Annotated in this window: 110 protein-coding genes and 1 tRNA gene (2 of these 111 running past the window's edge); 26 read left to right on the forward strand and 85 right to left on the reverse strand. The window is 61.5% G+C overall.

Going from position 1 to position 114580, the window contains the following annotated elements; genetic code table 11:
* Positions 1 to 30 carry the start of an alpha/beta fold hydrolase gene (locus M2395_RS11830; protein WP_015634749.1) on the reverse strand. The gene continues 960 nt to the left of window position 1, outside the view, so 30 of the gene's 990 nt are visible here — the first part of the coding sequence; its start codon is at positions 28 to 30; its stop codon lies beyond the left edge, outside the window.
* Positions 31 to 132: 102 nt separating this feature from the next.
* The gene (gene ppsA / locus M2395_RS11835) at positions 133 to 2508 is read right to left on the reverse strand and encodes a phosphoenolpyruvate synthase (RefSeq protein ID WP_041116859.1); all 2376 of its coding nucleotides are present in this window, start codon (positions 2506 to 2508) and stop codon (positions 133 to 135) included.
* Between the two features lie 174 nt (positions 2509 to 2682).
* On the opposite strand from ppsA, the gene M2395_RS11840 reads away from it, so the two are divergent.
* On the forward strand, positions 2683 to 3501 hold the full coding sequence (locus M2395_RS11840; protein ID WP_011060188.1) for a pyruvate, water dikinase regulatory protein: 819 nt from the start codon (positions 2683 to 2685) through the stop codon (positions 3499 to 3501).
* A gap of 48 nt (positions 3502 to 3549) precedes the next feature.
* Here M2395_RS11840 and M2395_RS11845 read toward each other — a convergent pair whose 3' ends face one another.
* A complete protein-coding gene (locus M2395_RS11845) occupies positions 3550 to 4974 on the reverse strand; it encodes a PLP-dependent aminotransferase family protein (protein WP_015634746.1) in 1425 nt (474 codons plus the stop codon).
* Between the two features lie 93 nt (positions 4975 to 5067).
* On the opposite strand from M2395_RS11845, the gene M2395_RS11850 reads away from it, so the two are divergent.
* Positions 5068 to 6021, forward strand: a complete 954-nt coding sequence (locus tag M2395_RS11850; protein ID WP_011060186.1) for a DMT family transporter — start codon at positions 5068 to 5070, stop codon at positions 6019 to 6021.
* A 118-nt stretch (positions 6022 to 6139) separates the two neighbouring features.
* On the opposite strand, the gene prpD is transcribed toward M2395_RS11850, so the two are convergent.
* The 6 genes from prpD to M2395_RS11880 all read right to left on the reverse strand — a co-directional run bounded on the left by prpD (position 6140) and on the right by M2395_RS11880 (position 14764).
* Positions 6140 to 7624, reverse strand: coding sequence for a 2-methylcitrate dehydratase (gene prpD / locus M2395_RS11855; RefSeq protein WP_053157060.1), 1485 nt, complete (start codon positions 7622 to 7624; stop codon positions 6140 to 6142).
* A 177-nt stretch (positions 7625 to 7801) separates the two neighbouring features.
* Positions 7802 to 8992 (reverse strand): 2-methylaconitate cis-trans isomerase PrpF, encoded by a 1191-nt coding sequence (prpF, locus tag M2395_RS11860; RefSeq protein WP_123430267.1) that lies wholly within the window; start codon positions 8990 to 8992, stop codon positions 7802 to 7804.
* Between the two features lie 61 nt (positions 8993 to 9053).
* Positions 9054 to 11648, reverse strand: a complete 2595-nt coding sequence (acnD, locus tag M2395_RS11865) for a Fe/S-dependent 2-methylisocitrate dehydratase AcnD (protein WP_123430266.1) — start codon at positions 11646 to 11648, stop codon at positions 9054 to 9056.
* A gap of 201 nt (positions 11649 to 11849) precedes the next feature.
* Positions 11850 to 12977, reverse strand: coding sequence for a 2-methylcitrate synthase (prpC, locus tag M2395_RS11870; RefSeq protein WP_011060182.1), 1128 nt, complete (start codon positions 12975 to 12977; stop codon positions 11850 to 11852).
* 174 nt (positions 12978 to 13151) lie between these two features.
* Entirely contained in the window at positions 13152 to 14045 is an 894-nt protein-coding gene (prpB, locus tag M2395_RS11875; protein ID WP_011060181.1) for a methylisocitrate lyase, read from the reverse strand.
* Complete coding sequence (locus M2395_RS11880) at positions 14042 to 14764, reverse strand: GntR family transcriptional regulator (RefSeq protein WP_011060180.1); 723 nt, start codon at positions 14762 to 14764, stop codon at positions 14042 to 14044. Before M2395_RS11880 ends, prpB begins: the two co-directional genes overlap by 4 nt.
* A 267-nt stretch (positions 14765 to 15031) precedes the next feature.
* Here M2395_RS11880 and M2395_RS11885 point away from each other — a divergent pair, with 267 nt between their 5' ends.
* The 4 genes from M2395_RS11885 (at position 15032) to pabB (ending at position 19612) form a co-directional block, all read left to right on the forward strand.
* A complete protein-coding gene (locus M2395_RS11885; protein ID WP_011060179.1) occupies positions 15032 to 15568 on the forward strand; it encodes an ATP-dependent zinc protease in 537 nt (178 codons plus the stop codon).
* A gap of 5 nt (positions 15569 to 15573) precedes the next feature.
* Entirely contained in the window at positions 15574 to 17106 is a 1533-nt protein-coding gene (locus tag M2395_RS11890) for an inactive transglutaminase family protein (protein ID WP_011060178.1), read from the forward strand.
* Complete coding sequence (locus M2395_RS11895; protein ID WP_015634740.1) at positions 17106 to 18092, forward strand: alpha-L-glutamate ligase-like protein; 987 nt, start codon at positions 17106 to 17108, stop codon at positions 18090 to 18092. The genes M2395_RS11890 and M2395_RS11895 overlap by 1 nt, the downstream gene beginning before the upstream one ends.
* Positions 18093 to 18268: 176 nt before the next feature.
* Entirely contained in the window at positions 18269 to 19612 is a 1344-nt protein-coding gene (gene pabB, locus M2395_RS11900; protein WP_123430265.1) for an aminodeoxychorismate synthase component I, read from the forward strand.
* Positions 19613 to 19740: 128 nt separating this feature from the next.
* On the opposite strand, the gene thrH is transcribed toward pabB, so the two are convergent.
* Positions 19741 to 20358: a bifunctional phosphoserine phosphatase/homoserine phosphotransferase ThrH gene (gene thrH, locus M2395_RS11905; protein WP_011060175.1), complete on the reverse strand. Its 618-nt coding sequence runs from the start codon at positions 20356 to 20358 to the stop codon at positions 19741 to 19743.
* Positions 20359 to 20533: 175 nt separating this feature from the next.
* Between thrH and M2395_RS11910 the strand changes: the two genes are divergently transcribed.
* The 3 genes from M2395_RS11910 to M2395_RS11920 all read left to right on the forward strand — a co-directional run bounded on the left by M2395_RS11910 (position 20534) and on the right by M2395_RS11920 (position 24081).
* Positions 20534 to 21268 (forward strand): phosphoadenylyl-sulfate reductase, encoded by a 735-nt coding sequence (locus M2395_RS11910; RefSeq protein WP_011060174.1) that lies wholly within the window; start codon positions 20534 to 20536, stop codon positions 21266 to 21268.
* A 488-nt stretch (positions 21269 to 21756) separates the two neighbouring features.
* Positions 21757 to 23298, forward strand: a complete 1542-nt coding sequence (locus M2395_RS11915) for an NCS1 family nucleobase:cation symporter-1 (protein ID WP_077933633.1) — start codon at positions 21757 to 21759, stop codon at positions 23296 to 23298.
* A gap of 54 nt (positions 23299 to 23352) precedes the next feature.
* Entirely contained in the window at positions 23353 to 24081 is a 729-nt protein-coding gene (locus M2395_RS11920; RefSeq protein ID WP_047336125.1) for an aspartate/glutamate racemase family protein, read from the forward strand.
* A 36-nt stretch (positions 24082 to 24117) separates the two neighbouring features.
* Here the strand turns inward: M2395_RS11920 and M2395_RS11925 are convergent, their stop codons facing one another.
* Positions 24118 to 25041: a LysR family transcriptional regulator gene (locus tag M2395_RS11925; RefSeq protein WP_047336124.1), complete on the reverse strand. Its 924-nt coding sequence runs from the start codon at positions 25039 to 25041 to the stop codon at positions 24118 to 24120.
* A 123-nt stretch (positions 25042 to 25164) separates the two neighbouring features.
* Here M2395_RS11925 and M2395_RS11930 point away from each other — a divergent pair, with 123 nt between their 5' ends.
* On the forward strand, positions 25165 to 25911 hold the full coding sequence (locus tag M2395_RS11930) for a 3-oxoacyl-ACP reductase family protein (RefSeq protein ID WP_077933632.1): 747 nt from the start codon (positions 25165 to 25167) through the stop codon (positions 25909 to 25911).
* A gap of 73 nt (positions 25912 to 25984) precedes the next feature.
* Here M2395_RS11930 and leuS read toward each other — a convergent pair whose 3' ends face one another.
* The 13 genes from leuS to M2395_RS11995 all read right to left on the reverse strand — a co-directional run bounded on the left by leuS (position 25985) and on the right by M2395_RS11995 (position 42089).
* Positions 25985 to 28774, reverse strand: coding sequence for a leucine--tRNA ligase (gene leuS, locus M2395_RS11935; RefSeq protein WP_053150016.1), 2790 nt, complete (start codon positions 28772 to 28774; stop codon positions 25985 to 25987).
* A gap of 90 nt (positions 28775 to 28864) precedes the next feature.
* Positions 28865 to 30229 carry a glutamate-cysteine ligase family protein gene (locus M2395_RS11940; protein WP_053150011.1) on the reverse strand — a complete coding sequence of 455 codons (1365 nt, stop codon included), beginning with the start codon at positions 30227 to 30229 and terminating at the stop codon, positions 28865 to 28867.
* Between the two features lie 15 nt (positions 30230 to 30244).
* The gene (locus tag M2395_RS11945) at positions 30245 to 31456 is read right to left on the reverse strand and encodes an aminotransferase class V-fold PLP-dependent enzyme (protein WP_052914315.1); all 1212 of its coding nucleotides are present in this window, start codon (positions 31454 to 31456) and stop codon (positions 30245 to 30247) included.
* Between the two features lie 45 nt (positions 31457 to 31501).
* Positions 31502 to 32710, reverse strand: a complete 1209-nt coding sequence (locus M2395_RS11950) for a hypothetical protein (protein ID WP_053150007.1) — start codon at positions 32708 to 32710, stop codon at positions 31502 to 31504.
* Entirely contained in the window at positions 32700 to 33491 is a 792-nt protein-coding gene (locus M2395_RS11955; protein WP_077933630.1) for a gamma-glutamyl-gamma-aminobutyrate hydrolase family protein, read from the reverse strand. The genes M2395_RS11950 and M2395_RS11955 overlap by 11 nt, the downstream gene beginning before the upstream one ends.
* 51 nt (positions 33492 to 33542) lie before the next feature.
* Complete coding sequence (locus M2395_RS11960) at positions 33543 to 34514, reverse strand: RimK family alpha-L-glutamate ligase (protein WP_077933629.1); 972 nt, start codon at positions 34512 to 34514, stop codon at positions 33543 to 33545.
* 69 nt (positions 34515 to 34583) lie between these two features.
* Positions 34584 to 35228 carry a glutathione S-transferase family protein gene (locus M2395_RS11965; RefSeq protein ID WP_077933628.1) on the reverse strand — a complete coding sequence of 215 codons (645 nt, stop codon included), beginning with the start codon at positions 35226 to 35228 and terminating at the stop codon, positions 34584 to 34586.
* On the reverse strand, positions 35225 to 36103 hold the full coding sequence (locus M2395_RS11970) for an ester cyclase (RefSeq protein WP_072451610.1): 879 nt from the start codon (positions 36101 to 36103) through the stop codon (positions 35225 to 35227). The genes M2395_RS11965 and M2395_RS11970 overlap by 4 nt, the downstream gene beginning before the upstream one ends.
* A gap of 5 nt (positions 36104 to 36108) precedes the next feature.
* Complete coding sequence (locus tag M2395_RS11975) at positions 36109 to 36477, reverse strand: hypothetical protein (protein WP_072451611.1); 369 nt, start codon at positions 36475 to 36477, stop codon at positions 36109 to 36111.
* Positions 36478 to 36485: 8 nt separating this feature from the next.
* Positions 36486 to 37889: a cytochrome P450 gene (locus M2395_RS11980; RefSeq protein WP_221181923.1), complete on the reverse strand. Its 1404-nt coding sequence runs from the start codon at positions 37887 to 37889 to the stop codon at positions 36486 to 36488.
* Complete coding sequence (locus M2395_RS11985; RefSeq protein WP_077933627.1) at positions 37886 to 39076, reverse strand: cupin-like domain-containing protein; 1191 nt, start codon at positions 39074 to 39076, stop codon at positions 37886 to 37888. Before M2395_RS11985 ends, M2395_RS11980 begins: the two co-directional genes overlap by 4 nt.
* Complete coding sequence (locus M2395_RS11990) at positions 39066 to 41021, reverse strand: radical SAM protein (protein WP_141323324.1); 1956 nt, start codon at positions 41019 to 41021, stop codon at positions 39066 to 39068. Before M2395_RS11990 ends, M2395_RS11985 begins: the two co-directional genes overlap by 11 nt.
* Before the next feature lie 36 nt (positions 41022 to 41057).
* Positions 41058 to 42089 carry a radical SAM protein gene (locus M2395_RS11995; RefSeq protein WP_077933626.1) on the reverse strand — a complete coding sequence of 344 codons (1032 nt, stop codon included), beginning with the start codon at positions 42087 to 42089 and terminating at the stop codon, positions 41058 to 41060.
* 242 nt (positions 42090 to 42331) lie between these two features.
* Between M2395_RS11995 and M2395_RS12000 the strand changes: the two genes are divergently transcribed.
* On the forward strand, positions 42332 to 43039 hold the full coding sequence (locus tag M2395_RS12000; protein WP_072451613.1) for an autoinducer binding domain-containing protein: 708 nt from the start codon (positions 42332 to 42334) through the stop codon (positions 43037 to 43039).
* Between the two features lie 265 nt (positions 43040 to 43304).
* Entirely contained in the window at positions 43305 to 43871 is a 567-nt protein-coding gene (locus M2395_RS12005) for an acyl-homoserine-lactone synthase (protein ID WP_077934990.1), read from the forward strand.
* A gap of 48 nt (positions 43872 to 43919) precedes the next feature.
* Here M2395_RS12005 and M2395_RS12010 read toward each other — a convergent pair whose 3' ends face one another.
* From M2395_RS12010 to M2395_RS12025, 4 genes are all read right to left on the reverse strand, one after another.
* Positions 43920 to 44618: an HAD-IA family hydrolase gene (locus tag M2395_RS12010; protein WP_047336117.1), complete on the reverse strand. Its 699-nt coding sequence runs from the start codon at positions 44616 to 44618 to the stop codon at positions 43920 to 43922.
* Positions 44619 to 44769: 151 nt separating this feature from the next.
* Positions 44770 to 44931: a hypothetical protein gene (locus M2395_RS12015; protein WP_011060168.1), complete on the reverse strand. Its 162-nt coding sequence runs from the start codon at positions 44929 to 44931 to the stop codon at positions 44770 to 44772.
* A gap of 108 nt (positions 44932 to 45039) precedes the next feature.
* Positions 45040 to 45405 (reverse strand): glycine zipper domain-containing protein, encoded by a 366-nt coding sequence (locus tag M2395_RS12020; protein ID WP_015634733.1) that lies wholly within the window; start codon positions 45403 to 45405, stop codon positions 45040 to 45042.
* A gap of 399 nt (positions 45406 to 45804) precedes the next feature.
* Positions 45805 to 46269, reverse strand: a complete 465-nt coding sequence (locus tag M2395_RS12025; protein WP_015634732.1) for a hypothetical protein — start codon at positions 46267 to 46269, stop codon at positions 45805 to 45807.
* Between the two features lie 898 nt (positions 46270 to 47167).
* Between M2395_RS12025 and M2395_RS12030 the strand changes: the two genes are divergently transcribed.
* A complete protein-coding gene (locus M2395_RS12030) occupies positions 47168 to 47437 on the forward strand; it encodes a hypothetical protein (protein ID WP_077933625.1) in 270 nt (89 codons plus the stop codon).
* A gap of 182 nt (positions 47438 to 47619) precedes the next feature.
* Here the strand turns inward: M2395_RS12030 and M2395_RS12035 are convergent.
* Positions 47620 to 47709, reverse strand: a tRNA-Ser gene (locus M2395_RS12035).
* A 318-nt stretch (positions 47710 to 48027) separates the two neighbouring features.
* Here M2395_RS12035 and M2395_RS12040 point away from each other — a divergent pair.
* The 3 genes from M2395_RS12040 (at position 48028) to M2395_RS12050 (ending at position 50775) form a co-directional block, all read left to right on the forward strand.
* Positions 48028 to 48717 (forward strand): crotonase/enoyl-CoA hydratase family protein, encoded by a 690-nt coding sequence (locus M2395_RS12040; RefSeq protein ID WP_011060161.1) that lies wholly within the window; start codon positions 48028 to 48030, stop codon positions 48715 to 48717.
* Between the two features lie 218 nt (positions 48718 to 48935).
* Positions 48936 to 49658 carry a 1-acyl-sn-glycerol-3-phosphate acyltransferase gene (locus M2395_RS12045; protein ID WP_123430263.1) on the forward strand — a complete coding sequence of 241 codons (723 nt, stop codon included), beginning with the start codon at positions 48936 to 48938 and terminating at the stop codon, positions 49656 to 49658.
* Positions 49659 to 49803: 145 nt separating this feature from the next.
* A complete protein-coding gene (locus M2395_RS12050) occupies positions 49804 to 50775 on the forward strand; it encodes a magnesium and cobalt transport protein CorA (protein ID WP_019093266.1) in 972 nt (323 codons plus the stop codon).
* A gap of 43 nt (positions 50776 to 50818) precedes the next feature.
* Here M2395_RS12050 and M2395_RS12055 read toward each other — a convergent pair whose 3' ends face one another.
* From M2395_RS12055 to M2395_RS12065, 3 genes are all read right to left on the reverse strand, one after another.
* Entirely contained in the window at positions 50819 to 51541 is a 723-nt protein-coding gene (locus tag M2395_RS12055) for an amidotransferase (RefSeq protein WP_011060158.1), read from the reverse strand.
* A 105-nt stretch (positions 51542 to 51646) separates the two neighbouring features.
* On the reverse strand, positions 51647 to 53791 hold the full coding sequence (locus M2395_RS12060) for a 3-hydroxyacyl-CoA dehydrogenase NAD-binding domain-containing protein (RefSeq protein WP_123430262.1): 2145 nt from the start codon (positions 53789 to 53791) through the stop codon (positions 51647 to 51649).
* A gap of 25 nt (positions 53792 to 53816) precedes the next feature.
* Entirely contained in the window at positions 53817 to 55022 is a 1206-nt protein-coding gene (locus tag M2395_RS12065) for an acetyl-CoA C-acetyltransferase (RefSeq protein WP_011060156.1), read from the reverse strand.
* 609 nt (positions 55023 to 55631) lie between these two features.
* Here M2395_RS12065 and M2395_RS12070 point away from each other — a divergent pair.
* Together M2395_RS12070 and M2395_RS12075 are read left to right on the forward strand one after the other, a co-directional pair.
* Positions 55632 to 56081, forward strand: coding sequence for a rhodanese-like domain-containing protein (locus M2395_RS12070; protein ID WP_011060155.1), 450 nt, complete (start codon positions 55632 to 55634; stop codon positions 56079 to 56081).
* Positions 56078 to 56884 carry a cytochrome c gene (locus M2395_RS12075; protein WP_123430261.1) on the forward strand — a complete coding sequence of 269 codons (807 nt, stop codon included), beginning with the start codon at positions 56078 to 56080 and terminating at the stop codon, positions 56882 to 56884. The genes M2395_RS12070 and M2395_RS12075 overlap by 4 nt, the downstream gene beginning before the upstream one ends.
* A 69-nt stretch (positions 56885 to 56953) precedes the next feature.
* Here the strand turns inward: M2395_RS12075 and M2395_RS12080 are convergent, their stop codons facing one another.
* From M2395_RS12080 to M2395_RS12145, 14 genes are all read right to left on the reverse strand, one after another.
* Complete coding sequence (locus M2395_RS12080; RefSeq protein ID WP_123430260.1) at positions 56954 to 57727, reverse strand: transglutaminase family protein; 774 nt, start codon at positions 57725 to 57727, stop codon at positions 56954 to 56956.
* Positions 57724 to 58674, reverse strand: coding sequence for an alpha-E domain-containing protein (locus M2395_RS12085; RefSeq protein ID WP_011060152.1), 951 nt, complete (start codon positions 58672 to 58674; stop codon positions 57724 to 57726). The genes M2395_RS12080 and M2395_RS12085 overlap by 4 nt, the downstream gene beginning before the upstream one ends.
* An 11-nt stretch (positions 58675 to 58685) precedes the next feature.
* A complete protein-coding gene (locus M2395_RS12090) occupies positions 58686 to 60095 on the reverse strand; it encodes a circularly permuted type 2 ATP-grasp protein (RefSeq protein WP_011060151.1) in 1410 nt (469 codons plus the stop codon).
* A gap of 440 nt (positions 60096 to 60535) precedes the next feature.
* Positions 60536 to 60877, reverse strand: coding sequence for a ribonuclease E inhibitor RraB (locus tag M2395_RS12095; protein ID WP_011060150.1), 342 nt, complete (start codon positions 60875 to 60877; stop codon positions 60536 to 60538).
* A gap of 212 nt (positions 60878 to 61089) precedes the next feature.
* On the reverse strand, positions 61090 to 61323 hold the full coding sequence (locus tag M2395_RS12100) for a hypothetical protein (RefSeq protein WP_015634724.1): 234 nt from the start codon (positions 61321 to 61323) through the stop codon (positions 61090 to 61092).
* A 143-nt stretch (positions 61324 to 61466) separates the two neighbouring features.
* The gene (locus tag M2395_RS12105) at positions 61467 to 62075 is read right to left on the reverse strand and encodes an START domain-containing protein (RefSeq protein WP_011060148.1); all 609 of its coding nucleotides are present in this window, start codon (positions 62073 to 62075) and stop codon (positions 61467 to 61469) included.
* 43 nt (positions 62076 to 62118) lie between these two features.
* Complete coding sequence (locus tag M2395_RS12110) at positions 62119 to 62373, reverse strand: YkgJ family cysteine cluster protein (RefSeq protein ID WP_011060147.1); 255 nt, start codon at positions 62371 to 62373, stop codon at positions 62119 to 62121.
* A gap of 170 nt (positions 62374 to 62543) precedes the next feature.
* Positions 62544 to 63044, reverse strand: coding sequence for a hypothetical protein (locus M2395_RS12115; RefSeq protein ID WP_026020149.1), 501 nt, complete (start codon positions 63042 to 63044; stop codon positions 62544 to 62546).
* A 77-nt stretch (positions 63045 to 63121) separates the two neighbouring features.
* Complete coding sequence (locus M2395_RS12120) at positions 63122 to 64561, reverse strand: PLP-dependent aminotransferase family protein (RefSeq protein ID WP_011060145.1); 1440 nt, start codon at positions 64559 to 64561, stop codon at positions 63122 to 63124.
* 205 nt (positions 64562 to 64766) lie between these two features.
* Positions 64767 to 65579 carry an OmpA family protein gene (locus M2395_RS12125; RefSeq protein WP_011060144.1) on the reverse strand — a complete coding sequence of 271 codons (813 nt, stop codon included), beginning with the start codon at positions 65577 to 65579 and terminating at the stop codon, positions 64767 to 64769.
* On the reverse strand, positions 65576 to 65932 hold the full coding sequence (locus tag M2395_RS12130) for a DUF4398 domain-containing protein (RefSeq protein ID WP_011060143.1): 357 nt from the start codon (positions 65930 to 65932) through the stop codon (positions 65576 to 65578). Before M2395_RS12130 ends, M2395_RS12125 begins: the two co-directional genes overlap by 4 nt.
* 9 nt (positions 65933 to 65941) lie before the next feature.
* Positions 65942 to 66766, reverse strand: a complete 825-nt coding sequence (locus M2395_RS12135) for an ABC transporter substrate-binding protein (protein WP_011060142.1) — start codon at positions 66764 to 66766, stop codon at positions 65942 to 65944.
* An 81-nt stretch (positions 66767 to 66847) separates the two neighbouring features.
* Entirely contained in the window at positions 66848 to 67777 is a 930-nt protein-coding gene (locus M2395_RS12140; protein ID WP_011060141.1) for an electron transfer flavoprotein subunit alpha/FixB family protein, read from the reverse strand.
* Between the two features lie 2 nt (positions 67778 to 67779).
* Positions 67780 to 68529 carry an electron transfer flavoprotein subunit beta/FixA family protein gene (locus tag M2395_RS12145; RefSeq protein WP_015634720.1) on the reverse strand — a complete coding sequence of 250 codons (750 nt, stop codon included), beginning with the start codon at positions 68527 to 68529 and terminating at the stop codon, positions 67780 to 67782.
* A 549-nt stretch (positions 68530 to 69078) separates the two neighbouring features.
* On the opposite strand from M2395_RS12145, the gene M2395_RS12150 reads away from it, so the two are divergent.
* A complete protein-coding gene (locus tag M2395_RS12150) occupies positions 69079 to 70743 on the forward strand; it encodes an electron transfer flavoprotein-ubiquinone oxidoreductase (RefSeq protein ID WP_123430259.1) in 1665 nt (554 codons plus the stop codon).
* A 169-nt stretch (positions 70744 to 70912) separates the two neighbouring features.
* On the opposite strand, the gene M2395_RS12155 is transcribed toward M2395_RS12150, so the two are convergent.
* Positions 70913 to 71803, reverse strand: coding sequence for an AraC family transcriptional regulator (locus M2395_RS12155; RefSeq protein WP_011060138.1), 891 nt, complete (start codon positions 71801 to 71803; stop codon positions 70913 to 70915).
* Between the two features lie 181 nt (positions 71804 to 71984).
* Here M2395_RS12155 and M2395_RS12160 point away from each other — a divergent pair, with 181 nt between their 5' ends.
* Positions 71985 to 73037, forward strand: a complete 1053-nt coding sequence (locus M2395_RS12160) for an NAD(P)-dependent alcohol dehydrogenase (RefSeq protein ID WP_019094642.1) — start codon at positions 71985 to 71987, stop codon at positions 73035 to 73037.
* 92 nt (positions 73038 to 73129) lie between these two features.
* Here M2395_RS12160 and M2395_RS12165 read toward each other — a convergent pair whose 3' ends face one another.
* Positions 73130 to 73609 (reverse strand): GNAT family N-acetyltransferase, encoded by a 480-nt coding sequence (locus tag M2395_RS12165; protein WP_011060136.1) that lies wholly within the window; start codon positions 73607 to 73609, stop codon positions 73130 to 73132.
* A gap of 211 nt (positions 73610 to 73820) precedes the next feature.
* On the opposite strand from M2395_RS12165, the gene M2395_RS12170 reads away from it, so the two are divergent.
* The 3 genes from M2395_RS12170 to M2395_RS12180 all read left to right on the forward strand — a co-directional run bounded on the left by M2395_RS12170 (position 73821) and on the right by M2395_RS12180 (position 75883).
* Positions 73821 to 75038, forward strand: a complete 1218-nt coding sequence (locus tag M2395_RS12170; RefSeq protein ID WP_015634718.1) for an MFS transporter — start codon at positions 73821 to 73823, stop codon at positions 75036 to 75038.
* Positions 75039 to 75122: 84 nt separating this feature from the next.
* Positions 75123 to 75449 carry a hypothetical protein gene (locus M2395_RS12175; RefSeq protein WP_011060134.1) on the forward strand — a complete coding sequence of 109 codons (327 nt, stop codon included), beginning with the start codon at positions 75123 to 75125 and terminating at the stop codon, positions 75447 to 75449.
* Between the two features lie 53 nt (positions 75450 to 75502).
* Positions 75503 to 75883, forward strand: a complete 381-nt coding sequence (locus tag M2395_RS12180) for a Rho termination factor N-terminal domain-containing protein (RefSeq protein WP_019094643.1) — start codon at positions 75503 to 75505, stop codon at positions 75881 to 75883.
* Between the two features lie 26 nt (positions 75884 to 75909).
* Here the strand turns inward: M2395_RS12180 and M2395_RS12185 are convergent, their stop codons facing one another.
* From M2395_RS12185 to M2395_RS12280, 20 genes are all read right to left on the reverse strand, one after another.
* Entirely contained in the window at positions 75910 to 76830 is a 921-nt protein-coding gene (locus M2395_RS12185; protein ID WP_015634716.1) for a PfkB family carbohydrate kinase, read from the reverse strand.
* Positions 76823 to 78289: a cytosine permease gene (locus M2395_RS12190; protein ID WP_019094644.1), complete on the reverse strand. Its 1467-nt coding sequence runs from the start codon at positions 78287 to 78289 to the stop codon at positions 76823 to 76825. The genes M2395_RS12185 and M2395_RS12190 overlap by 8 nt, the downstream gene beginning before the upstream one ends.
* Positions 78290 to 78430: 141 nt before the next feature.
* The gene (locus M2395_RS12195) at positions 78431 to 79429 is read right to left on the reverse strand and encodes an ADP-ribosylglycohydrolase family protein (protein WP_015634714.1); all 999 of its coding nucleotides are present in this window, start codon (positions 79427 to 79429) and stop codon (positions 78431 to 78433) included.
* Positions 79426 to 80139 carry a GntR family transcriptional regulator gene (locus M2395_RS12200; protein ID WP_011060129.1) on the reverse strand — a complete coding sequence of 238 codons (714 nt, stop codon included), beginning with the start codon at positions 80137 to 80139 and terminating at the stop codon, positions 79426 to 79428. The genes M2395_RS12195 and M2395_RS12200 overlap by 4 nt, the downstream gene beginning before the upstream one ends.
* 70 nt (positions 80140 to 80209) lie before the next feature.
* Complete coding sequence (locus tag M2395_RS12205) at positions 80210 to 80773, reverse strand: DUF1285 domain-containing protein (protein WP_011060128.1); 564 nt, start codon at positions 80771 to 80773, stop codon at positions 80210 to 80212.
* Between the two features lie 22 nt (positions 80774 to 80795).
* A complete protein-coding gene (locus M2395_RS12210) occupies positions 80796 to 81398 on the reverse strand; it encodes a DUF4823 domain-containing protein (protein ID WP_011060127.1) in 603 nt (200 codons plus the stop codon).
* 100 nt (positions 81399 to 81498) lie between these two features.
* Positions 81499 to 82467, reverse strand: coding sequence for a GTP 3',8-cyclase MoaA (locus M2395_RS12215; RefSeq protein WP_011060126.1), 969 nt, complete (start codon positions 82465 to 82467; stop codon positions 81499 to 81501).
* A gap of 139 nt (positions 82468 to 82606) precedes the next feature.
* A complete protein-coding gene (locus tag M2395_RS12220; RefSeq protein WP_011060125.1) occupies positions 82607 to 83245 on the reverse strand; it encodes a TetR/AcrR family transcriptional regulator in 639 nt (212 codons plus the stop codon).
* Between the two features lie 811 nt (positions 83246 to 84056).
* Positions 84057 to 84842 carry a TatD family hydrolase gene (locus M2395_RS12225; protein ID WP_011060124.1) on the reverse strand — a complete coding sequence of 262 codons (786 nt, stop codon included), beginning with the start codon at positions 84840 to 84842 and terminating at the stop codon, positions 84057 to 84059.
* 84 nt (positions 84843 to 84926) lie between these two features.
* Entirely contained in the window at positions 84927 to 85913 is a 987-nt protein-coding gene (locus M2395_RS12230) for a DNA polymerase III subunit delta' (RefSeq protein ID WP_123430258.1), read from the reverse strand.
* A complete protein-coding gene (gene tmk, locus M2395_RS12235) occupies positions 85906 to 86538 on the reverse strand; it encodes a dTMP kinase (RefSeq protein WP_077933615.1) in 633 nt (210 codons plus the stop codon). The genes M2395_RS12230 and tmk overlap by 8 nt, the downstream gene beginning before the upstream one ends.
* A gap of 19 nt (positions 86539 to 86557) precedes the next feature.
* Complete coding sequence (mltG, locus tag M2395_RS12240) at positions 86558 to 87757, reverse strand: endolytic transglycosylase MltG (protein ID WP_015634711.1); 1200 nt, start codon at positions 87755 to 87757, stop codon at positions 86558 to 86560.
* A gap of 3 nt (positions 87758 to 87760) precedes the next feature.
* Positions 87761 to 88576 carry an aminodeoxychorismate lyase gene (gene pabC / locus M2395_RS12245; protein WP_123430257.1) on the reverse strand — a complete coding sequence of 272 codons (816 nt, stop codon included), beginning with the start codon at positions 88574 to 88576 and terminating at the stop codon, positions 87761 to 87763.
* Positions 88576 to 89820: a beta-ketoacyl-ACP synthase II gene (gene fabF / locus M2395_RS12250; RefSeq protein ID WP_011060119.1), complete on the reverse strand. Its 1245-nt coding sequence runs from the start codon at positions 89818 to 89820 to the stop codon at positions 88576 to 88578. The genes pabC and fabF overlap by 1 nt, the downstream gene beginning before the upstream one ends.
* 110 nt (positions 89821 to 89930) lie before the next feature.
* Positions 89931 to 90167, reverse strand: coding sequence for an acyl carrier protein (gene acpP / locus M2395_RS12255; RefSeq protein ID WP_003175607.1), 237 nt, complete (start codon positions 90165 to 90167; stop codon positions 89931 to 89933).
* 196 nt (positions 90168 to 90363) lie between these two features.
* Positions 90364 to 91104 (reverse strand): 3-oxoacyl-ACP reductase FabG, encoded by a 741-nt coding sequence (fabG, locus tag M2395_RS12260; protein WP_015634709.1) that lies wholly within the window; start codon positions 91102 to 91104, stop codon positions 90364 to 90366.
* 16 nt (positions 91105 to 91120) lie between these two features.
* Entirely contained in the window at positions 91121 to 92059 is a 939-nt protein-coding gene (gene fabD, locus M2395_RS12265; protein ID WP_011060117.1) for an ACP S-malonyltransferase, read from the reverse strand.
* Between the two features lie 126 nt (positions 92060 to 92185).
* Positions 92186 to 93196 carry a phosphate acyltransferase PlsX gene (gene plsX / locus M2395_RS12270; protein WP_072451636.1) on the reverse strand — a complete coding sequence of 337 codons (1011 nt, stop codon included), beginning with the start codon at positions 93194 to 93196 and terminating at the stop codon, positions 92186 to 92188.
* 3 nt (positions 93197 to 93199) lie between these two features.
* Complete coding sequence (gene rpmF, locus M2395_RS12275) at positions 93200 to 93382, reverse strand: 50S ribosomal protein L32 (protein WP_003179396.1); 183 nt, start codon at positions 93380 to 93382, stop codon at positions 93200 to 93202.
* 13 nt (positions 93383 to 93395) lie between these two features.
* A complete protein-coding gene (locus M2395_RS12280) occupies positions 93396 to 93923 on the reverse strand; it encodes a YceD family protein (protein WP_011060115.1) in 528 nt (175 codons plus the stop codon).
* A 105-nt stretch (positions 93924 to 94028) separates the two neighbouring features.
* On the opposite strand from M2395_RS12280, the gene M2395_RS12285 reads away from it, so the two are divergent.
* Positions 94029 to 94607: a nucleoside triphosphate pyrophosphatase gene (locus tag M2395_RS12285; RefSeq protein WP_015634706.1), complete on the forward strand. Its 579-nt coding sequence runs from the start codon at positions 94029 to 94031 to the stop codon at positions 94605 to 94607.
* 53 nt (positions 94608 to 94660) lie between these two features.
* Here the strand turns inward: M2395_RS12285 and sppA are convergent, their stop codons facing one another.
* From sppA to rluC, 3 genes are read right to left on the reverse strand one after another with little or no spacing between them, the layout of a single operon-like run.
* A complete protein-coding gene (sppA, locus tag M2395_RS12290) occupies positions 94661 to 95650 on the reverse strand; it encodes a signal peptide peptidase SppA (RefSeq protein ID WP_015634705.1) in 990 nt (329 codons plus the stop codon).
* Between the two features lie 21 nt (positions 95651 to 95671).
* On the reverse strand, positions 95672 to 96334 hold the full coding sequence (locus tag M2395_RS12295) for an HAD-IA family hydrolase (protein WP_015634704.1): 663 nt from the start codon (positions 96332 to 96334) through the stop codon (positions 95672 to 95674).
* Positions 96324 to 97280 (reverse strand): 23S rRNA pseudouridine(955/2504/2580) synthase RluC, encoded by a 957-nt coding sequence (gene rluC, locus M2395_RS12300; RefSeq protein ID WP_011060111.1) that lies wholly within the window; start codon positions 97278 to 97280, stop codon positions 96324 to 96326. Before rluC ends, M2395_RS12295 begins: the two co-directional genes overlap by 11 nt.
* A gap of 714 nt (positions 97281 to 97994) precedes the next feature.
* Between rluC and rne the strand changes: the two genes are divergently transcribed.
* Complete coding sequence (rne, locus tag M2395_RS12305) at positions 97995 to 101204, forward strand: ribonuclease E (protein WP_123430256.1); 3210 nt, start codon at positions 97995 to 97997, stop codon at positions 101202 to 101204.
* A gap of 50 nt (positions 101205 to 101254) precedes the next feature.
* Here rne and M2395_RS12310 read toward each other — a convergent pair whose 3' ends face one another.
* The 12 genes from M2395_RS12310 to M2395_RS12365 form a co-directional block, all read right to left on the reverse strand.
* Positions 101255 to 101866 carry an NTP transferase domain-containing protein gene (locus M2395_RS12310; protein WP_053149852.1) on the reverse strand — a complete coding sequence of 204 codons (612 nt, stop codon included), beginning with the start codon at positions 101864 to 101866 and terminating at the stop codon, positions 101255 to 101257.
* Positions 101863 to 102858, reverse strand: coding sequence for an XdhC family protein (locus tag M2395_RS12315; protein ID WP_053157006.1), 996 nt, complete (start codon positions 102856 to 102858; stop codon positions 101863 to 101865). The genes M2395_RS12310 and M2395_RS12315 overlap by 4 nt, the downstream gene beginning before the upstream one ends.
* Positions 102858 to 105173 (reverse strand): xanthine dehydrogenase family protein molybdopterin-binding subunit, encoded by a 2316-nt coding sequence (locus M2395_RS12320; RefSeq protein WP_011060108.1) that lies wholly within the window; start codon positions 105171 to 105173, stop codon positions 102858 to 102860. Before M2395_RS12320 ends, M2395_RS12315 begins: the two co-directional genes overlap by 1 nt.
* A complete protein-coding gene (locus tag M2395_RS12325; RefSeq protein WP_011060107.1) occupies positions 105170 to 105640 on the reverse strand; it encodes a (2Fe-2S)-binding protein in 471 nt (156 codons plus the stop codon). Before M2395_RS12325 ends, M2395_RS12320 begins: the two co-directional genes overlap by 4 nt.
* A 242-nt stretch (positions 105641 to 105882) precedes the next feature.
* A complete protein-coding gene (gene murB, locus M2395_RS12330) occupies positions 105883 to 106902 on the reverse strand; it encodes a UDP-N-acetylmuramate dehydrogenase (RefSeq protein ID WP_011060106.1) in 1020 nt (339 codons plus the stop codon).
* Positions 106899 to 107363 carry a low molecular weight protein-tyrosine-phosphatase gene (locus tag M2395_RS12335; RefSeq protein ID WP_123430255.1) on the reverse strand — a complete coding sequence of 155 codons (465 nt, stop codon included), beginning with the start codon at positions 107361 to 107363 and terminating at the stop codon, positions 106899 to 106901. The genes murB and M2395_RS12335 overlap by 4 nt, the downstream gene beginning before the upstream one ends.
* Positions 107363 to 108127, reverse strand: a complete 765-nt coding sequence (gene kdsB / locus M2395_RS12340) for a 3-deoxy-manno-octulosonate cytidylyltransferase (RefSeq protein ID WP_011060104.1) — start codon at positions 108125 to 108127, stop codon at positions 107363 to 107365. Before kdsB ends, M2395_RS12335 begins: the two co-directional genes overlap by 1 nt.
* The gene (locus M2395_RS12345) at positions 108124 to 108309 is read right to left on the reverse strand and encodes a Trm112 family protein (RefSeq protein ID WP_011060103.1); all 186 of its coding nucleotides are present in this window, start codon (positions 108307 to 108309) and stop codon (positions 108124 to 108126) included. Before M2395_RS12345 ends, kdsB begins: the two co-directional genes overlap by 4 nt.
* 24 nt (positions 108310 to 108333) lie before the next feature.
* Entirely contained in the window at positions 108334 to 109344 is a 1011-nt protein-coding gene (gene lpxK / locus M2395_RS12350) for a tetraacyldisaccharide 4'-kinase (RefSeq protein ID WP_011060102.1), read from the reverse strand.
* A complete protein-coding gene (locus M2395_RS12355) occupies positions 109344 to 109772 on the reverse strand; it encodes a biopolymer transporter ExbD (protein ID WP_011060101.1) in 429 nt (142 codons plus the stop codon). The genes lpxK and M2395_RS12355 overlap by 1 nt, the downstream gene beginning before the upstream one ends.
* The gene (locus tag M2395_RS12360; protein ID WP_011060100.1) at positions 109769 to 110404 is read right to left on the reverse strand and encodes a MotA/TolQ/ExbB proton channel family protein; all 636 of its coding nucleotides are present in this window, start codon (positions 110402 to 110404) and stop codon (positions 109769 to 109771) included. The genes M2395_RS12355 and M2395_RS12360 overlap by 4 nt, the downstream gene beginning before the upstream one ends.
* Before the next feature lie 102 nt (positions 110405 to 110506).
* Complete coding sequence (locus tag M2395_RS12365; RefSeq protein WP_015634696.1) at positions 110507 to 112738, reverse strand: DNA internalization-related competence protein ComEC/Rec2; 2232 nt, start codon at positions 112736 to 112738, stop codon at positions 110507 to 110509.
* Between the two features lie 139 nt (positions 112739 to 112877).
* Between M2395_RS12365 and M2395_RS12370 the strand changes: the two genes are divergently transcribed.
* Positions 112878 to 113393, forward strand: a complete 516-nt coding sequence (locus M2395_RS12370) for a DUF2062 domain-containing protein (protein WP_015634695.1) — start codon at positions 112878 to 112880, stop codon at positions 113391 to 113393.
* Positions 113394 to 113446: 53 nt separating this feature from the next.
* Here the strand turns inward: M2395_RS12370 and M2395_RS12375 are convergent, their stop codons facing one another.
* Together M2395_RS12375 and M2395_RS12380 are read right to left on the reverse strand one after the other, a co-directional pair.
* On the reverse strand, positions 113447 to 114226 hold the full coding sequence (locus M2395_RS12375) for an ABC transporter permease (RefSeq protein WP_011060097.1): 780 nt from the start codon (positions 114224 to 114226) through the stop codon (positions 113447 to 113449).
* Positions 114223 to 114580 carry the final stretch of an ABC transporter ATP-binding protein gene (locus M2395_RS12380; protein WP_011060096.1) on the reverse strand. Its footprint extends 575 nt past the window's final position, so the window shows 358 of its 933 coding nt (coding positions 576-933); its start codon lies beyond the right edge, outside the window; its stop codon occupies positions 114223 to 114225. Before M2395_RS12380 ends, M2395_RS12375 begins: the two co-directional genes overlap by 4 nt.

A 114580-nucleotide genomic window follows, 5' to 3' on the forward strand; every position in this document is an offset into this window, starting at 1 on the left:
GACCGGAAATAGGTTGCTGCTGCTTTGCATATTCTTCTTGCACAAAAAAGGGCGGCATCCAGAAGAAGCACGCCCTGCTTGAATCTTCAAGAGCCAGCCAGCCTTGCGACCGACCGGCTCTGCACTCACCGATTACGCCGCGCCCTGACCTTCAGCCAGGAAGAACCAGGTTTCCAGTACCGAGTCCGGGTTCAGCGAAACGCTTTCAATGCCCTGCTCCATCAGCCACTTGGCCAGGTCCGGGTGGTCCGAAGGCCCCTGGCCGCAGATGCCGATGTACTTGCCAGCCTTGTTGCAGGCGGCAATGGCATTGGCCAGCAGCTTCTTGACCGCAGGATTACGCTCGTCGAACAGGTGGGCGATGATCCCCGAGTCACGGTCCAGGCCCAGGGTCAGTTGGGTCAGGTCGTTGGAGCCGATGGAGAAACCATCGAAGTACTCCAGGAACTCGTCAGCCAGAATGGCGTTGGACGGCAGTTCGCACATCATGATCACGCGCAGGCCGTTCTCGCCGCGCTTGAGGCCGTTTTCAGCCAGCAGATCAACTACTTGGCTGGCCTCGCCCAAGGTGCGCACGAACGGCACCATGATTTCGACGTTGGTCAGGCCCATCTCGTTGCGCACGCGCTTCAGGGCGCGGCATTCGAGCTCGAAGCAGTCACGGAAGGATTCGCTGATGTAACGCGAAGCACCGCGGAAGCCCAGCATCGGGTTCTCTTCTTCCGGCTCGTAGAGCTTGCCACCGATCAGGTTGGCGTATTCGTTGGACTTGAAGTCCGACAGGCGCACGATGACCTTCTTCGGTGTGAACGCCGCAGCCAGGGTGCTGATGCCTTCAACCAGCTTGTCGACGTAGAAGTCCACAGGATCGTGGTAGCCGGCAATACGCTTGTCGACGCTGTCCTTGATCTCTTGTGGCAGCCCGGCGTAGTTCAGCAGTGCCTTGGGGTGCACGCCGATCATGCGGTTGATGATGAACTCCAGGCGGGCCAGGCCCACGCCGGCGTTCGGCAGCTGGGCGAAGTCGAAGGCACGGTCCGGGTTGCCGACGTTCATCATGATCTTGAACGGCAGCTCCGGCATGGCATCCACCGAGTTCTGCTTGATGTCGAAGCCCAGTTCGCCTTCGAAGATGAAACCGGTGTCGCCTTCAGCGCAGGAAACGGTCACGCCCTGGCCATCTTTCAGCAGCTCGGTGGCGTTGCCGCAACCCACTACTGCCGGAATGCCCAGCTCGCGAGCGATGATTGCTGCGTGGCAGGTCCGGCCGCCGCGGTTGGTGACGATGGCGCTGGCGCGCTTCATCACCGGTTCCCAGTCCGGGTCGGTCATGTCGGAGACCAGCACGTCGCCGGCCTGGACCTTGTCCATCTCGGACACGTCCTTGATGATCCGCACCTTGCCGGCGCCAATGCGCTGGCCGATGGCACGGCCTTCCACCAGCACGGTGCCGGTTTCCTTGAGCAGGTAGCGCTCCATGACATTGGCCTGGGTACGGCTCTTCACGGTTTCCGGACGAGCCTGGACGATGTACAGCTTGCCGTCGTCGCCGTCCTTGGCCCATTCGATGTCCATCGGGCACTGATAGTGCTTCTCGATGATCATCGCCTGCTTGGCCAGCTCGCTGACTTCAGCATCGGTCAGGCAGAAACGCGCGCGATCGGCGGCGTCCACGTCCACGGTTTTCACCGAGCGACCAGCCTTGGCTTCGTCGCCGTAGATCATCTTGATCGCCTTGCTGCCCAGGTTGCGGCGCAGGATAGCCGGACGACCGGCTTCAAGGGTGTTCTTGTGGACGTAGAATTCGTCCGGGTTGACCGCGCCCTGGACCACGGTTTCACCCAGGCCATAGGCGCCGGTGATGAATACCACGTCACGGAAGCCCGATTCGGTGTCGAGGGTGAACATCACGCCGGCGGTGCCGGTTTCCGAACGCACCATGCGCTGCACACCGGCAGACAGGGCCACCAGCTTGTGGTCGAACCCCTGGTGCACGCGGTAGGAAATGGCGCGGTCGTTGAAGAGCGAGGCGAACACTTCCTTGGCAGCGCGAATCACATTGTCCACGCCACGGATATTGAGGAAGGTTTCCTGCTGGCCGGCAAAGGAGGCGTCCGGCAAGTCTTCGGCAGTGGCCGAGGAACGCACGGCCACGGCGATGTCGGGATTGCCCGCCGACAGTGCGGCGAAGGCGGTACGGATCTCGGTGTTGAGGCGCTCGGGGAACTCGGCCTCCATGATCCACTGACGGATCTGCGCGCCAGTCTTGGCCAGGGCGTTGACGTCATCGACATCCAGCGCATCGAGCGCCGCATGAATCTGGTCGTTCAGACCACTCAACTCAAGAAAATCACGATAAGCCTGAGCTGTCGTGGCGAAGCCACCAGGGACCGATACGCCCGCACCTGCGAGGTTGCTGATCATCTCGCCCAGGGATGCGTTCTTGCCCCCCACATGCTCAACATCGTGTTTGCCGAGCTTATCGAGGGAAACTACGTACTCTACCAAGGTGATCTCTCCACTAACTGTGTTGGAAAAGCTCAGAAGCCGGCTGCTCCAGGGAGCGTTTGCCCGCTATATGGCCTGGACCTGGAAAATAAGTGAGAATGCGGGCCATTCCCGGCCGACAAATCGCGCCTATCATATCCAAGAATCGTCACTAGCTTAAGGCCCAAGCCGCAAATGAAACGATCTGCTTTCTTTATCTCCGACGGTACCGGCATCACAGCGGAAACCCTCGGCCAGAGCCTGTTGGCGCAGTTCGAAAACGTTACCTTCAGCAAATTCACGCGGCCGTATATCGACAGCATGGAAAAAGCGCGGGCCATGGTACAACAAATCAATATAGCCGCCGAAAAAGACGGCCATCGCCCGATTATCTTCGACACCATCGTCAATCAGGACATTCGTGAGATCCTCGCGACCTCCAATGGTTTCATGATCGACATCTTCTCGACCTTCCTCGCGCCCCTGGAACAGGAGCTGAGCGAACATTCCTCCTACTCCGTCGGCAAATCCCACTCCATTGGCCACAACTCCAACTACATGGAGCGGATCGAGGCGGTGAACTTCGCCCTGGACAACGACGACGGCGCCCGCACCCACTACTACGACAAGGCCGACCTGATCCTGGTGGGCGTGTCGCGTTGCGGCAAGACCCCGACCTGCCTGTACATGGCCATGCAATTCGGCATCCGCGCGGCCAACTACCCGCTGACCGAGGAAGACATGGAGCGCCTGCAGCTGCCCAATGCCCTGCGCGCCCACAAGCACAAGCTGTTCGGCCTGACCATCGACCCCGACCGCCTCACCGCGATCCGCAACGAGCGCAAGCCCAACAGTCGCTATTCCAGCTACGCCCAGTGCGAATTCGAAGTGCGCGAAGTGGAAAACCTGTTCCGCCGCGAAAACATCCCCCACATCAATTCCACCCATTTCTCGGTGGAAGAGATCTCGGCCAAGATCCTCGTGGAAAAAGGCGTGGAACGGCGCTTCAAGTAACCTCTGCGCGACCGACGGCGAGGCCCGCACTGCCCCTCGCCTACCGCCCTACCAGCGGGACAGCCCGCTCTCCTGCTTCAAGGCCGCGGCCAACGCGGCAAAGCCGTCCTGCAGCCGACGATCATCCGCGGAGGTATTGCAGACACTGGCCCGGACGAATTGCGGCACCGCCGCCTGGCCCACGGCAAAGGCTTCGGCAGTGGCCACCAGGTATCCCTGATGCTTGAGATCCGCCTCGATTTCAGAGGCACGCCACGGCTCCGGAACCCTGATCCAGAAATGCGGGCAACCCTCCGGACTGCGCCACTCCAGCCCCTGCAACACCTCCGTGACCAGCTCCTTGCGCCGGGCGATTTCGGCCATCTGCTGCTGACGCAGGCGCTCGGCAACTCCCGTGTCGATCCAGCCCGCTACCAGCTCCAGCGGCAAAGGCGTGGCCATCCAGCAGGTGGCGCGTACCGCTGCGGCCAAACGTCCCACCAGGGGCGACGGCGCATGCAGGAAACCGACCCGCAGCCCTGACGCCACGGCCTTGCTCAGACTGCTGATCAGCACCGTGCGCTCCGCTGCGAAATGGGCCAGGGGCGCCGGGCGCCGCTCCATCAGCACGGCGTGGGTTTCATCCTCAAGAATCAACAGGTTATGCCGGCGACAGAGCTCCGCCACGGCCTCGCGCCGCGCAGCGGACTGCACCGCAGCCGTGGGGTTTTGCAGGGTCGGGGTGCAATACAGCGCTGAAATGCGGTGCTGCCGGCACGCTTCGTCCAGGGCCTCCGGCAACAGCCCCTGTGCGTCCATCGGCAACCCCAGGAGCTTGATGCCCAACATTCGCGCCGTGCTGATCAGGCCCGGATAGGTCAGGTGTTCAGTGGCCAGCGTATCGCCGGGCTTGAGCAGTGCCAGCAAGGCGACATGCAAGCCGTGCTGGGCGCCGTTGACGCAAATCACCTGCTCGGGATCCGCCTGCAGGCCATCCTGGGTCAGCCAGCGCGCACCCGCGGCGCGATACCGCGCCAGACCGGCCTCGGCGCTGTAACGGGCGATTTGCTGCAGTCCCAAAGGATCTTCTGCCAATGCCCGCAAGCCCTGAGCGATGAAATGGCTTTCCTGGCCGGGAATATGGGTGTTGCGGCTCATGTCGAACAGCGCCTCCGGCTCCTCGGCGACGTTGCGAAAGCCGCTGTCGCGCTGGCGCTGCAAACCGTCCTGGCGCACATAAGTACCATCGCCGACCCGTGCCACCACCTGTCCCAGGCGTTCCAGCTCGGCGTACGCGCGGCTGATGGTGCCAATGGTCACGCCCAGCTTGTCCGCCAACAGGCGATGGGGCGGCAGTTTGCTACCGGGAGCCAGCGTACCGTCGGCAATGGCCTTTTCCAGGGTCTCGGCCAGTCGCTTGTACTTGGCGCCCACCCCTTCCTGCAATGCGGAACGCATCATTGACACTGTGTCAATACTTACTTTGACAGCCATCACTTTCACCAATAGCGTTGCTCAAGGGCTCAATTACCGCAAATGACTCGCCCAATATAGAGATCAATTGCCCATCACGAAAGGAATGCCAGCGTGAATACCAGCACCGTCATATCCGACACCCGGGCCCTGCCCCGCCCCTGGCTTGCCACCCTGGTGACCTGCACCCTGTTCCTGATTGTCTGCCTGAGTTGGGGCACCACCTGGCTGGGCATCAAGATTGCGGTGCAAAGCGTGCCGCCACTGACCGCCGCAGGCCTGCGCTTTCTGATTGCCTTCCCGCTGTTCGCCTGTTTTGCCTGGCTGCGCCGCGAGCCGCTGATGTTTCCCAAGGGCAGCCGGGGCTTCCTGGCATTCGTCACCCTGTGCTACTTCAGCCTGCCCTACACCCTGCTCAACTACGGCGAGGTACACGTTTCCTCCGGCCTGACCGCGCTGCTGTTCAGTTGCATGCCGGTGTTCATCCTGATTTTTTCCGCCCTGCTGCTGCGGGAGAAGATTCACCTGGCGCAACTGCTCGGCATCGCCATCGGCTTTGCCAGCCTGTTCCAGATCATTCGCGGCCAGGGCCTGCTCAGCGACCACAATGAACTCTCGGGAGTACTGGCAATTCTCGGCGCGGCGCTGCTGCATGCACTGTGTTACGTGGTCACCAAGAAACACGGCAGCGCCATCAGCGTCATCACCTACAACACCTTGCCGATCGGCATCGCCGGTCTACTGCTGTGCTTGGCGGGGTTGGGGATCGAGCACCCGGACTTTTCCGCCATCAGCCCGCGTTCCTGGGGCGCCCTGCTGTATCTGGGGCTGGCGGCTTCGGTGGGTGGGTTCATTGTCTATTTTTTCCTGCTGAAACGACTGAACCCGGTGATCCTGTCCTTCGTGTTCATCATTTTTCCGGTGTTCGCGGTGATCATCGGCGCCTGGTACGAAGGCCAGAGCCTGTCCCGGGACCTGCTGCTGTATTCCTCGACCTTGCTCGGCGGTTTCGCCATCACCAAACTGCCCCTGGACAAATGGCTGTCCGGAAAGCCCGCCCGACGCTAAAGAGATTCTGTAGGAGCGAGCTTGCTCGCGAAGGCTTTGAGGACATCGCGTCCGCCCAGCGAGCCCGCGTCATCATTGACGTTCATCGCGAGCAAGCTCGCCCCTACAAGGGTGGGTTTCAGATCACCAGCAGGTCGACGAACCGGTGCACCGGCGTCGCCTCAAGCCGCGCCTGATCCTTGCACAGCTGGAAAATCTGCGTCGCACGCTGGGCCGTGAAGCGCGTGGCCAGGTTGGCCTTGAACTTGTCTTCCAGCAGCGGGATGCCTTCGGCGCGGCGGCGCCGGTGGCCAATGGGGTATTCCACCGCGACCTGCTCGGTGCTGGAGCCGTCCTTGAAGAACACCTGGATCGCATTGGCAATGGAGCGTTTGTCGGCTTCCAGGTATTCACGGGTGTAGCGAGGCTCTTCGACGATGTGCATCTTCTCGCGCAACTGATCGATGATCGGGTGCGCGGCATGGAAATCGTCCTCGTAATGCTCCGCCACCAGGGTGCCGAAGGCCAGGGGCACGGCGGTCATGTATTGCAGGCAGTGGTCGCGGTCGGCGGCATTGGCCAGCGGCCCGACCTTGGAAATGATGCGGATCGCCGACTCATGGGTGGTGATGACGATGCGGTCGATTTCGTGCAGGCGGTTGCGCACCAGAGGATGCAAGGTCACCGCCGCTTCGCAGGCCGTTTGCGCATGGAATTCTGCCGGGAAACTGATCTTGAACAGCACGTTTTCCATCACGTAGCTGGCGTATTTCTGCGTCAGGCTGAACTGCCGCTGGCCCTCGGGTTTGAGTGCCAGGTCCTTGTTGGTATGGCTGAACAGCACGTCATAGAAGCCCCACTGCGGCGCCGTCAGGACGCCGGGAATGCCCATCTCGCCACGCAGGGCGATATCCGCCAGGCGCACTCCACGGCTGGAGGCATCCCCCGCCGCCCAGGATTTGCGCGAACCGGCATTGGGTGCATGGCGATAGGTACGCAGCGCCTGGCCATCGACAAAGGCCTGGGACAGTGCCGCCAGCAACTGCTCGCGATTGGCCCCCATCAGCTTGGCGCACACCGCGGTGGAAGCCACTTTCACCAGCAGCACATGATCGAGGCCGACACGGTTGAAGGAGTTTTCCAGGGCAATCACGCCTTGAATCTCATGGGCCATGATCATGGCCTTGAGCACATCATTCATGGTCAGCGGTGCTTCGCCATTGGCCACGCGCTTTTGTGACAGGTGATCGGCCACCGCGAGAATTCCCCCGAGGTTGTCCGAGGGGTGGCCCCATTCGGCCGCGAGCCAGGTGTCGTTGTAGTCCAGCCAGCGCACGATGCAGCCGATGTCCCAGGCCGCCTTCACCGGGTCGAGGCGATAGCTGGTGCCGGGCACCCGGGCACCGAAAGGCACCACGGTACCTTCGACGATCGGCCCCAGGTGCTTGGTGCATTCGGGAAAACGCAGGGCCAGCAGGCCGCAGCCCAGGGTGTCCATCAGGCAATTGCGTGCGGTATCGAGGGCTTCTCGGGAGTCGATGGAATAATCCAGGACGTAATCGGCAATGTCCTGCAGGACCTGGTCGTAATCGGGACGGTTGTTCAGGTCAACGTTGCTGCTCATGAGCGCTTCACTCCAGTACAGGATGGTAGGTGGTGTCGATTCCTCAGTGACAGGTTCAGGTCAATAACGGCATCGCAGGTCTGCGCCTGCTCAGCGATTCAATCACAACCAGCGGCTGTGGCGAGGGAGCTTGCTCCCGCTGGACAGCAAGCCCCTCCACAGCAAGCGCTTCTCTTCCTAGAAACTGTCGCCGGGCACTCGCACCCAGCCTTCCATCAGCACCCGCGCGCTGCGGCTCATGATGGCCTTGACCACCGTCCAGTCACCGCCGCTCCGGGTGGCTTCGGCGCCGACGCGCAAGGTGCCCGAGGGATGGCCGAAACGTACCGCGCTGCGCGCGCCACCACCGGCCGCCAGGTTGACCAGGGTCCCGGGAATCGCCGCCGCGGTACCTATGGCCACCGCCGCGGTGCCCATCATCGCGTGGTGCAGCTTGCCCATGGACATGGCCCGCACCAGCAGGTCGACGTCCCCGGCCTTGATCGACTTGCCGCTGGAGGCCTGGTAGTCCGCAGGCGCGGCGACAAAGGCCACTTTCGGCGTGTGCTGGCGCTGGGCGGCTTCATCCAGGTGTTTGATCAGGCCCATGCGCAGGGCGCCATGGGCGCGGATGGTCTCGAACATCGCCAGGGCCTTGGGGTCGCCATTGATATCGCCCTGCAGCTCGGTACCGCGATAGCCGATGTCTGCCGCGTTGACGAAGATCGTCGGAATCCCGGCATTGATCAGGGTCGCCTTGAAGGTGCCGACACCGGGCACTTCCAGGTCGTCCACCAGGTTGCCGGTGGGGAACATCGAACCGCCCGCACCCTCTTCCTCGGCCGCAGGGTCAAGGAACTCCAGCTGCACTTCGGCCGCCGGGAAAGTCACGCCGTCCAGCTCGAAGTCGCCGGTTTCCTGGACCTCGCCGTTGGTGATCGGCACGTGGGCGATGATGCTCTTGCCGATATTGGCCTGCCAGATGCGCACCACCGCCACGCCGTTCTGCGGAATGCGCGCCGGGTCCACCAGGCCGCTGCTGATGGCGAAGGAGCCCACTGCCGCCGAGAGGTTGCCGCAGTTGCCGCTCCAGTCGACAAAGGCCTTGTCGATGGCCACCTGGCCGAACAGGTAGTCGACGTCGTGGTCGGCCTTGATGCTCCTGGACAGGATCACCGTCTTGCTGGTGCTGGACGTGGCGCCGCCCATGCCGTCGATCTGCTTGTCATAGGGATCGGGGCTGCCGATCACCCGCAACAGCAGGGCATCACGGGCTGCGCCCGGCAGTTGGGCCGCCTCGGGCAGGTCCTGCAGGTTGAAGAACACGCCCTTGCTGGTGCCGCCACGCATGTAGGTGGCGGGAATCTTGATCTGCGCTACGAATGCCATGAATTTCAGGTCCCGATAATGACCGGGGGCGGCGCCTTGCGGCCCGCCCCCGGTACGTTGCTTAGCTGGCTACTGCCGATTCCAGGAAGTCCTGGGCGAAGCGTTGCAGCACCCCGCCCGCCTCGTAGATCGATACCTCTTCGGCGGTGTCGAGGCGGCAGGTCACCGGCACCTCGAGCCGCTCGCCGTTCTTGCGGTTGATCACCAGGGTCAGTTGCGCCCGAGGCGTGCGCGCGCCGATCACGTCGTAGGTTTCAGTGCCGTCGATACCCAGGGTCTTGCGGTCGGTGCCCGCGAGGAACTCCAGCGGCAGCACGCCCATGCCCACCAGGTTGGTACGATGGATGCGCTCGAAGCCTTCGGCGACGATGGCTTCCACCCCCGCCAGGCGCACGCCCTTGGCTGCCCAGTCGCGGGACGAGCCCTGGCCGTAGTCGGCACCGGCAACGATGATCAGCGGCTGCTTGCGCTGCATGTAGGTTTCGATGGCTTCCCACATCCGCGTCACTTTGCCTTCCGGCTCGATCCGCGCCAGGGAACCCTGCTTGACCTTGCCGTTTTCCTGGACCATTTCGTTGAACAGTTTCGGGTTGGCGAAGGTCGCGCGCTGAGCGGTCAAGTGGTCGCCACGGTGGGTCGCGTAGGAGTTGAAGTCCTCTTCCGGCAGGCCCATTTTCGCCAGGTACTCGCCGGCCGCGCTGCCCGCCATGATGGCGTTGGACGGCGACAGGTGGTCGGTGGTGATGTTGTCCGGCAACACCGCCAGCGGGCGCATCCCGGTCAGGCTGCGCTCACCGGCCAGGGCCCCTTCCCAGTACGGCGGACGGCGGATGTAGGTGCTCTGCGGGCGCCACTCATACAGCGGCTCGACTTTCGGGCCGGTGTCTTCGTGGATGGCGAACATCGGGATGTAGACCTTGCGGAACTGCTCCGGCTTGACCGCCGCCTTGACCACCGCATCGATCTCCTCATCGCTCGGCCAGATGTCCTTGAGGCGGATTTCCCGGCCGTTGGCGTCCAGGCCCAGCACGTCCTTTTCGATATCGAAACGGATGGTGCCGGCAATGGCGTAGGCCACCACCAGCGGCGGCGAAGCCAGGAACGCCTGCTTGGCGTAAGGGTGGATGCGCCCATCGAAGTTGCGGTTGCCCGACAGCACGGCGGTGGCGTACAGGTCGCGGTCGATGATTTCCTTCTGGATCACCGGATCGAGGGCACCGGACATGCCGTTGCAGGTGGTGCAGGCAAAAGCCACCACGCCAAAGCCCAGTTGCTCCAGCTCATGGCCCAGGCCGGCCTCTTCCAGGTACATGGCCACGGTTTTCGAACCCGGGGCCAGGGACGACTTGACCCATGGCTTGCGGGTCAGCCCCAGCTTGTTGGCGTTGCGCGCCAGCAGGCCGGCGGCGATCACGTTGCGCGGGTTGCTGGTGTTGGTGCAACTGGTGATCGCGGCGATGATCACCGCGCCGTCCGGCATCTGCCCCGGGGTTTCGGACCACTGCCCGGCGATGCCCTTGGCCGCCAGGTCGCTGGTGGCGACCCGGGCGTGCGGGTTGCTCGGCCCGGCCATGTTGCGCACCACCGACGACAGGTCGAACTGCAGGCCGCGCTCGTAGCGTGCGCTCTTCAGGCTGTCGGCCCAAAGGCCGGTGTGCTTGGCGTAGCTTTCGACCAAACGCACCTGCTCGTCTTCACGACCGGTGAGCTTGAGGTAGTCGATGGTCTGCTGGTCGATGTAGAACATCGCCGCGGTGGCGCCGTATTCCGGGGCCATGTTGGAAATGGTCGCACGGTCGCCCAGGGTCAGCGCCGCGGCGCCTTCGCCGAAGAACTCCAGCCAGGCACCCACCACCTTCTGCTTGCGCAGGAACTCGGTCAGCGCCAGCACCATGTCGGTGGCGGTGATCCCGGGTTGCAGCTTGCCAGTGAGCTCGACGCCGATGATGTCCGGCAGGCGCATCCACGATGCACGACCGAGCATGACGTTCTCGGCTTCCAGGCCGCCCACGCCGATGGCGATCACGCCCAGGGCATCCACGTGCGGGGTATGGCTGTCGGTGCCGACGCAGGTATCGGGGAACGCCACACCGTCGAGCACCTGGATCACCGGGGACATTTTCTCCAGGTTGATCTGGTGCATGATGCCGTTGCCGGGCGGGATCACGTCGACGTTCTTGAAGGCCTTCTTGGTCCAGTTGATGAAGTGGAACCGGTCTTCGTTGCGCCGGTCTTCGATGGCGCGGTTCTTGTCGAAGGCGTCCGGGTCGAAACCGCCGCACTCCACCGCCAGGGAGTGGTCGACGATCAACTGGGTCGGCACCACCGGGTTGACCAGCGCCGGGTCACCGCCCTGGTCGGCGATGGCGTCGCGCAGGCCGGCCAGGTCCACCAGTGCGGTCTGGCCAAGAATGTCGTGGCACACCACACGGGCCGGGAACCAGGGGAAGTCCAGGTCGTCGCGGCGTTCGATCAGTTGGCCGAGGGAAGCGTTGAGGGTTGCCGGATCACAGCGGCGCACCAGGTTTTCCGCCAGTACGCGGGAGGTGTAGGGCAGGCTGTCGTAGGCGCCTGGCTTAAGCGCATCGACCGCCGCCCGGGCGTCGAAATAGTCCAGTTGGCTGCCGGGCAGCGTCTTGCGAAATTCACTGTTCATGGTCAGGGCTCGGTCACGGTAGTTTCAAAGGGAGCGCCTGGCACCGTGTTGAATGGGCATCTATCCCTTGCAGGAGCGAGCTTGCTCGCGATGACTGAATCAGGTCCGACATCGCTGTCGGCTGGTCCATCGCTATCGCGAGCAAGCTCGCTCCTGCAGGTGCTGCGGTGCATTCAATCAACAGTACCGGCGCCCTCCCGGTCAGCGGCGCTCGATTGGCACGAACTTGCGCTGTTCAACGCCGATGTACTCGGCGCTTGGACGGATGATGCGGTTGTTGGCACGCTGCTCGAACACGTGGGCGGCCCAGCCGGTCAGGCGTGAGCAGACGAAGATCGGTGTGAACAGCTTGGTCGGGATGCCCATGAAGTGGTACGCCGAGGCGTGGTAGAAATCGGCATTGGGGAAGAGTTTCTTCTGCTCCCACATGGTCTTGTCGATGGCTTCGGACACCGGGAACAGCACCTTGTCACCGACTTCGTCAGCCAGCTTCTGCGACCAGCCCTTGATCACCTCGTTGCGCGGGTCGCTGTCTTTGTAGATCGCATGGCCAAAGCCCATGATCTTGTCCTTGCGCTCGAGCATCCGCAGCAACTCGGCAGTCGCCTCCTCGGGGCTCTGGAAGCGCTCGATCAGCTCCATGGCCGCTTCGTTGGCGCCGCCGTGCAGCGGGCCGCGTAGCGAACCGATGGCCGCGGTGACACAGGAATAGAGGTCCGACAGGGTCGAGGCACAGACCCGGGCGGTGAAGGTGGAGGCATTGAATTCGTGCTCGGCATAGAGGATCAGCGAGACGTTCATCACCTTGACGTGCAAGTCACTGGGCTTCTTGCCGTGCAGCAAGTGCAGGAAGTGGCCACCGATGGTCTGCTCGTCGCTCACGCAATTGATGCGCACGCCTTCGTGGCTGAAGCGGTACCAGTAGCACATGATCGCCGGGAAGGCCGCCAGCAGGCGGTCGGTGACGTCGTGCTGCTGGGAGAAGTCCTTCTCCGGCTCGATGTTGCCCAGGAACGAGCAACCGGTACGCATCACATCCATCGGATGGGCCTGGGCCGGTATGCGCTCCAGCACTTCCTTCAGCGCCTGTGGCAGATCGCGCAGCTTGCTCAGCTTGGCGCTGTAGGCGGCCAGTTGTTCCTGGGTCGGCAGGTCGCCGTACAGCAACAGGTAGGCGACTTCCTCAAACTGCGCATCGGCCGCCAGTTCGCGCACGTCATAGCCGCGGTAGGTCAACCCGGCACCGGCCTGGCCCACGGTGGACAGCGCGGTTTGCCCGGCCACCTGGCCGCGCAGACCTGCACCACTCAATACTTTTGCTTCGGCCATTGCTCTCTCCAATCTTGAATTTGTTAGGGACTTGGCAACTTCACGGGTCGGGGCTCCCCCGACAGTGCAGGAGCGAGCTTGCTCGCGATCCGAGCCCGCGCGCCCCAGCGAATCAGGGGCTGCGCGTTATCGCTGACGGCCATCGCGAGCTAGCTCGTTCCCACAGGGATTGATTCAGCCTTTCTTCTGCGCGAACAGCGCATCGAGCTTCTGCTCGAAGCTGTGGTAATCGATGCGCTCGTACAGTTCCATGCGGGTCTGCATGGTGTCGATCACATTTTGCTGGGTACCGTCGCGACGGATCGCGGTGTAGACGTTTTCTGCGGCCTTGTTCATGGCACGGAACGCCGACAGCGGGTACAGCACCAGGGAAACATCCACGGATTTCAACTGTTCGGTGGTGTACAGCGGTGTGGCGCCGAATTCGGTGATGTTGGCCAGGATCGGGGCTTTCACCCGATCGGCGAAGATCTTGTACATCTCGAGCTCGGTGATGGCTTCCGGGAACACCATGTCAGCGCCGGCCTCGATGCACGCCGCGGCGCGTTCCAGGGCCGACTCCAGGCCTTCCACCGCCAGGGCGTCGGTGCGCGCCATGATCACGAAGCTGTCGTCGGTACGGGCATCCACCGCGGCCTTGATGCGGTCGACCATTTCCTGCTGGGAAACGATCTCCTTGTTAGGGCGGTGACCGCAGCGCTTGGCGCCGACCTGGTCTTCGATATGGATCGCCGCGGCGCCGAACTTGATCATCGACTTGACGGTGCGCGCCACGTTGAAGGCCGACGAACCGAAACCGGTGTCCACGTCCACCAGCAGCGGCAGGTCGCAGACGTCGGTAATACGACGCACATCAGTGAGAACGTCGTCCAGACCGGTAATGCCCAGGTCAGGCACGCCGAGGGAGCCGGCAGCGACCCCGCCGCCCGACAGGTAGATGGCCTTGAAACCGGCGCGCTTGGCCAGCAGGGCATGGTTGGCGTTGATCGCGCCGACCACTTGCAACGGCTGTTCGCTGGCGACCGCATCGCGGAAACGCTGGCCTGGAGTGCTCTTGTTGGAACTCATGACTCACCTCGTGGAGTGGCTGTCTGATGGGCGCTGTCCTGGTAGTGACGCGCGATATTGCGTTTCGAGGCGCCGATGTGGCGGCGCATCAACAACTCGGCCAGTTCGCCGTCGCGATCGGCAATGGCATCGAGAATCCGGTGGTGTTCGGCAAAGGCCTGGTGCGGGCGGTTGGGGGTCGCGGAAAACTGGATGCGGTACATGCGCACCAATTGATACAGCTCGCCGCAGAGCATCTGCGTGAGGGTGCGGTTGCCGGCGCCCTGGATGATCCGGTAGTGGAAGTCGAAGTCCCCTTCCTGCTGGTAGTAGCCGACGCCGGCCTGGAACGCCGCATCGCGTTCGTGGGTATCGAGCACCCGGCGCAGTTCGTCGATTTCCTCGGTGGTCATGCGCTCGGCCGCCAAGCGACAGGCCATGCCTTCCAGGGACTCACGGATTTCGTAGAGTTCGATCAGCTCGGCATGGCTCAGGGACACCACCCGGGCGCCGACATGGGGCACCCGCACCAGCAGACGCTGACCTTCCAGGCGGTGGATGGCCTCGCGCAGCGGACCGCGACTGATGCCGTAGGTGCGCGCCAGCTCGGGCTCGGAGATCTTGCTGCCCGGGGCGATCTCGCCCTTGACGATGGCCGCCTGGATCCGCCGGAAGACGTTTTCGGACAGGGTTTCAGAATCGTCCTGTGCCTGCATCGGGTGTTCGAGTTGATCCAGCATATTGTCGACACCTTTAAAATCAATGAGGCAAAAATTAGCCAATACACCGAAAACAGTCAAAGGAAAAATAGAGATTGTCGACAATCGTCTAATAACCCTAAGCGCCAGGGCAAGACAAAAGGCCCGCCCCCGGCGCTGGCGCCATAAAACCAGCATGCTAGAATGCCGCCCGCATTGGCCTGTCATCTTTTTATGGCACGCATACGAGGGAGCTTGCGCAGCAATGCCGGTCGCCTTGAACTGAAGAACCCATGCCCATCAGGATCTATGAGACTCAAGGCCCTTCCCCTACTGCTCTGCCTGCTTGCCCTGCCCGGCATCAGCGCCGCCGCCGGCAAGACTGTCTACGGCTTGAATGAATACGCTCGGCTGTCCGGCATCGACCTGGAGGTCGCGGCCAAGCTCGACACCGGGGCCAAGACCGCTTCCCTGAGTGCCCGCGACATCAAGCGCTTCAAGCGCAATGGCGAGTCCTGGGTGCGTTTCTACCTGGCGATCGACGCCGCCCATTCCCATCCCATCGAACGGCCCCTGGCCCGGGTCAGCAAGATCAAGCGCCGTGCCGGCGACTACGACCCCGATGAGGACAAGAACTACACCGCACGGCCGGTCATCGCCCTGGATGTCTGCATGGGCAGCGCCTTGCGCAGCATCGAAGTGAACTTGACCGACCGCAGCGCATTCCAATACCCGCTCCTGATCGGCTCCGAAGCCCTGAAACGCTTCGATGCGCTGGTCGACCCCAGTCTTAAATACGCTGCTGGCAAACCCGCCTGCGCCACCGACGCTCATACCGCAGAGTAATTCCAATGCGCTCTCTTACCCTTCATCTGAAAGTCCTGATCGCCATCCTGGTGGTGCTGGGCATTTCGATCACGGCCTATCAGATCTTCGTGCTCGGCATTCCGGTGACCGAAGACGCTACCGACGATCTGTGGAACATCGATGCCAAGGTCGAGTTCGTCGCCAACGGCAAGGACCCGATCAAGATCCAGATGTTCGTGCCGCCCCTGAGCCGCGATTACGTGAGCCTCAACGAGAGCTTCATTTCCAACAACTACGGGGTGGCGGTGAACCGCGTCGACGGCAACCGCAAGGTCACTTGGTCGGCGCGCCGGGCCAAGGGTAACCAGACCCTGTACTACCGCCTGGTGCTGACCAAGCGCTACAGCGCCGAGAAAGCCAAGGTCAAGGGCCCGACCTTCCGTGACAGCATGGCCGTGGAAGGCCCGGAAAAGATCGCCGCCGACGCCCTGCTGGCGCCGATCCGCCAGCATTCGGCGGACGTCGAGACCTTCATCAGCGAAGCCATCAAGCGGGTCAACAACGCCAATGATGACAACGCCAAGCTGCTGCTGGCCGGCGATCCGTCCAGCACCAACAAGGCGAAGATTGTCGAGCTGCTGCTGTCCATCGCCCACGTGCCGGTGGAAAAGGTCCACACCATCCGCCTGGTGGCCGACCAGCCGCAGACCCCGGAGCTCTGGCTGCGCAGCTTCAACGGCACCGACTGGCTGTACTTCAACCCGGAAACCGGTGAGCAGGGCATGCCCAGCGACCGCCTGCTGTGGTGGACCGGCGACGACAACCTGATCACCGTCGATGGAGGCAAGAAAGCCAACGTCACCTTCAGCCTCAACAACAGCGAAATGAACGCCATTCGCCTGGCCAAGCTGACCGACGAGAACACCGACGCCAACTTCCTCGAATACTCGCTGTACGGCCTGCCGCTGCAGACCCAGCAGACCTTCATGATCATGGTGATGATCCCCATCGGCGTGCTGGTGATCCTGGTGCTGCGCAACCTGATCGGCCTGCAGACCCTTGGCACCTTCACCCCGGTGCTGATCGCCCTGGCCTTCCGCGAGACCCAGTTGGGCTTTGGCATCGTGCTGTTCACGGTGATCACCGCGCTCGGGCTGTCCTTGCGCTCCTACCTCGAACACTTGAAGTTGCAGATGCTGCCGCGACTCTCGGTGGTACTGACCTTCGTCGTGGTGCTGATCGCCGCCATCAGCCTGTTCAGCCACAAGCTGGGCCTGGAACGCGGCCTATCGGTGGCACTGTTCCCGATGGTGATCCTGACCATGACCATCGAACGCCTGTCCATCACCTGGGAAGAGCGCGGCGGCGGCCATGCGATGAAAGTCGCCATCGGCACCCTGTTCGCCGCCTCCCTGGCGCACCTGATCATGAGCGTGCCGGAACTCACCTACTTCGTCTTTACCTTCCCGGCGATGCTGCTGATCCTGGTGGGCTTCATGCTGGCGATGGGTCGCTACCGCGGCTACCGCCTGACGGAGCTGGTGCGTTTCAAAGCCTTCGTCAAGGCCGACTCCTGATGTTCGGCCTGTGGAAGACCTGGAAAGCCCTCGAAGCGCGGGGAATCATGGGTATCAACCGGCGTAATGCCGACTACGTGCTCAAGTACAACAAGCGCAGCCTGTACCCCATCGTCGATGACAAGATCATCACCAAGGAACGGGCGATCAAGGCCGGTATCCATGTGCCGGAACTGTACGGGGTGATCTCCACCGAGAAGGAAATCGACAAGCTCGGCGAGATCCTCAAAGGGCGCAACGACTTCGTGATCAAGCCGGCCCAGGGCGCCGGAGGTGACGGGATCATTGTGATCGCCGACCGCTTCGAGGGCCGCTATCGCACGGTGTCCGGCAAGATCATCAGCCACGAAGAGATCGAGCACCATATCTCCAGCATCCTCACCGGCCTGTATTCCCTGGGCGGCCACCGCGACCGGGCGCTGATCGAGTACCGGGTGACCCCGGACCAAATCTTCAAGAGCATCAGCTATGAAGGCGTGCCGGACATCCGCATCATCGTGCTCATGGGCTACCCGGTGATGGCCATGCTGCGCCTGCCGACCCGCCAGTCCGGGGGCAAGGCCAACCTGCACCAGGGTGCCATCGGCGTCGGGGTCGACCTGGCCACCGGCCTGACCCTGCGCGGCACCTGGCTGAACAACATCATCACCAAGCACCCGGACACCACCAACGCGGTGGACGGCGTGCAACTGCCCTACTGGGACGGCTTCATGAAGCTGGCGGCCGGCTGCTACGAACTCTGCGGCCTGGGCTACATCGGCGTGGACATGGTGCTGGACCAGGACAAGGGCCCGCTGATTCTCGAACTCAACGCGCGGCCGGGGCTGAACATCCAGATCGCCAACGATTGCGGCCTGACCCAGCGCACCCACGCCATCGAAGCCCACCTTGAGGAGCTCAAGGCCCAGGGCATCGAGGAAAGCGTCGAGGAGCGGGTACGCTTCGCCCAGGAACTGTTCGGCCATATCCCTGCCGTGGAAGGCTGATAGCGCCTGCCGCAGGGTGCGAACGGAAGGTCCTGCGGACCTTTTCGCAGCCTGCGGCAGCAGCTGCAGGTCGGTGAATACGCCACGAACCGGGCAAACACCGACATCCCCTCTAGGAGCAACTCCTGCAGAGGCATACAATCGCCAACCGCGCTCCGATGGCTGATTTGCCCCGCATGTTGACCTGTTCCGTACACCCGCTCCCCTACCGCACCAACCCCGCCGAGTATTTCGCGGCAATCGAGCACGCCCCCGGCGCCGTGCTGCTGGACAGCGGCCGGCCCAGCGCCGAGCGCGGGCGCTATGACCTGCTCAGCGCCTGGCCCCTGGCGCAGTTGACCGTGGCCGCCGCAGAAAGCGGCAGGGGCTTTCTCCAGCGCCTGCGGGACAACCTGGGGCAACTGGGCCCGGCGCAACTGCCCGCTCCTTATGAACTGCCCTTCGCCGGCGGCCTGATCGGCTACCTCAGCTATGACTTCGGCCGCCATCTGGAGCGCCTGCCAAGCCAGGCCCGGGATGACCTGCAACTGCCCGACGCACGCTTTGGCCTGTATGCCTGGGCGCTGATCAACGACCACCAGGCAGGCACCAGCCAGCTGGTGTTCCACCCCAGCCTGGATGACACCGAGCGCCAGCGCCTGATTCAACTGTTCTGCCAGCCGCTGCCCGTGTCGCAGCCGGCATTCAAGCTGACCGGCGCCATGCTGGCTGATCTGAGCGCCGAGGACTACCGCCAGGCGTTCCAGCGCATCCAGCACTACATTCAGGCCGGCGACTGCTATCAGGTGAACTTCGCCCAACGCTTTCGCGGCCAGTACCAGGGGGATCCCTGGGCGGCCTATTGCGCCCTGCGCGCCGCCTGCCCGACCCCGTTCTCGGGTTTCCAGCGGCTGCCGCAAGGCGGTGCGGTGCTGAGCCTGTCGCCGGAGCGCTTTGTCCACGTCAGCCAGGGCCGGGTGGAAACCCGCCCGATCAAGGGCACACGCCCCCGCGGCCGGGATGCCGCGCAGGACGCGGCCAATGCCGCCGAGCTGCTGGCCAGCCCCAAGGACCGGGCGGAAAACCTGATGATCGTCGACCTGCTGCGCAACGACCTGGGGCGCACCTGCCGCATAGGCTCGGTACGGGTACCGGAGCTGTTCAGCCTGGAAAGCTACCCCAACGTGCACCACCTGGTGAGCAGCGTCACTGGCGAGCTGGCGGACGGCAAGGACGCCCTGGACCTGATCGCCGGCAGCTTTCCCGGTGGCTCGATCACCGGCGCGCCGAAGATCCGCTCGATGCAGATCATCGATGAGCTGGAACCCACGCGGCGTGCGCTGTACTGCGGTTCGCTGCTGTACCTGGACGTGCGCGGAGAAATGGACAGTTCGATCGCCATCCGCAGCCTGCTGGCCAAAGATGGGCAGATCTGTTGCTGGGGCGGCGGCGGAATAGTCGCGGATTCCGACTGGCAGGAGGAATACCAGGAATCCATCACCAAGGTGCGGGTGCTGCTGGAGACATTGCAGGGGCTTTAGGGCCTCTTCGCCGGCAAGCCGGCTCCTACAAGAGCGCGTCGTTCTCCCACCCGTAGGAGCTGGCTTGCCAGCGAAGGCGTCGGCAGGATTTGTGAAAAATCCAAGGGTCTCTTCGCCGGCGAACCGGTTTACAAGCTCAGGGGACGATTGGAAGCCTTGATGAACTCCTGCTTCAGCTCGGCAAAGCTGTGCACCGCCGGGAACTGCGGGAACTCGCGGATCACGTTGTCCGGGGCGTGGAACAGGATGCCAGCATCCGCCTCACCGAGCATCGTCGTGTCGTTGTAGGAATCCCCCGCCGCAATCACCCGGTAGTACAGGCTCTTGAAGGCCAGCACCGACTGACGCTTGGGGTCTTTCTGGCGCAACTGATAGCCGGTCACCCGGCCGCCGTCATCGGTGATCAGGCGGTGGCAAAGCAGGGTCGGAAAGCCCAGCTGGCGCATCAGGGGCTGGGAAAATTCATAGAAGGTGTCGGAAAGGATCACCACCTGGAAGCGCTCGCGCAGCCAGTTGACGAATTCCACCGCGCCGTCCAGTGGCTTGAGGGTGGCGATCACTTCCTGGATGTCCGAAAGCTTCAGGCCGTGTTCGTCGAGAATCCGCAGGCGCTGTTTCATCAGCACGTCGTAGTCGGGAATATCCCGGGTGGTTGCCTTGAGGGATTCAATCCCGGTTTTTTCGGCAAAGGCGATCCAGATTTCCGGGACCAGTACACCTTCCAGATCGAGACAGGCAATTTCCACAAGACACTCCCATTGGTTCTGATTATTTAAATTGAGCGAGCAAAAGGACTGCCGAACTCTAGCGATTCGCCTGCACAGGCGCAACGCAGAGGAGCGCGCCAGGGCGGTGTGGATTTTGTTAAGATCGCCCCCCTATAGAGCGCACAGCGCCACCGACCTGTAGGAAACCGCCCTGATGACCCCATCGTTCGACGTCGCTGAACTCGCCGCGACCTATGCCAACAAGTCTGCCCAGGACATTCTCAAGCTGGCCTTTGCCCAGTTCGGCGATGACCTGTGGATTTCCTTCAGCGGCGCCGAGGACGTGGTGCTGGTGGACATGGCCTGGAAGCTGAACAAGAACGTCAAGGTGTTCAGCCTGGATACCGGCCGCCTGCACCCGGAAACCTACCGTTTCATCGATCAGGTGCGTGAACACTACAAGATCCAGATCGAGCTGATCTCGCCGGACCACAGCAAGCTCGAACCCTTCGTCAAGGAAAAGGGCCTGTTCAGCTTCTATAAGGACGGCCATGGCGAGTGCTGCGGTATCCGCAAGATCGAACCGCTGCGGCGCAAGCTGTCCACCGTCAGCGCCTGGGCCACCGGCCAGCGCCGTGATCAGAGCCCGGGTACCCGCAGCCAGGTGGCGGTGCTGGAAGTCGACACAGCCTTCTCCACGCCGGAGCGCACCCTGTACAAGTTCAACCCACTGGCACAAATGAGCAGCGAGGAGATCTGGGGTTACATCCGCATGCTCGAACTGCCCTACAACAGCCTGCATGAACGCGGCTTCATCAGCATCGGCTGCGAGCCCTGCACCCGCCCGGTACTGCCCAACCAGCACGAGCGCGAAGGCCGCTGGTGGTGGGAGGAAGCCACCCAGAAAGAATGCGGCTTGCACGCCGGCAACATCATCAGCAAAGCCTGACCCCCTTCCCTGCGGGCGCGCCTGAAGGACGCCCGCACTGAAAGCCAACCCGCAGCAAAACCTGTACACAAGAATGTCACCGTCGGTGCCATTTTTGTGTGCACTTCAAAGATTCCCCGCCCCAAAAGGTTACAAGCCTTTCCTGCGCCGATATCCATTGGGCGCCAAGCCGTGCCTGGCGAAAAATAAATACCTGTTCAAACGGTCAAATTTTAATCTCGTCTTTTCAGAAGGTTAGGAATAACCCATAACAAAACGAAATCAGCAGCCAATTTCATAGTCGTGAAATTGGCACAGAAGTGGCTTTAGTGGATTTATGTTTTGTATACAAAAAAACCAAAACATACATACACTAACCGTCCGCACGCCTGACCCACGACTCAAGCTGCAGATGCCCCGAACCCAGTGATTCCTCCCCTGTGACGAAGATTGTCGAGCCCCCTCGCTCAAGCACAGTCATCCAGGGCCGGAGTCAGGAGCATGCCGGAATGCGTACCAGCCCTTCCAACAACATCGCACTGGATCTGCCCTCCTCGCTGCATTCGCACAACGTCCAACAACCGGTCGCCGATGCGGCCCCCATCGCGCTCAGCCCACGCCTGCACAACCGCGACCTGGCACCGACCAAGGTCGAAGGCCGGCGCTGGGGTGGCTACAGCATCTTCGCCTTGTGGACCAACGATGTGCACAACATCGCCAACTACTCCTTCGCCATCGGCCTCTACGCCCTGGGCCTGGGCGGCTGGCAGATCCTGCTGTCCCTGGGGATAGGCGCGGCGCTGGTGTATTTCTTCATGAACCTGTCCGGCTACATGGGGCAGAAGACCGGGGTGCCGTTCCCGGTGATCAGCCGCATCAGCTTCGGCATCCATGGCGCGCAGATTCCGGCACTCATCCGGGCGGTGATCGCCATCGCCTGGTTCGGCATCCAGACCTACCTGGCCTCGGTGGTGTTTCGCGTGCTGCTCACGGCCATCCATCCGGGCTTCGCCGATTACGACCACAACTCGATCCTCGGCCTCTCGACCCTGGGCTGGGCCTGCTTCCTGGTGATCTGGCTGGTGCAACTGGCGATCCTCGCCTATGGCATGGAAATGATCCGGCGCTACGAAGCCTTCGCCGGGCCGATCATCCTGCTGACCGTGGCCTGCCTGGCCGCCTGGATGTACACCCAGGCCGACGGGCAGATCGCCTGGTCGATCCGCGAACCTCTGACCGGCGGCGAAATGTGGCGGCAGATCTTCGCCGGCGGCGCCCTGTGGCTGGCAATCTACGGCACCCTGATCCTCAACTTCTGCGACTTCGCCCGCTCCTCGCCGTGCCGCAAGACCATCAAGGTCGGCAACTTCTGGGGCCTGCCGGTGAACATCCTGGTGTTCGCCACCATCACCGTGCTGCTGTGCGGCGCGCAGTTCCAGATCAATGGCCGGGTCATCGAAAGCCCGACCCAGATCATCGCCTCGATCCCCAACACACTGTTCCTGGTCCTGGGCTGCCTGGCCTTTCTGATCGTGACCGTGGCGGTGAACATCATGGCCAACTTCGTCGCCCCGGCCTTCGTCCTCAGCAACCTGGCGCCCAAGTACCTGACCTTCCGCCGCGCCGGGCTGATCAGCGCGGCGCTGGCGGTGCTGATCCTGCCGTGGAACCTGTACAACAGCCCGCTGGTGATCGTGTATTTCCTCTCCGGCCTGGGCGCCCTGCTCGGCCCGCTGTACGGGGTGATCATGGTGGACTACTGGATCCTGCGCAAAGCCCAGGTCAACGTGCCGCAGCTCTATAGCGAAGACCCGCAAGGCGCCTATTTCTACAGCCGCGGGGTCAACCTGCGGGCAGTGGCGGCCTTTATTCCCGCGGCGCTGATCGCCATCGTGCTGGCCCTGGTGCCAGGTTTTGCCAGTGTCTCGCCATTCTCCTGGCTGATCGGCGCCGGCATCGCCGGCATGCTCTACCTGATCATCGCCAAGCGCCAACCCGGCTACGCGGACGTCAGCGGCGAAAGCATCGCCGTGGACAACGTCAGCCATTGAACCTGCCCGGCCCGGCGCGCCGGGCCTGAACTGCCCAACCTGCAAGGAACCCTCATGCGAATTCTCGTGGTCAACGTCAACACCACCGACTCCATTACCCAGGCCATCGCCCATCAGGCACAAAGCGTGGCAGCGCCGGGTACCGAGATCATCGGCCTGACTCCCTACTTCGGCGCCGAATCGGTGGAAGGCAACTTCGAAAGCTACCTGGCGGCCATCGCCGTAATGGACCGGGTGCTGGCCTACGACCAGCCCTATGACGCGGTGATCCAGGCCGGCTACGGCGAGCACGGCCGCGAAGGCTTGCAGGAACTGCTGAACGTGCCAGTGGTGGACATCACCGACGCCGCCGCCAGCACTGCCCTGTTCCTTGGCCACGCCTACTCGGTGGTCACCACCCTGGACCGCACCGTGCCGCTGATTGAAGACCGGCTCAAGCTCTCCGGCCTTTATGACCGCTGCACCTCGGTGCGGGCCAGCGGCCTGGCGGTACTGGAGCTGGAGGAAGACCCGCTGCGCGCCGTGGAAGCCATCGTGCGCCAGGCCGAACGGGCGGTGACCGAGGACAAGGCCGAAGTCATCTGCCTGGGCTGCGGCGGCATGGCCGGCCTGGATGAACAGATTCGCCAGCGCACCGGGGTGCCGGTGGTGGACGGAGTAACGGCAGCAGTGACCATTGCCGAGTCCCTGGTGCGTCTGGGGCTATCCACCTCCAAGGTACGCACCTATGCCACGCCCCGGCCCAAGCGAGTGCTGGGCTGGCCCTTGCGGGCGGGGCGCTGAGGCCGGCGGTACCTAGAGTCGTCGACAGGCCGGTTCCTACAAGGCGCTGAAGGCCTGAGCCAGGCCTTGCTCGGCGAACTGCTCAATGACGAAGTCGACAAAAGCCCGCGTCTTGCCCGGGAGCATCTTGTGCTCGGCGTAGTAGATCGAGGTAAAGCCATCGTCCACGTACCAGTCCGGCAGCACCCGTTGCAAGGCCCCGGAACGCAGGTAATTGACGGCAAACGGCATGCTCACCAAGGCCAGGCCCAGCCCTTGGGCCGCGGCGATGCAGGCGGCCTCGGAATCGCTCATGGTCATGCTGGCCTTGAGCTCCAGCGGGCACATCAGCCCTCCCCGACCGGTCATCTGCCAGGTGCGGATGCGCCCGGTCTGGGGGGAGCGGATAAGAATCCCCCGGCAATGCCGCAGGTCTTCGGGCCCGTTGATCGGTGCCCGCCCCCGCAGGTAATCGGCACTTGCCACCAGCACCCGGTGAGCCGGTGACAGTCGCCGGGCGACCACTCCCTGGGGCAATTCGAAACCGCCGCCAATGGCCGCATCGAAACCTTGGCCGATCAGGTCCACCTGGCGGTTGTCGAAATGCCAGTCGGGATGAATATCCGGGTAGCGGCGCAAAAAGGCGCCGAGCATCGGCACTATGTACAGCCCGCCGAACACTGTACCCATGCTGACCTTGAGCGTCCCCGCCGGGCGCCCCTGGGCATCGGCCAGGGTGCTGACCGCGTTCTGGATGGTCTGCAGGCTGTCGGCGACTTCCGCGAGGAACAGGTGGCCGGCCTCGGTCAGGGTCAGGCGCCGGGTACTGCGCTGGAACAGGCGCACACCAACCCGGGTTTCCAGCTTGGCCACGCTCTTGCCCACCGCCGCCGGGGTCAGCCCGAGCCGCCGCGCCGCCTCGGCAAAGCTGCCGACTTCAGCGCTGCGGACAAAACATTCGATACTGCTGAAGGCTTCCATAAGAGCCACTCTAAACTTCTGGTTTACACAGAGTATAGGGATTACCGGCTACTCAGAGGCTAACCAGCGGCAGATACTCGCTCCAAGCACAAGGCACCCGGCCTTGAATCTCTGGAGAAGCACATGAGCACATATGACCTCAGCGGCAAAGTAGCCTTGATCCAAGGCGGTTCCCGTGGCATTGGCGCAGCCATTGTCGAGCGCTTGGCGGCAGAAGGCGCCAGCGTTGCCTTTACCTACGTCAGTTCGGCGAGCAAGGCCCAGGCCCTGCAGGACAGCATCATCGCCAAGGGTGGCAAGGCCCTGGCGATCCACGCCGACAGCGCCGACGCCGAGGCCATCCGCCGAGCAGTGAACGACAGCGTCAAGACCTTTGGCCGCCTCGATATCCTGGTCAACAACGCCGGGGTGCTGGCCATCGCACCCTTGGGCGAGTTCAAGCTGGAGGACTTCGACCAGACCCTGGCGATCAACGTGCGCAGCGTATTCATCGCCACCCAGGAAGCCGCACGACACATGGGCGAAGGTGGGCGCATCATCAACATCGGCAGCACCAACGCCGACCGCATGCCCTTCGCCGGTGGCGGCCCCTACGCCATGAGCAAAGCCGCACTGGTGGGCCTGACCAAGGGCCTGGCCCGGGACCTGGGCCCGCGGGGCATCACCATCAACAACGTCCAGCCCGGCCCGGTGGACACCGACATGAACCCGGCGGACAGTGACTTCGCCGCGAGCCTGATGAACCTGATGGCTATCCGCCGTTATGGCCATGCCGAGGAAGTCGCCGGTTTCGTCGCCTACCTGGCCAGTGCCGAAGCGGGCTACATCACCGGCGCCAGCCTGACTATCGACGGTGGCTTCGGCGCCTGATCCTCACCCGCATAAAAAAGCCGGGCCGGGGCTCTACGCCCCGGCCCGGCCGGCGTGCAACCGGTGCGCAGGATCAATCAGGGTTCGCGGCGCATACGATGTTGATGATTCGATCAGGCACAAAGATGAACTTCAGCAAGCGCCCGCCAGACAGCCAGCGCTGCACCGTTGCATCCTCCAGCACCTGAGCCTTCACCGCCTCTTCCGTCATCCCCCGCTGCAGCATGATGCGAGTCCGCAACTTGCCATTGATGGAGACCGGGCATTCAAACTGCGCCTCATACAGCACACTTTCGTCGGCGACGGGATAGCCGCAATCAAGGATCGACCGCGAGTGCCCCAGCGCCTCGGACCACAGCTCTTCAGTAATGAACGGCGCATAGGGGTGCAACAGCTTGAGCAACAGCTCCAGCACACCACGCTTATGGCACTGCAAGACGCTGAGCTGGTTCACGCAGATCATCAGAGCGGCAATCGCAGTGTTGTAGGACATATCCTCGGTGGCACGCCCCACCTTGGCAATCGCCGTGTGCACCGCCTTGAGTTCCTCGTCGCCGGGCTCAAGGTCATCCACGATCACCGCGCCCTCCTCGTCCAGAAACAGGCGCCAGACCTTCTGCAGGAACTTGTGCGGGCCATCGATGGATTGCGTCGACCAGATGGCGGTCTGGTCGATCGGCCCGAGGAACATTTCATGCAGGCGGAAGGTATCGGCCCCGTAGACCTCGATCAGGTCATCGGGGTTGACCACGTTGTACTTGGACTTGGACATCTTTTCCGACAGGCGATCACACAGGAACACGCCCTTGGAGCAGACAAACGTGCCTTCGGTGTAGGTCTGGCGCCATGTGCGAAGAGCGTCGATATCCACCTGGTTCTTGTCATTCACCATGCTGATATCGACATACAGCGGCTGAACGTCCCGCCCGTCCTTGAGATCGGCGGAGACGAATTCATGGGTCGCCTTGTCCCGATAGATGATCGCCGAGACGCCGAGGATCATGCCTTGGCACAGGACCCGCTTGAAGGGTTCGGAAAAACTCAGCAAGCCGCGATCCTTGAGGAAATGCGTCCAGAAGCGCGAGTACAGCAGGTGGCCGGTGGCATGCTCGGATCCGCCGACATACAGATCCACGGCCTGCCAGTAGGCCAGCGCCTCCTTCGACACGGGCTCATGGCTGTTGGTCGGATCCATGTACCTGAGGAAGTACCAGCTCGACCCGGCCCAACCGGGCATGGTGGTGGTTTCATACTTAAAGCCGCGGTAGCGCCAGCTACTGGCTCGCTCCAAGGGGGGCTCACCCTCGCTGGTCGGCAGGAAGGCCTCGATATCGGGCAGGGTCACCGGCAGGTCCTGCTCGGGAACCACGCGAGCAATGCCCTGCTCGTCGTAGTACACCGGGATCGGCTCGCCCCAATAGCGCTGGCGGCCAAAAATCGCATCGCGGATGCGGTAATTGAAGGTGCGCTTGGCGGTTCCGGTCGCCACCAGGCGCTGCAGAATCCACTCGGTGGCCTCGGCACGCAGCATGCCCGTGGCTTCCTGAGAGTTGATCAGGCGGCCTTCATTGATCAGGAACGGCTTGGCGGCCTGCTCTGCCCCCTCATAGATATGCACCACGGGCAGATCGAAGGCCTGGGCAAAGTTGAAATCCCGTTGGTCTCCGGAAGGTACCGCCATGATGGCGCCCGTGCCGTAATCGGCCAGGACGTAGTCGGCAATCCAGATCGGCAGGTTTTCGCCGGTCAAGGGGTGGACGGCGTAGGCGCCGGTGAACTGGCCGGTGATCCGCTCGGCCTTGGCCATCCGTTCGCGCTCGGAGCGCAAGGCCGCTTCTTCGCGGTAATTGGCCACTGCAAGCTTGAGAGGCGCTGAGGTGATTGCCTCGACGGCATCATGCTCAGGCGCCAGCACCAGGAACGTCGCGCCATACAGCGTATCGGGGCGGGTGGTAAAGACCTTGATCGCGGTCTGCGAATCACGCACCTGGAAATCAATTTCCGCGCCCTGGGATTTGCCGATCCAGTTGCGCTGCATGTCCTTCAAGGCTTCCGGCCAATCCAGGCTATCGAGCCCCTCCAGCAGGCGGTCGGCATAGGCGGAAATCCGCAGCATCCACTGCTTCATCATCTTTTTCTGAACCGGGTGGCCACCCCGCTCGGAAAAACCGTCCTTGATTTCGTCGTTGGCCAGCACCGTGCCCAGGGCCGGGCACCAGTTCACATAAGAGTCGGCGCGATACGCCAATCGGTAGTTCATCAGGAACTCCGACTGCTGCAAAGGCGAGAAAGCGGCCCACTGTTGCGCGCTGATGGTTGTGGTCCGCGAATCAGACCAGGCATTCACCCCGGCATTGCCGGATTGTTCAAAACGCTGGATCAGGGTATCGACAGGCTGGGCCTGGTGGGTATCGAGGCAGAACCAACTGTCGAACAGTTGGGAGAATATCCACTGCGTCCAGTGATAGTACTGAGCATCGGAAGTCTTGATCTCGCGGTCCGGGTCATAACAGAAACCCAGTTTTCTCAACTGCGACTTGAACGTGGCAATGTTCTTGTCAGTGGTTACTCTTGGGTGCTGTCCGGTTTCGATTGCATACTGTTCCGCGGGTAATCCGAAAGAGTCGAAACCCATGGGATGCAAAACATTGAAACCGGCCATTCGTTTAAAACGACTATATACGTCAGTCGCAATATATCCGCGCGGATGCCCAACATGCAGACCGGCACCCGAAGGATAAGGAAACATGTCAAGGCAATAATATTTAGGCAGAGAAGTATCTAGTTCAACGGAGTAATGCTTTTCATTTTCCCAGCGAGCGAGCCATTTATCTTCTATCTTCCTGATACTTTCCGTCTTCATGAACAACTCCTGAAAAATGCCGCACGCACTCATTTACGAGGGCGGAATATATTACAGTCGACTACCATTCGCAACGCGCGGCAGATTGCTTTAGGAGACGCATTTAATGTTCGAATAAGCTGTTTTCGGGTTTGCGCCCAAGCATATAGGTACACCCTTGTTGAGCATTAGATCTGCCGCAGATTGCCCAGTTGCGATCATCTCGTTCAGCGCTTGCAGATAACCGCTCTCAAGCTTGGATGCTCCCTGATACTGCAACCCCTGGGCGGCCAGCCCGACCAGGCGTCCAATCCCTTCGGCCAGCGAGTTTCCCGCCCCATCGACCCCGGCCATGCCGAACTCCGCCGCCTGGGCATACTTGCGATTCAACTCGGAAGGCGCCTGCGCGCCGAGCATGTCCAACGCGGCATCAAGCGCCTCTTCGCTATAGGCCAGGCCCTTCCAGAAGGCCGCGAGTGAAGCGGCGAAGTGAGGTGCACAGGTATCGGCCGAGCGAAACTCGACAATGTTCTTCAGCCGGGCCTCAGGGTAGAGGGTACCCAGATGCATGATCCAATCCTGAAGCGTGGCAGCGCCCGAGGCAGCCCCCAGGCGCATGTAGTCGCGAAAACTCAGGTCGTTCATGTGGATCAACTGCCCTTCACGCTGAATGAACAGCAGTGGTTTCTCCAGGGCCCAGTCAACATAGTGCTCAAAGGCATGGGCGCTGAAGTGTGCGCGCAACATGAACTCGGGAATCCCGGAGCGTTGTTGATCGAATTGGGTCCAGGCATGCATCCGATGACTCTTATAGCGGCTGGTGACCGCCGAAAAGTACGGAGAGTTGGCGAACAAGGCGACGATGTAAGGCTGACAGGCAACCCCCAACTGCAACAACTTGCCCGCATGCTGCTCGGAGAAGTAGTCGACGGAAATCTGCATCGAGGCCGTCATCTTCTGCCCGGCCGAGGCCCCCGAGACCTTTTCCAGGATAGGCATCATGTGCAAGTAGCGAGTACGCGGCACCGTCGCCACCGACGCCACGCCCCCGTAGGGCCGATAACCGATGGGCAGCAACGAAATGGCCAGGCCCTGGCAGACCCGATCCAGTTCCCGCAGAAACACTTCGAGTTCGATCACAACATCGGACACCAGACGCAACGCCGATGAAGAGAACTCCACCTGGCCACCAGGCTCCAGGCTGATGACCGTGCCGCCGCGCCTCAAACCGATGATCAAGCCATCGTCATAAACGGGCGAGTAGCCGTATCCCAGCAAGCCCTTGAAGATGCTCGACAGGCTGCGCAAGCCAAAAAACGGCACACTCAGGGAAGTCGCCTTATCAATCAGGATCAACTCGTATTCAAGTCCGATCAATGCCGAAGTCCGGCGTTTGATATGCCGATGAAAATAGGCAATACAATCTTCCTTGGTGATGGCTCTTGCGCCCAATACTTCCAGCAATTCAGCGGCCATATTGATTTCCTCCTACTAAGCCAGCAGATCCTGGAGATCAGTGAGTGCCATCACTAACGTGTCGATATCTTTGCGACTGTTGTAAAGATGCATCGAGACCCGCAAGGCGCCATTAATTCCACTGTTGCGGTAGAGCGGCTGGTTGCACTGGTAGCCGGAACTCAGTGCAATGTCGTAACGATCGGAAAGAATCCGCGAGACAAATCCGATATCCACCTTGCCGACGGCAACCAGAGGAAAAATCGGCAGGTGCTGCGGCCCGATGGGGAAGGCGATTTCAATATTGCGCACCGATTGAATCTGCGACAGGAAATAGCGCTCCAGATCCTCATCGTGGTCTTGAACCCACTGCCCGCCCAAGCTGTTTATATAGTCGACCGCCGCCCCCAGCCCGATGGCCCCTTCAATGTTCGGCGTGCCGGCCTCGAACCGACCGGGGCCGGATTGATAACTGACATCACCCTGCCCCACTTTGTTGACCATGCCGCCACCATAGCGATAGCTCTGCATCGACGCCTGCAGATCACGCCGCATGTACAGCACGCCAACCCCCGAGGGGCCGAACATCTTGTGCCCGGAAAGGGCGAGAAAATCACAACCGATCTGCCCGACATTGACCGGGATATGGCCAACGGTCTGCGCCGCGTCCAGCAGGCTCAACGCCCCCCGTGCCCGGGCGATCTGACAGATCTGCCTGACGGGTTGCACGTTGCCGGTGACATTCGATGCGTGGCAGACCGCGACCAGACGGGCCGGATCGGCGGCGAGCAACGAATCCAGATGATCCAGGTCGATACAACCGTTCTGATCCAGACGGGCAACCGTGACTCGACACCTGGACAACCAGGGCAGGAGATTGGAATGGTGCTCCAGGGGCGAAACCACGACATGGTCGCCATTGCCCAACGCCAGCCCATGGGCGAGCAGATTGATCGAGTCCGTGCAATTGGCGGTAAAGACCACTTCATCGGCGCTGCACCCCAGAAAGCAGGCCAGCTTGTTGCGCGACGACTCAAACAGTTGGGTGGACAACTGAGCATACTGATGATTGGAGCGCCCGACATTGCTACCGGCATGCAGGTAAAAATCAGTGATGGCGCTGATCACCGACGCGGGTTTCAACGAGGTGGATGAACTGTCCAGGTAGATCCGCTGATTATCCCGAAAGAACGGAAAGTCACTGCGCGCATCCGGCAACACCATGCATTTCACATCCAAGGCTTGCATAACATTCTCTCTTTTTTTATTGAGGGACGACTCTTCACGGACCCGCTATTTGATAATCGCGAACTTTCCCGAGGCTTGTGGCGCAATGCTTGGAACGGCCATTGATTCAACAGTACGCATGCGGCCAAACCAGCCACGCAGGCACCGCTCAACGGCCGGCAGGTCGGCGTCGTATTCCGGGACATCGGAAACGTAAAACAGCGTGACCTTGTGCTCGGTCACCTGCAGTTGATACTGCCGGACCCAAGGCGCGGAAACGGCGAACAGCTCATCAAGATCGGCGAGGGTCTTGAGCTCCCCATCATCGGTCACCAGGCAGTCCCTGATACGGCCATGCAGCTTCAGCAAAGGAATGTCATCCACGGCGCCGAAGACCCTATTCGACCACTCACCTTCCGGCACTTCGACAAGATCCCCGGTGGCATAGCGCAACAAAGGCATCAGCGGGTTTTTCCAGGACGTGACAATCAACTCGAACAGATTGCGCCGGGCCAGGTACGGTTTGAGTTCGACCAATGTGTCGTGGCCACAACGGACGAAAGTGCCACTGCGGTTCTGCATGAACAGTACGCCCAGCTCCGTCGAGCCATACATGCTCAGAACCGGCAAACCATAGGCGCTCTCGATGAGCCGGCGAACATTGGCGGTCATGTACTCGTAGGAAGCTGCGATGTAGTCAGGGATGTACAGAGGCTCAGTAATCCGGTACTGCGCACGCTTGCTCAGGAAGATCGCGAGATAGGTCGGATCTATCTCCAGAAGCTTTGGCGCAAACATCCGCAGTTCCGCATCAATGCGCTGGATATCGGTGAGCGTCCAGCGCGTAGGGTCCGGATGCGTATTGAGGCTCAGCACCCCATTGTGGATGCGCTGCTGGTAGTCCGGGTCGTCAAGAAAGCACGACACCGCGGAACAGGCCGCCGTCGTCAGTACTGCTTTCCTGTCATGCTCCATCGAATAACCAACCATGTCCGCCACCCGCTGATAGGCGCGCGTGAACTCACGTCCCCACCAGCCCTTGTAGCGAATGATCTGGAGAATCTGGGAGCTGCTCCCGGAGGTATTGGCGAACTCCACATCGCCGCCCTCGATGCCGACACGCATCGCCTGGGTCATGAAGTTTCCAGGAAACCCGGAAATGATTGCCTTCTTGTCCAGCAGCGGAATACCGGCGGGGTCGCCCGCCTTGAAGAATAAATCGAGGCGCTTCATCAAAGGCTGATAAAGGGGCACCTGGAAGTGTTCAATTGACATGTTGCCGACTCCTTGTGGCAGCCTCACTGGCGAATGTTTTCCATATCTGCAGGTGCTCGGGATGATTGAGCAGGGTCTTTTCTATATGCCCCTGCAGCCCCAGGACGAAATGCTCGTGACTGGCCAGCTCGACCGCCTCGATCACCCCATCGGCAGCCCTCGCGCAGGCTCTCAAGCCTGGCGCCAGGCGCTTGATCGCCTGGTGGTGCACCGACGAAACGCTGAAACTGCGCTTGTCGATAATCCGATAGAGCCGGCTCTGCGGGTCGACGTCCACAGGGTGATAGTTGATCCAGCCATCGGGGTCGATCCCGTGCTCGACCCCTCGATCGGGGATCTCCTGATACAGCGAGCCGCCTTCGGCAACGTTGATCAATTGCAGGCCTCGGCAAACGCCGAGAATCGGTAGCTGTCGTGACCTGGCCTGCCGGTACAAGGCCAACTCCAGTACGTCACGATCCTTGTCGGGACTGAGCATCAGCGGCCGCTTGTAAGGCTCGCCAACCCCTGATACCTGCGCCGAATAGCTGACCTCGCAATCCTCGCCGTAATGGCTCGGACAAAGGTCCTGACCGGAGCCCAGCAACAGTCCATCGGCCATGGCGAACAGGCGCTCCAACGCCTCAACGGGCATCCCCGGCACCACCACCAGCGGAACACAGCCCAGGCTGATCAGCAGCTCGGTGAAACTGCAATTGAGAACATTCATCGCCAAGGCAGCGGAGTGATTGATAGCCAGCCGCTGGCGTGCGGCGCTGATGAGAATAACGGGCTGCATCATTCAATTCCCTGAATAGGTACCTGCACAGCGCCTACGCGCAGTGCCCAGGCTTCATGGCGTCGGCGTCAGTGACTGGCGCGCAGGCAGCGCATCGAGGTAGCTGGCAATCGAGTCCAGCTTCAGTCGGTCATAGGAGTAACGCTGGTCCGGCTCGGTATCGGGCATCTTGGTGCCGGCACGCATGGCCGATTCGACGAAGATGCCCAGCAAGGGATTGACCTCAAGGACATAGAACTTGCGGTCGGCGGTCGACTGCACCATGTCGACGATCGTCCCATTGATTCCCAACACCTGGGCGGCCTTGAGCGCAACTTCAACTTCGCCCCCCAGGATGCGCGGCGTCATTTCACCGCCCGCGGAAATGTTGGTCTTGAAGCTGTGTTTCTTCTTGCGGCTGTAGCCGCCCATCAACTCGCCGTTGAAGATCTCGACCCGACAATCGTAATCGCCAAACTCGATGTATTGCTCAACGTAGTAATCACCGAGAAAGTGCGCCGTCGCCTGGATGAAGTCGATGAACTGTTCAGCCTCCACAAAGCGCATCACGCCCACGGCCCCATGGCCCGAGCGGGGCTTGTAGACCAGGCTGCCCCAGCGCGCAAAGAGTTGGTGAATGACCGCATCATCAATCTGGCTACCCAACAAGGCGGAGTCGGGTACGTTCACTCCATGCATGCGCAACAGCTGGTTGGCCTTGAACTTATCGCGACAGTTGAAGAATGAAACACACTCGTTCACCACCACTACGCCACCGTCTTGCAACGCCCGAAGAATATCGGCCTGATACGGCGACTGCTCATCGGCGTTCATATGAAACAGGGCATCGAACTCACTGAGGCAGCGCCCACAGGCGGTATAGACCTTCCCGGAAATGACATGGCATTGGCGCATGTCGAAATCGGAAAAAACCACAAAGCCTTTTTCCTCAAGCAACTCACGAAGCATTTGCTTGGGAATATGGCCGTTGTCGTTTTCATACATCCACAGCACTACCGAACGACGACTTCTGGCTGAAGTGCTCATCGCACAATCTCCGTGTTGCTATCTGCTACCGAGGGTGGGCATGGCGTGCCGTGGCACGCCATGCATGATTCAGAGAATGACCGAGAGCGGGTCTTTGTAAGACTCGCGCTGAGTCAGGCCATACCACCAGCGACGAACGTTCTCATAGTTGAATACGATGCTTTCGCTCTGCGCTTTAAGGATGTAATCGGTGTACTGGACAAACGCCAGGTCGGCCAGGGACAGCGAGTCCCCCACCAGGAATCGCCCCTCCTCGCCAATGGCGCGATCCATGGCGGCGTAGATGGCGTTCAACTTCTCCTCGGCCTCCTTAACCACCGCCTGGTCAGTCTGTCCGCCGTACATGGGCAGGAACAGCTTTTGCCAAACCAGGGTATAGGCCTGGGGCGTGAAATAGCTGGAGTCCACGCTGAGCCACTGATCCATCCGCGCAATGTCTTGCCGGCCCTGCGGAATCAACGAAATACCGGGTAGGATCGCCTCCAGATAACGGTTGATAGCCTGCGACTCATAAAGGGTCAGGTCACCGTGGATCAGCACCGGAACCTTGCCGAACGGGTTAAGACTCAAGTGCTCGTCCGACTTGTGCGCACCGGTCCCCAGGTCGATGCTGACAAACTCCACCGGCGTGTTCTTTTCCTTCAGAACCATCAGCACACTGCGGGTGCAGGCGCTGTTTTCGTTGCCGATCAACTTCATGCGGCGCGCAGTCATTTACCCATCCCCATTTGCGACCCCATGTCCAGGGTATTGCCGAAGGTCCAGCCCTTGCGGATCACATTGCCGTCAAAGTAGGCAATATCCATGTTGTCCACGTTGACCACCCGGTTGGACGCCGGAATACCTTTGAGAGGCCCCTTGTGCGTCGCGGTGAAGATCCCCTGGTGAATCACGAAGTCCCCTACCGACCACATGTTGGTCATGTTGATGGAGGCATCGGGGAAGGCTTCGGCCAGCATCACGAAGTCGTCCCGCGAATGGTCCTTGCCCACGGCCAACCCGGGGACCATCTGGTCATCCCATTCGATGTCGTCGCTCATGCAGTCGAGCCACGGCTCCAACTGCTTGCTCAGCAGCAGCTCGTTGTAGTGGCGCATCTTGGCCAGGTTCTCGAAGCGCGGCTTCAGCGTCTTGCAGTCATAGATCTCGCACGGCTCGGTCAGTGACGGCACGCTGCGCCCCTGATCGTTGATCACGCCGAGCTGAATCAGCAGGGTGTAGGGGTCCTCGTAGGTGTGCTCCTTGGTCACGCGGAAATCACTGTCGAACCAGAACAGGCTGGCGGCGATCAGGCCAACCTCCTTGTTGCTCGGCTCAACGCCCATGTAGGCCTGGACGTGCCGCCCCTTCCAGCCCCACACGGCGATGAGCACATTGTCCTTGAGAAACAGGATGCGGTCGGCCAGTTGCATGTCGGCGAACGTGCCCTGCCACTCCTGGTAGTGCTCGAGGATCTGCATCACGCCGATGCGGTCAGGCTGTCCGGGAGATTTGCGAATGGCATCTGCCGCGTACAAAGATGCCAAAGACTTGTAGTCTTTAGTACGGACCGCAGTCAGATAGCTCTCACGAAATAAGGTTAGGCTCATCTTTATTACCAACTTTGTGAATGAATGGGTTCAACTTTGCACTGCAGCAGTACTTCAGGCATCGGGTCATCACTGGGGGACTCGAAGTCCATGCCAAAGATTTCCTTGTTTTCCTGCTTTATCCACTTGTCAAAGGGATGCTGGGAGCTCGCCAACTTTGCGAATGCCGCATTCAAATCTGGCGCCGCCAAATAACAGATAAAAAGCTCCATCTCGCCAAAAGGCTGCAGGAACCAGTTCTCCTCAACCGTATCGAGGCGCTCCAGAAACTGGCGAAAATCGGCATTGCGTTCATTGCGGATCAACTGGGCAAACTTCAGGAAACGCTCTTTCTTGTCACCGGGTAAAGGCACCGCAAAAGCAATGGTCTGCATAAAACACCTCAGTTGCGCTTGATAAACTCTAGGCACACGCCCGGTTCGGAAGTCATGAACAACCGGGCTTTCAATGTCGGTTCATTCCCATTCACTGCGCGCAACTCATAACGTTGCGCAATACGCACCAGAATCGTCTTCCCCTCGCCCTCGGCCAGATGGATGCCGATGCACTTTCGAGCGCCCGCGCCAAACGGCAGGTAGGCATACTTGTGCACATGCTTGATGCGTTCCGGTGCAAAGCGTTCCGGGTCAAACTTCAAAGGCTCTTGCCAATATTCCGGATTGCGATGCAGGCCCCACTGGGCAACGATGAAGTCCGCGCCCTTGGGAAACAGATAGTTCTTGTACTGATAGTCTTCCAGCACCACTCGGCTCATGCCCCAGGAAGACGGATAGAGCCTGAGGGACTCCTTGAATACCCAGTCGGTGTAATCGAGGCGCTTCAAATCTTCCAGGGTGCAGAGTGCATTGCCGAGTTCAGCCTCGACTTCCTCATGCAGCTTCTGTTGTTCTCGTGAGTTGTTCGCCAGTAGATAGAGGGCGAATGCCACGCCGTTCGCGGTGGTTTCATGACCGGCCAGAAACAGGTTCATGACTTCATGCCGGAGTTGGATATCCGTCATCCCCTCCCCGGTGTCTTCGTACACCGCAGACATGTACATCGATAACAGGTCGTTGTGCTGGACCGTCTTGTTCTGACGACGATCGTGGATGATGGTGTAGATGATCGCGTCGATTTTCTTCTTGGCGTTCTCATACGCCTGCTCATCGGTGGCGCTGATGCTCGCCGGCGACCACAACTTCAGCAGCGAATACTCCTGCAAGACCTCAAGGGCCGCGGTGACATCACTGGAAAAACGCAGAATGTCCGTGGAGAACAGACACTTGATGACAATCCGCAGGGTTAGCTTTTTCATCTCCTGAGTTGCATCGAGAACACCTTCGGACCGAGCATCCCACTCATCGAACATCTCGTTGATGCATTCGTGAAATACGTTGCCGAAAGCGTCAACGCTGCGCTTGCTGAAAGAAGGATTGGCGATCTTGCGCTGACGCTTCCATTCGTCTCCGATCAGCGTCGACAGCCCATTGCCAATAGCCGGGCTGATCTTTTCCATGGTCTCGGCGCTTTTGGAAAAAAACCGCTCGTCACCAATCAGCATGCTTTCGATAAAGGGCGCATCGGCGATGAGATAGCCGTTGATGCCCCGCAGGTAAACAATATTCCCGTACTTTTCCAACGCCCGCGTGGTCAGGCCCAGGGGGTCCTTCAACATGTAGGAAGGGTCATTGAACTCGGGAGAAACATCATCGCTGCCCGGTACCACATCAAAGCCAGAATCAACCAGGAGTGCCGCTTCCGTCGCTTGCGGCAAATCGCCCTTCCTCAAGTCTTTCAAATTACTCATAGCTGGACACTCTCATAGTTATCACGATTTACAGATAAGACTCTTGGCTCACCATTTACAGCAAAGAAGTTAAGCGACCAGGACACTTCCAGATTCAGGACGTGGTGCCACCAACCGGCCGGCAAATACAACATATCGCCAGGCCGAAGCTCGCAAACAGTGGATACCGATTGTTGATAATCCGGAAACTTCTCAGCCAGGTAGTTTTCCGGATCCACGCGACTGGGCTCATACATCAAATTCCCACCGACACTGGCCGGGTAGAGAAATTTTGTTTCACTTGGAGCAAAAAGACGTATTTTTTTGCGCCCTTTCAATTGCACCAGAAAGTTATCCACCATATCCCGATGCAATCTCAGCCCGGTACTGGCAGGGCCTATCCACCATCTTGGTGTATTGAATACCTCGCGCGCGAAAACACTCGGAAAACAGTAGGTATCGTCCAACGCAGGCGGTACGGTATTGGCCGCCATATAACCGCTGGCAGACGCTTGTACGGCATATAAAGACTCTACATATTCCGCAAACGAGGTTTTCCGGTACTTGGGTGGCTGAGCATTTTCCAGATCGTATTCTTCAAGAAGAAGACTCACATCCAAGTTACCCACCCGATTGACTATATGCCCGACAGGCATCGAGAAGATCGGCCATGAAACTGCCGCATTGCGCACAATGACCGGTTCTCCACGACGTAAATAAGGTTCGATATCCCTTTCATCAGCGATCACCTGGCAAAACGGAAAATCCTTTCCTTGAGTGCTACGGATCCCCAGTTGAGCAATGCGCTGAGTGTCAACCAAGGCATTGTTGAAAATAAAATTCAACAGCTTCATCACATCGACAGAAATAGCGGAGTGGTCGTTGTCTGCGCTAATCAACAACTTCCCGGTATTGAACAGCGTCAGCGGATCATCGACCTTGTTTGCCAAAGCCTGGAGAGTCATATCACTGAGCACGATAGTGGCGCGTGGTTGGTACTCCTGCGCGGCAAACGACCAGCTCAGTGTTTCAGAAACTTCCATACAGCCCAGATGAACTCCAGACTCAAGTTGCCAGTGATAGCTCCCTTGCAGGCCACGAAGTGCCCAGGCAGGAACTTTTTCACTCAATGTCTCGATCAATCGAAGGTTGGAAACTGCATTTGCCAACATTGCATAGGCTCCCTGCCAGGCCAGATCAAAGCTCAAACAACAGATCCTTATATTCGTGCCTGAATACAAGACCTATTGCATACTCGATATACCGCACAAACAGCGCGGCATAACCTTTGCTATCAGGTGCTAGATGTTCTGCAAGTTTAATCCACTCTCCAGCATTGGAGAAACGCGCATAAAACAACTGCGTGAACACATAGTCACTGGATACAGGCTTCACACCGGAAAAGTGCTGTTTACCGAAAAATGATATAACCGGCTGAATGCTGCTTGAATTTCGCCCAAACAACTCAAGCAGCCAAGCGTGATAAACATCTTCCTGCAATGCTCTGTCATCAGTTGCCTCACGACTCAGCAAAGCCTTGATGTCGCTGGGCAAGAGTCGCCCCTGGTCATCCCTGCCAAGCAATTTTGCCAAGTCCGTCCAATACGCCGAGCAGTCATCAAGATGTTGCTCCAGATAGAGCGCTATAAATTGGCTGAACGACTTATCTTTGCGATGAGCCTGGCACATCAGGGTGTTGGAGACGTAGTTGAAAAAACTGTATATCCGTTCTCGATCTCCCAGAGCACTTACCAGAAACTCTGGAAAATGAAAGGTCGGCCATTTGGAGTCCGTGGCGATAACACCATCACGACCAAAGGAGTAAGTGGTATCACTTGCAACAAAACCCTGAGTCCGACCTATTCCAAATACCCGAGTACTGGGAATCACATACCCCGCCTCGTACTTGTTTGTCAGTCCACTTTCTTCGAGAAATGCCAATGTGCGAGCAATGGTGTATCTGTCCGCATGCGCATTCCCCAGAAAGAACGAGATGAGATTGGAGTACTCAATTGGCGCACTGGCGGTAAACTTCGCCTGCTCTTCCAGCTTTCGCGTTCTTTCCTCATGAATTTCCGCACGTATCGAAGACAGGCTTTTGAGAAAGGTAACGGCCTGCTCTCTCTTGTACGGCACCTTCGCCCGCTTCAGGTTATCTTCGTCCAACGAAAGAATATCGTTCATGGCGCCGGTGTAACCGGCACGCATCATCGTCTTCAGCTCATCGTGACCCAGCGAAGGCAGCGAATATCCTGACCATTTAATCTGGCGCTTCTTATAACGCTCATTAAGACGAATCACCCGCTCGGCCAGCTCCAAGGCGAAACCAGCACCACCGATATTCAGTTCAGAGCAGATAAACCAGAAGTCATAGAGATCGTTTTTTAATAGAAACTCCAGGTCGGCTTCGACCACATCCAGATTACGCTTGTCAATCCGCTTGCCCTTGACGTCAGGTTCAACACAAAAATAGCACTGGAACGGGCATCCACGCGAAACCTCTACAGCAATGGTCGGTGGGGTTTTCGACTGTAATGCCGGGCCGTAAAAGGCCTTGATCTCGTTAACGATATCCAGCCGGTACTCGGTCACTTCGGCTGGCTTGTAGAAACCGACATCGTTATATAGGTACTCAGCCCCGTTCTTGTGAATCAGACCAGGCACAGCCCCCAGGTTTCGGCCGGAGAGAGTGTCGTTGAAGGAGCGAAAGAAGCCGTCTGGACAGCCCTGCAAGCCGAGATCGATTTCCAGATAGTTAGCCAACTTTCTGGCATGAGTGGTAAAACCAAAGCCACCCATGATGATAGGTGCATCCGTCAACTCCCTCACTAGGCGAATCAGGCGCCGGCTGTCTTCAACGGGGTAATAGGTTCTAAAGTAATTCCCAGGCTCGCCATCTACGGCATCATAATTGGAAAGATCAAGGGAGTCCCCTTGCCGCAGATGTATACCAATCATCTTCGGACGCTGGGTCTTTATCACGTTTTTAAGATATTCGTACCAATGTTCAACGTATAGCAAATCAATACGTGTGACCCTGATATCGAATCGCCGAGCAATCTCACTAATCTGAACAAAGGCATACGGATATATCGGACGCCACGGTAAGTTACAACAATTCAGCAATAAGAAATCGGTTTCCTGCATACTCACGGCGCGTCATCCCTGTACAACAGTGCAGAAAGCTATTTAGTTAGCCAAGAACATTGGCAGCTTGAAAACCGCCTTGCGTGAATTACAGCCCTGACAAATCTCCATATTGCCCAACTGTTTCACCCTGCTTTTCACAATCTTCTTCAGGTTGTCATCATCAATATGACCAATATTTGATACGTGCCCAAAATCCTGGAAACAACCGAGTATCTCGCCGGTATAACTGATACTGACGCTGCCATCGCCAATTGCACAAAAATTTCTATTTTCAAGGGTACCCAGCAGGGCATTCAGCATGAACTTGACCTTGCCCATGCCTGTTTTGTACTCGCTCTCAGACAGGTTCAAACCCAACTCGCGCACAAGTTTCTGACGGTATTCACTTTCGAGTTTGGCGTTGATATCCCCCCCTCGGTTCCAGAGCGGGAACAGATAGATCCGCTTGAAACCCAGGCTACGCAAATGTGCGACGGTCGCTGGCAATGTGCTATAGATTGCCGGGCCGCCAGTCAAATGGACAATGACCTTATCCGCCGCGGCCTCGGCCAACGCGGCAATGTTGCGCCAGATTTTCTCGTGGTTCAGGCCAATGTGAACCTTATCGAAAACCTCTTTCTGAATAGAACTGACAGACAGCCTGATGACATCAACGTTTTGTACACAGGCATCTATATTGCGCTGATTGAAAGTGACTGCCGTTGTTGTCACGTCAGTCAAGACTCCGGAGCGACGCATCATTCGCAAGAGCTCATGAAACTCTGGATGAATGGTCGGCTCCCCTCTGCCAGCCAAGTCCAGTTCCCAGACGTAGGAAGGGTCTATCTGCGAAACTATCTTATCCATGGTCTCCAGCGAAATAAAACCATAGTCCTTGATCACTGAGCGGGGGCACATACTGCATGCTGCTGGGCACGATGGCGTTGCCTCAACATTGACAAGTACCTTCTTAAGCACGGGCAGTTCTCTCCATTGATTTTTATATTCCCTGTGGAGCTCATCTAGACTGCCGGCGCGTTCAAACAGCGCAGCCCGTCCGTCCTTCAACAATCTAGAGACATTACCGCTCATCTGTAACTACCACTATTGGTAGGTACTCAGCGAGACGAAGTCTTTACTCTTTCTATTCCGGCAAGACGCCATCGAACAAGTTGCTGGCAAGCGCCCATTGCCACATCTTTTTTCTGACGCCAAACTTACATCTACGCATGTTTCATATTTATAAACTTGATTTCCATCGTAGAACTGGTCAGATTCGCGACGCAACTCGATGTCACCGCAGTACGAAAGGTGACTATACAAGGAGGGTATTTATGAAAAGCTGGCAAGATGACTTACTGATGATAACGGACCTGAAACTTTCCGAAGCTCAAATAGTCAAGCGGATTCAAGATGCGGCTACAACGCTTGAGTTCGAGTACTGTGCTTACGGGCTACAGGTGATTTTTCCCGAGGAGAAAGTCGTGATGTTCAACAACTATCCTCGCCAATGGCAGAGGCGCTACGACACTGAAAACTACCTGGCCACTGATCCAGTAGTGGCGCAAGGTAGACAATCCCAGGCACCGATCATATGGGAGGACGCGGTGTTTCGCGAAGCACCTGTATTTTGGGAAGAAGCACGGGCAGCTGGACTTAAAGTTGGATGGTCGCAGTCAAGTACCAATGCTGCCGGTGCAGCCAGCATGCTATCACTCAGTCGATCGTCACAACCCATCACCCGCCAGGAACTGGATGCCAACGAAATAAAAATGCGCTGGCTGGTAAGTGTGGCTCACATCACACTTTCAAACCGGATCAGCACACGTCTTGCCAACCCCTACGAAGTTAAGCTGACCTCCCGTGAGAAAGAAGTTCTAAAGTGGACCGGCAGCGGGAAGACCTCATTTGAAATATCCTGCTTGCTGGCCATTTCAGAAAACACGGTAAACTTTCATATCAAGAACTCCATTCTAAAACTAAGTGCTGCCAATAAAACTGCGGCCGTTGTCCAAGCCTTCCTCACAGGACTACTGATCTAAATAACAATAATAGAAAATAATAAAACAAACCCAAACCGAAAACTTTCTCTGCCTTCACATTCCCCTTTTGCACCTCAGCCTCAGGAACCCTTCTGCTCTTGAGCCATGCTGGCGCCGGCTGCCCATACCTCCTGTCCGGCGACCAGCACTAATACCGCAAAGCCTTTGCCCGACAAAAAAAGCCACCTACCTACCAATAATGGTAGGTACCCGGCTTTACTGGCTAATTTACGATCACGCTCGACTTGAACGCCGAGGATCTATGATGCGTATTTTTTCCGGAAATGGTAAAGCATTAGGCTCGCAGCTGAAGCAGGACATTGCTTCTTATCGTTATAAGGTATTTGTCGAAAAGCTCGGCTGGCCATTGGATTGCCCCGACCAGTTGGAACTCGACGAGTTTGACCGGGATGACACACTTTACCTCGCGGCCAAAGATGAAACAGGTGCCATTGTGGGTACAGCACGCCTACTACCCACAACCCGCCCTTATCTATTATCGGAAGTATTTCCCGACCTGCTGGGTTCAGATCAGCCGCCCTCTCAAACTCATGTCTGGGAGTTGTCCAGGTTCGCCGCTGTATCGCTCGATAAAGAGACCGATGTTCTGAATGCCTACTCTTCCTCCCACTCAATGTCGCTGCTACTTGAAGCCTTCGAGTACGCCAAGTCTCTGGGGGCACGCAAACTACTGACGGTTTCGCCGAGTGCAATCGCACGCCTGCTGATCAAGAGAAAGTTCAATATTCGGCGCCTCGGCCCCTCCAGGCTCAGTGAGGGGCTGAGCATCATGGCCCTGGAAATCGACCTGTCTGCAGCACGCAGCCATTAAGGTAGAACGGCCCAGGAGCCCCAGCGCAGCGCCTGGGCAGGCACGGGTTTATGCTGGCCAATCCAGCCTGGGCAAGCCACACGCTGCGGGCTGAAAGGCCTTCAACGATCGCAGGATCGCATCTGCATGGGCAAACTTGCTATCGGCCATGGCCGGATCGGGCACTGCGATCACGCTCATGCCAGCGGCCCTGGCCGCGGTCACGCCAAACGGCGAATCCTCGAACACCAGACACTCGGCCGGGGCCACCCCCAGGCGGCGGGCAGCCGTGAGGAAGATATCCGGCGCCGGCTTGGCCGCCGTCACTTCCGGATCGTCGGCGGTGACGATGGTGTCGAACAGCGCGAACCAGTCGCCATGGCGGGTGGTTTTCTCGCCGAACGACATCTGCGACGAACTGGTGCCCACGGCAATGGGGATCCGGTGTTCCTTCAAGTGCCGCACCAGCTCTTGGGCCCCGGGCATGGCCTGGGCGCGGGGAAAGCGCTCACGCATCAACGGTTCGCGCATCACCAGGAACTCTTCGGCGCTGATGGGCAGGTCCAGGGCCTGGACCACATAGCGCGCCAGGTCGCCGGCTCCCCGGCCGATGATGTTCTGCTTGATGGTCCAATCGTAGGTGCGGCCATAACGCTCGGCGATCAACTGGGTGATCTCGGTGTAGATGCCCTCGGTGTCCAGGAGCAAGCCGTCCATGTCGAAAATGACGGCCTTGATCGGCCCCAAATCATTCAACTGTGCATTCATCGCATCTGATCCGTTAGCAAAAGTACATTCCAGGGAGCGGCTCAGGTACGGCCAGTTCTTCTTGGCAATTCATCAATTAAAGGATTCAGCAGCATAGCGGCGGGCTTGGGTCGGGAGCAACCGAGGGGCTGGACGGCGGTTGCTGCGGACCTTAGTCGGCTGCACCAGGCGGGCTCTTGTCGCCTTCCGGCGCCTCTTGCAGAGGTACGCGTGCATCGTCCTGCAATGAACCGGGGTCTTCATTCCCGGGGTCGTTGATCACCTCCGGCTCGTCGGAAGCGGGCTGTGCCTGGCCTGGCGTCTCGCGGGGCATGATCGTCTCCTTGAACATCGGGACTCAGAGCCTTGAGTATGGCGAAGCCTGGGGCAAGCCACACAAAAAACCCGGCGCAGGGCCGGGTTTTCTTCAGGCAAGGCAGAATCAGTGACGCTTCTTGTGACCCATGCTGCTACCCAGGGCGCCACCGGCCGCGCCGCCGATACCGGCACCGACGGTCGAGCCGGTGCTACCGCCCAGGCGATTACCGATCAGCGAGCCACCGGCCGAACCCAGGCCACCACCGATGGCCGCCTTGGCCCGGCTGCCTTTGCGCGCCCCGGCCGCACTGCCTGCCGCACCGGCAACACCCGCGCCGATTGCCGCACCGGTACTGCCACCGAGCTTCTGCCCGACCACATTGCCCAACGCGCCGCCAAGCCCGCCACCAATGGCTGCAGTGCCATCGCCGGCCATAGCGCCTTGAGCCAGCAGAAGTCCCACAACCAGGGCAGGTAGAGTTAAACGCATGACTTGAACCTCAAAGAAAGACTGTCGGACTGACAAGAAAGCCCAGTGCCACGCTGGCCAATTCGAGCTATCGCGGCCGCACCCGGGTTGCTCCCAGGTGCCTTGGACAGCTGATTTTAAAAGAGTTTTATCCCCGCGCAAAAAAAAGCCCGCTGGGGAACGGGCTAGGGATGCTGCTTTTAACGGATGGTTCGAGCCTACTCAGGCAGATGTGAAGATTATGTGAAAAGAGCCTGTCAGTGGGAGCAACACCAACAGACCTTGAGCTTCACCTATCCCGAGGCATCTTCAGCTCACCTTACCGAAAATGTTCAGACCGGGCCGCTGGCAGGCAACGCCTTGGAACGTTACCAGTGCAACGCCCCGATCTCCGCCACAGAGGCTCGAACGCAGTTGCACTCAACGAATGCTGCGGATGCTGCCTTTATTGCCTTTGACCGTGACCGAGACTTTCTTGAAGACGAAGTAGTTTTCTTCACTCACTTCATAACGCGGAGCAACGATCAGGTCGGCGCCCGAAGATTTGACTGCTTTGAAAGCCGCAGCGGACTTGACCGCACTGACCGGATCGAGGCCCAGGCCACCCAGTGCACCACCGCCGTCACCACCGTAAGCCACACCGTCGGCAAACTGGCTATCGCCACCGAACTTCAGGAAACCAAACAGGATGTTGACCGACGACTGACCGGAAATCGCTTCGCCCACTGCTACATCCGCCTTCAGGTCAGCCTTGACCTGACTGTCGATTGGCGAAGATGGCTGGCTGATGTTGTAGCTGGTGCAACCTGCGGCGGTGGCAACAAGCGTGGACAATGCGAGGAGTTTGAAAATGGCTTTCACGTTTATTTCCTTATCGCGTTTCATATAAAAGGCATCATCGCTGGATGCGCAGCCCCGTTTGAATCGGGATAAGGAACATATCGTCACTTATAACAAATTGAGATAAGAAAATTCCTAAACATATAGAAAAAAATCTTAATAAATAATCCATAAAGCTCCCCACCGAACAATGGGCCCCCGCCAACCTTTCCCCTGAAAAATCTCCAGGCAATAAAAAACCCCGCATAAAGCGGGGCCGCCTGCATCCTGCGTTACCTTCTCTTCGGCAACGCCCTGGGGAAAAACATCTTGTTGCTGGCTACAGGCACCGCCGCCGCCTTTCTCTTGCTGACAACTGTGCCAGAAGACTCAACCTCTGCTTCGAATGCAGCCTGACCGCAATGCACCAAGTTGTTGATTGGGAACTCATCCCCGTTGTCTTCAATATAAGCAAGACTCCTCATACCCAGCTCCCTCCAACAACCGACCAGTACCGGCAAGCTCCTGATTGCCTGGAAAATACTGCTCGTCACGGCATTTCAGACTAGACAGTCATTTGCCGACCCGCCGTTCAAAACAGACAGGCGCCGACGAGTGGCTGCACGCCATGGGCGACGATGGATCGCTCCACCTCCCGACCGCACGTAACAGCTGAAAATGGGCCGGTTGTCGTCGGGTTACTACAGCTGGCATTAAAGCTTTAAAGACCAGCCTGGAAGCATGTGCTCAAGCTCTACATTACTTCACCAGCCGCCAACATCTGAAAAAACCCAGTTTTTTATATCTTTGTCAATAGTACCGTTGAGCGACTGTGCGGGAAATAACGCGGTGCTAGGCTTTCCTGGCGTCACCCCATGCGAGCGCCCGATCTGTTCAGGCTATTGATAAAGGCAGGTCAGGCTCAGGTATAAGCCGCTTGTCAGATGACTGAAAGGATTCGCACATGAAAAAGTCCATAACTGCTCTGGCCGTATCCGCGACGATCGCTTTCACCGCAACTGTCGCGAACGCTTCCGTACATCCAACCCCGATCAAAGCTCCGCAGACCGTCAATCAGGTGACAGCTTCTACTGACACCCCTTTCGGAACCCAAAAAGCAGCGGGCGAAATCCAGATGGCCAGCCTGGCCAGAAGCTGCTCCGATAGCCGATATTCCTGGTGGGAATACAGCGGTTGGGAAATCGTCGGCTGTCTCGTAAGCGGCCAGTGGTAACTCTTCAGGCGTAGCTGGTGCGTGGTTTGCCGAATGAGCACGCACCAGAGCCTGCTACAGACTGCCTCGGGTCAACCCAACACAACTCCTCCTACCCGTTCCATCGGTACATTTTTCAGACGCCAAAAACCACAAACCCCCGACTTTCTTTAGGAAAGTCAGGGGTTTGTGTTTGTAGAATGTGGCGGTGAAGGAGAGATTCGAACTCTCGATACAGTTTCCTGTATACACACTTTCCAGGCGTGCTCCTTAAGCCACTCGGACACTTCACCGTATCTCTTCAAACCGATTCAGTCTGTCGAGGCGCGCTAATGTAGTCGATCGCTTTTCAGATGGCAAACTTTTTTTTCAGAATTTTCATGCGCTTAAGCTCGATCCCCGGCCAAGGGCAATGCAGCCCCCCATGCAATAAGGCAAACCGGCCATTCTTCAGCCTTGCCCACAACCCTATAGAAGAAACCATGCGTTACCCGCTGTGTGATGCAGGGCCCTTGGCGGCCTCGGGGCTGACTCACCAGTCAGTCATGGCGCTTTACCGCAGCTACCGTGGTGGGTAACTTCTGCAGCACTTCAATACAAGGAATTGCGTCATGAGTGAGTTGATTTCCTACCATCTCGAAGACGGTATCGCGACCCTGACCTTGAGCAATGGCAAGGTCAATGCCATCTCCCCGGACGTGATTGCCGCCTTCAATGCGGCGCTGGATCAGGCTACCGCCGATCGCGCGGTGGTGATCATCACCGGCCAGCCGGGGATTCTCTCCGGCGGCTACGACCTCAAGGTCATGACAGCCGGCCCCAAGGAGGCCGTGGCTCTGGTAACCCTGGGTTCGACCCTGGCCCGCCGCCTGCTTTCCCACCCCTACCCGGTGATCGTCGCTTGCCCGGGGCACGCGGTGGCCAAGGGCGCGTTCCTGCTGCTGTCGGCGGACTATCGCATCGGTGTCGAAGGCCCCTTCAGCATCGGCCTCAATGAAGTGCAGATCGGCATGACCATGCACCACGCGGGTATCGAGCTGGCCCGTGACCGCCTGCGTCGCTCGGCTTTGCATCGCTCGGTAATCAATGGCGAGATGTTCGACCCGCAAAGCGCGGTAGATGCCGGCTTCCTTGACAAGGTGGTAGCGCCCGATGAACTGCAAGGCGCCGCCCTGGCCGCTGCACGCCAGTTGAAGAAGATCAACATGGTGGCGCACAAGAACACCAAGCTGAAGGTGCGCAAGGCACTGCTGGATGCCCTGGACAACGCGATCATCCAGGACCAGGAGCACCTGGGCTGAAACCCGCGGATTTGCTACCTGAACCAGCCCGGCCTTCGCGCCGGGCTTTTTACCGCATGCCTTGCCAACAAGCCGCGACCGCTCTAGATCACCATCGCCAGCCATTGCTGGAAACATGTACTTAAACATCGCCCATCTCCCGGCTGAGAACGGCAATTGCCGAAAACAGTGCACATCCGTACACTGCGCCACCTTTTGTCCCCGGGTGGGCCGTTTAGATGCTGTATCTGCTTCGTATGTCGTTGATGGGCTTGCACTTTATCCTGGCAGGCAGCCTGGGCCTGCTGCTCGGCCTGTGCCGCCCATTCAACCCGGACAACAGCCGACTGTGCGCCCGCCTCTACGCCTGGCCGGCGATGTGCATCCTGCGCTTGCGGGTCAAGGCCGAGGTCGGCCCGCTGATGGACAAACCCCAGGGCTGCGTGATCATCGCCAACCACCAGTCCAACTACGACCTGTTCGTATTCGGCAACGTGGTGCCGCGAAGGACCGTGTGCATCGGCAAGAAGAGCCTGAAATGGGTGCCGCTGTTCGGCCAGCTGTTCTGGCTGGCAGGCAACGTGCTGATCGACCGTGGCAACCCGCACAAGGCCCGGCGCTCGATGCTCACCACCACCCACACCTTGCAGCACAAGGACACCTCGATCTGGGTCTTCCCGGAAGGCACCCGCAACCTCGGGGAAGAGCTGCTGCCCTTCAAGAAAGGTGCATTCCAGATGGCCATCGCCGCAGGCGTGCCCATAGTCCCGGTGTGCGTCAGCAGCTACATCAAGCACATACGCCTGGATCGCTGGAACAGCGGCAAAATCCTGATCCGCTCGCTGCCGGCCATCCCCACGGCCGGGCTGACCCTGGACGACATGCCCCTGCTGATCGCCCAGTGCCGCGAACAGATGCGCGAATGCATCGCCAGCATGGATCGCCAGCTGCAGGCCGCCTGAACCCGGCGCCACAAAAAGCCCGCCTTGCGCGGGCTTTTATTTGTCCGCGAACTCCCTCGCGGCCAGTGACTCTGATGGAGCATTGCAGGCTAAGCTGCACCTTATCTGTCACCGCCCCCTTGATAAGAAGAAGTGAACCGGAACCATGGGTAGAGTTGTTGCTGCCGCCGTCTACAGCGGCGGAAAGAAAGTCACGGATATCAGCCTCGACGAAGGGGCCGCCTGGGCCGCCAAGCCCGGCCACTTCGTCTGGATCGGCCTGGAGGAACCCAACGCCCACGAGCTGGCCAACCTGCAGCGCCAGTTCAACCTGCATGAACTGGCCATCGAGGATGCCCTGGAAAAGCACAGCCGGCCGAAGCTGGAAACCTTCGGCGACGCGCTGTTCATCGTCACCTATTCGCCGGTGCGCGAGCAGGGCAAGCTGGAGTTCATCGAAACCCACATCTTTGCCGGCAACGGCTACATCATCACCGCGCGCAACGGCCACTCGGCCTCCTATGGCTACGTGCGCCAGCGCTGCGAGGCGCGCCCGCTGCTGCTGGAGCACGGTGAAGACTTCGTGCTCTATGCCCTGCTGGACTTCGTTACCGAGAACTACCAGCCGGTCAGCGAAGCCATCCACGCGGAAATCGACGAGCTGGAGCGCAACGTCCTCTGCGACTCGCTGAACGAACGGGACATCCAGCACCTGCACGGCCTGCGCCGCGACGTGCTGCGCCTGCGCCGGCATGTAGCGCCCATGGTGGAGATCAGCGAAGAGCTGCAGAAGCTCAGTTTTCCCTTTATCGACAAGAACATGCGGCCGTACTTCCGGGATGTGCAGATTCACGTCACCCGGCAGATGGAAGACCTCTCGACCCTGCGCGATATCGCCAGCCAGACCATCGAGATCGGCGTACTGCTGGAGGCTTCACGGCAAAGCATCGTGCAACGCAAGTTCGCCGCCTGGGCCGCGATCCTGGCGTTTCCGACGGCGGTGGCGGGAATCTACGGGATGAACTTCCAGAACATGCCGGAGCTGAGTTGGCACTACGGCTACTTTGGCGTCCTGGGTTTTATCAGCGTGGGTTGTGTCGGCCTCTGGGCCAGCTTCAAGCGTTCCGGCTGGCTCTGAAGGAGCCACGGCCCTGCGCCTTGCGGCAGGGCCATGGCCGGGTTCAGGCAGCCTCGGGCTTGTGAGCGACGAAACGCATCATCCACTCCGCCACAGTGGTGCCGTGATGGTCGTGCTCAAGGCTGGCCACGCCCTTCTGGTAGATCTGCTCGCCGAGAAACTCCTGGCGCAGGTCCAGTAAGGCGCGGGAATAGTCGTGGATGAACTCGGGGTGGCCCTGGAAACACAGCACCTGATCATTGATATGGTAGGCCGCGAACGGACAGAAATCGCTGGAGGCGATCACCGTGGCGTTCTCCGGCAAGGCGGTAACCTGGTCCTGATGGCTGATCAGCAGCGTCAGCTCCTCCACCACCGGGCTCATCCACGGCGCCTTGGCCGACAGCTTGTAGCTATGGGTACCGACACCCCAGCCCTGGCTCGCGCGCTCGCTCTTGCCCCCCAGCAGCAATGCCAGCAACTGATGGCCGAAGCAGATGCCCAACAGCTTGTCGCCACGCTCGTAGCGCCCCAGCAGGTAGGTCTTGAGGGTCTGGATCCAGGGATCGGTGCCGAACGAGTCGGCCTTGCTGCCCGTCACCAGATAGGCATCGAATTCCAGGTCATCGCTGGGGTACTCCCCCTGGACCACGTTGTAGACGCTGAATTGGGCAGCGATGGGCTGCTGGGAAAACAGGCGCTGGAACATCTGCCCGTAACCCTGATATTGATCGACCAGTTCGGGACGCAGGATATCGGTTTCAAGAATGCAGATGCGTAGCGACATAAAAAATTCCTGACAAGGCGATGGCAATAATGAACAGTCCAGAGCCTGCCTTGAAATACCACGGCAAGGCAAGCCCCGGATCAGCTCATTGAGCGCCTGTCGGCGTCAGAACAACTGGCCCAGGCGAGCCTTTTCCAGAAGCAGCGTCGGCGGCCGGAAACGTTCGCCATATTGCTCGGCCAGGTACTGCGCACGGGCGACGAAATCCTGCACCCCGTACTGATTGATGAACTGCAGGGCGCCCCCGCTCCAGGCGGCAAAGCCGATGCCGAAGATCGAGCCGATGTTGGCGTCCGCCGTGGAGTGCAACACTCCCTCCTCCACACAACGCACGGTCTCGATGGCCTGGACGAACAGCAGGCGATCCCGCACATCCTGGGGCGAGATCTGCCCGTCGGCCTTGTAGAAGCGCGTGCGCAACTGCGGCCACAAATGCTTCTGGGCACCGGCCGGATAATCGTAGAAACCGCCACCGGCCGCCTTGCCCGGGCGCTTGTATTCGTTGAGCAGCAGGTCGATCACGGCAAATGCCGGATGTTCGATGGCCGGCTTGCCCTCGGCCTGCAGGTCCTTGGCGGTCTGCTGGCGGATATGGCTCATCAGGCTCAGGGAAACCTCGTCGGAAATCGCCAGCGGCCCCACCGGCATCCCGGCCTTGCGCGCTTCGGTCTCGATCATCGGCGCCGCGATGCCCTCGCCGAGCATGGCGATACCTTCGTTGGTGAAAGTGCCGAACACCCGGGAGGTGAAGAAGCCACGGCTGTCATTGACCACGATCGGGGTCTTCTTGATCTGCAAGACAAAGTCGAAGCCGCGGGCCAAGGTTTCATCGCTGGTTTTCGCCCCCTTGATGATTTCCACCAAGGGCATTTTTTCCACCGGGCTGAAGAAATGCAGGCCGATGAACTTGTCCGGGTTCGGCACCGCCGTAGCCAGACCGGTGATGGGCAGGGTCGAAGTGTTGGAGGCGATCACCGCGTCACCGCCGACCACCTGCTGCGCAGCCCGGGAGACCTTGGCCTTGAGCTCGCGATCCTCGAACACCGCCTCGATGATCAGGTCGCAACCGGCCAGGTCGGCATCCTCGGCGGTGGTGCGGATCCGCGCCAGGGTGGCGTCCCGCTGCTCACGGCTCAACTGCCCGCGAGCCACCTTTTTCTCCAGCAGCGCCGCCGAGTGGGCCTTGCCCTTCTCGGCCGCTTCGGGGCTGATGTCCTTGAGCACCACCTCGATACCCGCCACCGCACTGACATAGGCAATGCCCGCGCCCATCATGCCGGCGCCAAGCACCCCGAGTTTTTTCGTGACCTGCGGCGGCACGCCCTGTGGCCGTGAGCTGCCGGCATTGATCTGGTTGAGCTGGAACCAGAAGGTGCCGATCATGTTCTTCGCCACCTGGCCTGTGGTCAGCTCGGTGAAGTAACGGGTCTCGATCAGTTGCGCGGTGTCGAAATCCACCTGGGCGCCTTCGACCGCAGCGCAGAGGATCTTTTCCGGCGCGGGGAAGCAACCCTGGGTCTTGGTCCGCAGAATCGATGGGGCGATGGCCAGCATCTGCGCAACCTTCGGGTTCGACGGCGTGCCACCAGGGATCTGGTAGCCGCGCACATCCCAGGGCTGCTGCGCGCCCGGGTTGGCGAGGATCCAGGCCCGAGCCTTGGCCAGCAGGTCGTCGCGGTCCGTCGCCAGGGCATCGATCAGGCCAGCTTGCAACGCCTGCTGCGGGCGCACTTTCTTGCCTTCCAGCAGATAGGGCAGAGCCTTTTCCAGGCCCAGCATGCGCACCATGCGCACCACCCCGCCGCCGCCGGGCAACAGGCCCAGGGTGACTTCCGGCAGGCCGACCTGTACCGATTTATCGTCCAGGGCAACGCGATGATGGCAGGCCAGGCAGATTTCCCAGCCGCCGCCCAGGGCCGCGCCATTGATTGCAGCGACCACCGGCTTGCCCAGGGTTTCCAGGGCTCGCAGCTGGCCCTTGAGGGCCAGCACCATGTCGTAGAAAGCCTTGGCCTCGGGCCTGCCGACCTTGATCAGCTCATTGAGGTCACCGCCGGCGAAGAAGGTCTTTTTCGCCGAGGTGATGATCACCCCGGCAATCGATTCCTGCTCGGCCTGCAAGCGCGCCACGGCACCGGCCATGGCGTCGCGGTACAGGGCATTCATGGTGTTGGCGCTCTGGCCCGGCATATCGATGGTCAGGACGACGATCTGGTCCTGGCCTTTTTCGTAACGGATGGCATCGGTCATGAAAGGGATTCCTTGAAGTCGGGGCTCAGAGGCGTTCGATGATGGTGGCGATACCCATGCCGCCGCCGACACAGAGGGTCGCCAGGCCATAGCGCTGGCGCCGGGTTTCCAGCTCATCGAGCAAGGTGCCGAGGATGGCGCAGCCGGTGGCCCCCAGCGGGTGGCCCATGGCGATGGAGCCGCCGTTGACATTGACCTTGGCCGGGTCGATGGCCATGTCCTTGATGAACTTGAGCACCACCGAGGCGAAGGCTTCATTGACTTCGAACAGGTCGATGTCCTCGACCCGCAGCCCGGCCTTGGCCAGGGCCTTGCGGGTGGCCGGCGCCGGGCCGGTGAGCATGATGGTGGGGTCGGTGCTGGTGACCGCCGTGGCCACGATCCGCGCCCGGGGCTTGAGCCCCAGCTCGCGGCCCTTGGCTTCGGAGCCGATCAGCATCAGCGCCGCGCCGTCGACGATGCCCGAGCTGTTGCCGGGGGTGTGCACATGGTCGATCCGCTCCACATGGCTGTAGACCCGTAGCGCCGTGGCATCGAAGCCCATCTGCCCCATCATCTCGAAACTCGGCTTGAGCTTGCCCAGGCCCTCCAGGGTCGAATCGGCGCGAATGAACTCGTCATGGTCCAGCAGCACGATGCCGTTCTGGTCCTGCACCGGCACCAGGGATTTGGCAAAGGCCCCGCCAGCCCGGGCGCGGGCGGCCTTCTGCTGGGAGTGCAGGGCGAAGCGGTCGACGTCCTCCCGGGAGAAGCCTTCCAGGGTCGCGATCAGGTCGGCGCCAATCCCCTGGGGGGTGAAATGGCTGTGCAGGTTGGTCTCCGGGTCCAGCACCCAGGCCCCGCCGTCGCTGCCCATGGGCACCCGCGACATGGACTCGACGCCGCCAACCACCACCAGTTCCTCGAACCCGGAACGCACCTTCATCGCCCCCAGGTTGACCGCCTCCAACCCGGAAGCGCAGAAGCGATTGATCTGCACCCCGGCCACGCTTACGTCCCAATCCGCAGCCTGGACCGCGGTCTTGGCGATATCGGCGCCCTGATCACCGATCGGCGTCACACAGCCCAGGACCACGTCGTCCACCTGGCTGGTGTCCAGTTCGCAGCGCTGCTGCAGGGCGCGCAACAGGCCCGCGGCCAGGTTCACCGGTTTCACGCTGTGCAGGGCGCCATCGGCCTTGCCTTTGCCGCGGGGCGTGCGTAACGCATCGAATATCAAAGCTTGGGTCATGACGTCCTCGAACCGCTGTGCAGGGGAAAATGTCGAGCTCCCACCTTAGGCGCGGCAGCGTCGGATTCAATGACCGATGCGCTCAGCCGCCTTGACGCCGACGCTCAGACGAACGGTAGGCAGCTAAGGGCTCTGCCGATGAAGGGTCGCGAGCTGTCTAGCCAGAGGGCGGCCAAGGCACGCCCGGGCCGATATATAGCCTTTTAATAAATCAGAAATATAAATTCATATGAATTGGATCTAAGCCAGAGGATTCAAGGCCCCTAAGGTAGAAACTGTAGGAAGTTCCAGACGGATTCTGCACTGGGGCAAGTAAGAAAAAGGACACATAGCCGGTTCATAGTGACTCGTAATGGAGTTCACCCACCGGCATGCATTGACGCTCAGGAATAACAACAAAAGGCATTCAGCCATGTTCAAGCATTCGAAAGTACGTCAGGCGGGGCTCATTCTTTTCGCAACCACACTGCTGTTGATCTTGCCGAATCTCACCAAAGTGATCGGCTGATCTGTGGCTGCTCGATCAACGAGACGGAAAATTGTCCCCGGTTCCTACCGGGGCACGGACTTGTGTGCCAGTCTTCCTGAGGAACACCAAGGGGAAGACTCATGCGCCATTGGATTGCACTCGCCACACTCCTGAGCGCCTTTCACGCTCACGCTGGAATCATCGACGTCAACCGCGCGGTGGACGAAATCAATGATGGGGCGTTGATCCTCGATCTGCGCAACGAGAGCGACTTTGCCGCCGGCAATGTGCACAACTCGCTGCAGGTCAATCTCGAACTGGAGGACGGCACCGGCATCAGCGCCGAGGGCCTGGCCTACCAGTTGCGCAAAGTGGTGCTGGACCCCAACGCCACCGTGGTGATCTACAGCGACACCAACCAGCACGCCCTTGAAGCCGAAGACACGCTGGTCAAGCACGGCTATTTCGGTATCGTGAACGGCGGCAACTACGAAGAGCTCCGGGACGCCCTGTTCGACCATGTGTCGCGACCGGACGACGTGCTTCCCGGCGACGAACCCACTGACGACGACCCGACGGCCATCAATTGAAAGTATTCCTCCTTGGCGCTGCCCTGCTGCTGAGCAGCCCGCTGCACGCCGCGCAACTGCTGATCGACCTGGGCTCCGCCAGCCACACCTGGCAGACCGAAGAACTGCTAACGCACCCCCAGGCCCAGACCATTACCATCAAGGACGATGTGTCCTACAAGCGCGATATGCAGTACCGCGCCGTGCCCATGGCGACCCTGCTCAAGGGCCTGAAGGCCGAAGACCATCTTCAAGCCGTGGCCCTGGACGGCTTTGCCGCGGAGCTCAGCGCCGCGCCGCTGCTTGAACGCCAGGGCGCCCAGGCCTGGCTGGCCGTGGAGGACCCGAGCCGGCCCTGGCCTGCGCTGGCTGCCGACAAACCCAGCGCCGGGCCTTTCTATCTGGTGTGGACCAATCCTGCCGCCGGGCATATCAGCCCGGAGCAATGGCCGTTCCAGGTGGCGCGCATCCAGCGCCTGGAGCCAGTGGCACAGCGCTTCCCGACCCTGCTTCCGGATCCGCAGTTGGCGGCCACTGATCCAATCAACCAGGGCTTTGCCCTGTTCCAGAAAAACTGCCTGGCCTGCCACCGGCTCAACGGTGCCGGCGATTCACAATTCGGTCCGGACCTGAATATCCCCTACAGCCCCACCGAGTATTTCAGCGGCGATTTCCTCAAGCGCTATATCCGCGATCCGCAAAGCATGAGGCGCTGGCCCCAGGCGAAGATGCCCGGGTTCAACAACAACGTGCTGCCGGATCAGGAGCTGGACCTGCTGCTGGGGTATCTCAGGCACATGGCGGGGCGCAAGCAGGTTCCCTGAGCCTTGCGACATCGCCTTTGCCACCTCTGGCGCCTTCGCCGGCAAGCCGGCTCCTAGCGAAAACGCGTGTTATTGCTGGAGCACCCTGGCGTGCATCTGCTCACCGGCGGCGCCCCGGCGCATGCCGCGTACCGGGCAGGCATCCAGGTAGTCCAGGCCCACCGCCAGCTTGAGGTGGCGCTCGGGCCGCGCCAGTTGGTGGGTCACATCGAAGCTGTACCAGGCGCCTTCCAGCCAGGCTTCGGCCCAGGCGTGGCCAAGTAATTGCCCGCTGTCCTCGCGGTACAGATAACCGGAAACAAAACGTGCCGGAACGCCCAGGCTACGGGCACAGGCAAGGAAAGCGTGGGTGTGGTCCTGGCAGACCCCGGCGCGCCCGGCGAAATCCTGCGCCGCGCTGGTGGCCACGTCCGTTGCCCCAGGCGTGTAGGCCATGAGCTGGTGCAGCCCATGCATCAGGTCGATCAACCCTGTGCGATCACGCCGCCTTGCGCATTGCCGGCCGGCGAACTCGCGCAGTTGTGCATCCGCCTCGGTCAGGCTGGTGAAACGCAGGAACGGCAAGGGCGACTGGCATTCATGCTCGGCCTCGCGCAGCTCATCGATATCCACTTGGCCACGGGCGCCGATGATCACTGCTTCGTGGGGCTCGTCCAGGGTCAGTACGTGCAGGATGTTGCCGAAGGGGTCCCGTTGCGCACGCACCGGTCGTGGCAGATCCAGCTGCCAGCAGAGCACTTGCTGGCGCTCGCTGTCGTGGGGTGTCAGGCGCAGGTACTGGATGCTGGCGCCTACCGGATCGGCGTAGCGATAGGCGGTTTCATGGCTCACGGACAGTCTCATGCCGCCTCCAGATAAGAGCGGTGAATCGCGTTGCCCAACTGGCGCACCAGGGGGATGAAGTCGGTCAGCCAGGCGTGCAGGCCTTCGTCGAGAATCTGATCGATACCGATGTAGCGCAGGCGTGCATCCATCTGCGCCGCCAGACGCTGGGCCGGGCGCCCGTTGTCGCCGGGCAGGCTGGCGAGGATCTGGTCGATCTCCTCGGTACAGGCCCGCAGCGAGCGCGGCACGTCGGCGCGCAACAACAGCAGCTCGGCCACATGCCGGGCACCGGGCGCCTCGCGATAGACCTCGGTGTAGGCCTCGAAGGAAGACAAGGCCCGCAGCAACGCACTCCACTGGTAATAGGCATGGGCGGTGCCGTCGCACACCGCATCGGCCTGGTCGCCGGCCATCTCGTAGCGTGCGTCCAGCAGGCGCAGGGTGTTGTCGGCGCGCTCGATGAAGGTTCCCAGGCGGATAAAGCGAAAGGCGTCGTTGCGCATGATGGTGCCGTAGGAGGCGCCACGAAACAGATGGGAGCGCTCCTTGATCCATTCGCAGAAGCGGTTCATGCCATAGGCACTGAGGCCCTGGCTGGCGATCTGGTGGATGTCCAGCCAGGTGGCATTGACGTTTTCCCACATGTCGGCGGTGATCCGCCCGCGCACGGCATGGGCGCAGGCCCGGGCCGATCCCAGGCAACTGTAGATACTGGCGGGGTTGGCCGGGTCCAGGGCGAAGAACTGCAATAGCTGCTCGGCGTGCAAGGCCTGGTGGCGGGCGTGGTAATCCTCCAGGGTGCCGGTGATCAGCAGTGGCATGGCCAGCTCGTGCAGGCCATCGCCGCGCCCGTCCTGGGGCATCAGCGACAGGGAATAGCTGACATCGAGCATCCGCGCCAGGTTTTCCGCGCGCTCCAGGTAGCGTGACATCCAGTACAGGTCCGACGCGGTTCGACTCAACATGGCAGGCTTCCTTAATCCTCGACCACCCAAGTGTCCTTGGTCCCGCCGCCCTGTGAGGAATTCACCACCAACGAACCTTCACGCAGGGCCACACGGGTAAGACCACCGGGCACCACACGGGTTTCACCACCAGAAAGGACAAAGGGCCGCAGATCGATATGCCGCGGGGCGATGCCGCTTTCGACAAAGGTCGGGCAGGTGGACAGCGCCAGGGTCGGTTGGGCGATGTACGCCTCGGGCCGGGCCTTGATCCGTACGCGGAACTCCTCGATCTGCGCCGCCGTGGCCGCCGGCCCCACCAGCATGCCGTAGCCGCCGGAACCCTGGGTTTCCTTGACCACCAGTTGCGCCAGGTTGGCCAGCACATGGGACAGCTCGGCGGGCCGGCGGCACTGCCAGGTCGGCACGTTCTGCAGAATCGGCTCTTCGTCCAGGTAGAAACGGATCATCTCGGTGACATAGGGGTACACCGACTTGTCATCGGCCACCCCGGTGCCGATGGCGTTGGCCAGTACCACAGTGCCCGAGCGGTAGGCTGCCAACAGGCCGGGCACGCCGAGCAAGGAATCGGGGTTGAACGCCAGGGGGTCGAGGAAGGCATCGTCGAGGCGACGGTAGATCACATCCACGGCCTGCGGGCCGGCGGTGGTGCGCATGAACACCCGATCGTCACGCACGAACAGGTCGGCACCTTCCACCAGCTCCACCCCCATCTCCCGCGCCAGGAACGCATGCTCGAAAAATGCGCTGTTGAAGCGCCCCGGGGTCAGTACCACCACCGTCGGATTGTCCAGGGGGCTGGAGCTTTTCAGGGTATCGAGCAACAGGTTCGGGTAATGGTCGATGGGGGCGATGCGCTGGGCGGCGAACAGCTCGGGAAACAGGCGCATCATCATCTTGCGGTCTTCGAGCATGTAGCTGACGCCGCTGGGGGTGCGCAGGTTGTCCTCGAGCACGCAGTAGCGGCCGTCGCCGTCGCGTACCAGATCAACTCCGCAGACATGGGCATAGACATCACCGTGCAGGTCCAGGCCCTGCATGGCCAGCTGGTACTGCTGATTGGCCAGGACCTGCTCGGCGGGAATGATCCCGGCGCGGATGATTCGTTGCTGGTGGTAGAGATCGGCCAGAAACAGGTTCAGCGCCCGTACCCGCTGAATGCACCCTTGTTCGATGATCCGCCATTCCCGTGCCGGGATGATGCGGGGAATGGTATCGAAGGGAATCAGCCGCTCGGTGCCCTGCTCATCGCCGTACAGGGTGAAGGTGATGCCGGCACGGTGGAACAGCAGGTCGGCCTCGCGACGGCGGCGGGCCAGGAGTTCGTCGGGGGTATTGGCCAGCCAGCGGGCGAACTCGCGGTAATGCTCGCGAACCTGGCCGTCGGCCCCATGCATTTCATCAACAGCGCTGTGGTTCATGCCGTACTCCCTGTCACCTGCACACCCGGGCTTCGCCAGCCCTGTGCCTTCGGCACAAGCGCCCCAAAATCAGTCCGTTGCAGCCCAAGGCCGATGCCCGCATAACCGATGCATGCGGACCGCCCCTGCCCGGGCCATGGCTGGCACCGGTCTTGGCTATCACCAGCATAGTCAGAGTTGATTTCACTGCCCGCTGGCCACTGGGGATAATCGCGTCCATCGAGCAAACACTTCGCCAAGCCTGATGAAGTCGCTGCTGCAACCTTGATGACGCCGATGACAACCGGGTCCGGGCTCTCCCGACCGGTTCCCTCTCCTGACCGGTCTTCCCTTTTAGCCACCCTCTCGGGTGGCTTTTTTTTACCTTGTGCGGGCCCCGAAAACACAATTGGCCGGCCCAGGGGCCAGCCAATTGTCTGTCTCGATATATCTAGCGCAGGCTATACCAGCCGTCCACGGATCTCCTGTTTCACTCCCCAGCCCTCAATGATGCCGCCCAGGGGCTCGACCACCGCCTCGAAGTCCTGTTCAAAATCCCCGATGCCGCCATAGGTGGCGTACATCACCTTGCTCAGTTCCAGGTACCAGGCGCCGTCGTCACGCACGCTGACCTGGGCATTCAAGGATTCACCGCGAAAATGTCCTGCCGCCCTGCGTGCCCGCTCCTCATCCGGAAAAATGGCGTAGAACTCGATGGGATGGAATCGTGAAAAGTCGAAACCGCCTTCTTTCATGCGGCGCAGCACACTGCTGCTGATGTCTTCTTGAACGGCTGTGCTCATGAAACGTCCTCCTCAAACCGATGGATAGACTTTCCGTGTTTCCCGAACCGCCGGCCAAAGGGACCGGCATCACGACCCGGGGCGGGTCGTCAGGAAACAAGCATGGAGCTGACAAGATCAGAGCCTAGCGAAGAATTCGCTGATCTCGTTTGCAGATTAGCGCCTTGCTCTGGACGTCGCCAGAAATTACTGCGAAGCGCGCTCTACCCTCTCTAGATCGGCGTGATACTGAGAATCTGAATGCTGTTCTGCTCTTTCAGGCTCTTGAGGGTGGGGTCCTCGGTGCGCCCGTCCAGATCGTTCAGGTCCAGTTCGGCACTCACTGGCAACAACTTGGCCCGCACCAGTTGTGCGGCGCGTTCCATCGTCGGTTGCTGGTCGCAGTCGAAATGCTCGACGGACTGGACACCATGATCGTCAACGAAAGTGACTTGCCACTTTTGCATCAGTGCCTCCTCGATAGCCCCATGAGTGGGCTGACAACATCTCGACCCTGAGCAACGGGCAATCGTTCCACCGCGCTGCCGGAACACAGCAATGACAAGGCCGCCCGAAGGCGGCCCTGGTAATGCTGGCAAAACTCAGCCGATCAAGGCTTTTCGGCGCGAGCCTTGAGTGCCTTCAGGGTGTTGAACGGCGCATCCACCACGAACTTGTTGGCCAGCCAGGACGGCACGCTGCCACCCGGCTCGGTGTGCACCTGGTAGGTCACTTCCACTTGGTCGGCGCCTTTGGGTACGAACTTCCAGTAGCCCTCGACCTGGGCCACCCGCACGAAGCCTTTCTCTTCAGGGATGTAGGTGGGCACGCCCTCCAGTTTGCGGGTCAGGCTGCCGTCGGCCGCTTCGCTGGTAGTGATGTGCAATACCGAGTCACGGGCAGTGACTGGCCACGGGGTGTTGAACTGGGTGTAGGTCCAGCTTTGATCGCCCTCGTGCTTGAGCAGTTTCTGGGTCTTGCACTCGTGGATCCAGGAGCAGGCGCCCGCCACGTCTTCCTGCAGCGCGCGGAGCTTGGCGATGGAGGTCTTCATGGTGGTCACACCACGGTAGGCCTTGTATTTGGAGCCGGCCACTTCACTCAAGGAGACCTTGATGCCGTCTTCATCCTTGGCGGTTTGCCAGTCTTCGGCGTGGGCCGTTGCCGACAACAGCACGGTTAAACCACAGAGCACAGCCATTCGTTGCAGCGAACCCATTGTCTTATTCCTTATTGTTGAAGTTCCGTTCATTGAGAACACTCTATGCCGCGGTCACTTGTTCCCACCAGCCAATCAGGCGGATGGCTTCTTCGCGGCTTTCGCCACACACCTCGGGATCCGCCAGGAACGCCCCACACACCGCCGGCCGCTCCGGCAGGCCGAACAGCCCGCACAGGTGTTCGACAGAAAGATGCAGGCAACGTTCTCCCGCCGGCTTGCCCTGGGGCATTCCGGGAATCGGGGTGCTGATGGAAGGGGCGATGCAGCAGGCGCCACAACCTTCACGGCAGTTCATGAGGAAAAGCTCCTTGCGACAAGCAGAGTGTTGAATGACGCCCGCCAAGAGTAACCGCTAAAACAGCCGTTTAAAATTACTCAAAGAACGGATTTGACGCACAACCGTGCGTGACTGATCAGTCTCCGACAAAGTGTCGAGCCAACCCGTCACAGAAGAGGATGAAGAATTTACTGCTTGAACTCGAAATCCAGGGCCGCGCCTTCGATATCCCGACGTTCCTCGTTGCGCAGCTGCAATTGCATTTCATTGCTGAGCAAGCGGCCGTTGAGCTGGAACGGGCTGCTTTCCTTGGGCTTTTCGCCAAACATCTGCGGCAGCAGCGGCTCGCGCTTGGGTAGCGGCACACTGCCCACCGGCTGCAGGTGCTTGACCATTTCCGGCGGCAGGCTCAAGTCCACCTTGGCGCTGGGCAACGGCTTCTTGATGTCCTGATAGGCCCATTTGGACTTGGGCTTGGCGGGCGCCTTCTTGGCCGCGGACTTGCTCTTGCTGGCACTGGCCGAAGGCTTGGCCTTGCTGGCCGGAGCCTTCTTGGCAGGGGCCGCCTTAGTGGCGTGGGCCGCCCCCGCAGCCGGCTTGTCCTGGGAGGAAGCCGCCTGGGCAGGAGCCACGAAGGTGGTTCCCAACAGACAGACACTTAACCAGAGGGCAGGTAGAAAGGCTTTCATGAAAGACAGGTAGATCGACAAAAGGTCCTCTATGCTCGCTTGTTGCAGGCCCCATGACAAGCACAGGGCCACACTGATTAAAATCCGCCCGCCGCCTCCTGGCACAACTGGCTGGCAAGCATTCCCAAAGTCATCAGAGCCCGCTCGGCCTCGCGATTCCAGGGCGTACCGCAGTTGAGCCGCACACAGTGGTTGAACTGCTCGGTGTTGCTGAAGATCAGCCCCGGGGCGATGCTGATGCCCTGCTGCAAGGCTCGCACATGAAGCTCCTGGGTGTTGACCCGCCCCGGCAGGCTGACCCAGAGAATGAAGCCCCCGTTGGGCCGGGTGATCTGCGTGCCCTCAGGGAAGTACTGCTGCACCGCCAGCTGAAAGGCGCTGAGATTCTTCCGGTATTCCTGGCGGATGTACCGTAAATGCCGGTCATAACCGCCGTTTTCCAGGTAGGCCGCAACCCCCATCTGGGTCACGCTGCACGCAGAATGGGTGCTGAAGGTCTGCAGGCGCTGGATCTCCTGCTGGTACTTGCCGGCAATCATCCAGCCGATGCGCACGCCGGGAGACAGGGTCTTGGAGAAGCTCGAACAGTAGATCACCCGATCCAGGCGGTCATAGGCCTTGAGGGCCTTGGTACGCCCCACCTCGAACATCAACTCGCCATAGATATCGTCCTCGACCACCTGGATATCGAAATCCGATGCCAGGCGCAGCAACTGCTTCTGCCGCTCCTCGGGCATGGTGCCGCCCAGGGGATTGCTCAGGCGTGTGGTCAGCACCAGGGCCTTGATCGACCATTGGTTGGCCGCCAGTTGCAGGGCTTCCAGGCTCATGCCGGTGGACGGATCACTGGGAATCTCGATGACCTTGAGCCCCAGCAAGTCCGCCAGTTGCAGCAGGCCGTAGTAGGTCGGCGACTCCGCAGCAATCAGGTCCCCGGGCCGGGTCAGTACCCGCAATGACATCTGCAGGGCATCGACGCAGCCGTGGGTGATCACCACTTCCGACGGGTCGACCACCACCCCGGCATCGCGCATGCGAATGGCCACCTGACGCCGCAGTGGCTCGAAGCCCGGGCTGAACATGTAACTGAATGCCCGGGGGCTGTGAAACCGGGTGACCTTGGCCAACTGCTGGTGCAGCGCCCGCACTGGCAGATAGTCAACGCTGGGCACTGCGGCCCCCAACGGAAACACACCTTCGCGACGGGACTCCACCAGCACCTGCTGAATGATGCTGCTGCGGGTCACCAGCCCAGGGCGCTCGACCCGGGCGATATCCGGCGTGGGCGCGGTCAGCGCCGGCGTCTGGTGCACGTAGTAGCCCGACTGCGGGCGCGCGCGAATCAGCCCCTGGTCTTCGAGGTTGGCGTAGGCCTGGAGTACCGTGGCGTGGCTGACATTGAGCTGCGAGCTCATCTTGCGTACCGACGGTACGCGCTCCCCCGGCTGGTAGACACCACGGCGAATATCCTCAGCCAGTTGCTGAGCGATACGTTGATAGAGCAAGAGATTGGTCATGGCGCAGCACTCGATTTCACGGCGTTTTATTCTTGTGTGAAACAATACCGGCACAGTTTAGAAGTGTACTGGGACAGTTTCTACAATAGTCGAGGACACGGGGCAGTGAAAAGCATAACTGTAGGGTTTTTGTGAACCTCTTGGCAGGCATAAAAAAACCCGACGCGAGCAAGGCGTCGGGTTTTTCCGTGGCACTGGCGCAGCTTCAGCGAGAAGCGCCCAACTGGCCTTTTTCGTCGGAGAACACGATCTCCACCCGACGGTTCTGCGCCCTTCCCCGCTCGGAAGCATTGGCCTCCACCGGATAGTCGTCGCCATAGCCTTCGACCTGAATGCGTTTTTCATCGATACCCAGGTCCACCAGCACATCCGCCACGGCTTGGGCGCGGTCCTTGGACAGCTGCAGATTGCTCTGGCGCTCGCCGGTGTTGTCGGTGTAACCCTCGATGCGCACCACGCGCTTGGGGTTCAACTGGAGGAACTGCACCACCTTGAGCACAGTGCGGTTCGCCGAGTTCTTCAGTTCCGCTTCGCCGGTATCGAACAGCACATCCCCCAGAGTCATCACCAGACCGCGATCGGTCTGGGTGGTGGCCAGGCTGATGATCTGTTCTTCCAGCCATTTGCCCTGCTGCTGCACGCTGAGCAACTTGGCTTCGCGCAGGGCCAGTTGCAGGCGCTGGCGCTCCAGCTCGAGCTTGGCCGCACGCTCGTTATTGAGTGCCTGTTCGGTATGCTCACGGGCGATTTCGCTGTAGCGCCGACTCAGGTAGGCGTAATGCTCCACATCGCCACCGCTGCCCCAATAGGTGGAGAGGCGATCGGCACGTGCCAGGGACTCCCCGGCACGGATCACGTCCTTGGGCGCGATACGCAGCACGTTGGAGTCTTCCTTGACCTTCTGGAAGTCGTTACTGGCCTGCTGCAGGGCTTCTTCGCTGTGCTGGCCAGCGCAGCCATAGAGTCCGGCGCATGCCAGGAGCACTGCACTGCCGATGATCCGGGTAGACAGATTCATTGGGCATCTCCCAGTTGCTTGCGCAGGCGAGTGATGCGGGTATTGAGCGCATTCACCTGTTCCTGGCTCTTGCGGGTCAGGACCTTGGCTTCGGCCAGGCGCGCATCCAGTTCGGCCTGTTCTGCGCGCATCCGCGCTTTCTTGTAGGACTCATCCTGCATGTTGCCCTGTGCCCGGGAGAACTTGTCTTCGGCCAGTTTCAACTCGGGCATGTCCTCGGCAGAAGCCCCCACGGCCTTGGCCTGCTCCAGCGTCTGCGCGGTGAGGCGCATCTGCTCGATGGGCGCCGGATCGGTTGCACAACCCGCCAGGGCGAGAACAGCCATGGCGGCGAAAAGAGGTCGAATAGTCACACAAGATTCCTACTGTTTTGGGCTGCTGACGGGTTGCTGCAACTGGGCCTTCCAGCGCTCCAGATTGCGCTGCAGCAAGGTCTCCGTCAGACCGGACGCGGGCAATTCTGTCATCTTTTTGGCCAACTGTCCGCGCAACCATGGGTCATTGCAGGCGGAGTTATGGGACAGCGCAAGGAACAGCCCCGGTTTGTCGATGGGCTGGGGAAACGCCGCCAGATCCGCCGTCATGCCCAGGGTCTGGGCCATGGCCATGCCTGCGTAGCGAGGCGCCAGCACATAGTCCACCTCCCCCAGGAGCAAGGTCTGGAAGACCTGGGTCAGATTCGGCAGGCGCTTGAGTTGCAGATGCTCCTTGGCCATGGCGACAAAGGGCTGAGTCAGTCGGGCCTTTTCCGACACGGCGCCCGGATGGCCTGCCAGGTCTCCCGGCTGGGTGTAGCTGAGGGTCGAATCCTTGCGGGTCCAGACCAGATAGTCGTTCTGCACCAGCGCCGGGTGGATGTAGTCCAGCGATTCCAGCTCATTGAGGGTCAGCGGTGCATCGGCGAGCAGGTCCATGCGCCCGGTGCGTACCTCGTCCAGCGCCTCGGAGCGCTTGCCGGCATACAGCACCTCGACCTTCAGCCCCAGTTCCCCGGCCACCTGCTGCAGCAGGTCGGCGCTGGCACCCATCAGGTGCTTGGGGTCCTGAGGGTCACGCCACAGGTAAGGCGGTGCATCGGGGCTGCCAGTGACCACCAGACGCTCGCACTTGCCCGCCGCCATCGACAACGATGGCAACAACGTCAGGCCCAACAGCACTGGCCAGCCACTCATGCGGCGCAGATCCATGGCGAAACCCTCCCCCGGCAAAAAACACACATAAAAAAACCCGGCCAAAAGGCCGGGCTCTTTATAAGTGAAGACGCCGGATTAGACCAGCTTCTCCAACTCAGGTACGGCTTCGAACAAGTCCGCTACCAGGCCGTAGTCGGCTACCTGGAAGATTGGCGCTTCTTCGTCCTTGTTGATCGCGACGATCACTTTGGAGTCCTTCATGCCCGCCAGGTGCTGGATCGCGCCGGAGATACCGACGGCGATGTACAGCTGTGGCGCAACGATCTTGCCGGTCTGGCCGACCTGCATGTCGTTGGGCACAAAACCTGCGTCCACCGCAGCGCGGGACGCGCCGACAGCAGCGCCCAGCTTGTCGGCCAGGGCATACAGGTGCTTGAAGTTGTCGCCGTTCTGCATGCCGCGGCCGCCGGAAACGACGATCTTGGCTGCGGTCAGTTCAGGGCGATCGGACTTGGCCAGTTCTTCGCCAACGAAGCTCGACTTGCCGGCATCGTGAGCGGCGCCCACGGTTTCGACTGCAGCCGAACCACCTTCAGCGGCAACGGCGTCGAAACCGGTGGCACGTACGGTGATGACTTTTACGGCAGCCGAGGACTGCACGGTAGCGATGGCGTTACCGGCATAGATCGGACGCTTGAAGGTATCAGCGCTTTCTACCGAGATGATTTCGGAGATCTGGTCGACGTCCAGCTGAGCGGCAACCCGCGGCAGGATGTTTTTGCCGTTGGAAGTAGCGGCAGCCAGGATGTGGCTGTAGCCAGCGCCCAGTTCGGCCACCAGCGGCGCAACGTTTTCCGGCAGTTGGTGAGCGTAGGCGGCGTTGTCGGCCACCAGCACTTTGGCCACGCCAGCGATCTTGGCCGCGGCTTCAGCCACGGCGCCAACGCCCTGGCCGGCTACCAGTACATGCACGTCACCACCGATTTTGGCGGCGGCGGCAACGGTGTTCAGGGTGGCCGGAGCCAGCGCCTTGTTATCGTGTTCGGCGATTACCAAGATAGTCATGATCAGATTACCTTCGCTTCGTTTTTCAGTTTCTCGACCAGTTCAGCCACCGACTTGACCTTGATGCCCGCGCTGCGTGCAGCCGGCGCTTCGACTTTCAGGGTCTTGTTGGTGGAGGCGGTGGAAACGCCCAAAGCATCAGGAGTCAGCGTTTCAAGCGGCTTCTTCTTGGCTTTCATGATGTTTGGCAGAGACGCGTAGCGCGGCTCGTTCAAACGCAGGTCGGTGGTGACGATGGCTGGCAGGTTCAGCGCAACGGTCTGCAGGCCGCCGTCGATTTCACGGGTGACGTTGACCTTGTCGCCGGACACTTCGACCTTGGAGGCGAAGGTGCCTTGAGCGTAGCCGCTCAGGGCCGCCAGCATCTGGCCGGTCTGGTTGTTGTCGCTATCGATGGCCTGTTTGCCGAGGATCACCAGCTGTGGCTGTTCCTTGTCGACCACGGCCTTGAGCAGCTTGGCCACGGCCAGGGAGTTCAACTCTTCAGCGGACTCGACGAGGATCGCGCGATCGGCACCCAGTGCCAGGGCGGTACGCAGTTGCTCTTGAGCAGTAGCAGGACCGATGGAGACGACGACGATTTCAGTCGCTACACCTTTCTCTTTCAGGCGTACGGCTTCTTCCACTGCGATTTCGCAGAAAGGGTTCATCGACATCTTGACGTTGGCGAGGTCGACGCCGGAGTTGTCCGCTTTGACGCGAACCTTGACGTTATAGTCGACCACTCGTTTGACAGCTACAAGAACCTTCATGGATTCCTCGTTACTCTCCGGTGAAAAGAAAGTCGCCTAGGCGAGAACCTGGCGGTTGATGCTCATCGGCACAAGGGCACCTCCAAAAACGCTGGCGCACAAAAAGGTTGACCTTGCTCACGGGGTGATGACCGTTCGTCAGTGGTGACCGACGAGTCATTCATTATCGCGGCGTGTAGACTGCGCACTTTCAAGCTGCGCGCGCGTCACCTTTACTGCCTTTGCCCTGTCTTTAGAGGTGCTCTTGAAACCAACAGTCAGCCTACGGCGAGCGCAAAACCGACCGTATCTTGACCGGAACGCCTTTTCCGGTCAATACGGCAAAATAGCCGTTTATAAGCCGCGCTTCTTTGATTTACCTGGGCTGCGGCAAATTCAAACAAACGTTTGTATTGGACGCTGAGAGTGGTGTAGATATAATGCGCCGCCCAGAGAGAAAGGTCGGCCGTCCTCCCCTTCTCCCCCCATGCGCGATGGGAGAAAGCGGGGGATGCAACGCCAAACCTCCAATTAGAAAAAACCGTTGAGCCTTGAGTAGGAGATAGCCTAGTGGAACGCGAATACATGGAATTCGACGTGGTCATCGTCGGTGCCGGCCCCGCAGGCTTGTCCGCCGCTTGCCGCCTTAAGCAGAAGGCCGCTGAAGCCGGGAAGGAAATCAGCGTCTGCGTGGTTGAAAAAGGCTCCGAAGTCGGTGCTCACATCCTTTCCGGTGCCGTGTTCGAACCACGGGCCCTGAATGAATTGTTCCCGGACTGGAAGGAACTGGGCGCCCCGCTCAACACCCCGGTCACCCGCGACGACATCTATGTCCTGCGCAGCGGCGAAACCTCCACCAAGGTTCCAGACTTCTTTGTGCCCAAGACCATGCACAACGAAGGCAACTACATCATTTCCCTGGGCAATCTGTGCCGCTGGCTGGCCCAGCAGGCCGAGAACCTGGGCGTTGAAATCTACCCGGGCTTTGCCGCCCAGGAAGCCCTGATCGACGAAAACGGCGTAGTCCGCGGGATTCTTACCGGCGACATGGGTGTCGACCGTGAAGGCCAGCCGAAAGAGGGCATGTACACCCCCGGCATGGAACTGCGCGGCAAATACACCCTGTTCGCCGAAGGCTGCCGTGGCCATATCGGCAAGCAACTGATCAAGCAGTTCAACCTGGACAGCGACGCCGACGCCCAGCACTACGGCATCGGCCTCAAGGAAATCTGGGAAATCGACCCGGCCAAGCACCAGCCTGGCCTGGTGGTGCACACCGCCGGCTGGCCGCTGGACATCATGAGCAACGAGAACACTGGCGGCTCCTTCCTCTATCACCTGGAAAACAACCAGGTAGTAGTGGGCCTGATCGTCGACCTGTCCTACGCCAACACTTACCTGTCGCCGTTCGACGAGTTCCAGCGCCTCAAGCATCACCCGGTGCTCAAGCAGTACCTGGAAGGCGGCAAGCGCGTCAGCTACGGCGCCCGCGCCATCTGCAAGGGCGGCCTGAACTCGCTGCCGAAGATGGTGTTCAAGGGTGGCGCGCTGATCGGCTGCAACCTTGGCACCCTGAACTTCGCCAAGATCAAGGGCAGCCACACCGCCATGAAGTCCGGCATGCTGGCCGCCGATGCGGTAGCCGACTCGCTGTTCGCCGGCTCCGAAGGCGCCGACGAACTCAAGAGCTACGTCGATTCGTTCAAGGCCAGCTGGCTGTATGAAGAGCTGTTCGCCAGCCGCAACTTCGGCCCGGCCATGCACAAGTTCGGCCCGATCATAGGCGCGGGCTTCAACTGGATGGACCAGAATATCTTCGGCGGCAAACTGCCGTTCACCCTGCACGACACCAAGCCGGACTACGCCTGCCTGAAGCTGGCCAAGGACTGCGTGAAGATCGACTATCCGAAACCCGACGGCAAACTCAGCTTCGACAAGTTGAGCTCGGTGTTCATCTCCGGCACCAACCATGAAGAAGAACAGCCTTGCCACCTGAAGCTGACCGACCCGAGCATCCCGCTGAGCCGCAACCTGCCGCTGTACGACGAACCTGCCCAGCGTTACTGCCCGGCCGGCGTGTATGAGGTGATCACCCAGGAAGATGGCGAGAAGCGCTTCCAGATCAACGCGCAGAACTGCGTGCACTGCAAGACTTGCGACATCAAGGACCCGGCCCAGAACATTACCTGGGTCACTCCGGAAGGCGCCGGCGGCCCGACTTACCCGAACATGTAAGCCGGTGCGATAAAAGAAGGCCCCCTTTATGGGGGCCTTTTTCATGCCCGGGATTCAGCGACACCGCCACCTGTAGGAGCCGGCTTGCCGGCGAAGAGCCCCCCAAGCCTTGCTCCGGCCCAAGGGCGCATTCGCTGGCAAGCCAGCTCCTACAAGGGGCGCGGTGTTTTCAAGCGGCGCGTTCTTCGCCCGGGTTGCGTTCGAAGTAGCGCTTGTACTCGCGGCTGAACTGCGAAGTGCTCTGGTAGCCCACCCGATGAGCCACCTGGGCCACGCCCAGCCCCTCTCCCAACAGCAACTGCTGGGCCTTGAGCAGGCGCAGGCGCTTGAGGTACTGCACCGGCGACAGCAGGGTGCTGCGCTTGAAATGCTCGTGGAAGGTCGAGGTGCTCATGTTGGCGCAGCGGGCCAGGGTCTCGACGTTCAACGGCTCGGTGTAGTGCTCGTGCAGGTGATTGAGCGAAGCCGCAACCCGGGCGAATTGCCCCTGCTGCTCCACCAGCGCCCGCAGCGCATCGGCCTGGGGCCCGCGCAAAGCGGCAAAGAGTAACTCGCGCACCCGTGAAGGGCCCATGACCTTGCACTCCAGAGGATCGTGCAGGCAGCGCAACAGGCGTTCCACGCAACCACGCATGGCGTCGTCGAGCACAGCCGAAGTCATCGACTCCAGGGTCTGCGCCGAAGCCGCCCGGCCTTCGGTGACGCCCATGGCCAGCACCAGCTCGCTCAACACCGCCCGGTCGATAGCGATGGAAACCCCCAGCAGCGGCGCATCGGGCAAGGCGAAGGTTTCGCACTCGAAGGGCACCGACAGGGCCTGGATCAGGTAATGCCCGGCACCGTATTCCAGGGTTCGCGTGCCCAGGTAGGCCAGCTTGCTGCCCTGGGCAATGATCATCAGGCTCGGCTCATAGATCTGCGGGCCCCGCGCCACGTCGCAACTGGCCCGCAGCACCTGGACCCCGGGCAAGGCGGTGGCAACGAAACCGTCACGGCTGGCAAGGGGCTGGATCAGCGAGACCAGGGTGGCGTTGGCATCCAGATGGCGGGTCAGCAGCATGGGGAAAACTTCACGGAAAAAGGGACGAAAACATCATCGCAGGTCTGTACGCCAATGCCGCGTGAAAACCGCCAATGCCGGAGGAATAGGCATGACATGCCGAGGAATCGCCATGGTTGGCCCAGGGCCCGACGCCGAGAATGCCACGCCTCAATCGTCAATGCTTTTTGCGAGGTCCACCATGTACACCGCCATCGGTTATGCCGCCCAATCGGCCACCACTCCCCTCGCCCCCATGAGCTTCCAGCGCCGCAGTCCGCGTGCGGACGACGTCGCCATCGAGATCCTCTACTGCGGCGTCTGCCACTCCGATATCCACCAGGCCCGCAACGAATGGGGCATCGCCGTGTACCCGCTGATGCCGGGCCACGAGATCGTCGGCAAGGTCACAGCCGTCGGCGCCAACGTCAGCAAGCACAAGGTCGGCGACCTGGTGGGCGTCGGTTGCATGGTGGATTCCTGCCGCCACTGCGAGGCCTGCGCCGCCGACCTGGAGCAATACTGCCTGCAAGGCCCGACCATGACCTACGCCACCCCGGACCGGGTCGATGGCAGCAACACCATGGGCGGCTACTCCGACAGCATCGTGGTCAGCGAGCACTTTGTGGTGCGCATTCCGGAGAAACTCGACTTGGCCAGCGCTGCGCCAATCCTCTGCGCCGGCATCACCACCTACTCGCCACTCAAGCATTACGGGGTCAAGCCCGGTGACAAGGTGGGGATTCTCGGCATGGGCGGCCTGGGCCACATGGGCATCAAGTTCGCCAAGGCCCTGGGCGCCGAAGTGACCCTGTTCACCCGCTCCGCGAGCAAGGCCGAAGAAGCCCGCCGCCAGGGTGCGGACCATGTGATCGTATCCACCGACGTGGCGCAGATGCAGTCGGTGGCCGGGCACTTCGACTTTCTCCTGGACACCATCCCGGTGCCCCACGACCTCAACCCCTACCTCGACACCCTGCGCTTCGATGGCGTGCATATCCTGGTGGGCCTGATCGAACCGGTGGACCCGGCGCTGCACGCCGGCAAGCTGGTGATGAGCCGCCGGGTGCTGGCCGGCTCGCTGATCGGCGGCATTGCCGAGACCCAGGAAGTGCTGGACTTCTGCGCCGAGCACGGCATCACCTGCGATATCGAAATGCTCGACATCCGCCAGATCAATCAAGCCTACGAGCGCATGATCAAGGGTGATGTGAAGTACCGCTTCGTGATCGACATGGCAACCTTGAAAGGCTGATTCTCGACACCGTCAAAGCATGGCTGGTCGCCGGGGGCGCCGATGGCGTGCGCCTTCGCCGGCACGCCGGCTCCTCCACGAGCAAGCTGGCGTCAGCCGCGAGCAAAGGCGCGCAGCACTTCGCCATCCATGCGGTACTTGACCCATTCCTCCTGAGGCTGGGCGCCCAGGGACTTGTAGAACTGGATCGCCGGCTCGTTCCACTCCAGCACACTCCATTCGAAGCGCCCGCAATCATTGTCACAGGCGATCTGCGCCAGATGCCGCAGCAGTTGCTTGCCCGCCCCGCCGCCCCGTTGTTCCGGAGTGATGTAAAGGTCCTCCAGGTACAGGCAATTGCTGCCCAGCCAAGTGGAATAACTGAAGAAGAACACCGCAAAGCCGATCGGCACGCCTTCGCGCAGGCAGATCAGGCCATGGGCCGTGGCCCCCTCGCTGAACAGGCTGCGTTCGATATCGGCGACGCTGGCGATCACTTCATGGCGGGCCCGCTCGTAATCGGCAAGTTCGGTGATGAACGCAAGAATCTGCGGGGCATCGCTGGGCAGTGCAGGACGGATTTCTACGGTCATCGACGGCTCTCTTGTTGGAATCAGGCGGCCATATTAGAACGGCAGCAGAAATACATGCACGACCATTTATGCCAAGCCCCCCGGCCCAGCTCCTTGCGCACGGCACTTACTCCGCTGCCGACTAACCCTGAGGCCTGCAGGAACACAACAAACACCGGGAGGCGCCATGTTAGAAAGCCCGGCATGACTTCAAGCATAAAGAGGCACTTTCATGTCGGCGTGCACCCCGCAGCAGTCCCGGGTCTCGGCCCCGTTATTCGGCCTGTTCTGCCTGGGCAGCTACCTGCTGTCGCTGTCCTACGGCTCGACCTTTCTCCTGTCGCTGCTGATCGGCAGCCGTGGCGGCAATGAACACGATGCCGGCACGGTGATTTCCACAGCCATGCTCAGCACCTTTGTTGCGGTGATCGGCTCCGGGCACCTCTCGGACCGCCTGGGCGCCGCGCGCTCGGTGGCAGTGTTCGGCTGCCTGTTGGCGGTGGCCAGCCTGGGCTTTGCCCTGACCCCGGGGGTCGGCCCCGGCCTGCTGTTCTTCGGCCTGACCCTGGGCCTGGGCTGGGGGGTGTTCTATACCCTGGGACCGATCATCGTGGCGATGCTGGTGGAGCCCGCGCAACGGGCCCGCTACTTCGCATTGCTGTCGGGCAGCATGATGACCGGCATCGGCTCCGGCCCCTTGCTGGGGCGCCTGGCCAGTGCCCTGGGCTACCCACTGACCAGCGCCTTTCTGATCGCCGCCGGTGCCAGCCTGCTGGGTGTGCTGATCTTCTGGCGGCTGGGCGGCCGGCTGCGCCAGCAGGCCAACCACCTGGGCACCGCGGCGGCTAGCATCACCTGGGCTGGCACCGCGCAGGTGCTGTCCTCCCGCGCCGTCTGGCCGATTCTCATGGTGGGCCTGGGAGGTTGCGTATTCGGCGGCCTGTCGAGCTTCCAGACCAGCTACGGCCCCTCCCGCGGCGTCGACTACTCGCTGTTCTTCCTCGGCTTCATGAGCGCCGCCATCGCCAGCCGCCTGCTGATCGCCGGGATCGTGGTCAAGCGCGATCCCTATCGTGCCGCCTGCCTGCTCTCGGGGCTGATGCTGGTGTCGATCCTGCTCTTTTTATTTGCTGTCGACAGCAGCGCCAGCTACCTGCTGGCTGCCGTGACCCTGGGGGTGGGCTATGGCCTGACCTACTCGGTGATCAACGGCCTGGCGGCCAACGAAGCGCCAGCCGGCTGCACCTCCCAGGCGTTGCTGCTGTTCAGCCTGTCGTACTTCATCGGGGTCTTCGGTTTTCCCTGGCTGGCCGGGCGGATCATCGTCGAAGCCGGCATCCAGGCGCTGCTGTTCACGGTGCTCGGCGTGGCGTTGCTGAACTGGCTGATCAGCCTTGGCCGCCTGGGCTGGCGGCGCCTGGGCCACTGGCGTATGGCAGCCGGTGCATAACACCGTTCGTCGATCATCAGGCACCAACCGGCCCCGGCAGCGGACCAATATCAGGTAACGACTCTAACGAATGGAGGCGACACCATGATCAAGGTCCAACTCTGCGCCCTGGCCCTGGCCGGGCTGCTGTCCACTGCTGCCCTGGCCGGCGCCACCGGCCCGACCAACCCGGTTGAAGGCCCGAAATCCCCGGCCACCCAGGGCACGCCGAAGATCAACATCAACCCACCGGCCATGGACGAAGGCTCATTGCCACCGGCGACCGGGACCGACCCGCGCATTCAGGGCAACGACAACGGCCGCCAGGGCGGTGTCGGCACCATGGACTCCAGCACACCCGACAGTGGCAAGACCGGTACCGGCTCGAAAACCACCACCGGCGGCTCAGGTTCTGAAGGCAGCAGCCAGTAACCGCCGGTTCAATCCAGCAGGCCCTGTGCGCCAGGGCCTTGAGGAGAGATGTCATGACTCGAGGAAGCAAAGCCAAATACACCCTGGCCCAGCGCCGCAAGGCCGCGGCCATCGAAGCCAGCTACGAAGAACGCGGGCTCTCGCCGGAGCAGGCCGAAGCACGGGCCTGGGCCACGGTGAACAAACAGTCCGGTGGCGGTGAACGGGCGGGTGGCTCCGGTCGGGACAAAAGCCCCGCAGACAAAGCCCGGGCCCGCAGCGAGTCGGCCCGGCGCGCAGTGGCCACACGCCACGGGCATGCCCGCAACAGCGCGGCGTCCCTGGGCACCCAGAGCAAGGACAGCCTGATGCGCGAAGCTCGGGCGAAGAAGATTCCGGGACGCTCGCGCATGCGCAAGCAGGAGCTGATCGAAGCCTTGAGCAAGGCCGGCTGACCGGCGGCCAGTTGCTCGCCGCTAACTCAGCCGCGCGCCAGCAAGGCATCCACTTCGGCACTGCCCGGAGCGGTGGCCGGGCCACGCCGGGTGACGGCAATCGCCGCCGCGGCGTTGGCCCGACGAGCCGCCATCAGCGGCTCAAGACCCGCTGCGAGCCCGGCGACCAAGACCCCGGCGTGGGCATCACCGGCACCGTTGCTGTCCACCGCCTCCACCTTGAACCCCGGCACCTGCACCGCCTGCCCCTGGCGGCTGACCCAACAGCCGCGGGGGCCATCACGCAGCACCAGCAACGCCGCAGGTGACAACCAGCTTTCGAGCTGCGCCAGCGCCTGGGCAATCTGCGAAGTACCGGTCAATTGCAATGCCTCGGCGCGGTTGCTGCTCCAGATGTCGATCCGCGGCAACAGCGCCGCCATCAAGGGTGAATCTGCCGAACCGGCCAACGGCCCCGGGTCGAACATCAATGGGATCGAACGAGGCAGCGCCAGCAACCAGTCCAGCAGGGCCCGTGCCTTGCACTCCTGCAACAGGCTGTAGCCGCTGACATAGAGGTAATCCCCCGCCTCCACTCGGACCCGGGCCAGATCCTCGGCCGACAATTCGCCCTCGGCGCCGATATGGGAAATGAAGGTGCGTTCAGCAGAGGCTTCGGTGAGGGCCACGCACAGACCGGTATCAGCCCCCCTGCCGGGCTCCAGGCTCATCTGTATGCCTTCGCCCTGCATCGCCGCCCGCGCCAGGTCGCCAAAGCGCCCCTGCCCGTGGCGCCCGAGGTAGACCACCGGCAACCCGTTGCGCGCCGCGGCGGCCATCACGTTGAAGCCGCCACCGGCCTCGAAGCCCGCGGATTGCGCGAGCACATCGCCTCCGGAGGCCGGCAGGCGCTCTACCGCCATCACCAGGTCGACTATCACCTGGCCGGTGTGCAGCAACCTAGGCATTGGCGTTCTCGACAAAGGCCGCGCGCCGGTCCCGGGCACCGCCCAGTAGAGCGTAACCGCCGCCGGCCACCAGGAAGGTGACGATCCAGCCCAGGCCGTTATGCCCCAGCCAGGAATCGGCCAGGGGCCCGGTGAACCAGACGTCTTCGGCAGTGGTGCCGATGGTGGTGAAACCGAAGCCCAGCACAATCGCCAGCACCCAGGCGCCAAAGGCTCGCCATTCGATGCCGCCCCGGTACCAGTAGGCGCTGCTCGGGCCGACGTTGAGCAGATCATCGGCGCTGTAGTGATGACGATGGATCAGGTCCACCACGAAGATCCCCACCCAGGCGGTGATCGGCACCGCCAGCAGGGAGATGAAGCTGATGAAAGGGCCATAGAAGCTGTCGGCAATCAGCATGAAATAGATCGAGCCGAGGAAGATCGCCACGATATCCACCAGCACCGCATAGACCCGCTTGACCTTGAGGCCCAGGGTCAGCGCGGTGAGGCCGGCGGAATACACAGAGAGGTTGTTGGACAGCAGCAGGCCGCCAAAGGCCGCGACCAGGTAGGGCACCGCCATCCAGGTCGGCAGCATGTCGCGGATCGCGATGATCGGGTCCACTGCCGAGGCCAGGTGGTCGTTGCCCACCGACAGCAACCCGCCCAGGGTAATCAGCAACACCAGCGGAATGCCGGCGCCAAACGCCGCCGAAGCCACCAGGCGCCCGGCCGTTACCGAACGGTGCTGATAACGCGACATATCGGCCCCGGAACTGGCCCAGCCAATCCCGGTCCCGGCGGCCATGGTGCCGACGCCGATGATCATCGCGCTCATGGGGGCCGGCGCGGCATTGAAGACCGCCGCCCAGTCGATGGTGGCGCAGAGGAAACCGCCCACCAGCACGTTCAGGGCACCAAAGCCGTAGGTGGCCCACTTCTGGATGACCAGCAAGGTGGCGTGGCCCAGGCCGGAGACGCTCAGGGTCATCAGCACGAAGATGCCGATGAACAGCAGGGTCAGCAGCGGCGCATCCTTGGCCGAGGCCGGGGTCTGGAACAGGATCGAGCTCAGGGACAGCAGGACAAAGGCCGCCGTGGTGGTATTGACCGTCTCCCAGCCAACCCGTGAAAGCATCGACACCAGGGTCGGGCCGATATTGCCCCGCACCCCGAAGATTGCCCGGGACAGGGTCAGGCTCGGCGCCCGCCCGCGCCGGCCGGCTACCGAGATCAGGCCGACCACGGCGAACGACCCCACCGACCCCAGGATGGCCACCAGCAGCACCTGCCAGATCGACAAACCGCGAAACGCCACCAGAGTCGCCCCCAGGGGCAGGCCGAGAATACTGATGTTGGCCGCGAACCAGACCCAGAACAGCTGCAGCGGGTGCCCGTCGCACTCTGCCTCGGGAACCGGCTCGATACCGCGGGTTTCCAGTTGCCCGGCGCCTGATCCGGCCGTGGATGAACTCATGATAAAACTCCTGTTGCCGTTGTTAGGGGTATTGGGCAATTTCGGAAGTCACAGAACATCCCGGCATTCCTGGCCGTGTCATAGCTTTCCATAGCGATCGGCAACATGGCCGCACACCGCGGCCTGTACCTTAAAGGCGGCTCAACGCAGCGCCAGCAGCTGTTCCACCAGAGGCTGCAGGTCCAGCTCATTGACCTTTCGCACCTGCCCGATCAGTTCGCCAGGCCAGATCTCCATCCCCAGGCAAGCGCCGAGCATGGCACCGAGAATCGCCGCGATTGTGTCGGTGTCGCCCCCCAGGCCCGCGGCCATGCACAGTGCCTCGAAGGCCGGCAATTGCCCCAGGGCCACTTGTCGGGCCAGGGCGAAACTCACCACCACCGATTCCTGGGAAGCCACCGAGGTGCCGATCAGCTCGTAGAGCATCCGCGCAAAGCCTTCCCGATCGCCGTCGACACGCAGGGTGCCGGTCCAGTCCAAGCGAGCACCGATGGTGGCACCCGCTACCCAGTGCCCCTGGGCCTGGGCCTGCCGGGCGACCTGCACACCAAGTGCCAAGGCTTCGGCCAGAGGCTGGCCGTTGATTCCGGCGGACACCACCGCCGCCACCGCCGCCGCGCTGGCAATGCCCAGGCTGGTGTTGTGCGTCACCTGGCAGGCCTCGACCACCGCCTGCAGAAAGGTCTCGGGCCGAGCCACATCGGCGGCGATGCCCACCGGCGTGATGCGCATGGCGGCGCCATTGGTGGTGCCATAGCGGCCCGCCTCTTCAACGGACTCCCCGGCGAGGATCATTTCAATGGCGCGTTTGGTGGAAGGCCCCAGCAGATCCTGGGAACCCTTGGCCTGCATCTGCGCCTCCCACTCGATCAGGCTCTGGGCCAGGGCCGCCGGAGCGATCCGGCCCTGCCCCCGGACCAACAGGCGAGCCACCAGGATCGCCTGCTCGGTATCGTCGGTAATGGAGCCCCGGGGCATGTTCGCGGCAATCGGCTGGTCCGGGCCGGCGTCCTCCAGGGTGCGGATGACGCCGAAGCGCTGCTGGATCTGTTCCCGGCTCAAGGATTGGGTCGGCATGCCCAGCGCATCGCCCAGGGCCAGCCCGTAAAAGGCGCCCAGGGCGCGCTGCAATGCATTCACCGCGGCTCTCCGAACTGCAGGTGCATGCGAAAATGCTGCGGGTCCAGCAGGCTTTCGACCTGCTCCATAAAGCGCCCCTGGCGGTCGTAGGTGGTACGCAGGGCCTTGAGGAAGACTTCGCCCGGAGCACGTCCGAGCAATTGGGCATCTTCAGCATTCAAGGGCTCGGCGCCGATCCACTGATCGCCGCGCTCGCCGATATAGCCGTAGGCGGCCAGGGTAATGGTCAGGGAATCATCGATCAGGCCGACCCTAGGCAGGCCTTCCAGCTCGCCGGAAGCCGGGATCAGAGAGCGCTCCAGGGACAGCACCCGGCCATCGGTGCTGCGGCGCCGGCGATCGAGGGCGATGAACTGGTCGGTGCCCAGGCGATGCTTGAGGTCCGGGCGCTGGATCGCTTCCAGGCGCAGCACCTCGGTGTTGACCAGCGCACCGCTGTCGGCCAGGGCCTGGGCCCAGCCATGATGCTGATCCAGGGCAACACCGTCGAAGGTGACGATGGAGCCTACGCCGCTTTGCGTGGCGATGTAGTTGCGCCGCTTGAGCTCGGCCAGGGCCTCGCGCAAGGTGCCACGGCTGACACCGAATTCTTCGGCCAACTGATGCTCGCCCGGCAGTTGAAAGCCGTCCTCCAACAGGCCGCTTTCAATACGCCGGATCAACTCGTCGACCACCCTTGTTTTCTTATCGAATCGGACATGTTTGATCATGTCCGGTTTGATACATGAAAGGCCCGAGCCAGAGCAAGAAATATCTTCTTACAGCCGTCTGAAACGCCCGTCAGGGTTCAAGACCAATGGGAAAGAACACCCCGCAACTCCACACCCCCAGCCAATTCTGGCCGTCGATCTGGCGGGTCTGCGCCAGCTCCACCAGTTGGTAGAAGACGTTGCGATGGATCAGCGCTTCAAGATTGTGTCGAACCAGGATGTAAGGCGCCGGTTCCTGGGTCAGGGGGTCGATCACCACCCGCAGCGGGTGCTCGTCATTGGCGACCACCTGCTCCTCGACGTTGGTAGAAAAGCGCAGCACCTGAGCCTCGCCCTGCCCTTCGACCTCCAGGGTCACGGCGACGAAGGGTGCGTCGTCGACCTTGATGCCGACCTTCTCCACCGGAGTGATGAGGAAATAGTCATCGCCATCGCGGCGAATGATGGTGGAGAACAGCTTGACCATGGGTTTGCGGCCGATCGGCGTACCCAGGTAATACCAGGTGCCGTCGCGGGCGATGCGCATGTCGATATCGCCGCAGAAGTCGGGGTTCCACAGGTGGACCGGCGGCAGGCCTTTTTCAGCCTTGGGAATCTGCGCCAACAGGTCGTTGGCCTTGCCTGGACCACTCATACCGCTCTCCTCCCTCAATCAATCAGTCGCTCAGGCCCAGCAGGCCGCGCGCGTATTGCTGCAACGGCGGACCAAGCAGATCCTGTGGCTTGTTGTCGTGGAACGTCAGTAAACCGCCACGGCTGCGAATCCGCGCGGAATCGATCAGGTACTGGGTACTGGTTTCGATCAACATGATCTGGATGGTACTGGTATCCACCCCTAGGCGGTCCACGGCTTCCTGATCCAGCCACTCGTCAGAGTTACCGATACGGTCATCGGCCTTGGCGAAACGGGCGTAGAGCAGATAGTGCGCCCCCGCTTCCCGGGCTTCGGCCATGGCTTCATTCAGGCCCTCGGGCGCCTTGGCCCGACGCACCATGGGGAAATACTCGACAAAGCCGTTGAAGGCTTCCTCGGCTACCACGTTGGGCCGCGGATAAGCGCCACCCGGCGGTACGAAATGCCCCTGGGCAATGAAAATGAACGAATCCGGCTGAATGCGGAACGAGCTGGTGCGGCGTGTATCACTGTGATCGAGCACCCCCGCATCACTCAGGTGATAGCGCACCCCTTCGCCCATATCACTGACATTCATGCAGCCGCCGAGTGCCAAAAAGGCCAGCAGCAAAACCAGGCTACGCATCCTACCCTCCAAAATCCGGTGACGGAAAACCGGCGAATGGCCACGGGATGCAGCTTCCGCGCCAGCTCCGCCAAGGAAGGGAATTCGTCGGCAAAGCACCTCAGCCGCCAATGATCTTCATCACCGTGGCTCCACCGGAAAAGGCCAGCTCCTGCTTGTCCCCCAAGGCCTTGACCAGCAGCCGCTGCAAGGCCGGCAGAGCCTGATGGCGCGGCTTGTCCAGCAGGTCGCCGACATAGTGACGATTGCTCGAAGAAAGGCAGCCGTGCAGCCAGCCCGTGGAGGACAGCCGCAAACGCGAGCAGGTGCGGCAGAACGGCACGCTTTCGTTGGCGATCACGCCGAAATGACCGTGCCCGGGAATGGCGTAGCGCACCGCGGTAGCATCCACCGGCGCATCGGCCTGAAGGTATTCGTAGCGCTGGCCGATCAGGTCCAGCAACTGTTGCAGGCTGACAAACTGCTGCAGGAAAGCGTTGCCATCATTGGCCAGGTGGCCCATGCGCATCAGCTCGATGAAACGCAGCTCGTAACCCCGTTCCAGGCAGTAATCCAGCAACGGCATCACCTGATCCAGGTTCTGCCCGCGCAACGGCACCATGTTGACCTTGATCTTCAAACCGGCACTGCGGGCTTGCTGCATGCCATCGAGCACCGTGGCCAGGTCGCCGCCACGGGCAATGCTGCGAAAGGCCGTCGCATCCAGGGTATCGAGGGAAACGTTGATCCGGCGGATACCGGCCTCCACCAGCAACGGCAGCTTGCGCGCAAGCAATTGGCCATTGGTGGTCAGGCTGATGTCGTCCAGCCCCATGCGCCCCACCGCGCCCATGAAGGCTTCCAGCTTGGGACTGACCAGGGGTTCGCCACCGGTGATGCGCAAGCGCTCGATGCCCGCCGCTTCCATCAGGTACGCCACGCCGCGAGCCATTGCCTCGGCCGACAACTCATCCTGGGCAGCCACCAGCCGCTTGCCGTTGGGCACGCAGTAGGTACAGGCGTAGTTGCAGGCAGACGTCAGACTGATCCGCAAGTTGCGAAAGCGCCTGCCTTGACGATCAACGATCATGGATGACTCCGGCGTAGGAAGGGAGAACCGGGCAAAACCTGACCCAAAAATCAGGTTTTGGCAAGTCCCATGCCTGAGTATATTCCTCGGACACTGCGCCATACAGTTTGTCGATGGCGCAATACAGCGGCTGAATGCCTTAGCTGTTCGAGGTGTCGGGGTCGCGCTTGCGCTTGTTGCCCATGCGCACACCGATGTCCATCAGGAACTGGAAGAAGCCTTCCTGATCTTCCAGCACATTGCTCCAGAACGGCGAGTGGTACAGCGCAACCGCACCATGCACCAGCGCCCACGAGGCACAGTAGTGGAAGTATGGCGGCACGTCTTCAAGCTTGCCTTCACTGATGCGACCCTTGATCAGCAGGGTCAGGCGCTCGAAGTTGGACGCGCGGATCTTGTGCAGTTCCTCGACCATCTCCGGCACCTGGTTGCCCTTGACCACCTTCTCTTCCAGGCGGTCGAACAACCGATAGCGCTGCGGGTCACGCATGCGGAATTCGAAGTAGGCCCGGGACAGGGCTTCCTTGTCCTTGTCGACGTCGGCCGAGTGCAGCAGCTCGTTCAGGTCGCGCTCGTAGTCGAGCATCAGGCGCAGGTAGATCTCCGCCTTGGACTTGAAATGCTTATAGATGGTCCCTTTGCCGATACCCACGGCATCCGCAATCATCTCGACGGTGACACTGTCTTCACCTTGTTCGAGGAACAGCTTGAGCGCGGTATCGAGAATTTCTTGCTCGCGGCGACGAAACTCACGGACCTTACGAGGTTCTTTCTGCATAAGAAAAGGTCTGTTCGGGGTCAAAATCGAAGCCGCGTATTATGCCTAACTTGCGCCAAAATGCACGGATCATCCATCGTTGCTGGTGTTTCTGGCGCAAAAGCCGCCCCGTCAGAACCTTCCAGACAGGCGCCAAAAGCCAGGGAAATCCCGTGAATACGGGGCCGGGCCAGGGTTCAAATAGCAAACTTCCACAGCCGCCAAGCTCCGGATCAGACCGCGAAGTCTGGTTTTTCCCGCACCCAGCACCCTGGATTGCCCCACGCCCTGCGTGCGACGCAAAGGCCTCGATAAGTCGCAATTCCATCATTGCCCGGCTGATTCGTCGCTCAGCGGGGGCCAATGCAACTGCCGTCCCACAGCATCAGAGAAGCCCTAGAAGAGCGGAAGAATAATCCGAAAGTATCGATGGCGTTGATAACTGCCAGCCGGGCAGGTACAGCAAACTGCAACAGATTATGTAGGCAACTTTCAGGAAAGTTCGGCTATTTTTAGTCTTATCGGCTAAAAATCAGGTGATATTCAGCGATCGAGTCGAAAACTGCGATACAGGCAACCCAAATGAGAACTCAAGCGAAGCGCGCGTATTCCAAATTTGTTTAAAAAACGAGCAGGGGCAACTGGACTGAATGCAATAGTGATCAATACTTCAACTGTCGGCGGGACATCTCCCCCAAGTGAAACGCCGATCAAGGTACCGAAGGACCGCGTGCCTTAGTTTTACTCCTAATGGTCTTAACCCGGATTCACCCCCCAGAACCCGGGTTTTTTTTGCCCGCAATTCAGCGCCAGTGCACCGTGCGACCCAGGCTCAGCCCTTGACCCGCGCCAAGGGGAACAGCCGCTTGAAGTTGGCCGTGGTCTGCTGGGCAAAGGCTTCATAGCTTTCGCCCCGCAGCATCGCCAGGAACTCCGCCACCTCGCGCACGTACTGCGGCAGGTTGGGCTTGCCACGATAGGGGATCGGCGCCAGGTAAGGCGAATCGGTCTCCACCAGCAGGCGGTCGGCCGGCACCTGTCGGGCCACGTCCCGCAGGGCATCGGCATTGCGGAAGGTGACAATCCCCGAGAGGGAAATATAGAAACCCAGATCCAGGGCCGCCTTGGCCATTTCCCAGTCTTCGGTGAAGCAATGCAGCACACCGGCATTGGGCAATGCCGCCTCGCGCAGCAGTGCCAGGGTGTCGGCGCGGGCGCCGCGGGTGTGCACCACCACCGGTTTGCCGGTCTGCTGGGCGGCCTGCAGGTGCAGGCGGAAGGATTCCTGCTGCAGCTCGGCGGCTTCCGGCTCGTAGTGATAGTCCAGGCCAGTCTCGCCAATGGCCACTACCCGGGGGTGATTCAGTTCATCCAGCAGCCAGTCCAGGGCCGGCGCTGCGCCGGGCTGCACATCCAGCGGATGCACGCCCACCGAGCAGTCGACATCGTCATAACGATCGGCCAGGGCCTTGACGTCCGCCGCGTTGTCGGCGCTGACACCGATGCACAGGAAGTGCCCTACCCCCCGCTGGCGGGCAGCAGCCAGCGCAGCATCCAGAGAGCCGTCATGAGCGGCGAGGTCGAGGCGATCAAGGTGGCAATGGGAATCTACGAGCATAGGAGGCTACAACTACATCCGATCAATGAAAGGCCCGGGTTGTGGCGCCCGGGCGGAAACAACGCTGAGTCTAGGCGCTGCGGGTCAATTCTGGGTAGGCAGGGCCGCCCACTGCACCAGCAAGGCTTCCAGCAACAGCACGCGGTTGAGGTTGGCCTTGCTCAGGACCTTCTGGCGCTGGGCCAGGATCCAGTCCTGGATGTTCAGCACCTTGGCCTGGGCAGACTTCTGCGCCAGGTATTGCAGCACCTTGCGCATGTCTTGCAGGCCCAGCCCCTGCTCATCCTGGGTCAGTTGATAGCGCAGGACCAGGTTCGACCAGTCGCAGAACCAGTCGAACAGCAGCAACAAGGGAATGGCACTCCAGGATTCGGCCAGTTGCGTGGGCGACTGCTGCTGTTTCAGCAGCTTCTTCACCCCTTCCACCACTTGCGCCCGCTGCTCGCGAACACCCTGGGCCTGCAGGCTGACCGCTGCCAGCGGCGAACCCGCAGCCAGGGTCAAGAGCTCCACCCGCTCCTCCTCGGAGCAATCAGGCAGGGCCTGGGCCAGCCACTCAAGGCTCATGGCCTCGCTGGGCAGCAGGCAGGCCTGCTGCACGCAACGGCTCTTGATAGTGGGCAACAACCGGCTGGGCTGGTGGCTTACCAGCAACAGCACAGTGTTGCCGGAAGGCTCCTCGAGACTCTTGAGCAGGGCGTTGGCGGCGTTGATATTCATCGACTCCACCGGCTCGATCAGCACCACCTTGCGCCCCCCCAACTGGGCGGTCTGGACCACGAAGCTCACCAGTTCGCGGACCTGGTCGACCTTGATCGCCTTGTCCGCTTCCTCCGGCTCCAGCACGTAGTTGTCCGGGTGGCTGCCGGCCAGCAGCAACAGGCAGGACTTGCATTGGCCACAGGCGTCCAGGCCTTCCGGGCGCTGGCACAGCAAGCGCGCCATCAGCCGCTCGGCCAGGGCCCGCTTGCCGATACCCGCTGGGCCATGCAACAGGTAGGCATGGGCATGCTGGGTACGCCCCGCCAATTGCTGCCAGAGGCTGTCCTGCCAGGGGAAGACTTCAGCCACGGGCGCGCTCCAGCAACTGCGGCAACAAGCTGTCCAGGGACTGCTGGACCTGGGCCAGGGGCTGCGCCGCATCCACCAGCACATAACGCTGCGGCGCCGCTGCGGCGCGGGCCAGGAAGGCTTCGCGAACCGTCTCGAAGAAGGCCTGGCCTTCCTGCTCGAAGCGATCCAGCCGGCCACGAGCACTGGCTCGCGCCAGGCCGACATCCACCGGCAGGTCGAAGACCAGGGTCAGGTCGGGGCGCAACTCGCCCTGGACGAAATCCTCCAGCGCAGCAATGCGCGCAAGGCTCAGGCCGCGGCCCGCGCCCTGGTAGGCGTAAGTGGAGTCGGTGAAGCGGTCGCACAGCACCACCGCACCGCGCTCCAGGGCCGGACGAATCACCGTTGCCAGGTGCTGGGCACGCGCGGCGAACACCAGCAACAGCTCGGTATCGGCATTCATGACCTCTTCCAACGGGGTCAGCAGCACATCGCGAATCCGCTCGGCCAGCGGCGTGCCGCCGGGTTCACGGGTCAACAGCACCTCGATCCCCGCAGCGCGCAGGCGCTCGGCGAGGTACTCGCGATTGGTGCTTTTGCCCGCGCCTTCCGGGCCTTCCAGGGTAATAAACAAGCCAGTCACGGGCAGTCCTTAATCAATGTCATTGCGGGCTTTTCGCCGCGGGCTCGGGCACAGGCTCGGCAGGAGCCGGAGTCGCAGCCGGCTCGGGCGCAGCTTGCGGGGCGCTTGCCGGAGCCGTCTCCGGGCCAGGGGCTGCAGGCGTCTGCGGCGCCGGACCTACCGCTTCGGGGACCGCTGGCGTGGCGGCTGGAGCCGGGCTGGAACGGTAGTCGGCGCGACGCTTGAGCTGAAACTCGCGCACCGCGCTGTTGTGGGCATCCAGGTCATCGGAGAACACATGGCTGCCGTCGCCCCGCGCGACAAAATACAGGCTCTTGCCGGGCACCGGGTTGAGGGCGGCGTGGATCGCCTCGCGTCCGACCATGGCGATCGGCGTCGGCGGCAGGCCGGCAATCACGTAGGTGTTATAGGGTGTGGCTTCCTTGAGATGAGCCCGGGTCAACTTGCCGGTGTAACGCTCACCGAGGCCGTAGATCACCGTAGGATCGGTCTGCAGCAGCATGCCAATCTGCATGCGACGCACGAACACGCCTGCGATCTGCCCACGTTCCTGGGGTACACCGGTTTCCTTCTCCACCAGCGAGGCCATGATCAGCGCCTGATAAGGGTCGCTGTAAGGCGCATCGTCGGCACGCTTGCTCCACTCCTTGGCCAGCACATCGTCCAGGCGGTCGTAGGCTTTTTCCAGGAGTTCGGCGTCGGTCATGCCCCGAACGAAACGATAGGTGTCAGGGAAGAAACGCCCTTCAGGGAAAACCCCGGGATGCCCGAGCTTTTCCATCACCTGGCTGTCGCTGAGCCCCGTCAGGGTCTGCTGCAATTTTTCGCTCTTGGCCAGGGCGCTGCGTACCTGGCGGAAATTCCAGCCTTCCACCAGGGTCAGGCTGTACTGCACCACCTCACCGCGCTGCCAGAGGCCGATCAGGCCTTCGGCGGTCATGCCCGGGGTCATGCGGTACTCGCCGCTGTGTAGAGGCTGGCCCGCCATATTGAAGCGCCAGTACAGGCGCAGCCAGAAGGCATCATCGAGCACACCCTCGGCTTGCAGACGATTGAAGGTGCCGGTGGGCGTCGAGCCGGCGGGAACATCGAGCAACTGTTCCTGGCTCAGGTTCAGCGGTTGTTCCAGGGCCGAGTGCAGTTTCCAGGCACTCGCACCCAACAGCAGTCCTGCCAGGACCAGTCCGGTTTCCAGCAGGAGCAGTAATTTACGTCTCACGAATCAAGCATCCAGTAGTGCGCGGGTAATGCCCTGCAGTTTACGGGTGAGCGCACCCGCCGACCAGCTCATCCCGGCACAGCCAAGCACTGGCCAGACGCCATAGACACTGTTGCAGACAAAGACTTCATCAGCCTGTTGCAGTTGATCGAGACTGATATCCCCGACTTGCGCGGGGATGCCCAATGACTCGGCCTGAAACAATATTTCAGCGCGCATCACCCCGGCCACGCCGCAGCGACTCAGGTCAGCCGTCAGCAGCCGCCCCTGGCTGACCAGGAACAGGTTGCTGAACACGCCTTCGATAACTCGCCCAGAGGTATCTCGCATCAAGCCTTCGGCATGCTCGGCATCACGCCACTCGGCACGAGCCAGAACCTGCTCCAGACGATTGAGGTGCTTGAGGCCGGCCAGCAGCGGCTGCTCAGCCAGGCGCGTGGTACAGGGAAACAGACGAATGCCTTGCTCGGCATGGGCCAGGGGATACACCGACAATGCGGAGCCCTGGAGAATCCGCCGTGCAGCGGTTGCAGGATCGGCGGCATAGCCGCGCTGACTGTCGCCCCGGGTCAGGATCAGCTTGAGCACACCCTCCCCCAAAGCCGCCGCATAAGCCTGCAGCTCACTGCGGATCAGGGCTTGATCCGCCGTCAGCGCCAGGCGCCGGCATCCTTCGGCCAGACGCTGCAGATGCCGCTCCAGCAACTGCGGGCGCCCGGATTTGACGGCAATGGTCTCGAACAGACCATCACCGTAAGCCAGGCCGCGGTCCTTGAGCGACAGTGCGTCAGCCGGCTGACCGTCGACCCAGCTGTGCATCACTCGGAGAACCGGCGGAACACCAGGGAGCCGTTGGTGCCACCAAAACCGAAGGAGTTGGACAGCACTACGTCGATGTCCATGCTGCGCGCGGTGTGCGGCACGAAATCGAGGTCGCAGCCTTCATCCGGCTCATCCAGGTTGATGGTGGGCGGCGCGGCCTGGCTGTTGATTGCCAGCACACTGAAGATCGCCTCGATCGCCCCCGCGGCACCCAGCAGGTGACCCGTCATGGACTTGGTGGAACTGACCGCCAGCTTGTAGGCGTGATCGCCGAACACGCTCTTGATCGCTTCGGCCTCGGCCAGGTCGCCGGCCGGAGTCGAAGTGCCATGGGCGTTGATGTACTGCACCTGGTCCACGTTGAGCTTGGCGTCGCGCAGGGCATTGGCGATGCAGCGCGCAGCACCGGCACCATCGGCGGGAGGCGACGTCATGTGATAGGCGTCACCGCTCATGCCGAAGCCGATCAGCTCCGCATAGATGGTGGCCCCACGAGCCTTGGCGTGCTCCAGCTCTTCCAGAACCAGGGCGCCGGCGCCGTCGGACAGGACGAAGCCATCACGTCCCTTGTCCCAGGGACGGCTGGCGCGGGTCGGCTCGTCGTTGCGGGTCGACAGTGCACGGGACGCGCCGAAGCCGCCCATGCCCAGGCCACAGGCAGCCATTTCAGCACCGCCCGCGATCATCACGTCGGCTTCGCCGTAGGCGATGTTGCGCGCAGCCATGCCGATGCAGTGGGTACCGGTGGTGCATGCAGTGGAAATGGCGTAGTTCGGCCCCTGGGCACCCAAGTGGATGGACAGGAAACCGGAAATCATGTTGATGATCGAGCCAGGCACGAAGAACGGAGAAATCCGTCGTGGGCCGGAATCGTGCAGGATGCGGCTGGTTTCCTCGATATTGGTCAAACCGCCAATACCCGAGCCCATGGCCACGCCGATGCGTTCACGGTTGGCATCGGTGACTTCCAGACCGGCGTTGCGTACCGCCTGGAAACCGGCTGCCAGGCCGTATTGAATGAACAGGTCGAGTTTGCGGGCCTCTTTGACCGACAGGTATTCCTCGACATTGAAGCCCTTTACCGAGCCGCCAAAACGGGTGGAATAGGCAGAAAGGTCGGTGTGTTCGATCAGACCGATGCCACTTTGGCCAGCCAGAATGCCCTGCCAGCTGCTTGGCACATCCGTACCCAGTGGCGACAACATACCCATACCGGTGACTACGACGCGTCTACGCGACACAGCACTCTCCTTTTTCTAATGACGACACTTTGTATCAGGCCTAAAGAAAAAACCGCACGCCGTAACGGCAGTGCGGTTTTTCCATGACAGCAAAAGACGACTACAAACGATTAAGCCTGGTGGCTGGTAACGTAGTCGATAGCTGCTTGAACGGTAGTGATCTTTTCAGCTTCTTCGTCAGGGATTTCGGTCTCGAATTCCTCTTCCAGAGCCATCACCAGCTCAACGGTGTCAAGGGAGTCGGCACCCAGGTCTTCAACGAAGGAAGCGGTGTTAACAACTTCTTCTTCTTTAACGCCCAGTTGCTCAGCAACGATTTTCTTGACGCGCTCTTCGATGGTGCTCATACCTTGTTTTCACTCCTAATGGACAAATTCAGGCAGCTGGCCAGTGGGTAAGTGTATAGAAAGGCTTTTCAGCTTTTCAACTGAAAGCTTTGTCCCTCAAACCCTTTGGCCATCTGCCTATAAATTGATTGCAGCTTTATAACGGATTTTAGACAGCTCGTATGACATTTTTTTGAAGCAATCCGTCACATTTGACTCACATATACATCCCGCCGTTGACCGGGATTGTAGCCCCAGTAACGTATGCCGCACCGTCGGATGCCAGAAAAGCGACCACTTGCGCGATCTCTTGAGCCTGGCCCAGACGACCCAGCGGAATTTGCGTCAGCAGCGCTTCACGCTGAGCTTCCGGTAGTTCGCGGGTCATATCGGTGTCGATAAAACCTGGAGCAACCGAGTTCACCGTGATCGACCGCGAACCCACTTCACGGGCCAGGGCACGGCTGAAACCTTCGAGACCGGCCTTGGCGGCCGCGTAGTTTACTTGGCCTGCGTTGCCCATGGCACCCACAACCGAGCCAATACTGATAATTCGGCCCCAACGAGCCTTGGTCATGCCACGCAGAACGCCCTTGGACAGGCGATACAGGCTGTTCAGGTTGGTATCGACCACGTCGTACCATTCGTCATCTTTCATGCGCATCATCAGGTTGTCGCGAGTGATGCCGGCGTTGTTCACCAGGATCGCCGGCGCACCGAACTGCTCGGCGATGCTGGCCAGGACTGCAGCCACGGACTCGTCACTGGTAACGTTCAGCTCAAGGCCGGTGCCCTGGATGCCATTTTCCTTGAGGGTGGCAGCAATGCGCTCGGCACCCGAAGCGGACGTGGCGGTACCCACCACGGTGGCGCCCATACGCCCCAGCTCAAGCGCGATGGCCTGGCCGATACCACGGCTGGCGCCGGTCACCAGTGCAACTTTACCTTGCAGACTCATGCAAGCTTCTCCTAGTTCAGGCCAACGCTGCACGGGCGGCAGCGAAAGCATCTGGGGTGTTCAGGTTAGAGGTCGACACGCCTTCGGCGCAGCGCTTGTTGAGGCCGGCCAGGACCTTGCCCGGGCCGCACTCGACCAGCTCGGTGGCGCCATTGGCTGCCAGAGTCTGGACCGACTCGACCCAACGCACCGGCTTGTACAACTGCTCCAGCAGGTCGCGCTTGAGGGTGTCCAGGTCGGCGGCCACAGCGGCACTGACGTTCTGTACCAATGGAATCTGCGGCGCCTGCCAGTTGATCGCAGCGATCGACTCGGCAAAGCGCTCGGCGGCCGGGCGCATCAGCTCACAGTGGGAAGGCACGCTGACCGGCAGCGGCATGGCGCGCTTGGCGCCCCGCGCCTTGCAGCCCTCGATGGCGCGATCCACAGCCGCCTTGGCCCCGGCGATCACCACCTGGCCAGGGGAGTTGTAGTTCACGGCGCTGACCACCTCGCCCTGCGCGGCTTCAGCACAGGCGGCGACCACATCGGCATCTTCCAGGCCGAGAATTGCAGCCATGCCGCCCTGCCCTGCCGGCACGGCTTCCTGCATCAACTGGCCACGACGCTCGACCAGCTTGGCCGCTTCACCCAGGGTCAGGCTGCCAGCGGCGACCAGGGCACTGTATTCACCCAGGCTGTGACCGGCGACGAAAGCCGGGCGCGCACCACCTTCGGCCAGCCATACACGCCACAGGGCGATGGACGCGGTGAGGATGGCCGGCTGGGTCTTGTCGGTTTGATTGAGCAGCTCTGCAGGACCTTCCTGGGTCAGAGCCCAGAGGTCGTAGCCCAGAGCATCGGAGGCTTCTTTGAACGTATCGAGGATCAGTGGGTACTGCGCGCCCAGCTCGGCCAACATGCCGAGGGACTGCGAGCCCTGTCCTGGAAAGACGAATGCGAGGGATGCAGACATGTAACAAGCCCCTAATGATCTTGTCGTCGGAGAATTGACGTCACACCGTGGTGGACGCAAGAAACTGACAGTTGGATGGCCAATTGAACTGAGCGGTCACATTTAAGCACTCCACAGGGAAAACGCCTAAAGCAACAAGTCTTCAAGACGCCCATGCAAGCGGCGCGGCAGGTCTTCCTGGATCTCGATCAACGCCCGCTGAATGGCACTCTGGAAACCTTGAACGCCTGCAGAACCATGGCTCTTCACCACGATCCCCTGCAAGCCGAGGAAACTCGCACCGTTGTGCCGCGCCGGCGCCAGATCCGCCTGCAACCTGCGCATCAGCGGCAAGGCCAGCGCCCCAACAGCCCGGGACAGCAGATTCTGCCTGAACAAGGCTTCTATACGAGCGGCGATCATGGTCGCCAGCCCCTCGCTGGACTTGAGCAGGATGTTGCCGACAAAACCGTCGCACACCACCACGTCCGCCTCGCCCCGATACAACCCATCGCCCTCGACGAAACCGATGTAGTTGAGGCCGCGGGCCTGCTGCAGCAAGCTCGCCGCCAGCTTGACCTGCTGGTTGCCCTTGATGTCCTCGGTGCCGATATTCAGCAAGGCCACCCGCGGCCGCACGATGCCCAGGGTTTCCGCCGCAACCGAGCCCATGATGGCGAACTGCAACAGGTGCTCCGCACTGCAATCGACGTTGGCTCCCAGATCCAGCAATTGGCAATAGCCACGCTGAGTCGGGATGGCAGCCACCATCGCCGGCCGATCGATTCCGGGCAGGGTTTTCAGCACATAACGCGACAGCGCCATCAGCGCACCGGTATTACCGGCACTGACGCAGGCCTGGACCTTCTCATCGCGCAACAGCTCAAGGGCCACCCGCATCGAAGAGTCCGGCTTGCCCCGCAGGGCCTGGGAAGGCTTTTCGTCCATGGTGATCACCTCGCTTGCAGGGGTAATCGTCAGGCGCGCGCGATCCACAGCCGTTTGACCGGAAATCAGTTCTTCAAGAAGGGAGGGTTGACCAACCAGGGTCAGGTGCAGCGAGGGGGTAGCAGACAGACAAGCAATACTCGCCTGAACAATGCTGCGGGGACCGAAGTCCCCGCCCATTGCGTCAATCGCGATGACTTGAGCGGACAAGGATTACTCGTCAGCGCCCTTGTCGATCACTTTACGACCACGGTATACGCCTTCTGGCGATACGTGGTGACGCAGGTGAACTTCACCGGTGGTCTTTTCTACGGACAGGGTGCTAGCCTCGAGAGCATCGTGGGAACGACGCATGTCACGGGCAGAGCGGGATTTTTTGTTCTGCTGAACAGCCATAATTGATTAACTCCTAAACGTTTGGGTCACGCTTTAACTGCGCCAATACACTGAACGGGTTGGACCGCGTTACCTCGTCCTCGCTCGGTTCGGGCTCATCGAGCCCCGCCGGCTGCTGGCATTCTTCCGGATGATGAGCAGGCACGATTGGCAAGGCAAGCAAAAGCTCTTCCTCGACCAACGCCTGCAGATCCAAAGGATCTTCGCCCAGTTCCAGCACGTCATAACCTTTCGGCAACGACTGGGTATTCGCACCCTCCTTCACCACAGCGTAACTGCACTCACTGTGGATCGGCAGGGTGACCAGCTCAAGACAACGCTGGCAAACCATTTTGACTTCGACGTCGATGGAGCTGTGGATAACTACAGCTTTACGCTCGTCACGCTCGAAAACGAATTTAGCCTGCACCGTACCGACATTGTCGGAAAGCGGGTCGCAGAGTCTCTCCAAATCGGCCAGCAGCAGTTCACCTTGAAGGGTGGTGCCACGGTCAGCCAATTTGCGCGGGTCAACGTGAGGTGGAATCGGGTCATTCAACATAGGCGCAGCATTATAGGGATGCCCCAGGCCATGTCAAAGGAAATTCAGCCCTGTCCGTCACTTGCAAGCCTCGCTAGAATTCCCGGCCTGCCTCAGGAGACGCACATGCTGCCTTTATTACTCGCCTCAAGCTCGGCCTACCGCCGGGAATTGCTGTCCCGCCTGCGCCTGCCCTTCACCTGCAGCTCTCCTGACATCGACGAAAGCCATCGTCCCGGAGAGTCTGCCACGGCCCTGGTGAAACGCCTGGCCGAGGAAAAGGCCCGCGCCCTGGCAAGCAGCCATCCAGCACACCTGATCATCGGTTCCGACCAGGTCGCGGTGCTCGGCGAGCGCATCATCGGCAAACCCCATACCTTCGAAAAAGCCCGCCAGCAACTGCTGGACGCCAGCGGCGCCAGCGTGACCTTCCTCACCGGCCTGGCCCTGCTCAACAGCCAGACCGGCCACTGCCAAGTCGACTGCGTCCCGTTCACGGTCAACATGCGCCTCCTGGACAGCACCCGCATCGAACGCTACCTGCACGCCGAACAGCCCTATGATTGCGCCGGCAGCTTCAAGGCCGAAGGCCTGGGGGTCAGCCTGTTCCAGAGCACCGCCGGCAGCGACGCCACCAGCCTTATAGGCCTGCCACTGATCCGCCTCGTGGACATGCTACTGGCCGAGGGCGTAGAGACACCCTGAGCCGCCATAAAAAAGCCGGCACTCAAGCCGGCTTTTTATTGAGCAACACCCGATCAGCGCAAGGTTGGGCCCTGAAAGCCCATCCACATGGCGATCTGCTCTGCCACGCTGGCACCGAGCTTCTTCGAGAAGCGATCAAATGGCGACTCCTGGACGGTAAAGTCCACCACCTCTTTCTCGCCAATCACATCCCGCGCCACCGAACTGGTATTGCCCAGGCCATCGATCAACCCCAATTGCAGCGCCTGCTCGCCCGACCACACCAGGCCGGAGAACAGCTCCGGATGCTCCTTGTCCTTCAGGCGATCGCCACGGCCCTGCTTGACGCTGGCAATGAACTGGCGATGAGTGGTGTCCAGCACGCCCTGCCAGAACTGGGTCTCTTCAGGCTTTTGCGGCTGAAACGGATCCAGGAACGACTTGTGCTCGCCCGAGGTATAGGTGCGACGCTCAACCCCCAGCTTCTCCATGGTACCGACAAAGCCGTAGCCGGCCGCCGTCACACCAATGGAACCCACCAGGCTCGCCTTGTCGGCATAGATCTCGTCAGCAGCGCTGGCGATGTAGTAAGCACCCGACGCCCCGAGATCCGAGATCACCGCGTAGACCTTGGTGTCCTTGTGCAAAGCCCGCAGACGACGAATCTCGTCATAGACGTAGCCGGACTGCACCGGGCTGCCGCCAGGGCTGTTGATACGCAGCACAATGCCCTTGACCTTGGAATCATCGAACGCAGTACGCAGGCTGCCGACAATATTGTCAGCACTGGCCGATTCCTTGTCGGCAATCACCCCCGTGACATCGATCACCGCGGTGTAGCTACCGCCACGAGTGGCATTCTTTTCCATGGTCATCAGCGGCGTGAACAACGCCAGCGCCGCGAACAGGTAAACAAAGGTCAACAGCTTGAAGAAAATGCCCCAGCGCCGCGAGCGACGCTGTTCCTGGACACTGGCCAACAGCGTCTTCTCCAGCAGTTTCCAGCTTTTATCATCACCACCTTCAGCGCCCGCCTTGCTCGGCGCCTTCCATTCGTCGGTCATGCCTGCTACCCCAGCAAAAACTTAATCGGCACCCTGGCTCAGCCAGGCGTGCAATTGAGGAAAACGGTCGATGGACAAGCGCGGCTCGAATGCCTGCAAGGCCTCGATGGACTGAGCACCGTAGCTCACGGCCACCGAATCCATTCCGGCATTGCGCGCCATCAACAGATCAAAGGACGAATCGCCAACCATCAAAGCCTGCCGCGGCCCAACCCCGCAATGAGCAAGGATTTCCTCCAGCATCAATGGATGAGGCTTGCTGGCAGTTTCGTCGGCCGCCCGGGTGATATCGAAATACCCTTCCCAACCATGGGCCTTCAACACTCGATCCAGCCCTCGCCGGGCCTTGCCGGTGGCGACAGCCAGCTGATACCCCTCATCCCGAAAGGCGTCGAGAGACTGCACCACTCCAGCAAACAGAGGCGAAGGCTCTGCCTCGAGAGCAATGTAGTGATCCGCATAATGCTGACGAAAGACTACCAACTGCCCATCATCTATTTCCGGATACAGTGTGCGAATCGCCTCTGGCAACCCCAGACCGATAATGCCCTTGACGGCGTAGTCATCGCGGCGAGGAAAGCCGGAACGATCAGCAGATGCGTGCATCGACTCGACAATCCGACCAATGGAATCGGCCAGAGTGCCGTCCCAGTCGAAGATCAGCAGTTTGTAATCAGGGTGCACTCAGGCGCTCCACGGTCTTGGCCCACATCTCATCCACCGGGGCCTGCAATTTCAGCTCGCCGCCATCGGGCAGCGGCACCGTCAACATATAGGCATGGAGAAACAGGCGCTTGCCGCCCAGCTCACGGATCTCGCGAGTGAAATCGTCATCGCCGTACTTGCTGTCACCGGCAATGCAGTGCCCGGCATGCAGGGTGTGCACACGAATCTGGTGGGTACGCCCGGTCACCGGCTTGGCCTCGACCATGGTGGCGAAATCACCGAAGCGGCGCAGCACCTTGAACACGGTCAAGGCCTCCTTGCCCTCTTCGTTGACCTCCACCATGCGCTCGCCGGAGCGCAGGTTGCTCTTGAGCAGCGGCGCACGCACCTGCTTCACCGCCGTGGCCCAATGGCCACGGACCAGCGCCATGTAGCGCTTGTCCACGCCATCGCCCCGCAGCGCGGCATGCAGATGACGCAGCATGCTGCGTTTTTTCGCGATCATCAGCAGGCCGGAGGTGTCCCGATCGAGGCGATGCACCAGCTCCAGCTCCTTGGCGTCCGGGCGCAACTGACGAAAGGCTTCGATCACCCCGAAATTCAAGCCGCTGCCGCCATGCACGGCAATCCCGGCAGGCTTGTTGATCACAATAAGGGCCTTGTCTTCGAAGACGATCGAGGCTTCCAGGCGCTGCAGCAACCCTTGAGCCAGCGGCACCGGCTCGTCGCGCTCGGGCACACGCACGGGAGGCACGCGCACCACATCACCCGCTTGCAGCTTGTACTCGGGCTTGATCCGCCCCTTGTTCACTCGCACTTCGCCTTTACGCAAAATACGGTAAATCAAGGTCTTGGGCACGCCTTTGAGCCGGGCGAGAAGGAAGTTATCAATACGTTGGCCGGCATATTCCGGCGAGACCTCAAGCAATTGAACGCCTGGAGTCGAGGGGGCAGTAGTCGTCATGGCGCGAATGATAACAATTTTTTATGGATTTGAAGCACTTAATGATTGCTGCTATAGTCGCGAACGCCGCCAAAAGCGGCTGGGCAGAGGAACAGCGGCAAACAGCCGGCCCTGACCAACGCAATTCATAAGGACGCAAGGCCGTCCTACGCAGTTTTCACTATCTAACGGAAGAGTTCGGCGTTGTAACAAGCGCAGGTGACATGAGGCCTGAAACCCGTAGAAAGCAGAGTGACTACTCGCCTTTTACGCAGCGATTAACGGCCAGTTCACAAAGTGCAGTCAGCGACAAACGATCCCGAGCGAAAGTTGCGGAAACAACGCCTTTAGCCATGATGCGTGACCTCCCCTTTCGGAGTTCACGGTAAATGCCAACCCGCTGCGGATTCTGCGCGCGGCAGCACCCGAATTATCAGGGATACGTGTAGGGTGGAGATGCACAACCGTCGGACTGTGTAGCATTAGGCTTTATCAAGACGCTTCATCTCGTCCACAGTCGCCGGTTGATTCCTCCTCCTGACAGACTTTTGCTTAAGCGGTGCCTTAGTCACCACAGCAAGCAGGACGCGTAAGTCGCGACTTCGTTCTTAGTTACCCGGACGAACCTCGCTAGACACTCGAGTGGTCAACCACTCCTGACGCACCTGACACCGACCGTGAGAAGTCGTGTGTGCCGAACGCCGTTTCCGGCAGCCCGGAAACCGACGGTACTACATGAAAAGAATGCTGATTAACGCAACTCAACCCGAAGAGTTGCGTGTTGCTCTGGTAGACGGCCAGCGCCTCTACGACCTGGACATCGAGTCCGGAGCCCGCGAGCAGAAAAAGGCCAACATCTATAAAGGCCGCATCACTCGCATCGAACCAAGCCTCGAGGCTGCCTTTGTCGATTTCGGCTCTGAGCGCCACGGCTTCCTGCCCCTCAAAGAAATCTCCCGCGAATACTTCAAGAAAGCCCCCGAAGGCCGCGTCAACATCAAGGACGTCCTGAGCGAAGGCCAGGAAGTCATCGTCCAGGTCGAGAAAGAAGAGCGTGGCAACAAGGGCGCCGCCCTGACCACCTTCATCAGCCTCGCCGGCCGTTATCTGGTACTGATGCCGAACAACCCGCGTGCCGGCGGTATCTCCCGCCGCATCGAAGGCGAAGAGCGCAACGAACTGCGTGAAGCGCTGAACGGCCTGGTGGCACCAGCCGACATGGGCCTGATCGTGCGCACTGCCGGCCTGGGCCGCAGCAGCGAAGAGATGCAGTGGGACCTCGACTACCTGCTGCAACTCTGGACCGCCATCAAGGAAGCGTCCCTGGATCGTTCCGCGCCATTCCTGATCTACCAGGAAAGCAACGTGATCATCCGTGCGATCCGCGACTACCTGCGCCAGGACATCGGCGAAGTGCTGATCGACAGCGTTGAAGCCCAGGACGAAGCCCTGACCTTCATCCGCCAAGTGATGCCGCAGTACGCCAGCAAGATCAAGCTGTACGAAGACAGCGTGCCGCTGTTCAACCGTTTCCAGATCGAAAGCCAGATCGAGACCGCTTTCCAGCGCGTGGTCGAACTGCCTTCCGGCGGCTCCATCGTCATCGATCCGACCGAAGCCCTGGTGTCCATCGACATCAACTCGGCCCGCGCCACCAAAGGCAGCGACATCGAAGAAACCGCCCTGCAGACCAACCTGGAAGCAGCGGAAGAAATCGCTCGCCAACTGCGCCTGCGTGACATCGGCGGCCTGATCGTCATCGACTTCATCGACATGACCCCGGCCAAGAACCAGCGCGCCGTGGAAGAAAAAGTCCGCGAATGCCTGGAAGCCGACCGCGCCCGCGTGCAGATCGGCCGCATCTCGCGCTTCGGCCTGCTGGAAATGTCCCGTCAGCGCCTGCGTCCATCCCTGGGCGAAAGCAGCGGCATCGTCTGCCCGCGCTGCAACGGCACCGGCATCATCCGTGACGTCGAGTCGCTGTCCCTGGCGATCCTGCGCCTGATCGAAGAAGAAGCCCTGAAAGACCGCACCGCCGAAGTGCGCGCCCAAGTGCCGATTCCGGTCGCCGCTTTCCTGCTCAACGAAAAACGCAACTCGATCACCAAGATCGAACTGCGCACCCGTGCCCGCATCGTCATCCTGCCGAACGATCACCTCGAAACGCCACACTTCGAAGTTCAGCGCCTGCGTGATGACAGCCCGGAAGCCAACACCAACCAGTCCAGCTACGAAATCGCAGCGGCCGCCGCCGAAGCCGAAGAAGTCCAGCCAACCGCCGCCACCCGCACCCTGGTTCGCCAGGAAGCGGCAGTGAAGACTGCCCCGGCCCGCGCCAATGCTCCGGTTCCGACCGAAGTCGTCGCTGCCCCTGTAGCTGCACCGGCTCCAGTGGCCGAACCAAGCCTGTTCAAAGGCCTGGTGAAGTCCCTGGTCAGCCTGTTCGCTACCAAGGAAGAGCCAGCCGCACCGGTCGTGGTCGAGAAGCCAGTGACCGAGCGCCCTGCTCGCAGCAACGAAGAACAGCGTCGCAATGGCCGCCAGCAGAGCCGCAACCGTAACGGTCGCCGCGATGAAGAGCGCAAGCCACGCGAAGAACGTGCTCCGCGTGAAGAACGCGCACCACGGGAAGAGCGTCAGCCACGCGAAGCCCGTGAAGAAGTTCAAGCGGTAGCCCGCGAAGAACGCGCACCCCGTGCACCGCGCGAAGAACGCCAGCCACGCGCCCCGCGTGAAGAGCGCAAGCCACGTGGCGAGCGTGAAGAACGCGTGCGTGAACTGCGCGAGCCTCTGGACGCCGCTCCAGCTGCAGCCGCTGCTACCGCCGCCGTTGTTGCCGAAGAACGTCCGGCGCGCCAGCCTCGCGAAGAGCGCCAGCCACGTGCGCCACGTGAAGAGCGCCAACCACGTGCCGAACAGGCTCAAGCCGCTGCCGCCAGCGAAGAAGAAGCGCTGCCGAACGAAGAGCAACTGCAGGAAGACGGCCAGGACAACGCCGAAGGCGAACGTCCACGTCGTCGCTCCCGCGGCCAGCGTCGTCGCAGCAACCGTCGCGAGCGTCAACGTGATGCCAACGGCAATGTGATCGAAGGCTCGGAAGAAAACGCCGAAGAGCCAAGCAGCGCCGATCTGGCTGCCGGCCTTGCGGTAACTGCCGCGGTTGCCAGCACCGCCATCAGCGCCAACGCTGAAGCCGAAGCTCACCAGCAAGCCGAACGTGCGACTGCCGCTGTAGAAGACAAGGCTCCGGAAGCCCCAGTGGTTGAAGCCACCACGCCGGTAGAAGCCCCAGTGGTTCCTGCAGTGGAAGTGGCTCCAGTGGCTGAAGAGCAGGCTCAGGTTGAAGTGGCTGCCGAACCGGCCGTGGTCGTCGAAGCCCAGCCTGTGGTTGCCGAACAACCGGCAGCAGAACCTGTAGCCCAGGCGCCAGTGGTTGAAGAAAAGGCCATCGAGCCGGTTCAGGAAGCCCCTGCGCCAGCCTCGGTTGCCGAGCCAGCATTGGTGGTTGAAGAGCCTGTAGCGGCCCAGCAGCCTGCCCAGGTTGAAGAGCCGGCTCCGGTTGCAGCACCGGTGGTGGCCGAAGAGCCCGCACCCGCTGTCGAAGCTGAAGCCGCGCCGGTCAGCACCCTGACCAGCAATGGCCGTGCACCGAACGACCCACGCGAAGTGCGTCGCCGCAAGCGTGAAGCCGAGCGCCTGCAGAAGGAAGCCGAGCTGGCTGCCGCTGCTGCTCCGGCTGAAGCCGTGGTGACCGCCGAGCCGGCTCCGGTAGAAGCGCCAGAGGTGGTCGAGGCCGCCCCTGCGCCAGCCGAAGAGACTGCACCGGCGCCAGTGGCCGAACCTGCAGTGGAAGAAGCGGCCCCTGTGGCCGAGCAAGCACCGCGCGCTGTCGAGCACGCTGTGCATGCCGAGGAAGAACAGCACGAGCCTAAACCTCTCGTCTGATTCCAGCAGCCCATGAAAAAGCCCCGCCCGGGTAACCGGGCGGGGCTTTTTTATACCTGGAGCACCTGACAATCCGGAAACAGCAACGCCTGCGGAACGTCCACATCCCAGGTCACCCCCGGATCCGTCACCGGAACTTCCACCACCCGCCCCGAAGCGAACAGCGGCCGGGCTCCCCGATCACCAGACAGGCCCTGCAACGCTGCGCCATAAGACCGGCCAAAGCCCACCGGATGACCCAACTCATCCCCCAGCCGCGGCACGCTGATGCCCTCCTCGGTCATTGCCTCCATCACCCGACTGGCGGTGGCGGGCAGGATAAAGGGCATGTCCCCCAGCCAGACCATCCAGCCATGAGCATCGGCGCAGGCAGCCACTGCCGCAGCCAGGCTATGCCCCATGCCCACGGAGTCCAGCACCAGTACCTGACAACCGTAGGCACGCGCCAGATCCGCCACCTGGGGTCGATCCGCCGTGGTCACCAGCACTCGCTGGGCAACGTCCACCGGCAGGCTCACCAGCACCTGCTCCAGCACCGGCCGCTGCACCCCGTCACGCCCGCGGCAGGGCGCCAACAGCTTGTCCTGCCCGGCGCCGGCCACCTGGCGAAAACGCCTGCCCTGCCCCGCCGCCAGGATGATCGCGCAAGGCTTGCGGCTCACCTCACCGTCTCCGCCACTCGCACCGGGAGCTTCTTCTGCAGCGGTTCGACGCCATTTTTCAGCGCGACGATTTCGGCCAGCAACGACAAGGCAATCTCCGCCGGCGTATGGCTGCCGATGGGCAATCCGACCGGCCCGTGCAAGCGCTCGATGGCCTGCGCCGAAAGACCCAGCAGCGCCAGATTGTCCCGGCGTTTCTGGCTGTTGGCCCGGGAACCCAGGGCGCCGACGTAAAATGCCCGGGAGTCGAGCGCCGTCAGCAGCGCCATGTCATCCAGGCGCGGATCATGGGTCAGGGCCACCACCGCCGTGCGCTCGTCGGGCTCGATGCTCAGCACCGCATCGTCGGGCATCCCGGCGACAAAACGTCCATCCTGCCCCTCCCAGCCATGCACGAACTCCTGGCGCGGATCGCAGATCAGCACTTCGAAATCCAGCAAGCGGGCCATCTGCGCCACATAGCGCGACAACTGCCCGGCGCCGATCAGCAGCAAGCGCCAGCGCGGTCCGTAGATCGCCCGCAGGGTGACCCCGTCAAACGCCAATTCATCGCCGCGGTTCGCAGCTTTGAGCAGCACCTGGCCGGTGCCCAGGTTCAGCTCCCGGGCCACGATCTGGTGTGCCTCGCAGCGCTGGAGCAATTCGGCGACCCAGGCCGGGTCGCCAACCCGCTCTTCGGTGAGGCGCAAGGTGCCGCCGCAGGGCAGGCCGAATCGCGCCGCTTCCTCCAGGGTCACGCCGTAGGTCACCAGTTGCACCGGCGGCCCGTGGCGAGACAGGCGCCCATCGCCCTGGCGGCTGATCAGGTCATCCTCGATACAGCCTCCGGACACCGAGCCGATCACCACCCCGTCGTCGCGCAGGGCCAGCATGGCGCCGGGTGGCCGCGGCGCGCTGCCCCAGGTCTGCACCACGCTGTACAGCAGCACGCCGCGCCCGGCGCGCCGCCATTCCAGGACACTGCGCAGGACATTCAGGTCGACGCTGTCCATCAGGCGCTCGCCTGCTGCCAGCCCTGCAACTGGTAGCGCACCGGCAGGTTGCGTATGCGCTTGCCGGTGGCGGCGAAGATCGCGTTGCAAAGGGCCGGCGCAATCGGCGGCACACCGGGCTCTCCCACCCCGCCCAGGGGCACGTCCCCCGGCGGCGTCACCAGGTGCACCTGCACCTGTTTCGGCGCCAGGGACATGCGCGCCACTTCGTACATATGGAAATTGTCCTGCTGGACCTTGCCCTCCTTGAAGCTGATCTCCCCCAGCACCGCATTGCCCAGGCCCATGACGCAGGCCCCTTCGAATTGCGAGCGGATACGCTCGGGGTTGATCTGCGGGCCGCAATCCACGGCGATATCGGCCTGATGCACGATCAGCGTGCCATCGTCCTTCACTTCCACCTCGATCACCGCCGCCACATAGGTCACGAAGCTGTAGTGCACGGCCAGCCCCAGACCGCGTCCCTTGGGCAGCGAGCGCCCCCAGCCGGCCGCCTTGGCCGCGGTTTCCAGCACCGTGCGCAGGCGCCCGGTATCAATGGGGTAGCGCTCGGGGGATTCGCCGTAGTTCCACTCCTCGCTCAGGGTTCGGGGGTCGATCTGACGATCCGGCCCCAGCAGCTTGAGCTGGTACTGCAGCGGATCCTGGCCGGCCTTGTGGGCCAGTTCGTCGACAAAACTCTGGATCGCGAAGCCATGGGGAATGTTCGACACCGAACGGTACCAGCCGACCCGGGTATGGGCCGCGGCCTCGGGGTTTTCCAGGCGCACGTTGGGAATCGCGTAGGCCATGTTGGTAAAGCCCATGCCCAGCTCGAAGGCGCCTTCGTGATTCATCCCCGGGGCGAACAGCGCGGTGATGCTCGGCGCCACGGTGCGGTGCAGCCAGGCCGCCGGCAGGCCGTCCTTGTTCAGCCCGGCCTTGAGGTATTCCGCCGACACGGTATGGAAGTAGGAGTTGTGGATATCGTCCTCGCGGGTCCACTGCACCCGCACCGCCTTGCCGGGAAAGGCCTTGGCCAGGATCGCCGCCTCCAGGATGAAGTCGGGCTTGGACTTGCGCCCGAAGCCGCCGCCCAGCAGCGTGACGTTCACCGTGACCTGCTCGAAGCCGATCCCCAGGCGTTCGGCGATTCGCTCGCGGGTCACCTGTGGCGCCTGGCTCGGTGCCCACGCCTCGCAGCGACCGTCCTGGAATCGCGCAACGGCCACCATCGGCTCCATCGGCGCCTGGGCCAGGTGCGGCAGGTAATAGCTGGCCTCCAGGCTGCTCTCGGCGCCCTTCAGGGCCTCATCCAGGTTGCCGGTGCTGCGCACCACCTTGCCCGGTTGCCGCGCCGCCGCCTCCAGTTGCTTGCGGTATTGGATGGAGTCGTAGCCAGCGTTGGCGCCATCCTCCCACTCGATCCTCAAGGCATCGCGGCCCTTGATCGCCGCCCAGGTGTTGCTCGCCACCACAGCCACGCCGCCCAGGGGCTGGAACTCCGAAGGCAAGGGGCGGCTGTCGATGGGCATGACCTTGATCACCCCCGGTACCTTCAAGGCTGCGCTGTCATCCACCGACTTGACCTTGCCGCCATACACCCGGGGCCGCGCCACCGCCGCGAACAGCATGCCGTCGAAATGCACATCGGCGCCGTACACCGCACGGCCGTTGACGATGTCCTGGCCATCGATGGCCCGGGTGGCCTCCTTGCCGATGTAGCGGAACTCCCCGGGCTGCTTCAGGCGCAGGCTATCCCGGGCAGGCACCGCCAGGGCGCCTGCCGCAGCGGCCAGGGCGCCATAGCCCAGCTCACGCCCGGTGGGCTGGTGAACCACCTTGTGCAACTGCGCCCGACACTGCGCCAATGGCACCTGCCACTGCGCAGCGGCGGCCTGTTCCAGCATGGTCCGCGCAGCCGCGCCACAGCGGCGCATGGGCTCGTACCAATGACGCATGCTGCGCGAGCCGTCGGTGTCCTGGTTGCCGAAACGCACCTCGTCACCCGGTGCCTGGCGAACCTTGACCTGCGCCCAGTCGGCGTCCAGTTCATCGGCCACCACCATGCTCAGGCTGGTGCGCACGCCCTGGCCCATCTCCGAGCGATTGCAGATCACCGTGACGCTGCCGTCGCTGGCAATGCTCACGTAGACCTTGGGGTCATCGACCCAGCCGTGGGGCATGCCGTCGGCACCGAATTTCTTGTCCTCGGCAAAGGCCTCCTGCCAGCCCCAGCTCGCAGCCAGCACCAGGGCCCCGGTGGCCCCCACACCTTTGAGAAAGCCCCGGCGGCTGAGGTTGCTCAGGGCAAAATCCTGCGGTAGGCGGTTCATGCCTTGGCCTCCTGCAGATGGCTGGAAGCCTGTCGGATCGCGGTCTTGATCCGGTTGTAAGTACCGCAGCGGCAGATATTGCCGAGCATCGCCTCTTCGATCTGCTCGTCGCTGGGGTTGGGGTGGACCTTGAGCAAGGCAGTGGCCGACATGATCTGCCCGCCCTGGCAGTAACCGCACTGGGCCACCGCCGTATCCAGCCAGGCCTGCTGCACCACCTGCCCTACCGGGTCGGTATGCAGGTTGTCGATGGTGCTGACGTTCTTGCCCTGCACCGAGCCTATCGGCGTGATGCAACTGCGCGCCGGGTCGCCGTCGATATGAATCGTACAGGCGCCGCACAGGCCCATGCCGCAGCCGAACTTGGTGCCGTTGTAGCCCGCCACGTCTCGGATAGCCCACAGCAGCGGCATGTCCTCGGTGACGTCCAGTTGATGATCTTGACCGTTGAGCTTCAGGGTAATCATGGGCACGCCCGCATTTTCTGAGTGATGGGGTCGAGTCATCCGCCGTGCAGTACCGCGGATGCGGTGCACGCAGATCGGCTCAGGCTAATCGGGCTCTCTTGTGAAGACAGGCTTCACCGGGCCTTTGGGAACAGCAGAAAGCTGATTCTTAGCCTGCTAAGTTAAGCCGCAATTAACAAAAAAGCCTTGCCCGAACGTCAGCCGGGCAAGGCTTTTTGCTTTCCACCGCACGCCAGCTCTCGCTAATAGAGGTTGGGCTCCATCTCCAGCTCGACACTGAAACGCTCGGCGATATCGCGCTGGATCCGCCGCGCCAGTTCCAGCAACTGCAGGCCGCTGGCGCCGCCATAGTTGACCAGCACCAGCGATTGCAAGCGATGGACCCCGGCATCCGCCTCGCGAAAGCCCTTCCAGCCCGCCTGTTCGATCAGCCAACCGGCCGCCAGCTTCACCTGCCCATCGGCCTGGGGGTAACCCACCAGCCCTGGATGCGACTGCTTGATCTGCGCCGCCAGTGCCGCCGGCACCACCGGGTTCTTGAAGAAGCTGCCGGCATTGCCCAGCACGGCAGGGTCCGGGAGCTTCTCGCTGCGGATGCTGCAGATCGCCCGGCTGACATCGCTGGCCGTCGGCTGTTCGATGCCCTGCTCGCTCAGGCGCTGGCGCACCGGACCGTATTCCAGGTGCAGGTGATCGACACGGTTCAGGGCAAAGCGCACCCGCAGGATCAACCAGCGACCGGCCTGATGCTTGAACAGGCTGTCGCGGTACGCGAACTGACACTGCGCCAGGTCGAATTCCCGCAGCTCGCCGGTCTGCCGATCGAGGGCGGTCAGGCCGGCGAACACGTCCTTGATCTCCACCCCATAGGCGCCGATGTTCTGCATCGGTGCGGCGCCGACGGTGCCGGGAATCAGGCTCAGGTTCTCCAGCCCGGACAGGCCCTGCTCCAGGGTCCACTGGACAAAGGGATGCCAGGTTTCCCCGGCCTCGGCCTCGACCACCACCCGCTGCCCGTCATCGCTGAGCAGGCGAATGCCACGAGTGGCCATGCGCAGCACCAGGGCCTGGATATCCGCCGTCAGCAGCAGGTTGCTGCCGCCGCCGATCACCAGCAGCGGCAACTGGTGGGTAGCGCAATAGGCCAGGGCCTCGCGTACCTCGTCATCGCTGTGGGCCTGGGCAAACCACTTCGCCTTGACCTCGACCCCGAAGCTGTTGAACGGCTTGAGGGACACATCGGCCTGAATGTCCAGGGTCATAGCCGCCCCTTCAATTCGACCACCAGCCGGTCGCAGGCATCCTCGATCAGGTCCAGCACCTGCTCGAAACCCTGCTCGCCGTCGTAGTACGGATCCGGCACTTCATCCAGCGCCGCCTCGTAGCGACGCAGGAACAGGTCCAGCTCGGCCTTGCCCCGAGCCGGTTGCCGGGCCTTGAGGTTGCGCAGATTGCTCTGGTCCATGGCGAAGATCAGGTCATAGGCAGCGAAATCGGCGCTGCCGACCTGCTGCGCCCGTTGTGCCGACAGGTCGTAGCCGCGCCGCAAGGCAGCCTGCTGGCTGCGCTTGTCCGGGGCCTTGCCGATGTGCCAGTCGCTGGTGCCCGCAGAGGCGACTTGCACCTGGTCACCCAGGCCGGCCTCGTGCAACTTGCGGCGCAGCACGCCTTCGGCGGTGGGCGAGCGGCAGATATTGCCCAGGCAGACGAACAGAACCCGCATCAGGCCTCCAGCAGGCGCCGAACGCGCTCAAGGTCTTCGGCGGTATCGACGCCGGTAGGCGGTGCTTCCAGGGCGTCGGCCACGTGGATCCGCACGCCATGCCACAGGGCACGCAGTTGCTCCAGGGATTCGGTGTTTTCCAGCCAGCACGGGCCCCAACTGACGAAGTCGTGAAGAAAGCCGGCGCGGTAGGCATAGATGCCGATGTGACGGCGATAAGGCACGCCTTCGGGCAGTTGCTCACGACTCTGGGCAAAGGCATCCCGGGCCCAGGGCAAGGTGGCGCGACTGAAGGTCAGGGCCAGGCCGTTGAGGTCGCTGACCACCTTGACCACATTGGGGTTGAACAGGGTCTGCACGTCCTCGATCGGCTCGGCCAGGGTGGCCATGCGCGCTTCGGTGTGGGCTGCCAGGTTGGCCGCTACCTGATCGATCACCGACGGCGGGATCAACGGCTCGTCGCCTTGTACGTTGACCACGATCGCATCCGCGGCCAGGCCCAGCTGGGCGGCGACTTCCGCCAGCCGGTCGGTGCCGGAGTTGTGATCTTCCCGAGTCAGCAGCGCCTCGGCGCCAAAGCCCTGGCAGGCCTCGACGATGCGCTGATCATCGGTGGCCACCACGACCCGCTCGGCGCTGCTCTTGCGCGCCTGTTCCCAGACCCACTGGATCATCGGCTTGCCGGCGATCAGTTGCAGCGGCTTGCCTGGCAAGCGAGTGGAGGCGTAGCGCGCCGGGATGACAACGGTAAAGGCGCTGCTCATTTGTCCAGGCGCTCTTCGGTGGTCAGGGTGCGCGCTTCGCTTTCCAGCATCACCGGGATGCCATCGCGAATCGGATAGGCAAGGCCCGCGCCCTTGCTGATCAGCTCGGTCTTGTCGGCGCTGAGTTTGAGGGGGCCTTTGCAGATCGGGCAGGCGAGGATGTCGAGCAGTTTGGTGTCCATGAGGATTCCCTGGATAAAAGCGAATTAAGGCAGCAGACGATCAGGCAGCAGGCGCATCAACTGGGTGTCGAACCAGGCGACGAAGGCCGGCGAAGGCTGGGCATCGACCGCCAGGTACCACCAGTCGTCTGCCGCGAAAGCCCGGCACTTGACCGCATCTTTCTCGGTCATGACCAGCGGCAATGACGGGGTGAAGGTCAAGGCCTGCGCACTGTATTGAGCGTGATCGGCAAATGCATGGGGAACAGGCCGCCAGTGTAGCGTTTCAAGGGTGTTGAAGAAACGCTGGGGATTGCCGATGCCCGCCACCGCATGCAGCGCCTGGCCGGGGGCGAAATGCTCCAGCGCACGGCGCTCGCCACTGCGCAGGTTGACCAGCACCGAGGGCTTGAGATGAAAGGCGAACCCGTCGTCACGGTCATCAACTGCGCCGTTGTAGAGCACCGCGTCGACGCTCTGCAAACGCTCCGCCGGCTCGCGCAGCGGCCCGGCAGGCAGGCAGCGGCGGTTGCCCAGGCCGCGGGCGGCATCGATCAGTACCAGCTCCAGGTCACGGGCCAGGCGGTAGTGCTGCAGGCCGTCGTCGGACAGGATCAGGTCCAGCGGCTCGGCGGCCAACAGGGCCTGTACCGCGCGGCCGCGATCCGGGTCGATCATCAGCGGCACGCCGCAGCGCTGGACGATCAGCAGCGGCTCATCACCGGCCACCGCGGCGCAATCTTCGGCGCTGACGCGCCAGGGCAGTTGCGCCGGCTTGGCACCGTAGCCGCGGCTGACCACCCCGACCCGCAACCCGAGGCGCTGGCAGTGCTCCACCAGCCACAGGATCAACGGCGTCTTGCCGGTGCCGCCGACGGTGATGTTGCCCACCACGATCAGCGGCACAGGTGGTTGATAGATCGCCCCCTCACCGGCAAGAAAGCGCTGGCGCTTGCCCGTCACCACTCGGCGATACAGACATTCCAGGGGGCGCAGCAGTTTCAGCGCGGGGTGGCCGTTGTACCAGGCATTGAGCAGGCGATCGGAAAGTGCCATCAGGGTGCCGGGTCCGCCTCGACGGTGGTCATGCGCAGGTGGCTGAAACCGAGCTTGCCGGCTGCATCCATGGCAGTGATCACCGCTTGATGCTGGGTCTTGCCATCGGCGCTGATGGACAGCGGCAGGTTGGTGTCGCCCGCCGACTCCTTCTGCAGGGCCTCGATCAAGGTCTCCAGGTCATTTTTGGGCAGGACCTGGTTGTTCACCGAAAACACGCCGTCGGCGCTGATGGCGATATCCAGTTGCTTGACCTGCTGGTCTTCGGCCGGCGAGCCGCTGACCGCTTCCGGCAGGTCGACCCGCAGCTCGGTTTCCCGGGTGAAGGTGGTGGTGACAACAAAGAACAGCAGCAGGATGAACACCACGTCGATCAACGACGCCAGGTTGATGTCCACGGTTTCCCGGGGCTTGCGACGGAATTTCACGCTTTGCCCTCGGCCAGATCGACATCGCGGTCGCCCTGGATCACTTCCACCAGCTTGATCGCCTCCTGCTCCATGCCCACCACCAGTTCATCGACCCGGCGTTGCAGGAAGCGGTGGAAGAACACCGAGGGAATGCCCACCATCAGGCCGGCGGCGGTGGTGATCAGGGCTTTGGAAATACCGCCTGCGAGGATGTGCGCGTTGGTGGTCATGCCCGAGCCCATGAACGAACTGAAGATGTCGATCATGCCCAGCACGGTGCCCAGCAGCCCCAGCAGCGGTGCCATGGCGGCAATGGTGCCGAGGGCGTTGAGGTAGCGTTCCAGCTCATGGATGACCCGGGCGGCAGCCTCTTCGATGCATTCCTTCATGATCTCGCGGCCATGCTTGGAGTTGGCCAGGCCCGCCGCCAGAATCTCGCCCAGGGGCGAATCGGCGCGCAGTTCCTTGAGCTTTTCCTTGTTCAGCTGCTTGTCCTTGATCCAGCGCCAGACCTGCCCCAGCAGGTGGGGCGGGGTGACACGGCTGGCCCGCAGGGTCCACAGACGCTCGGCAATGATGCCCACGGCAGCAATGGAACTCAGAATGATCGGCAACATCATCCAGCCGCCGGATTTGACCAATTCCCACACAGTGACAGCCCCCTCGAAAAAGTGCGCCACTCTAACATAGGGGCCGGACGCACCGAAGACCGTGATGTCGCATGCTCACAGGCTTTAATAACCCACGGTTATTTAAGGCATTGCGGGCGGCTCACGCCAGAATCGCCGCTGCTCGCGAAGGCCATGCGCCGCCCCGAAGGCCCCCAGTTGCAGCCTCAGAGCGCCCTGTTCGGCACTGTCATAAATTGCCATGTCCAGGCGCCGATAGCGTGCCAGCACTTGAGGATGGGGGTGGCCGAAGGCATTGCCCCGCCCACGGGAAATCAGCACCGCGTCGGGGGCCAGCCGCTGCAGCAAGGCCATGGATGAAGAGGTACGGCTGCCGTGATGGGGGGCCTGCAGCCAGTGGGTCCGCACCGCCAGCGGGCTGTCGAGCAAGGCTCGCTCGGCACGGGCGTCGATGTCCCCGGTGAGCAGCAAGCGCTCGCCGGCAGCCTCGACCTGGAGCACGCACGAGGCCTGATTGCCGTCGGTCGCCGCCACCCATTGCCACTGGCGAAAGCGCACGCCATTCCACACCCAGCTCAGCCCACTGTCGCAAGGCCTTGCCTGCAGGCCCGCGGGCAAGGCGTCGGGCTGGCCACCGCGGACCTCGCCCACGGGCATTGCGCGCTGCACCGCCTGGGCGCCACCGGCATGGTCGTTGTCGGCATGGCTGAGCAGCATCAGGTCCAGCCGCCGGATGCCGAGCCTGTGCAGGGTCGGCACTACCACTCGCTCTCCCAGGTCGAACTCGGCGACCCGCGCGCCAGCGTCATACAGCAGGGCGTGATCACGGGTACGCAGGATGAATGACAGGCCCTGCCCCACATCCAGCTGCCAGACCTCCACCTCGCCTTCGGGCACGCGCGCCAGGGGTGGCCAGACCGCCAGCAGCAACAGCGGCCAACCCAGAACCCGCATGGGCACGCCCCTGGGCAACAGCAGCAACAGGCAGCCCAGAGCATTCATGCCCCATAGCCACAGAGGGATCTGCGGCGGCACCCAGGCCGGCCACCCACCGGCAATCAATCCGAGCAAGCGGAACAACCCGTCCAGCAATCCACCGGCCAGCCACAACAGGCCCTCACCCACATAAGGCACCGCCAGCAGCAGGCTGCCGAGCAAAGCCGGCGGCAACACCAGAAAGCTGATCCAGGGCACCGCCAGCAAATTGGCCAGCGGCCCGCTGAGGCTGATAGGCAGCCCCAGAGCCAGCAACGGCGGCAGCAAGCCAATGGCGATCAACCATTGGGCCCGGGTCCAGCCCTGCCACCAGCTCCACGCCCCCAGGCGCCCGGCAAAGATCAAGATCAGGATTGCCACTGCGGCAAAGGACAGCCAGAACCCCGCCTGCAAGCTGGCCAGCGGCTCGGCCAGCAACACCGCATTCAACGCCAGCAGCAGGGGCCAGCCGGCCCGCAGATGGCGAAAGCGCATGCGCCAGAGCAGTACCAGGGCGACCATCACACAGGCGCGCTGCACTGGCACATCGAACCCCGCCAGCAGGCCGTAGCCCAGGGCGCCGAGCCAGGCCAGGGCACAGGCCCAGGGCAACCACGGCAAGCGCTCGGGCCAGAGACCATGGCGGGCCAGCCCGGCCACCGAGAAATAGATCACCCCAGCCAGCAGGCTGATGTGCTGCCCGGAAATCACCATCAGGTGGACGGTGCCGGTGTCCTGCAACAGCTGCCAGTCTTGCCGCGTCAAGCCGGAACCGTCGCCCATCACCAGCGCCGCCAGCCCCGCACCGCGTCCCTGAGCCTCGACCTCTAGCAAGCGCTGGCGCAAGCCTTGCCGCCAGGCCTGCGGGGCCGGTGCCAGTAACTGCCCGGCCTTGACCGTGCCGGTGGCGCCGATACGGCGCGCCAGCAGCCAGGCCTGGTAATCGAAGCCCTGGGGATTCAACAAACCCATCGGCTGGCGAAGCTTGACCGCCAGCCGCCAGCGCTCGCCACTCTTGAGCGCCGGGCCCTCATGCCAGGCCAGGCGCATGCGCCGGGGCAGCCGCTCACGGCGGGCCTGGGCATCTTCCAGCTCGAAACGCACCACGCCGCCCGCCTGCTCCGGCAGGCCGCTCACCCGCCCCTCCAGCCAGCGGGTCTGTGACTCCAGGCGCGGCGCCAGGCGATCATCAAGGGCCGACTGCGCGGAGACACAGGCCCAGGTGAAACCGAACAGGAAAAATGCCACCGGATGTGTACGAAACGGCAACAGCATCAAGGCCAGTATCGCCATACACAGCAGCAGCCAGCCTGGGGGCAAGGCCGGCATGAAACCCAGCGCCAGCAGCCCCGCAGCCAGCGCCAGCATTGCGCTACGCATCCGCCCGCCCCTCCTTGGGAGTTCATACTCTTGGCTTAGTCGAGGATGGGCAGCGCGGCTTTATCATTTGTCACAATGTCTGAATTTTCGCCGACTAGAATCCGGTCATAATCGTCGCCTGACCCGACCGAGAAGCCCTATGCCCCGGCGCTTATTCAAACGTTACATGCCAGATCCGACCAGCATCCGGGAACACAAGTCCTTACGCTTTCTCGGCACCCTGCTGCATGACGCCAACCTCTGGCACCTCAATCGACACTCGGTGGCCCGGGCCATGGCCGTGGGCCTGTTCGCCGCCTTTATTCCCATTCCAATGCAGATGTTGCTGGCTGCGGTACTGGCCATCTGGCTGCGCGGCAATATGCCCATCAGTGTCAGCCTGGTCTGGTTGACCAACCCCATCACCATGCCGCCGGTGTTCTTCTGCACCTACCAACTGGGGGCCTGGCTGATGAACGTGCCGCCGCGCACCCTGCCCGACGAGCTGACCTGGGAGTGGATCAGCAGCCAGCTGGCAACCCTGTGGCAACCCTTCCTCCTCGGCTCGGTGGTGGCCGGGCTGGTGCTGGGGGCCACTGCCTATTGCCTGACCATGCTCTATTGGCGCTGGTGGGTCGCGCGCCAATGGTCCAGGCGCAAGCAGCAACGGCAGTGACCAACGAAAACGGCCTCCCGAGGGAGGCCGTTTGCATAACGCACTAAAGGCATTTACTGACGCATGCCGCGCCCGCTCACCAGCAGCCGTGCGCAACCGATATACAGCACCAGGGTGGCCACCAGCATGAAGGTAATGGCGATGCTGATCTTGATGTCCGACACCCCGAGGATGCCGAAACGGAAGGCGTTGACCATGTGCAGCACCGGGTTGGCCAGGGACACCGTCTGCCAGAACGGCGGCAGCAGGTTGATCGAGTAGAACACCCCGCCCAGGTAGGTCAGGGGCGTCAGCACGAAGGTCGGGATGATCGAGATATCGTCGAAGTTGCGTGCAAAGACTGCGTTGATGAAGCCCAGCAGCGAGAAGATGGTCGCGGTCAGCACTACCACCAGCACCGTGATGCCCAGGTGGTGCACCTGCAGCGTGGTGAAGAACAGCGACAGCAGCGTCACGATGACCCCCACCATCAGCCCCCGCAGCACCCCGCCCAAGGTGTAGCCGATGAGAATGGTATGGGGCGACAACGGCGAGACCATCAACTCCTCGATGGAGCGCTGGAACTTGCTGCCGAAGAAGCTCGATACCACGTTGCCGTAGGAGTTGGTGATCACCGACATCATGATCAGCCCCGGGACGATGTACTCCATGTAGGTGAAACCACCCATGTCGCCGATCTGCCGGCCGATCAGGTTACCGAAGATGACGAAGTACAGGACCATGGTGATGGCCGGGGGCAGCAGGGTCTGCGGCCAGATCCGGGTGAAGCGCCGGACTTCGCGATAGACAATGGTGTTGAGCGCCACCAGGTTGGGTTTGAACTCCGAACTCATACCGCCACCTTCGACAGATTCTTCTCCACCAGGGACACGAACAACTCCTCAAGACGGTTGGTTTTGTTACGCAGGCTCAGCACCTCGATGTTCTGCAGGGCCAGTTGGCCGAACAGCGCGGTGATGCCCACGGCCTTGTCCACCTGGACCTCCAGGGTATGGCTGTCCACCAGCCGGGTCGGATAGCCGGCCAGTTGCGGCGCCACGCTCAGGTCGTTCTTCAGGTCGAGGAGGAAAGTCTCCACATGCAGCTGGCTGAGCAACTGGCGCATGCTGGTGTTCTCGACGATGGTGCCGTGGTCGATGATGCCGATGTTGCGGCACAGCTGCTCAGCCTCTTCCAGGTAGTGGGTG

Source organism: Pseudomonas sp. BIGb0176 (assembly GCF_024810175.1).
GTDB classification, from domain to species: domain Bacteria; phylum Pseudomonadota; class Gammaproteobacteria; order Pseudomonadales; family Pseudomonadaceae; genus Aquipseudomonas; species Aquipseudomonas protegens.

Bases quoted from the DNA above. Each gene is read 5' to 3' on its own strand.
- M2395_RS11840 (WP_011060188.1), top strand. From the start codon at position 2,683: ATGAAACGATCTGCTTTCTTTATCTCCGACGGTACCGGCATCACAGCG.
- M2395_RS11845 (WP_015634746.1), bottom strand. From the start codon at position 4,974: ATGGCTGTCAAAGTAAGTATTGACACAGTGTCAATGATGCGTTCCGCA.
- prpD (WP_053157060.1), bottom strand. From the start codon at position 7,624: ATGAGCAGCAACGTTGACCTGAACAACCGTCCCGATTACGACCAGGTC.
- prpF (WP_123430267.1), bottom strand. From the start codon at position 8,992: ATGGCATTCGTAGCGCAGATCAAGATTCCCGCCACCTACATGCGTGGC.
- acnD (WP_123430266.1), bottom strand. From the start codon at position 11,648: ATGAACAGTGAATTTCGCAAGACGCTGCCCGGCAGCCAACTGGACTAT.
- prpC (WP_011060182.1), bottom strand. From the start codon at position 12,977: ATGGCCGAAGCAAAAGTATTGAGTGGTGCAGGTCTGCGCGGCCAGGTG.
- prpB (WP_011060181.1), bottom strand. From the start codon at position 14,045: ATGAGTTCCAACAAGAGCACTCCAGGCCAGCGTTTCCGCGATGCGGTC.
- M2395_RS11880 (WP_011060180.1), bottom strand. From the start codon at position 14,764: ATGCTGGATCAACTCGAACACCCGATGCAGGCACAGGACGATTCTGAA.
- M2395_RS11885 (WP_011060179.1), top strand. From the start codon at position 15,032: ATGAGACTCAAGGCCCTTCCCCTACTGCTCTGCCTGCTTGCCCTGCCC.
- M2395_RS11890 (WP_011060178.1), top strand. From the start codon at position 15,574: ATGCGCTCTCTTACCCTTCATCTGAAAGTCCTGATCGCCATCCTGGTG.
- M2395_RS11895 (WP_015634740.1), top strand. From the start codon at position 17,106: ATGTTCGGCCTGTGGAAGACCTGGAAAGCCCTCGAAGCGCGGGGAATC.
- pabB (WP_123430265.1), top strand. From the start codon at position 18,269: ATGTTGACCTGTTCCGTACACCCGCTCCCCTACCGCACCAACCCCGCC.
- M2395_RS11910 (WP_011060174.1), top strand. From the start codon at position 20,534: ATGACCCCATCGTTCGACGTCGCTGAACTCGCCGCGACCTATGCCAAC.
- M2395_RS11915 (WP_077933633.1), top strand. From the start codon at position 21,757: ATGCGTACCAGCCCTTCCAACAACATCGCACTGGATCTGCCCTCCTCG.
- M2395_RS11920 (WP_047336125.1), top strand. From the start codon at position 23,353: ATGCGAATTCTCGTGGTCAACGTCAACACCACCGACTCCATTACCCAG.
- M2395_RS11925 (WP_047336124.1), bottom strand. From the start codon at position 25,041: ATGGAAGCCTTCAGCAGTATCGAATGTTTTGTCCGCAGCGCTGAAGTC.
- M2395_RS11930 (WP_077933632.1), top strand. From the start codon at position 25,165: ATGAGCACATATGACCTCAGCGGCAAAGTAGCCTTGATCCAAGGCGGT.
- leuS (WP_053150016.1), bottom strand. From the start codon at position 28,774: ATGAAGACGGAAAGTATCAGGAAGATAGAAGATAAATGGCTCGCTCGC.
- M2395_RS11940 (WP_053150011.1), bottom strand. From the start codon at position 30,229: ATGGCCGCTGAATTGCTGGAAGTATTGGGCGCAAGAGCCATCACCAAG.
- M2395_RS11945 (WP_052914315.1), bottom strand. From the start codon at position 31,456: ATGCAAGCCTTGGATGTGAAATGCATGGTGTTGCCGGATGCGCGCAGT.
- M2395_RS11950 (WP_053150007.1), bottom strand. From the start codon at position 32,710: ATGTCAATTGAACACTTCCAGGTGCCCCTTTATCAGCCTTTGATGAAG.
- M2395_RS11955 (WP_077933630.1), bottom strand. From the start codon at position 33,491: ATGATGCAGCCCGTTATTCTCATCAGCGCCGCACGCCAGCGGCTGGCT.
- M2395_RS11960 (WP_077933629.1), bottom strand. From the start codon at position 34,514: ATGAGCACTTCAGCCAGAAGTCGTCGTTCGGTAGTGCTGTGGATGTAT.
- M2395_RS11965 (WP_077933628.1), bottom strand. From the start codon at position 35,228: ATGACTGCGCGCCGCATGAAGTTGATCGGCAACGAAAACAGCGCCTGC.
- M2395_RS11970 (WP_072451610.1), bottom strand. From the start codon at position 36,103: ATGAGCCTAACCTTATTTCGTGAGAGCTATCTGACTGCGGTCCGTACT.
- M2395_RS11975 (WP_072451611.1), bottom strand. From the start codon at position 36,477: ATGCAGACCATTGCTTTTGCGGTGCCTTTACCCGGTGACAAGAAAGAG.
- M2395_RS11980 (WP_221181923.1), bottom strand. From the start codon at position 37,889: ATGAGTAATTTGAAAGACTTGAGGAAGGGCGATTTGCCGCAAGCGACG.
- M2395_RS11995 (WP_077933626.1), bottom strand. From the start codon at position 42,089: ATGAGCGGTAATGTCTCTAGATTGTTGAAGGACGGACGGGCTGCGCTG.
- M2395_RS12000 (WP_072451613.1), top strand. From the start codon at position 42,332: ATGAAAAGCTGGCAAGATGACTTACTGATGATAACGGACCTGAAACTT.
- M2395_RS12005 (WP_077934990.1), top strand. From the start codon at position 43,305: ATGCGTATTTTTTCCGGAAATGGTAAAGCATTAGGCTCGCAGCTGAAG.
- M2395_RS12010 (WP_047336117.1), bottom strand. From the start codon at position 44,618: ATGAATGCACAGTTGAATGATTTGGGGCCGATCAAGGCCGTCATTTTC.
- M2395_RS12015 (WP_011060168.1), bottom strand. From the start codon at position 44,931: ATGCCCCGCGAGACGCCAGGCCAGGCACAGCCCGCTTCCGACGAGCCG.
- M2395_RS12020 (WP_015634733.1), bottom strand. From the start codon at position 45,405: ATGCGTTTAACTCTACCTGCCCTGGTTGTGGGACTTCTGCTGGCTCAA.
- M2395_RS12025 (WP_015634732.1), bottom strand. From the start codon at position 46,269: ATGAAACGCGATAAGGAAATAAACGTGAAAGCCATTTTCAAACTCCTC.
- M2395_RS12030 (WP_077933625.1), top strand. From the start codon at position 47,168: ATGAAAAAGTCCATAACTGCTCTGGCCGTATCCGCGACGATCGCTTTC.
- M2395_RS12040 (WP_011060161.1), top strand. From the start codon at position 48,028: ATGAGTGAGTTGATTTCCTACCATCTCGAAGACGGTATCGCGACCCTG.
- M2395_RS12045 (WP_123430263.1), top strand. From the start codon at position 48,936: ATGCTGTATCTGCTTCGTATGTCGTTGATGGGCTTGCACTTTATCCTG.
- M2395_RS12050 (WP_019093266.1), top strand. From the start codon at position 49,804: ATGGGTAGAGTTGTTGCTGCCGCCGTCTACAGCGGCGGAAAGAAAGTC.
- M2395_RS12055 (WP_011060158.1), bottom strand. From the start codon at position 51,541: ATGTCGCTACGCATCTGCATTCTTGAAACCGATATCCTGCGTCCCGAA.
- M2395_RS12060 (WP_123430262.1), bottom strand. From the start codon at position 53,791: ATGACCGATGCCATCCGTTACGAAAAAGGCCAGGACCAGATCGTCGTC.
- M2395_RS12065 (WP_011060156.1), bottom strand. From the start codon at position 55,022: ATGACCCAAGCTTTGATATTCGATGCGTTACGCACGCCCCGCGGCAAA.
- M2395_RS12070 (WP_011060155.1), top strand. From the start codon at position 55,632: ATGCGCCATTGGATTGCACTCGCCACACTCCTGAGCGCCTTTCACGCT.
- M2395_RS12080 (WP_123430260.1), bottom strand. From the start codon at position 57,727: ATGAGACTGTCCGTGAGCCATGAAACCGCCTATCGCTACGCCGATCCG.
- M2395_RS12085 (WP_011060152.1), bottom strand. From the start codon at position 58,674: ATGTTGAGTCGAACCGCGTCGGACCTGTACTGGATGTCACGCTACCTG.
- M2395_RS12090 (WP_011060151.1), bottom strand. From the start codon at position 60,095: ATGAACCACAGCGCTGTTGATGAAATGCATGGGGCCGACGGCCAGGTT.
- M2395_RS12095 (WP_011060150.1), bottom strand. From the start codon at position 60,877: ATGAGCACAGCCGTTCAAGAAGACATCAGCAGCAGTGTGCTGCGCCGC.
- M2395_RS12100 (WP_015634724.1), bottom strand. From the start codon at position 61,323: ATGCAAAAGTGGCAAGTCACTTTCGTTGACGATCATGGTGTCCAGTCC.
- M2395_RS12105 (WP_011060148.1), bottom strand. From the start codon at position 62,075: ATGGGTTCGCTGCAACGAATGGCTGTGCTCTGTGGTTTAACCGTGCTG.
- M2395_RS12110 (WP_011060147.1), bottom strand. From the start codon at position 62,373: ATGAACTGCCGTGAAGGTTGTGGCGCCTGCTGCATCGCCCCTTCCATC.
- M2395_RS12115 (WP_026020149.1), bottom strand. From the start codon at position 63,044: ATGAAAGCCTTTCTACCTGCCCTCTGGTTAAGTGTCTGTCTGTTGGGA.
- M2395_RS12120 (WP_011060145.1), bottom strand. From the start codon at position 64,561: ATGACCAATCTCTTGCTCTATCAACGTATCGCTCAGCAACTGGCTGAG.
- M2395_RS12125 (WP_011060144.1), bottom strand. From the start codon at position 65,579: ATGAATCTGTCTACCCGGATCATCGGCAGTGCAGTGCTCCTGGCATGC.
- M2395_RS12135 (WP_011060142.1), bottom strand. From the start codon at position 66,766: ATGGATCTGCGCCGCATGAGTGGCTGGCCAGTGCTGTTGGGCCTGACG.
- M2395_RS12140 (WP_011060141.1), bottom strand. From the start codon at position 67,777: ATGACTATCTTGGTAATCGCCGAACACGATAACAAGGCGCTGGCTCCG.
- M2395_RS12145 (WP_015634720.1), bottom strand. From the start codon at position 68,529: ATGAAGGTTCTTGTAGCTGTCAAACGAGTGGTCGACTATAACGTCAAG.
- M2395_RS12155 (WP_011060138.1), bottom strand. From the start codon at position 71,803: ATGCTGCTGACCCGCCATCTGGATGCCAACGCCACCCTGGTCTCGCTG.
- M2395_RS12160 (WP_019094642.1), top strand. From the start codon at position 71,985: ATGTACACCGCCATCGGTTATGCCGCCCAATCGGCCACCACTCCCCTC.
- M2395_RS12165 (WP_011060136.1), bottom strand. From the start codon at position 73,609: ATGACCGTAGAAATCCGTCCTGCACTGCCCAGCGATGCCCCGCAGATT.
- M2395_RS12170 (WP_015634718.1), top strand. From the start codon at position 73,821: ATGTCGGCGTGCACCCCGCAGCAGTCCCGGGTCTCGGCCCCGTTATTC.
- M2395_RS12175 (WP_011060134.1), top strand. From the start codon at position 75,123: ATGATCAAGGTCCAACTCTGCGCCCTGGCCCTGGCCGGGCTGCTGTCC.
- M2395_RS12180 (WP_019094643.1), top strand. From the start codon at position 75,503: ATGACTCGAGGAAGCAAAGCCAAATACACCCTGGCCCAGCGCCGCAAG.
- M2395_RS12185 (WP_015634716.1), bottom strand. From the start codon at position 76,830: ATGCCTAGGTTGCTGCACACCGGCCAGGTGATAGTCGACCTGGTGATG.
- M2395_RS12190 (WP_019094644.1), bottom strand. From the start codon at position 78,289: ATGAGTTCATCCACGGCCGGATCAGGCGCCGGGCAACTGGAAACCCGC.
- M2395_RS12200 (WP_011060129.1), bottom strand. From the start codon at position 80,139: ATGATCAAACATGTCCGATTCGATAAGAAAACAAGGGTGGTCGACGAG.
- M2395_RS12205 (WP_011060128.1), bottom strand. From the start codon at position 80,773: ATGAGTGGTCCAGGCAAGGCCAACGACCTGTTGGCGCAGATTCCCAAG.
- M2395_RS12210 (WP_011060127.1), bottom strand. From the start codon at position 81,398: ATGCGTAGCCTGGTTTTGCTGCTGGCCTTTTTGGCACTCGGCGGCTGC.
- M2395_RS12215 (WP_011060126.1), bottom strand. From the start codon at position 82,467: ATGATCGTTGATCGTCAAGGCAGGCGCTTTCGCAACTTGCGGATCAGT.
- M2395_RS12220 (WP_011060125.1), bottom strand. From the start codon at position 83,245: ATGCAGAAAGAACCTCGTAAGGTCCGTGAGTTTCGTCGCCGCGAGCAA.
- M2395_RS12225 (WP_011060124.1), bottom strand. From the start codon at position 84,842: ATGCTCGTAGATTCCCATTGCCACCTTGATCGCCTCGACCTCGCCGCT.
- pabC (WP_123430257.1), bottom strand. From the start codon at position 88,576: ATGCACAGCTGGGTCGACGGTCAGCCGGCTGACGCACTGTCGCTCAAG.
- acpP (WP_003175607.1), bottom strand. From the start codon at position 90,167: ATGAGCACCATCGAAGAGCGCGTCAAGAAAATCGTTGCTGAGCAACTG.
- fabG (WP_015634709.1), bottom strand. From the start codon at position 91,104: ATGAGTCTGCAAGGTAAAGTTGCACTGGTGACCGGCGCCAGCCGTGGT.
- fabD (WP_011060117.1), bottom strand. From the start codon at position 92,059: ATGTCTGCATCCCTCGCATTCGTCTTTCCAGGACAGGGCTCGCAGTCC.
- rpmF (WP_003179396.1), bottom strand. From the start codon at position 93,382: ATGGCTGTTCAGCAGAACAAAAAATCCCGCTCTGCCCGTGACATGCGT.
- M2395_RS12280 (WP_011060115.1), bottom strand. From the start codon at position 93,923: ATGTTGAATGACCCGATTCCACCTCACGTTGACCCGCGCAAATTGGCT.
- M2395_RS12285 (WP_015634706.1), top strand. From the start codon at position 94,029: ATGCTGCCTTTATTACTCGCCTCAAGCTCGGCCTACCGCCGGGAATTG.
- sppA (WP_015634705.1), bottom strand. From the start codon at position 95,650: ATGACCGACGAATGGAAGGCGCCGAGCAAGGCGGGCGCTGAAGGTGGT.
- rluC (WP_011060111.1), bottom strand. From the start codon at position 97,280: ATGACGACTACTGCCCCCTCGACTCCAGGCGTTCAATTGCTTGAGGTC.
- rne (WP_123430256.1), top strand. From the start codon at position 97,995: ATGAAAAGAATGCTGATTAACGCAACTCAACCCGAAGAGTTGCGTGTT.
- M2395_RS12315 (WP_053157006.1), bottom strand. From the start codon at position 102,858: ATGGACAGCGTCGACCTGAATGTCCTGCGCAGTGTCCTGGAATGGCGG.
- M2395_RS12320 (WP_011060108.1), bottom strand. From the start codon at position 105,173: ATGAACCGCCTACCGCAGGATTTTGCCCTGAGCAACCTCAGCCGCCGG.
- M2395_RS12325 (WP_011060107.1), bottom strand. From the start codon at position 105,640: ATGATTACCCTGAAGCTCAACGGTCAAGATCATCAACTGGACGTCACC.
- murB (WP_011060106.1), bottom strand. From the start codon at position 106,902: ATGACCCTGGACATTCAGGCCGATGTGTCCCTCAAGCCGTTCAACAGC.
- M2395_RS12335 (WP_123430255.1), bottom strand. From the start codon at position 107,363: ATGCGGGTTCTGTTCGTCTGCCTGGGCAATATCTGCCGCTCGCCCACC.
- kdsB (WP_011060104.1), bottom strand. From the start codon at position 108,127: ATGAGCAGCGCCTTTACCGTTGTCATCCCGGCGCGCTACGCCTCCACT.
- M2395_RS12345 (WP_011060103.1), bottom strand. From the start codon at position 108,309: ATGGACACCAAACTGCTCGACATCCTCGCCTGCCCGATCTGCAAAGGC.
- lpxK (WP_011060102.1), bottom strand. From the start codon at position 109,344: ATGGCACTTTCCGATCGCCTGCTCAATGCCTGGTACAACGGCCACCCC.
- M2395_RS12365 (WP_015634696.1), bottom strand. From the start codon at position 112,738: ATGCGTAGCGCAATGCTGGCGCTGGCTGCGGGGCTGCTGGCGCTGGGT.
- M2395_RS12370 (WP_015634695.1), top strand. From the start codon at position 112,878: ATGCCCCGGCGCTTATTCAAACGTTACATGCCAGATCCGACCAGCATC.
- M2395_RS12375 (WP_011060097.1), bottom strand. From the start codon at position 114,226: ATGAGTTCGGAGTTCAAACCCAACCTGGTGGCGCTCAACACCATTGTC.